This is a genomic window from Microbacterium gorillae (genome assembly GCF_050990725.1).
Classification (GTDB): Bacteria; Actinomycetota; Actinomycetes; order Actinomycetales; family Microbacteriaceae; genus Microbacterium; species Microbacterium gorillae_A.
The window spans coordinates 2,510,532-2,625,874 of sequence record NZ_CP158844.1; the positions used below are offsets into that span (position 1 = coordinate 2,510,532).

The following is a 115,343-nucleotide window of genomic DNA, read 5'->3' on the forward strand; positions in this document are numbered from 1 at the left end:
CCGATCGATCGCTCGAGTCACCGAACCGATCCGCATCGTGGCCGAGATGGAGCTCACCGCGCGAACTCGACGTCTCAGGTGCGCCAACTCAGCCACGCAACCTCGGTCCAGTATTGGTTGCACTGCGGGTTAAAGCCGTCGGGAAGCCGGCCGATCAGCGCAACCTTTTCAGGATCGAGTACATAGGCCTGAGCGACGTACTGTTCGCCGGCGCGCAGCCCAAGGCGCTCGTCGTCGTGGAGGATTTCGACGACGAACCTTCGGCGTCTCAGGCGCATCCGGTACGCGTTTCGCCTCCCGTCGTGCAACGAACGGGAGTCACGCCCCGACGACGTCTGGCACCTGACGCCTTCATCGGCACCGCAGTATGGGCACGGAACGCGGAGTGGACCGCGCGGGATGTCAGCCTCAGATGTGGTCATTTACAGCACATGCGCGGCCGTTCGTGGCGACGCGGAGCGATGAAGAACGATCCACAGAACACGCCCACGGGGGTTGCTGTCCGCTGGCGGCTGACCTTGGCGCGGGGCGAGGCGGGACTCGGACCGCAGTCGTGCCGACGGCATCGCCTCATCCACCTCATCAGGCGCCTGGTGCGGGTGATCGACGCCGCGGAAACCCGAATGCCTGCCATTGCTCCAGGTAATCGTTGTACAGCAGACGGCTGTTGAGCTGGAGGGGATGGCTGTGCTAATCCAGGCGGGTATGCCTATTGGACAACCGAAGGTGGCGCAACATGCTGTAGCCACGTCATGTGTCGGTCTTTGCCTGCCGTCGCCAAAACACTCGAAGTTGGCGGACGTCACGCCGCGCTAGCCAGTAGTCCTTGAGCCAGACCAGGTCTCTTGATCTCAAACTTGCCTGCGCTGCCTCGACCGAAAGGAATACTTGCGCCCACAAAACCCCTCGGACACGAGCAAGCTCGTCAAGAGAGAATGTCCCGCGTTGCACGGAGAATACGATCGCCCTCGCGGTTGCGCGTCGCCCCCGGAAGGAGTCCTCCAACTCCAGAGGAACTGGCAGCGGCGAAATTACAAATCCCTCGATTCGTCCGATATCGATGTGCTCTTGGAGGGCTGCGGCTAGGGCCTCGAGGAAACGAGTTGTCGAGTGCGGGTGCAAAACGATCGTGAACCACTCCACGTCACCATCCGTGCCCGAGCTTCGCATGCGGCGAGTGATCGCAGGGTTGTCATCGGAGTCGCCCTCGTCAGGCTGCGGCGGCGGTGGGCTTTGCGGCTTCTGACTCACGCAAGCCGCCAAACCAAGAGACCCCAAATGGCGAGAGCAAGAGTCCCGCAAATCAGAAGCCCTATGTGCCAACGCCGCAAGCGGATGAGAACATCCTCGTTCTTCCTGGTCATTTCTGGCAACACAACAGTAGCAAGTCGCGCTCGCGCCGCCTCGAGTGAACGCCTGTGCGGGTACTCGTGCGGTCGCTGCACCCAGTCCACAAGCAGCGTGGCGCTCAGAACATTGGAGAACTCACGGCGTGGGATGGTGATGACGATGACACAAAACACCATCGCTGCGACGGCGGCCGTACCGGAGATCGATACCGCGTAGAACCAGGCCCCTCTCGACTCGGAAGGGATGGAGACCGCAGCGCTGACAAGGAACGCACAAGCCGTTCCGATGAATGATGCGAACAGGATTGAGCGATCTCTCAACCTGGTGAACTCGTCAGTCTGGTCGCGCAGATACCCGAGTCCGGCGTCTACAGCCAGCGCAAGCCACTCTGCACGCTCACTGCGAGACCAATGGACCCGATTGCGCCAGGCCTGAAGCGGTGCCCACCGCCTTCGAGACGGGACCGGAGCCACGATAGGAACGACCATGCTCGGGGTCGGCACCGGTGGTGTAGTGGCGGAGGTCACGCTTGCATGCTATTCGATTGTCAGCGTCCCAGACGTCCGGTCGCGGGACGCGACTGATCACGCGTGCGGGGTGCGTCCACTGCGCTCGCGCTCGACGCAGCTCAGCAACGTACGGCACGCCTCTGCCGCGCGCGCCCGTCGCGCTGCGCGACAAGGCCGGTGAGGGCGATCCTCGAGGGACATTCAGCGTCGGCGCTCATCGGACAGTTCTTTCGTCGTTCGACTAGGACAAGAGTCATCGTCGTGATGATCAAGGAAGGCAGCCGCCAGAGCCACTCCGCGAGGTCCTCCCAGGTCACGTCGGCTCGAAGCTCAATCTCCTCGCTCGTCCCGTCAGCGGTGCGAGCCGTGACAGTGCGGCCGTTGACGCTCAACGCGAACTCACCATCGCTGTGGCGCACCCGATGAACGCCCTTGGTGGATCCCAATCGCACCAGGCCGGCTTCCGGCAGGAGACCCACGAGTCCCCCGCCCAGGGTGTAACGCTCGGTATCCAATGCCGATGCCGGTGCCGTGCCGTCGAGCACGGGCGCGAACACTGCGTCGAACTCGGCGACGACATCGGCCCACGGTCTCGCCGTCTGCTCGGCCACGGGCATCCACCGCTCCCACTCGACCATCGGCAGACGATAGCGGCCAAGTTCCTAGCTGACTACAAGGTACCTCCGGGGAAGCAGCTTCGAGGACGCGTGAACGTCGTTGCCCCAGGTGAACAGCCCGACGGTCCCGTCCGATCGGCGGCCACTGATGAACCCGGGTTCATCGAGTAGCTGGTATCCGTGGGACGTCAACAGGTTCTGCATTCGCAAGACGCTCATCGTTCATTCCAATCGTCACGGCTCCACCCCTGCGGCAGTCGCGCAAGTGGTGAGCACGGTTATCACCATGCTGGATCCGGCCCAGTTTCGTTGAGCGAGGTTCCCTCGATGGCCGGGTGCGATACACAACGGCTCCGGCGCCAGTTCACGAAGAGCATCACCGAGATGGTGACAGAACCGACGATGGTCACTGCAAGCGGGAGTACCACCGCCGGGCTGAACGTCGTCAGGACGACGACGTTCAGAACGCCAGCGGTAGCGGTCAGAGACCACGACAATCCGTCTTCGCTTCCCGGATGGGCAGCGAGCTTCTTGATCGTCGTGGCGTAGGCAATTGCGGCAACCGCCGCGCTCACCAGCAACGTGGCTACCGGAGTCTCCCAGGCGAGCCAGACGACGCCGCCGCCTACCGCAGCGACGAGTGCACACCCCTCGAAGCGGGTGAACGGAGTGCGGCGTCCCGTGAAGACCGCGAAGAACAAGATCGTGACGCTCGTCACAGCGAACGCGATTCTCGGCCATGAAACGGGCGCGAGGCCAACTGAAGCGACGAACGCCGCAGCCTCGAGCACGGCAATCGCAGCCCAGATCAGATAGCTCGTCACGCTGGGGCGTGTTCGGCCCCGAAGAATGCTCACCAGATACGGGAGGGCCTGGGCGAGAGCGAGAACCAACGAAATGCCACCGAGAACGTCACGCCACATCAACGCTCGGTTCCCTGCTCCCCGCCAGCGGACAGCCGACGCAGCTGTTCGTCGAACATCAAGCCGTTCAGTACGGCCCCAGCAAGACCAGTCAGCACGCAACCCGCCAGAGCGATCGAGAACAGGTCCCAATCGAAAGACGCAACGGCCTCGCGACCTGCTTGGTCCGGTACGGTCGCGATCAGCGGCCACAACGCGGACGCGGCTACTGCTCCAAGCACGAATGACCCGACCCTCAACTGCTCGACGGCACGGTCCGAGAGTTGAGCGATCTTTCGGTGCAATGGATGAGGTTGTTCAGCGCGGTGCAAGGGGCTTCGAGCTCGGAATCCCATCGTTCTTTCCAATCGTCACCGCTCCACCCCTGCGGCAGCCGCGCATGTGGTGAGCATGGTCATCACCTCCCCCACTGAGCTCGACGTCATCACGCACCGCCTTGATCGCATCGGACGCGACAGCATCCGAGTGGAAGCGATCGTCCGCGGCGGCGTCGACTCCCCCGCGATCTACCGCAACCGGACGCTCACTCGCTTGATGGAGGACAAGATGCTCCTCGGCGCTCACATGCCGAACGTGCTCGAGCGAATCGCTCACCTCCCCATCGACGAGCAGCGCGAACACGTCGCCCAGGCTCTGCGCCCCATCACCCTCGCGATCGAGCAGGCGAACCTCGCGATCGCGCGTCTTCACCACCTCGCCCAAGCCGACTGACCACACGATGCGGCGAATGACAATCGCGCGCCGCAGTCATGACGAAACGAGAGACACATGATCATCACCAAGCACGGCCGCCGAGTGGTCAACGAGACCATCTCCCTGAAGGACACGAAGGTCGTCGACCCCGCCCACATCGCAGAGGCAAACGCCCTCATCGATCAGATCGATGCGAACTGGATGGCGAACGTCGGCAGAGCCACAGCCATCGCCGCGGCGCGAGCGTTCAAGGTCGCCCGCGTGACGATCTGGGATGTCATCTACCCGATCACCGTGATCCTCGTCATGTTCGGGCTCGCCGCCCCTGCTTTCGGGGATGTGCTGAAGGTCGTCGGGGGCGTCGTCATTTCAGTGCTTCTGATCGCTCTGGCATGTGTTTCGCTCGGGTTCGGAGCCGGCATCATCCTGCAGTCCATCGGTATCTCCCGCAACGAGCGGTTGTTCCGACAGCTCGACAAGATCACGAAGCCGACCGGCCTCCGCGGCAAGTTCTATGTCGGCGCGCACTCCGACAAGCTGGTCTGGCACGCCGTCGAGCCGTTCACCAAGACGCAGGCTGAACTCACGACCAGCCTCACGAAAGCGCGCGAATCACGGAACGCCCATGACGCATGCGAAGCGGCGCAGAAGCTGGAGGAGCTCCGCCACGACTTCAGCCAGATCCTGGCGAAGGAGGACCACGCTCACGTTCAGCGTCACGACCTCAACGACCGGCCCACACCATGACCGGGAAGCCGCAGATGTGCACCGCGGACGGATGTGAACGGAAGCCAGTCGCGCGCCGCCTCTGCCGCGCGCACTACCAGGCAGCGTGGAAGGCCGGAACCCTCGGGCAGCACCAGAAGCTCCCGCCCCGAGCACGCAACCGTGTGATCTGCCCGCCGGAGCACAAGCACGCGGGGTCGCTGGTCTGCTACAACCTTCACCAGTGCCGCTGCACTGCCTGCTCCAGGCACCGGGCCGAGAGCGACACGCGCGTCGCGAAGCTGAAGGCCTACGGTCGGTACGACGCCGGACTCGTGGACGCTGAACCGGTTCGGCAGCATCTGCTGATGCTCGTGGAGTTCGGCATCGGCTACAAGCGCGTCGCCGCTCTCTCCGGGGTCGGCATCACCGGTGTCCGGAACATCATCTGGGGTCGTCAGGATCCTGGTCCGCGGAAGGGTGAGATCCCGAAGCGCATCAAGCGAGAGAACGCGGAACGAATTCTCGCGGTGAAACCCAACCTCGCCTCCCTAGCGGAAGGCCGGTCGATCCCATCCCGTGGCGCACATCGACGGCTGCAAGCTCTCGTCGCCCGCGGCTGGTCGCTCAAGAAACTAGCAGCCCGGATCGGTGTCTCCCCGTCGAACATGACCTCGCTGATGAAGCGAGACCGTGTGACCGTCGCCACGCACCGGGCTGTCGCGGCGGTGTACGACGAGTTGTGGGATGTGACTCCGCCGAAGGACGAATGGCGAGACAGCATCGCGTACTCACGAGCGCTCTGCTACGCGCGAGACCGACGCTGGCTTCCACCTATGGCATGGGACGACATCGACAACGACGCGGAACCGCCGGCAGCCGACGATGACGACGATGACGACATCGACGAGACCGCAGTGGAGCTCGCGGTCGCCGGTGAACGAGTGCGGCTCAAACCAGCGGAGCGACGGGAAGCCGTCACCCGTCTCCACGCACAGCTCTACTCCGACCAACGCATCGCCGAGACACTGCACTGTGCCGACAAGACCGTCTTGCGGATCCGCCAGGAGCTCAACCTCGAAGCGATCGACTTCAACAGTCAACGCCAACGCCGAGCCGCCTGACCAACCGCGCCCCAGAGCATAGAACGCTGAGCGACCCTCCGTCGCTCAGCGTTCGTCGTTCCCCGTGCTGCCGGCGCCGATACGAAGCAGCAACGCCCCGCGGAGCCGCGCATGTGGAGAGCATGTGCACCATCACGGACGAGCTGGAACAGTGAGCCGAAATCGCCCACTGTCTCCGATCCTCCGTGATGCTTTCGCGGAGCAGAAACGCCTGCGTGACGAGTTCAGTCTCGTACGCACACAGAGCTACCTGGACGCGGAAGCAGCAACCAACGGCGCGCTCCTGAACCCCGAAGCCATCCGCCGCGGCATCGACCCACTCACCCTGTTCACCAGCAACCGCTACTACGCACGCCGATGGGCCAGCGAAGAGCTCCTCGAATGGTGGGAAACGCATCCCCGGATGTCATTCCCGGAATACGAGCGTCAGGTCTACGAACCTGCACCCGACGGCTACTACGAGCAGGCATACGACTTCGACCAGGAAGCCCTCATATGAGCACCCCTACTGACATCACCATCACCGCGCACCCCGGACAGGTTGCCCTGCAGCTGCACACGCCACGCGTCGAGCTGCGCATCACCAGCAACGACGCGCACCGCATCGCAAGCGAACTGGACAAGCAGATCCGTGAAGAGGGCAAGGCCAGCGTTCACACGATCCACATCGACGAGCACAGTGCTGTCGAAGTGGACACCGCGACCGCCCGCCGACTCATCATCGAACTACACGACAAAGCGACCGCCGCCGACGACCTCCGCCGCGCAGCAGAACCCCGACGCCGTGGACGGAAGACCGACAAGGAACGGGCGTACATCAACGACTCGATCGCCCTCAGCCGCGCACGCACCGCACCGACCGCCATACGCATCGCCGCGAAGATGATCGCCGACGGTCAAGAGATCCCCGACGTGCTCAATCGACTCTGGACCGCAGCACACAACCGAGGATGGCGCGCCGGCATCGACGACGCGTTCGGGGACGACTGAGCGCACCCGTCAGATACTGACGAGCGCGTCCATCAGGACCGTGTTCTGGCCCGTCAAGTTCGACGCGCGCTCCGCACGCTCTGCCAACACACTCGCGAACACCGCAACACCACGACCGATCATCGGCGGCATATGAGCGGAAGCATCAGCCCACGACACCGCCGTCCCACTTCCATCCGGCCGCTCCAGCAGCTCCACCGGTTCGAACAGCGCATCACCAACAACCTCAGGAACCATCACAATACGGCGTACCCGCACCGCCCCCGCCGGCAGCACCAGCGCGTTCAGCAGCAGCCAGAGCGCATCCCGCACCTCACCATCAGCGACCACATCACCCGCAGCCAACCGATCCAGTACATACTCTGCCGTCACAGCGGACAACGGCTCGCTCACTCGAACGTTCAGCAGCACCGAACCAGACGTCTCCGTATCGGCATCCGGGAACGCCAACCGAAGCGCCTCCTCCGACACTGGGCGAGCGATCAGACTCGTCAGCCGCGCGAGCACATCCGGCTTCACATCCAACAGCGCACCCTCATCATCGAAGAGCCCCATCACCGCGCACTTCTGATGCGACCTCGCCCACGCGACCTGAACGGTCGCCGCATCCGGGACGTTCAACTCCAACGACCCGATCACGTCATCGAAAGAGGCGATAGCCACACGAGTGGTCACTGACATTCAGGAGGCCCCGTCGAAAGAAATTGGGAGAAGAACAGGGGCCACCATACCAGCCGACACGCCGCCGCATCAGGGCTTCCCAGCCGCACCCGACAGGAGCGAAGCGACCCGAGCGAGCCCCGCGAGCGACAGCGCGGCGATAGCCGACCAGCCCGCAACCGACCAGCCAGCACGCATCCCCGGGCCCCGAACCGTCACATAAATATGAGCTCGGGCCTGGCTCGCTTCGCTCACCGGCCCTCGCGATGCTGGCGTTGTGCTGCATTGTGTGGCTTCTTGTTCGGTGTGCTGCGTTCTGCTGCGTCTTGTTCTCGTTCTGCTCCGTGTCCCTGCCCTCTGGGTTCTGTGGCGTGTGCCTGTGCCTGTGGCAGCGTCCGGTGAGCGCCCCGGTGTCGTGACGTACGTCTGGATGGTGACCATCTTGTTCACGCGCAGCGTGAAGCAGCATGCTGCGCAGAACGTGTGCATCATGCCCCCTCCCCCTGCACATAGTGAGGTCCGCTCCGGACTGCACCATGACGCGCTGCGCGCAGCGAAGCGAAGTCCATCAAGCCCCCAGCATGGGTTCCCCGAAGCAGGGCACTGTCACAGCCGAAGGCAACACCAGGTGACAGTGACCTGCGAAGCCTGAGCCGAGACGCGGCATCAAGCCGCGGCACGCACAGGACGCCTCGCACCACGACACGGAACGACACAGAACGCCGCAAGCCGAAGGCCGAAGGCGTGCCGTGAAAGAAACGTCAGAGAGGTGCCCCAGGAGGCGGGGGAAACTGGGGCGCGCTTTTCGCGTCGATCTTGGGCGTTTTGCACGCCTGGGACGTTTCCTCTGAGCATTGTGCACGGCCCGCTTTTCGGCCGTCTGATTGCCGCAGGGGTGGGGTGGTGTGAAGACCTCCTCGAAGCGCGGTTCGCGCGCATTCCGCATGACGAAGTCGGGCACTCTTCAGCTGTCGCCGACGGACTTGGAGAACGCCGCGGCGTCCGCTCTGGCAGGGGCCGCTGACGGGGCGACCTTCGTGACCTTGGCCACAGATGGCGGCCTGGAGCACCTGTTCGTTGTCGACGACCAGCCCGGCCAGGAGGGCGTCGCGTTCTCCGTTGCGCGCGCGATGGCGGCGCACTCGGAAGAGCTGGAGACCATCCCCGATCTGACGCAGGTTGGCGGCATCGCGAGGCTTCATTTCCGCACCGGGACGACACCCCTGCAGGACACTCAGGCGGGCGCGGACTTCGCGGCGCTGTCGCACATCATCGGCGACATGCTGATGCCGGGCGAATGGCTGGCGGTGTCGACACGGAAAGCGAAGCAGCGCACTGAGGTTCGCTGGCAGGCGCAGTGGTTGGACTACCACGGGATGCGCACCCACCACTCAAGGAAGTCAGGCGCTCCGGTCGCTCAGTTCTTCGCGGGCGCGCGCACACCAGCGCGTGCACGGGAGGTTCTGATCCGTGCCGCGTCCGCCATTCCCGGGTTCGGTTTGAGTGTCGTGTCACGGTCGGTGTCGACGTCGCAGCCTGCGCTTGTCTGGCTGGCGATCGCCGCTGTCACTGGCGCGATCTCGTGGGCGTCGTTCGCGGTACTGGCGGAACCGTTGATCGGGTTGGCTGCTGCAGCCGCGTCGGCCGGCTTGGCGGTGTCGTCGCTGCTGACATGGCGCGGCTTCCTGCCGTCACTGTGGCGCACGATTCAGCTCGGCCTTCCGGACGGACGTCTCCCCCGTGCGCCCGTGAAGATGAACCGACCGCGCCCGCCGAAGGCTGCCCGCAGCTCCACAACCATCGGCCGCGATGGTCAGACGGTCGTGACCGAGCAGGGCTCATTCGATGGCGACTACCCGCTCGCGCCGACCGCGTTCCTTGTCGGCGCTCACATCCCGCTCGCGTTCGTCGCACCGCACGCGGGCGCGGCCTCCGGCAACGCGACGACCCGCCTCCGCGTCGCGCCGGCGGAGCTGCGCGAACGCATCGGACCGTGCGCTGGCTACAACCATGACGTGATGACATACCTGTCCGCGGGTGACCTGTGGTCCGGGCTCGGGATCCTCGGCCAGGCCGGTAGCGGCAAGACCGCGTTCATGGAGCATCTGTGGGGTGTGATGAGCGCGGAGCGTGTGCGACCGTCTGGTGCGTTCGGCTTCCCGGCGCAGCATGCACTCATCGCGTTCGACACCAAGGGTGATGGCATGGCCACCCGCGAGTACGCGGCGTGGTCGGCGTTCGTCGGTGACCGGGCCTTGGTTGTTCAGACCGCTGATCCCACGGATCCGGTCGGCATCGATCTGTTCCCGGATCATGGGCTGAACGCGACGAGTTGGGCTCGGCAGGTCACGAACGCGCTGGTGTACATCTGGGGCGCCGATTCCATCGGCCCGCGCTCGTTCGACACGCTCACCCGTGTGCTCGCTGCGGCGAAGCTTGTCACGCCGGAGATCGCACGTCGGGTGACGGTCCGCGCCCTCCGTGCTGACGCGTCGCCGTTCTACTTCGCGAACGTGCTGCTGACGAACCTCGGTGATGACGCTGGTGTGGAACTCGCCGCGGCTATCGCTGACGCGGCGGCAATGCCGGGTGCTGATCCGGAGCTTGCGGAGGCAGTCGCGCAGTTGGCACCGGTGTACGGCGGTGGTCGCACTCCCGCGCAGCGCAACGGCCTGGTCGATGCACCCCGCACGAAGGTGGCCGCGCTCATGGAGGCAGAGCACTGGTGGTCTCGCCCGAAGCAGACGACGTGGAAGGCGCTGCTGGAGAACAACATCGCGGTCATCGTGAACACGGGCGCTTCCCCGTCGGGGCTGCTGCCCGATGACAAGCTCCGCACCGACCTGTCCGGGCTGCTGCTGTACACGCTGGCGGAGGAGATCAAGCGCACGTGCATCGGCTGGTTCGAGCAGGGGCGAGCGGTGTCGATCTTCTCCGATGAGGTGAAGCACATCGCCGCTGCCAGCGCGGAGGTGATCACGTGGATGCGTCACGACGCTCGCGCGAATGGTGTCCGGGCGGTGTTCGCCACCCAGACTCCGGACACGTTGATCCCCGCTGTCCGAAGCGCCGTGCTCGGGTTCGGGACACTCATGCTGTACGCGCAGAACGAGCCGACGACGGTGCGCGAGCTCGTCGCCGATCTCACGCTCTCCGGTGGGCAGTGGGATTCGTCCGACATTACGAACCTCGACCGGTACGAGGCGATCATTCGGGCGACCTCGAACGGTCGCAGGCTGGAGCCGTTCACGGCGAAGGTGCCCGACTATCGTTCGCAGCGAGACGCCGGTACGTGGGAATGGGCTCTCGCAGCATGAGGTTCGCGGACCTCCCGTCAGCAACCCCGTTCGCTCCGCATCGGACGGCCGAAAGGCTCGACCCGTACTGGGACGGTGTGTGGCAGTTCGGCTCTCACGCACAGTGGGTCTCGCGGGAGCATCTGGAGCGGTTGGAGCGGGCAGGTCTTGCCGGCCGCCGACCTGCAGCGCTCCGCGCGGATCCGGCGGTTGCTTCAGCGCGGATCGGCGCCGACTGGGACGCGAAGCTTGACCTCCTCGGTCAGCTCTCGGGGTGGCGGACGGTCACAGCTGAGCAGGCCGCGGCGTTCAACGGTGCGTCGGTGAGCTCAGCGCAGCATCGGCGCGTCATCGCCGATCTGTTCGCGCTGGAGCTGATCGATGCGGGAGCGATCGGTGCCGCGCTCGGTGGTCCTCAGGCTGCTCGCGGTCGGATGCTCCGGCCGTCCGCTTCGAAGGCGTTTGACCGGCTGATCAAGCCACGCTTGTCGTATGCGGAGTGGGTGTCGGTCACCGGTGGGCTGAAGTTCCTGACGGGTGGTCAGTACGACCGACATAACGTTCTCACCACTGAGCTCGGGTTGCGGGTATCGGAGTTCCTTCGGGTGGGAACAGTGCTCGGTGAACGGCAGGCGCATGTGAACACGCTCGCGTATACCAGCGTCGGCCTGCCGGAGCCCCCGGGCCGGTCCCAGCAGACAGCGGATGCGGTCATCGTCCGTCATGATGGTGTGCGCATCGCCGTGGAGCTGACAGCTTCTGTTGGAACGAGTGGGTTCCAGCGGAAGGCGGAGATGTGGGCGCGCCTTCTGGAACGCCGCGCGTACGACGATACGGGTCTGGTTGTCGTGTTCATCGTCGCCGACCGCGCAGCTGGTGCGGTGACGGACAGGAACAACGGCGGCCTGCATCTGACTGTCCGCAAGCAGGTTGCTCGCGCCGCGCGCCTGTATCCCGGGACGTCCCTCAACCGCACAGCGGATCGGATGTTCGTCATCGACTGGCGGGACTGGTTCCCCGCACGCGGCGAGGCTTCCGACGACTTCCTTCGCCTGCGCGCGCAGCGGCCAACAGGCACGCAAGGCGAGTGGATTCCCGCTGATCTCCTGGACGAGTTCGATGTGCCTGCGCCGACCAGAATGCACGACCCGCTTGCGGTCATCCGCAACTCCAGCGGCCTGCGATCAGTACCGGAGCACATCAGGGAGATGAACCCGAGCCGGCCGCCTCTTCACGTGCTCTCCTTGCGGCGATCGGGGTACGGAAAGCTGAAGCAGGTCCGTGTGAATCCACGCACCGGTGAGGTCCGAAAGTCCACTGGCCGTGCGCGCGGAAGCGCACCTCGAGTGACCATTCCCGAGCGACTGCGGTACTGACTCGAAACGTGTCCCCGCCCACCTTCCTGCCGCAGGGGTGGTGGGTATGAGCGACAACCACAGCCAACCCAGCCGGTCCGAGCGAACGGCACGGGACGCTGACACGATCAACGGCTTCTTCGGCACTCGTGCCGGCGCCATCACCACGTCCGTTCTCATCGGAGGGGCACTCGTCCTCGCCCTCGTCGGATGGCTGATCAAGGTGCTCGGATGAGCGTCCCGGGCGCAATCATCGGCACCGCCGGCGGCTCCCTTAACGCGGGCTCCGCCGGATGGGCAGCGAACGCTGACGTGGCACGAGTCGGGCAGCGGGGCGAGCAGCGCACCGCTCGGATTCTGAACGCTCTCGCGCTGCAACCAGGGGGTCCGACGGTGCTGCATGACCTGCGTATCCCGATCCCCGGGTTCAGCGCGAACATCGACCACGCAGTCATCTCCGGCAACGACGTCACGCTGCTCGACTCGAAGTCGTGGAAGCCCGGGTTCTACTGGACCCTCGGCACCACGCGTCGCGGACTGGCCCGGTTCCCGTTCGCAGACAAGCGCACTCTCCCGACAGCGGTATCGGCGATCGCCAAGCACCTTCAGCGTGCTGGCGTGTCCGCGCACTTGCGACAGTCGTTGCTGGTGATCTGGCCGTCATCTCCGAACGGCTCGACGGCGCTGTGGGCGTACCACCCACAGTCAGCCGTAGCGGTCACCGGTGACGCATTCGAGCGCTGCGCCGCGCGCCGTGTAGGCACCCGTTCCGCTGACCCGCGAGTCGTCGCTGCCCTGCGTTCTCTCGTCCACTGACTCGAAGGGCCACCCGACATGGCCGTCGCCGCTGCACCCACCCCTAACCTCGCGCCGCTACTCGCTGGCCTCGCCGTCGCCGCCGGCATCGGAGCGTCACTGTTGCGTCTGCCCGGTGTCGCTGTCGCCCTGATCATCCTCGTGATCGCAGCGTGGATGTCCACCCCGCCACAGATGACGGGCAAGAAGGACGCCGCCGGGTATCCCACCATCGGCAACCCTGGCGAGGAGCGCGTGATGCTCCGCCATCGAACCTGGGCATCGCTGCGCTGGAAGCTGTTCATCCCGTCGACGGACTGGCTGCTGAACGACCCGTCCGAGCTCCGCGACATCAACGATCGCGCCGACAAGGTCGCGGCGATGCTCCCGCCGTTGAAGAAGGCCGTCGCCGTCGTGAAAGTGGTCTTCGCTGGCGCGTGGCTGGTCGTCCCCACTCGCTTCATGTCGTTCATCGCGATCGGAGCGGCGCTTGTCGCATCCACGCTCCCTGTGGACGCGTTCGACATGTGGGGAATCCTCCCCGGGGCTGGCCAGTGGCTGATGTGGCCGAACGCTATCGCCGCCTACGTCATCGTCGTGCAGATCGCAGCAGCTCGCCGTCGGTTCGCGTCAATCAGCGACCCTCGTCCGAGCGTCAACGTCGGAGACTTCGTCGCAGCGAGCAAGAAGCGCGACCGGCCCGTGCTCGCTGTCCTGTCCGGTGCCGCCGGCATCGCCGCCGTGACGGTGACGGCAACCCTCGTGATCCTGAACGCGCTGAACATCACGTGGCTCATCACGCCCCCTCCGCTCACAGCTGCTGGCTTCGCGCTCATGGCTGCCGCAGCGTTCCTGCGCGGCCAATCGCTTCCGGAAGCTCACACCGACTGGGTGAACACAGTCGAAGCCAGAGCAGCGTGGGCACCGAGGTGGCAGACCCTGAAGATCGACCCCGCCCCATTCCTCGTCTCACACACCCGACTCGGCCACGATGACCAGCTGCCGGTGCACGTCGACACGTTTGATGCCCCCGCGACACTCGGCTCCGCCGGAGCTCTCGGCATGCTCTCGAAGATCGCACCCACTCTCGGCGCAGGAATGCGAGTGAGCATCCTCAACGAACCCGATGTCGACAGCAAGGGGCAGTCGATACCCGGGTCCAAGCATCTGCTGCGCTTCACTGTCGTGGCCTGGCCCGTCGACACTGTCGTCGATGTCACGGACCCTGATGCTGACCTCGACATGGTTCGCATGCTGGTGCGAACCGCGGCCGCAGCGAACACGGGTGGTTGGCCGCAGCCGATGCTGCTGGAGCTCCAGCCAGCTTTCGCCCGCGGCGCGGCCCGTATCGATGCCTCCGGGGAGGAGATGGATGGTGTCGTGTCCGCTGCAGCGTACGAGACCATCTGGGGCGCTCCGGATGTCGATTGCACTGATCTGATGCCCGTGGTCGCAGGCGGAGCCGCGGGCTACATCGGCGCGGAGGTGATCGCCGACAAGTCCGCGGGTGCCGTCATGTACGTTGGCGCTCTCACCAACGGGGAGACCGTGTTCGCGGACCCAGACCTCGGCGAACGGTTCGAGGTTCTCGCGCGTGAAGTCGCGTGGGACGGGCGGTGGACGAACGTCCTGAAGATGGGTGAACAGAAGCCTTGGATCCAGTCCGCGGTGTACAAGGAAGCGAACCTCGACAGTGGACAGCTGATCGAGTGTCAGCCGTTCATGACCCCGCAGGGAATCCAGTCCGAGCTGTACATCACGGAGGAGAAGGAGCGGAAGCTTCAGTCGACGCTGAACAACGCACCGTTCGTGTCGGTGATCGGCTGGCCGATCAGCGGCGACCGCCCGGGCGAACGTCATCCTGGCGCGTTCCAGGTGCTCTGGTCCATGTCACCGATTCCCGCGAACCCAGCGATGATTCCGCCTGGAGGACGTGGCCTTTCCGGTGAGGCAGTGAAGTGGGCGCTGTCGGCATCCGTGAACCGCGGGTTCGATTCGGCGAAGCTCCCGCGCCCCGAGATCACGAGCTCGATGGTGCTCACCAGCCGGCAGTCCCGTCAGCACATCTGGGATCTGACGCTTCGCCTGTATGGGGGCGTGACGCTGCTCGCCGTCAAGGCCGCGGCCGAGAAAATCCGTCAGGGCATGGGCGCAACCGAATGGCTCCGAATCACCTCCCATCCGGAGGGTGCGCGCATCGTGGTCGGTGCGCCACCGAACGCTGCCGGCATCCAGTTCGCGCGTCCCCGGAACAAGGCGGTGACGACGGCGTTGGACTGGGAGCAGGTGTTCATCGACGCGAAGCTCGTCTCCCCCGTCGACGGCAGCGCGCCACGCCTTTTGGATGAGAGCACGCTCGACACGAACGATCAGGTCGACGCTCTGGTGTTCACCATTCCACGCGGCATGTCGATCACTGATTTCCAGGAGCCGAAGGCCGTCGACAAGATGCGGGTGAACGCCAGCAAGGTGTTCATCGACGTCCGTCACACGGACAACGCGGACACGATGCGGCTACTGGTGTGCGACGTGGACCCGATGCCCATGCCGGCGCCGTTCATGTGGGACTCCATGGGGAAGGAACCGCGTTCGTCGTCGTTCGGCACGAACGTTGAGGGAGCCCCGGTCACCTGGGATCTGGATCTCGACTCGCACCTTCTCATCCTCGGATCGAACGGTTCAGGTAAGGGCATCGCCGCGACGTCGCTGCTGACGGACCAGCTGATGTCCATGTGGGACGTGTACGCCGCCGACCCGAACAAGGGCTTCAACGACTTCGCGTTCGCAGACCCGTGGCTGAAGTACCGTGCCACGACGTACCCGGACACGGTCGCAGTCGCCCGGAAGATGGTTGAGCTCCTGGAGGAGCGCAAGCAGCTGAACAGCAAGTACGGCGTCTCGAATGTGAAGGATCTGCCGGAGGAGGTGCGTCCGCGCATCACGTGCATGTACATGGACGAGTTCACCTCGCTAATCATCCCCGAGGTCGTCCCGAAACTGGGCGAGAACCCGACGGAACAGGACCTGCGGGAGCATGCGGAAGTGCTCGCGATCAACGCTGCGAAGGCGACGATCGGAGGGGCGCTGGGCCGCATTCTTCGAGAAGGTCGGGCGACCGGACTGGTGATGGTCCTTATGGGCCAGAAGCTGACGGCCGACATCCTGAAGTATGTCCCGGGCGGCTCGACGCTGAAGTCGCAGATGTCTCGCCTCGCGATGGGCAAGATGAACTTTGGCGACATGATGTCCGCGTTCAATGACGCTGCCGGTGCCATGGGGTTGCTTGGGCCAGCGGTACCTCGAGGGCGGGGAATCTTCGAGTCGACGGCTCAGGCCGCGTTCGCGGTGCAGACCTGGTGGGGCGGCGGTTCGCAGACGGAGCACTTCCAGGCCATGGTCGACCACATCGCGGCGAAGCGGACGCCACTGACAGATGATGAGCGTCTCGACCCCGCCCCGTACAGGCCTGCGGTCATCGATACGACGCCAGTGTTCGGCCGCCGGATCGACGACGAGGACGACGACATGTTGGATGTCGGGATCGTGGACCTGGGAGAGATCGATCTCGGCCTGGCTGAAGGCATCACGTTCGATGACTTCGACTTCGATGACGTGGACGCCGCTGGAGTCGCCGCCGTCGAGACGGCTCATGGCGACGACGGACTGACGATTCGAGCTGTCGAGGAGATCGTCGGCGCGGTACCCGACGTTCATGAGCCGGACAGCCGGGCCCACAGGGTGACTTTCGTCGGTCCGGGGGTGTCCTCCGATGATCCAACGACCGTGGATGTCGACGAGCTCTCGGCCGGGCCTGTGGTGACGGGCTCACTCGCCGTCGACGCGATTCTCGCGTGGGTGGCAGCGCGTCCTCACATCCACGCGGTCCGGTGGGAGTCACCATTGGTTGAGGTGCTCGATGACATCGGGCTCACGCACGGCGAGCTCGCTGAGTTTGCTCTTCGCGAAGCCGGCGTAATCGAGGTCGAACTCGTGGTTGGCCTCTCGGCGAGCGTGGAGCCTCCGACACAGTCGGCACCGTCGCACGCGCCGGTCACCGCGCTGGCAATAGAGCACCCGGCGGCCGACGCTCCGAGCGCCCCTCAGGACGAGCATTCCCTCCCCACGCCCCCACCGAAAACCTCCCCTTCGTTCGCGATCGACGACCTCTTCGACTCCCCCGCCACTCCCGCTCCCGTGCGCGTCACGGATGACCTCTTCGACTAGGAGCCGCCAACATGATGGGAACATCCCACGCAATCTCGGGATCCGCGTCCTGGGTCGCAGTGACGTCGACAGCTGTGCCTGCACTCGGGCTCTACCCGCTCGGCCCCTCAGCCGTTGTGCTGGGCTCCGTCATCTGCGCTGGCGCTGCGCTCCTCCCCGACGCCGATCACCACAACGCGACGATCGCCCACTCCGTGCCAGTTGCCGGTCGGGTCGCAGCAGGCGCCGTCGGAAAGCTCACCGGCGGACACAGACATGGCATGCACTCGTTGCTCGCCGTGGTCGGAATCGTTGCTGGCACAACCGCGCTGTCCTACCTCGAATGGACACCGAGCGGGTGGGATCACGCCCTCCAGGTGGGGTCGGCAGCAGCCGCAGCGGCCTGCGTGACCTTCGCGGCCAAGGTCCTCAAGCTCGTGAAGACATGGCCGATGGCATGGCTATTCGGTCTACTCATGGCGGGAGCTGTGCTGCTGTGGGCACCGAGTGAGTTCGCCTGGTTGCCGGTGTGCATCGGCATTGGGTTCCTCGTTCACCTGCTCGGCGACGCTCTCACGATCGAGGGTGTGCCGTTCCTGTGGCCGCTCAAGCCCCGAGCACCGAAGTTCGTCCAGGCCCTCCCCATCATCAATGTGATGTGGAAGGTGAACGGCTACTTTGCCGTGCCGATCCTGGGTCACGCGGGGTCTTGGCGCGAGTGGCTGCTCACGATCCCGCTGACGGCGTACGCGTTGTGGGGTGTCGGTGAAGCGGTGGTCGACCTTTTCCGCGGTGTCACAGGCTGAATCAGTGCCCGACCACGGCTCGGGATCCTTGTGGCCACTGACCTCGAACTGTGGAGAGCGCGATACCCCAGGAAACCGTTCCTGGGGTATCGCGGGCCCAACAGGTTCCTCAGCCGACAGGCTGAGCTGACTTGTTCAATCGCACAAGGCGCGGTGCGATCTCGGCACGGTTGGGCTTGAAGTCGTGGGTCCAGTTGATCTGAGCCGCGCCCTGCAGAAGGTTGAGCGTGGAGCCGCCCTGCGCGTCACGGAATCGCTCATCGACGCCGCGGTCCTCGTAGGCAGCGAGGATGCGATTGTTGACGCCGTTGCCCTTCTCGATGCGGAGCGTGACTGCGACCCGATGCCCGATGAGCGAGGTAAGCGCGGCGGCCTGTGCCTTCACCTGTGCACCTTGATGCGAGTCAACGCGATCGAGACGGAAGTGCTCGATTCCATCTCTCCAGTGTTCGCTCGGCTCCGTCTGCAGGAACACGATCGGGCGGTTGCTGGGATTCTTCCCGTTCGATCCATAGCCCTCAAGATCGACGTAGAGCACTGTGCCGACGAACGGCTTCTTGGTGTCGACGATGTTCTCTGCGCGCTTCTCGGCGTACGTGAACGCCGCCATGGCGGGGCTGCCATCTTGCATGAGGCCGATGATTCGGCTGACCTGCGATGAGACGGTGTTGTCGTCCGCTCCAGGACCGGCCGCGCCGACAGCGGACAGGATGATCTGCGCCTTGAGTGAGTCGGTGATTTCGATGGACATGGGTCTGCTCCTTGCGGGTCAGTTCGCGCCGACGTCGGTCGCGAAGTACAGGTGGGAGTCGTTCTGGACAGGTGTGCGGTCGTAGAGGTTCATTGCCTCGGTCAGGCCGATCACGAGGAAGCGCTGTGCCCCTGCGAGCCACTGCTCCCAGACGGCCGCCGGCTGCCCGAATGGAGCGGGACGATGCTCCAGGTGCGTGCGGAGAAGGCCTCGCAGCCGTGTCTGAGCACCGCGCTGGAAGTTGACCTGTCCGGTCAGTTCGAACTGGGCGCGCAGCACGATCCCGGCGAGAACGTCCGCGAATCGGCTGAGGGACGTGGTGCTCACGACTTGGCCATTGCTCGCGAGGTGGGCGTACGCTTCGCCGACCAGGCCGGAGACAGCCATCGCGGCGTAGGAGTTGAGATTGAGGGCCCCGTTGACCGATTCGTCGTAGACCGGTCCCTCTGCTCGTACGCTCATGTTCTGATCCATGGGTTCAGCTCTCGTTGTTTGCTCCGTCGGAGCGGTTGACTGTGCTGTCTCCCACATGCGCGGCGGTTCGAAGTCCCGTGCGCTGGGAAGGCCAAATGGGATCGGCTCATTCAGCGAGGGCTCGTCCGGCCAGGGGACGTCCGCGAAGGGATCAAATGCCTCAGGAGCTGTTGTGGCCGCCTCTGACACCTCGGCGGGCGTGGGAGCCGGCTCAACTGCGGTTGGGGCGTCCTGGACGTGCTCCTGCCCCTCCTGCGATGTCTTGAGGTCGCCAAGGGTCACTGGGAAGAGGTCATCGCCGTCCGGCTCGATGTTCTGTGGCTGTTTAGGCACGGTCACCCCAGGGGCGGCGCCGGTACGTGCTTCGGCAGGAGCTGCACCTGGACGCAGCGTGGGAATCCCCAGCTGCAACGCAGACGGCTGCCCTGAGGCCGCGGCCAGTTGCTTGTCGATTGAGGCCTGTCGTTTCAGTGGGTCACGTGAGGGGCTGAAACCGACTGCGGCCACAGGGCAGGAGTTCACGAGCAGGCACCAGGAGCAAAGCGCGCTCGGACGGGTCTCAAACTTCTGCCGATCGGCAGAGGCGTTCATGAGGTCATAGGCGTGCTTGTAGGCGATGAGTGTCTTGCGGATCTCCGGCTCGGAGATGTCGATGTTTCGAACGCCGTTCATTGCGCCGCGGTACTTGCCGGCGAGGAGCGGGTAGATCAGCGAAGCGCGCTTCGGCCGGACCCCCGTCTCCGCTTCGATACCCGCTACGTAGAGCCGCTGCTGGTCGCCGTAGTCGTCGCCGTACCGGGGGTTCGGCTTCGAAAGCGCCTTCTTCGCGGCCTCTTCGTCACCATCCTTGAACTTGAAGTCGTCGACCTCATGCCCGCCGTCCTCACCGATGACGACGCGGTCGATCTTCAGAATCGATGGAACCCCGTTTGGATCGCCGGGGCCCTTGCCGAGGTGCGTGAAGATCTTCCACTCGTTTTTGTGAACGTTCACCCTCGTCGGGTCCTCGACGTTGAAGATCGCGCGCGAACCGACCGTCACTTCGTCGACCCAGCGCTGCCGGAGGTTGTTGTTCGCGGCCAACGACTGCTTGTCCTGCCGGTCAAGCTTGTCGATGGACCACTCCGTGGCCGCATGGTCGGCGATGATGACGTCCATTGCGGCGAGGGTGCGTTGGCCCCCGGGAAGGGTGTAGAAGTCCTCCATGACAGCGTGACGTGCCGTGCCCAGTTCGCGGTTACCGAACGGGTCTTCGATCTGTCCGATGAGGCGAGTCGCTGCCATGGACGCGGGGCATTGCAAGGTCTTGCTTGCGACGGATGCGGAGAACCACTTCCGACGGACTTTGGCGACAGCGGCTTCGTCTGCGAGGAGCAGGTGCCCGCCGCTCCAGGCGGCGTCGGGCAGGTGGAAGTCGGGCTGAGCCATACAGGCCACATGCGCGGCGATGCCTGCTTTCGCGGCCGGGTGCCCGGCCCGAGTGGCCCGACACCCGGCCCGACAGTTCTCCCGCGGAAAATCAAGGGTGGCCCGGGTCGGCCCGACACCAGTCGGGCCGGGTTTTGCTCTACTCTCCGTTGGGATCGGAGGGGTTCACCTAGTAGTAGGTAGTAGAAAGAAGAGGATCTCCTATAGAGATAGATAGATATATGAGTGTCGGATCTCGTTGATTGATATCTCCGTGTCTCTATGTATGTCCTCTGGAGAGCCGGGCCACCCGGGCCGACCCCATTTTTGGGGGTCCGATCCCAGTCGGGAGTAAGTCAAGACCCGGCCCGACAGTTGTCGGGCCGGTGTCGGGCCGGACGGGGGTCGGCCCGACTGATCAACCCGTATTCGAGCATCGATGTGCCTCGCGCACGTTACACGCGCCCGCGCGCGCACGCGTAGGTGCGCGCGACACACGCGTGCGCATGCGCGCGCACGCGCGAGAGCCCGGCCTTCGTAACCCGCCTTCTGGGTTTCGGGGCGGTGCCGTCGTCCCTGCCGCAGGGGTGGGGAGATGACCACCCCGACAAGGAGATCCGATGGCCGACACCACGTACACCGACGGACGTTACGAGCAGCCCTCCGCTACATCTTCGACCTGGCCCGATGACATCGACGCCATCGAAGACGAGGAGGCAGTCACAGACGACACGAGCGAGGAGAGCGCAGACCTCGACGCCGACAGCGACGCCCCTGACGACAGTCGCCTGGGAAGCCGTCCGCGCAAGCCGATCACGAAGCAGTCCGCCGTGAAGGTGATCGCGAAGTATGCTGAGCTCGCCGCCGCCCCGAACAAGCATCTCGAGTTGCTCGCCACGGCCATCGGTGTGAAGGCCGATGCCGTGGATGTGGCTGCCACCATCGCATCAGCGAGCCGACTCTCCCTTGGCGCCCTGAACGACATCGCCCCGATCGCCGAGGCCGCGGCTGAATCGCCGTTCGCTGCGATGCACTCCGTCTTCAAGCTGGACCGCGATCAGGTGAAGCAGGTCTGGGCACTCCTGTCTGTGGCCGGCATCGTGGAGGGCGCACTGACCTCGAAGGAGCAGGCGGCCGCGGTGATGGTTGCCGAAGCGGCAGGGAAGATCAGCGACGACGATCTCGCACTGTTCGAGGCTGCCCGGCAGCTCGCGCGCAAGTAGGCCCGTTCGATGGGCCGTACATGCAAGTCGTGGCGCTACCACGCGACCTCGGGGCACTCAGGCCACCTGCCCGGTGGCAGGTGCCGGCAGTGCTGGACACCGTGTCGCAGCAAGCTCACGAAGCCTGAATGGCAGGCGGGGAAGCGCCGCTGTGAAGCGTGCGTTGACGCGATTCTGCAGTCCCCCGAGATTGCGGTCCGCCGAGCGCTCCTCGACGAACCTGATCTGGACACATCCGTCCTTCGTGTGCTCGTCACTGACCCCAACGGGCCGATTGCACTCGCCGCCGAGCGAGCACTCGAAGCACGCGGAATGGACACTTCGCCGCACGACTTCGCCGCCGTCCCGCGTTCGAGCGAATCCGGCCGTGAGCGATCGGACGTCGAAGCCCCTCACACGCCCACTTCAACGAGGAGTGTCTGGTGATGGCACGAAAGTCTCCCCGCACATCTCGTTCAGTCTGGGAGGACCAGACCACCGAGTACAACCCTGACGCTCCCGCTGTGCAATCCGCGATCCGTAGCGAACGGCTCAAGCGGCGAGCACTGCTGTGGATCGCTTGGGTCGTTGTCCCGTTGTGTCTCCTGGTGTCCCTCGGCCTGGCCGCGAGCAACACGAGCAATCAGAAGCCGACCGACCTCAGCAAGGCGAGCACAGCTGCCAACGCTTCGCCCGGCAAAGCGGCAGCGTTCGCTGCGGTACAGCAGTGGCTCGCTGGTGACCCATCTCCACTCCCCGGGGGCGCGCTCATCTCTTGGAACGGCTTCACCGTCGAGGACCCCCCGCCGGCGGATCCCGACAGTGCAGCGCCTGCCCCCACATATCGGTTCGAGTCGCACGTGTTCACCCTCGCCCGCGGCGCACAGATGTTCACCGCGACCGTTCAGGTCGCGGTCGATGGACCGGCCAGCGCGATGGCAACGTCGAGCCCCGCCTTGTCCCCAGTCCTCAACGCCCAGCTGACAGACACGGTCGTCCCGTGGTTCGGCGTCAAGACGACGACCGCGACCGTACCTGTACAGGACGCCGTGAAGTCCTGGGCTACGGCCTACGCGTCTGGTGACCCGAACGCTCTACGGCGAGCCGTCCAGGACAAGGACGTTGACCACACCTACGTTCCTTTGTCCGACGTCGCATCCGTCGCGGACGTACGAATCACGAGCGCTGCCGACGTTCCCACTGACGACAAGACGAAGAAGCCGACGCAGATGATCGTTCGGGTTGAGCTGAGTTTGTGGTGGAACGGCTCCCAGCCGCCGGCGGACGCTGTGGAGAATCGCAAGCCCGCTCCGATCACATACGACCTGCTGATCGACGATGCCGATACCGCGTCACCCTTCGTCGTCGCGTGGGGTCCCGCGGGAACGGGCACCACGCTCAAGGCCCAAGCGAATGCCCTCACCGGAGTCGACCTGCAACAGCTGAAGGCACCCACCACGACTGTCCCGTCACCGACCTCCACCGAAGGCGAGGAGGGGGAAGGCGAATGAGTAAGTCCCAGGACATGAGGATCCCTTCGAAACCTCAGTGGGAGACTCGAGCGAAGCGGCCCTTGGGAGGCGGGCTGTGGCCCGGCACCGACAACAGCCTCTGGCTCTGGCGGGCCGTCCCGATGGCGTCAGTGACCGACGCCCGGTCTCCCGAGGATGCACTGAACGTCGGCGTGCCCCTGTTCAACGCGTACGAGGAGCTCTCTCGGCTCGCGGGGCGCGGTAAGCATCGACGGCAGGTGAAGGGCACCTACCGAGAGACTCATGCGCTCCTGCTCAACATCCCTACGCGGTTCACCCCGAACCCGCGTTCGGCGATCCGTGATCATCTGACTCGCGAGTTCGGCGGCCAGGAAGTCCTGAAGAGGGCGGCCCTGTTCGGAGTGAAGCTTCGCCCGACGTACGGCAACGGTGGATGGCGGGCCGCCATCGATTCGGTCGTGGAGACGCTGCAATACGGCGGGGCACCGCTGAGCGACTTCGACAAGGACCGCGATGAGGTGGACTCCGCACTCAGCCGCGCTGGTTTCTCCGTCCCCGCGGCAACCGACCTGCACATGGCTGACTCGTGGTGGAACTTCGGTCATTCGGCTGGGGTGCCTGTTCTGCCCCACGAAGAGCACATCCACTACTTCCGGACGGTCGCAGCGGCGCACGCCGCACACAACGTCGACCCGTCAGAATGCTCGGATTGGCCCGTCCAGGATGCCGAGCATGCGATCTCGTTCGCCTCGGTCGAAGAGTTCGATCTGCACTACATCGACGCGAAGGAGGCCGACGCGCAGTGGGTAACTCCTCTGCTGGATCAGGGAGCTCGCGTCATCTCCATCCGAGCACTGGTGGAACCGGCGGCAGTCACGCGCGAGGAGCTTCGCGGCCAGCAGCGCAGGTACCGTCAGGACCTCGCAGCCCTGGCCGAGCAAAACAAGATGGACCGCCAGGAGCTCTACGAGCGTGAGGCGGAGATCGGCAGTGTGGAGAATGCATATGCGAAGGGCGGCCCTGCGACCCTCACCGAAACCAGCGTGATCGTCGGCTTCTCCGGTGTGATCGAGGACATCGAGAAGCTCGCCCCTCCCGGACTCGTTCTGTCGAGCATGGTGAACCGCCAGCCGGCCGCCTGGCACGAGACGATGGTCTGTTCGAACGTGCGCGCGAATCCGCACATTCACGATCTGCCTTCGACGACGGTCGCCTACAGCGCGTTCCCGTCTGTGTCTCGGGTCGGTGACGAGGATGGTGCGCTCATCGGACTGACGGAGCGCGACCGCCAACCCGCATACGCGAGCCACCGTGCCGTCGCGGATGAAGGTACGTACCCGCTGTTCCCGGTGTACGCGGCATCCGGCAGTGGCAAATCGGCCGTCCTGCAGCTGCTCGCTGATCAGTTCCACCGTGCGGGCATCTCGCAGCTCATCGTCAACCCTCAGCAGGGAGCCACCCTCGCCGGCGTGGCCGAGTACAGCGGCTGGCGGCGACAGACGCTGGACGCATTCGTCTCCTCCGACGGTGTGCTGGATCCGATCCGGATCATCCCGCCCGATGAGGAGACGGGCTCCCGTGCCGAGGCTGTGTCCAAGGCGCAGTCGATGATCGCGAACGTCATCCCACCGCGAGACCCGTTCGATCTCAACCGGATCGGGTACGCGATCGACTGGGGTGTGAATCACGGAGCGACGGCGACCGGTGAAGCCCTGATGCTCGCACGCGAAGCAGGCAAGATCACGGCGGAGATCACCGACCCGATCTTCGAGTTCGCGGAATACAACCCGATGTTCCGCGCCACCTTCGGCATGCACCCCGCGTCCGAGGTGTTCTCGCTGTCGAATGGCACCACCCTCATCGAGGTCGGATCCACCAGCCTCACTCTTCCCCCACAGGGCTGGGTGGGTGAGGCTGGTTCGCTCAGCGACCCCGGTATGCGCACGTCGATGAACCTGATCCGAATGCTGATCTGGGGCGGAATGAGTGCGCTGCGCGGACGCAACGGAGTGATCCACTTCGACGAGTCCTGGATCCTTGAGAAGGCCGCACCGGCGGACCTCGACATGGTCGGGCGTCTCGCACGCAAATGGCGTGTGCTGCCGTTCCTGTACACCCAGAAGCCATCGGGTCAGCGAGACATCGGCCTCAAGGGATATGTGTCTCGAGCGTTGATCGGCCACATCAAGGATGAGAAGGAAGCGCGCGCCGCTCTGGAGATGTTCGACCTTGAGGACAACGTCGACTATCTGCGTCGCATCACGGCGCCGCGGTATCTCGCTGATGGCGCCGGCGTGAACTGGGACAGCCTGCAGCACCTCCCACGAACGGACGGCGGACCCGGCGTGCTGCGGGGCTCGGTGTTCTACTACGCCGACCTGCGCAACCGTGTTGCCCCTGTCGAGGTGATCCTCAACGAGGAGTTCATCCGCATGCTGCAGGTCACACCGGAGGATGTCGCTCGGAAGAAACGAGAAGCGCAGCTGAGCGCAGTATGACCGCCCGCCAGCGTCGATTCGTCCGCTGGCTGGGTGTTGAGGGTGGGCCGCGCGGAAGTCGGAGCCGCGCGGCCCACCCGTGATCTTTCCTACATTCGTCGGTCCGTCTGCCGCAGGGGTGGTGGGTTGAGCGCGACCCGACCCGCGCTCGGGAAGGTCACTCATGGCGATCGAGCGAATGCAGGTTCCAGTCGGCGCGAAGTTCGATTCGAAGAACCAGCAGCACATCGACGTCGTGATGCGGAAGGTCGCTGAGTCTGGCCACGGTGCGGGGTGGGAGATCCAGTCCTTCGACCCGGCTTCAGGCCTGCTGACCCTCACGCGGAAGAGCCTCCTGACGCAGGTCGCGAAGGATGAGAACCCGAAGTCCGATTCGTATCAGGTGGAGCTCGGCCCAGACGCGAAACCGACGGACGGTGCGAAGTTCGCTGCGAAGTTCGAATCGGACCCGCGCTTTGCCGGCTACTTCATGACCAAGTTCGATCCCTACTTGAACCAGGCGACACTGTCAAAGCTCACGAACGCTGAACGCCAATGCCGGAGCGCGGTTGCAGTTGCGTTGAATGTGAAGCCGTGGGAAGTCCAGGTGTCCTCGCGCCGCGGCGGTGGGTTCGATGTCGTGCTTCCTCTGCAGTACGTCCCCTCGAAGTTCGACGTGAAGCTTGACGAAGTAGCAGCCACGATTGTAGGACGCCCCGGTTGGTACTGGGAGGGAGAGCCCTCCGCTCACCCGCCTCGCGGGCGGATTCTCCCCGGAGACTTGCCGACGTTCGAGCCGGTTTATCATTTCGACTTCGTCGCCAGCCGCAGCGCGAAAAAGAGCGACAAGGACCAGTGGCGTTTCCCTCTTGGCGTTGCACTCGGCGGCCGGGGGCAACCCAATCAGCCGCTGATGTTGGATCTCGGCGACTCCGTCGGATTGCTGAAGGTCGGCCTCGCTGGTGCCGGAAAGTCGACCAGCACTCAGGCTGACATCTACAACGCGCTCGAGCGAGGATGGCAGCTGGCGCTGATCAACACGGCCGACAAGGCAACCGACTTCGCCTGGGCGAAACCATATGTCCGCGAGAACATGTGGGGTTGTGACTCTGTAGCCCAGTCGCTGACCGTCGCGAAGCTCGTGATGGAAGACGGATCTCGCCGCGGTGCGCTCCTCAGCGAGTACGGGGTCTCGAAGCATCAGGACCTGCCCGCTGACGTGCGCGAGGAGAACCCGCCGCTGCTGCTTGTGGCCGATGAGCTCGCCAGCCTGCTCACCGCCGATCCGCTCCCGCCGGGCCTGCCGAAGGAGATGAAAGAGCTGCCGGAGTTCGTCAAGATGCAGCAGGACCTCCTGGAGGCGAAGCTGCTTGCGAACGCACTGTCAACGATCCCGGCCCTCTATCGTGCTGCGGGCTTCCGTTGCGAGTACATCACGCAGCAGCCGTCAGAGCGATACGGCTTCTCAGCGAAGCTGAAGGGGAACCTGCCACACCGCATCATGCTCGGCACCAACCCCTCCGAGGGTGAGAAGTCGAACGCCTTCCGCACGCCAGAGAAGATCCCGACGGTGCCGGCGAACATCGCAACGGACAAGTTCATCGCACGAGGTGTCGGACTCGCGCACCTCGACGGGACTGAGCCCGCGATCTTCAAGGGCTACTACGCGTCCCTCGACGACTACATCGCAGCTACGCGACGACTCGGCGCGCCCGTCACCCTCAACCCCGAACCGACGCCGCGGCAAATCGCGCGCCTCGTGCCTCGTGTCGACGGTGGGGATGGTGACGCCGAAGACGAGCCACGATTCGGCAAGGGTCCGCGCAAACACGAGGAGTGGGAGCTCGACCCTGAGACCGGCAAGCCCCTGGAAGGGTTCGCTCGCGCCAATGCGGCGCGCGCCGCGGCGACGAGAGCAGCGAAGAGCGCCTGAGCCCGCGCCGCACGGCCGCGCATGTGGGGCATCCAACAGACATCGGAAGGACAACACCATGACCGACATCGAACAGGCGGCCTTCGCGCTGCTGGATCCGGCATCCGGGCACATCGCCTACGCCGACACCGTCTCCGAGCTCGTCGACCAGCTCATCGACGGCCATGGAGGTGCTGACGAGGACACCCAGCTCGGCCTCCGCGTCGATGCCCTTGCCCATCACGCAGGCCAGGCTCAGGCCGTGGTGCTCGCGGCGGCCGGGGACGCATCTGCGCAACTCGATGAGGATGCGCTGACCGTGATCCTCCACGATCGGCACTCTGAGGCGCCCGTGTTCGACTCATGGGAGTCGGATGCTCCCCTATTCCTGATGGCCACGAGCTTCGCTCCGTACACCGACGTTCCGTGCCCGTCGGGCGACACGATCGTGTGGCTCGACCCGAGTACCGAGCGGTCATTCCTGGATGCCCTTGGCGCCGTCGGCGTGGCCGAGTTGATGGTGCGCAACCCCGACTGATCCGGCAACGAGAAGTTCTCCGACACCGCGCATGTGTCGAGGAGCGGCACTCGCTCGAGCAAGTGTCGCCCCTCGTTCCCGACGTCGGAGGGCTAGCCGTTGAGCCTCGTAGCCACAGATCTCCGCCAGGCCACCAACGATGTGGTGAAGGCGGCAGCCGAGCACGCACTGCGGCGGCCAGCAGACGAGAAGCCTGAGCGACTTCGCATCCTTGGTGTGCTCCTCGATCCTCATCTCGGGGCTGTCGAGCGGGCCATCGCACGGTACGAGCGTCGCAACCCGTTCTCGACGACCGAGCGGGAACGCATCGCGGCCTACGTCACTCGGGCGATCGACCGGAAGGTCCTCGGCGCCGACGGCTCCACCGACATCCTGGATCTGTCGGCGCTTGCCGGCGGGAACCCCGTCGCTTGGGTCGACAGTTTCGCTCGCGCCTGTGTCATCCACGGCGTCACCGAAGTGCGACGCGACCGTGGGAGGTCGATCTGGTCCGGCACAACCAGCGACGAATGGCTCCCGGCCGTGCACAGCGCGGAGGACATGTTCCTGCAGGGCCAGCGCGCCGACGTGATCAACATGGTCGCTGATGTCGTGGACACCTGGGGTGATCGCACGATGACGAAGCACGAGCGAGATGTCGAGGTGGCCGATGCACTGCGCGCACTCCGAGGCGTACCTCACCTGCACCTTCGCGATGCTGCCGATCGCCGCTGGATCGCCGGGCTCATGCAGTCCCCCGAGGGCGAGGGCAGGATCTTGGAGTCCCTTCATGTCTTCCGTGATCTGGCGTCCGGCTCCGCGGACTGGGGCAGCAGCGATGTAGATGATCGCCTGCTGGACCTCTGGATCGACTTCACCGCAGACCAGGCCGACGCCCTTGTTGCCGGCGGAGACCGGGTTGTCCTCGCGATCGTTCGCGGCGCCGTCGTGTTCCCTCCTCAACCGCAGGATGCGCAGCGCGTCGCCGTTCGTCGGATCGCGAAGGGCATGAGCACTGCACCTGGTTGGTCCTCTCTGGTCATGGAGCTGGAGCGGGCATGGGTGGGCGAGCATTTCGGCCCGCGCCGTCTTCGCGACAACATGGACCGTCGCTCTCACGCTCAGGCCGAAGCAGAGAGGCAGGAGTTGGCTGCTGGCTGGCCGCACGTGGCCGCTCGCGCTCTTGAGTTCCCGGGCCGACCGCTCGGACCAGCTGTCCGCACTGTCGATGACGTCGCTGCCTGGCTGCACGACGTGCTGCAGCTCGCTGTTCGCGACTGACGTGCCGCAGGGGTGGCGTGGTAGCCACCACGACGCCAGCACGTCTACGCTCGTTCTGTTCGGAACCTGTTGAGGGGCAGGTGACGCAACACGTGTGCACACCGCGCATATGGGTGGCAGTAAGAGCCGGTGACCCGACCGGCCCACCACACACTGGGAGCGAACATGGACAGCAACGAGACGCCGGCACCCGAGCCGACCGAACCGACGACGGAGATCGTCGAAGCCACCGATGAAGCCGAAGACAACTCGACCGACGCCAAGGAGGTGGCAACGGCGGCGGCCGAGGACACGGCACCCGCAAAGCCCGTCGAGGGATCCGAAGCGGCCACGGCGGTGAGCAAGCCTCGGCGCCGCTGGGGCGCGAAGGCCTGGATCGCCGCAGCCGCCGCAGTCGTCGTCGTGGGCGCTGCATGCGGCATCGGGATCCCGATGGCCGTGCACGCGAATGAGGTATCGGCCGCTCAGGCGAACTTCGATGCTGCGGTTGCGGAAGCGGCAGACGCAGCGTCGGCCGTGAGCGCCTCGAAGGCTTCACTCGATGTTCGCGCCGGCGATGCACTGGAGCAGTACACCGCGCTGAAGGCTGCGTTCAACGTCGTCCCTGCTGATTTCGTCGCCGACGCGAAGGTCCGTGACGCGCTGAGCGCAGCCGCGGATGCGCTGGCGAAGGCCGCCGGGCTCACGGTCGCGAAGGACGGGAAGGCTACTGCTCCAAGTCCGACCCCTGCCCCTACGTTCGCGGCGCCGCAGCGCACCGACGACCTCACAGACCTGCGCTCTGGTGCGGAGGCGGCAGAGACTGCTACTTCGACGCTGGCCGACGCGAAGGATGCCGACGAGGCGAAGTCGGCTGCCATCGACGCCGCATACGCCACTGCCCTCGCTTCGCTGGACAAGGTCGTCGCATCGGCCGCGAAGAAGGGCGCGGCCCTCGTTTTTGACAAGGCAGGCGCCGGGGAGCAGAAGGCTCTGAAGGATGCAGTCGCTGCGCTCACCGCGAGCGGCAAGGCGCCCAGCACGAGCGCCGACACCCCGACGAAGCTGATGAAGGCATACGTCGACGCTGCCGGCGCGGCGAAGAAGTCTCACGATGCCGCGGTCAAGGCCGAGGCAGACAAGAAGGCCGCTGAGCAGCAGCAGCAGCAGGAGCAGCAGCAGTCTGACGCGGGCTACGACAGCGGAGACGGTTCGTGGTCGGGCGGCGATGACAGCGACGGCAGCTGGTCCGGCGGTGACTCCGACTCGGGCAGTGGTGGGCAGAGCGACAACGGAGGTTCGCAGCCGCAGCCGCAGCCCCAACCTCAGCCGCAGCCCCAGCCAGAACCCGAGCCTGAGCCTGAGCCCCAGATCCCGTCACGGGGTGGCATGGTCCGTGGCGGCAGCTCGTGCGTTGGAACGGGCGGCAGCAGCTGGGCGAACTGGACATCGAACCTCGTCTACCCATCCGACGCCGTCGATGTGTGGGTCGAATACGAAGACGCGGGCGTGAGCTGGGGCATCGGCTGGTCTTGCACCAGTGACGATTGGAGCTAACCCTCCAAGCACTGCATGAAGCGGCGACGAGCAATTGCTCGTCGCCGCTTCATGTTTCGGCCTCAGCCAGCGGTTTGCCCGAGTGGCTCTGAGCGCTTGCCGCAGGGGTGGCGTGATAGCAGCTCCGCGCTGTCGGCGCGCCGCAGATCCGGCGGCAGCGTCCCACCCCCGCTTCGGGTGTGCACGCCCGAGATTGAGGAAACAATGACCGATCAGACAACGCGAAGCGGAACACGCCGCCGAGCGCGTCTGCGTAACCGATGGGTGAAGGGCGCGGCATCGATCGTCGCCGCCGCCGTCGCCATCGGTGTCGCAGCTGTTGCCACGGCTCCGGCCATGGCCGCGACAGGAGGTGTCGGCTACGGAAGCTTCGACGACTCCCCCTGGAGCCCCTACAAGGGCACGTTCATTCAGGACAACCTGCGCATCATCTGCGCCGAGTCCGGACGCCCGCTGCCGAAGGGGAACTCCCTCGCAGCTCCCGAGATCGTCGGACTCGCCCAGATCGCAGCTCTTTCCAGCTCTCGCGGCGAGCACCCCGCCATCTCGGAGAACCAGCTCGCTGGTATCAACCGAGTGCTGAACGAGCACGTCAACACCGGTGACCCCGCGGAGGCCGCTGGTCTCGAGTACGCCGTCGCCAGCGTGCTGTACCCGAACGACTCGCGCTACTCGATCGACGGCCAGCAGTGGGGCTCGATCGACGAGGTGATCAACCAGGACATGTACTCCCCCGCCGGTGGTGGAGCGGGAGTTTCCGCGATCCAGTCTTGGACGCACAGCATCATCAACGACATCAACTCGACGGTAGCCGGCGGCAACGCTACCGGGTCGGGTTCCCTGTCGTTCACGGTCGATCTGGGGCTTGTGCCCCCGACCGGAACCGTCGAGATGGACGGAACACCCGGATCGACGGGGTCCATCGATCTCGTCAACGCTGTCTTCAGCAACGGCTCCACCCACATGGACGGAGTCACCGAGGGCCAGGTCCTGGACATCGTCGCCGTTCCGCCGGCCGATGGCTCGCAGTACCAGGTCAGCGGCTCTGGGACGTTCACGCCGCCTGGCGGTGGCGGTTGGCTTCCGCAGGTGACGCTGCTGCGTGCTATCGGTGACGTGCAGTCTTCGATCGGTGCGGCTGGCCAGGGCTCTTCGACTCCGTTCAGCGTCGCCGGCATCGACCCTACAGTGATCTCGCAGACGTTCAACCCCGTGCTGACTACGCAGGCCGTGCAGTTCGTTGAGCGGGGCGACAAGCCCACTGACGTGCTCACGTTCAGTGCGGCGGCCGGTGAGGATGGCGTGGTCCGTCCCTGGACGCAGTCCCGCACTGGCAACTACGCTCCCGTGCTCGCCAAGGGAACTCTGTACGGGCCGTTCGCTTCGGAGCCTGCCCAGTCGCCCGATGTGCCCGCCGGCGCTCCGGTAGCCGGTCACGCAACGGTGACGACGTCGCAGAGCGATGGTCCCAACGTCCCGTACACGGTGACGAGCGACACTGCGGTGACGGCCACCGGCTACTACACCTGGGTGTGGGAGATCAACGCGGCTGACCAGTCGGATGCCGTGAAGCGCGCGCTGCCCGCGGATTACGCATGGCGTGACGCTTTCGGCCAGAAGGTCGAGACGTCGCTGACGCCGATGTACCCAGCTCTGACGTCGAAGGTGAACGAGAAGATCGTCACCGTCGGTCAGGAGACTACGGACCACCTCACGATCACCAACACCGGTGGCGACTGGCTGACGGGTGTGAGTGCGAAGTTCACGGGCCGTGCGTACTCGGTCGAGTCCGGTGCCGCGCCCAGCACGGGCGCCTCGGTGCCTGCGGGCCTGTCCCCGTTCGCGACCGTTGAGGTCACCGTCGACAAGCCTGGCGAGATCGACTCCCCCTCCGTGACTGTTCCCGCGAACGCCGGCCGAATCGTGTGGGTGTGGTCGTTCGACGCTGCCGACCAGGCGGATCCGAGCAAGTTCGGCGCCGGCTACACGTGGCAGGACCAGTGGGGGCTGGAGGCTGAGACCAGCCTGGTCCAGTTCAAGCCGGTCATCACCTCGAAGGTCTCCTCTGCCGTTGTGCAGATCGGCGACAAGCTGAATGACACGCTCACGACATCGGTCGTCGAGGGCCAGTGGATCGACGGAACGAACGTGGTTGCCAACGGCACCCTGTACGGTCCGCTGACCAAGCCGGCCACCACGAGCGCCACGGTTCCGTCGGGCACCCCGGTGGCCGGAACGGCTTCGCTCACCCTGACCGGGATCGGCACTTTCGAGACCAACACCGACATCGTCGCCAGCGCAACCGGCTACTACGTGTGGGTGTGGTCGATCGAGCAGTCAGCTCAGAGCGGGTCCGCTTCTCAACTGCTCCCGAAGGGATACAAGTTCGTCGACCAGTACGGTCTGAAGGACGAGACGTCGGTCGTACCGATGCGTCCCGAGCTCACCTCCAAGGTGAACGAGGAAACCGTCGTCGCCGGGCAGAAGGTCACCGACCATCTCACCGTCCGTAACGCCGGCGGAGAGTGGCTCACGGGCGTCGCGGCGAAGTTCTCGGGCACGGCCTACAGCGTGACATCTGGAGACGCACCTGTCACGGGCGACGCGATCCCTGCCGACGCAGTGCCGATCGCCACGGTGGAGATCACGGTCACCAAGGAAGGCGAGATCGACTCCCCGCCGGTCACCGTCCCCGCGGATGCCGGGTACGTCGTGTGGGTGTGGTCCTTCAACGCGGCCGACCAGGCTGACCCGTCGCTGTTCGGTGCCGGATACACCTGGCAGGACAAGTGGGCGCTCAAGGACGAAACGAGTGTCGCCCAGTTCAAGCCTGTCGTCACCACGCAGGTCTCCAGCAAGATCGTCCAGCTGGGCGATGAGATCAACGACGTCGTGACCACGAGCGTAGTTCAGGGTCAGTGGATCAAGGGCACGAAGGTGACCGCGAGCGGCACGCTGTACGGCCCGTTCCTCGCCCAGCCGGACCAGTCGAGCACGGTGCCTTCATGGGCCCCGATCGCTGGCACCGCTGAACTCACCTTCGATGGTGTGCAGAAGCGTGAGACGAAGTCCGGTATCACCGCGACCGAGTCCGGCTTCTACACCTGGGTGTGGGAGATCCACCAGGACAAGCAGAAGGGGCGTGCCGCTGAGCTCATCCCTGACGGCTACTCCTTCGTGGACGACTTCGCACAGGTGCCGGAGACGTCGATCACCCCGTCCGGCATCATCGCCGAGTCCGCGGTGACGAAGTCCGAGGTCGCACTCGGCGAGAAGATCCAGGACACCCTGTTCGTTCGTCTCAACGGCGACGGCGGCTGGCTGCAGTCCGGCCGTGAGCGTATTCCCGTCGTCTTCCGAGGCACCGCCTACTGGATCGCCGGCGACAAGGCACCTGCCGTGTCCGACACGGTCCCGGAGGCCGCGGAGGCAATCGGCACGACGTTCATCACCGCTGACCGTCCGGGCGAGTACAAGTCCGAGCTGATCGACGGCGAGGACTACCGAGCGGGTCACATCAGCTGGGTGTGGGAGATCCGCGAGGAGGATCAGCCCGAGGCTGTCCGCGGCATGGTCGCGGAATGGCACGACGCGTTCGGTCTTCCGAACGAGACGCAGCGGATCCTCATGCCGAAGGTGACCACCAAGGCTGACCAGACCGGCTACATCGGTGTGGGCTTCCAGGACACCGCAAAGGTGACGGGAACCCTTCCGGTCACTGGCGCCGATCTCCACTTCGAGCTGTACGCAGCCACGAAGAACGAGAACGACGAGTGGATCTGCGAGGCAGGCAACCTGCTGTGGACGAGCGAGACGACGCACGTGGAGACCACGGGTGAGTACGTTTCGGGCGTCGGCCCCGGCCTGGCTCCGGGCGAGTATCACTGGGTCGAGGTGCTCACGAGCACGAACGGCAACGAGATCTCGCGCGGCATCTGCGGCCTCCCGGACGAGACGACGAAGGTCGTCCCGCCGAAGGTGACCACGAAGGCGCAGACCAACGTGGCGGTCGGTGACCCGTTCACGGACACCGCCGTCATCGAGGGCAAGCTCCCCGCCACCGAGGATCAGGCCTTCGACCTTCACTTCGAGCTGTACGCAGCAACGAAGAACGAGGACGGCCAGTGGATCTGCGAGGCAGGAAACCTCCTCTGGACGAGCGAGACGCAGAAGGTGTGGGGAACCACACTTGAGTACACGTCGCCGGAGGCGCCGGGTCAGCGTGAGGGTGAGTACCACTGGGTCGAGGTGCTGACCGCACCTCAGCTCGACGGTGCCGAGATCCACCGCGGTGTGTGTGGCCTTCCGGACGAGACCACGACGGTCGTCGCGCCGACGGTCTCCACGAAGTCGCAGGCCGGCGTGAAGCTGGGCGGAACCTTCAATGACACCGCCATCGTTGAGGGGCTGCTGCCGTCCAACGGTGTGGAGCTCACCTTCGAGGCATACAAGGTGCCGATGAAGGACGACGGCACTGGCAAGTGGGTCGTGGCGGCGCCTGAGGCGGACGCTGAAGGAAACCCCATCGAACCGGGTGACCTGTCGTGGGTGTGCACCGCAGAGAACCGGGTGTTCTCCAACGTCGGCGACGGCGAGATCGTCACGAAGGCCGGGGAATATGTCGGCCCTGATGCGATCGCGGAGACGCACGGTAAGTACCTCTGGGTCGAGTCGCTGTACACGGTGCCGCGGAACGAGGGTGACGAGGCGATGCTGATCACTAGCGGCAAGTGCGGCCTGTTGAACGAGACCACCTTCGCGGTGGACGTGACCACGAAGGCTCACACGTCGGATGGCACGGGCACCGCCGCGTTCGGTGAGGAACTGTGGGACACCGCAGAGCTCACCGGCTACGTTCCCGAGGGTGGATCGGTGGAGTTCGAGGTCTACCAGACCAAGAAGGGCATGGCCCCGGTCTGCGACGCGGACACTCTGATGACCACGCTGAAGTCCGCGGATGGGCAGCCGCTTGCCGGCGGCCTGTACACCAAGGACGCACCGCTCGCTGTGGTCAGTGAGCACATGAAGAACGAGGTTGACTACGACTCCGATGTGTTCTTCGTCGAAGTGACGAAGGACTCGTCGGGCCGGGAGGTCAGCCGAGGTGAATGTGGTGACGTCGATGAGACCGTCGCGGCAAACGCGGCTGTCGCTGCCGTGGCTGCGACCGGCGGTCCGATCACAGGCGTCATCGCTGGCGGGGCAGCGATCGCTCTCCTCGCAGGACTGGGCGCACTGCTCCTGATCCGCCGACGTCGGTCCGTCGGCTCGGTCACCGCGGAGTAGCCCTCCAACTGGAAGCCCCGCAGCGCCAACGTCGGGTCATGCGCTGCGGGGCTTCCCTCTGCTTTCCGGCAGGGTGGAGCCGCGCATGTGGTGAGTATGGACCTCACCACGTTTCCGGCTCACCCGGTCACCGCGCCGCTTCCTCGGCCGCCGGTCGTATCCGCTCCCGGGGCGATGGTCGTTGACCTCGTCTCGGCCGCGGACAGCCACGGATGGGCGTGGTCCGCCAGGGTCGACCATGCCGAGGTCGTCACGCGGGTTCATGCCCGCAAGCGCAAGCACCAGCAGGAGCACACGGTCGTTTCCTCGCTCGCAACAGAGGTTGGTGAGTTCCTGCGATCCCTCACCTCCGATGCTCCGATCACTGTTCGCTGCTTCGTGCCCATCGTCCGCACTGCGTTGATCTCGAAGCTGGATCCCCAGCTGTTCGCGCTCCCCGATGGTCTCGCCCTTGGGCCGGCCGCGGCGTGGGCGGACGCCGCGAAACGCGACCTATGGACCCGGCTTGGCGAGCAGGAAGAGCAACTGCGGGCGGGCCGCACCCTGTATGGCGCCTCCGATGGCTCAATGCACCCTGTGTACGGGAACCCCGCGTACGCGTGGGTAACGGAACACGGTCGGTTCGGGATCGGCCAGACCAAGCGGAACAGTCGCGGTGACGTGCTCACCGCTGAGCTCACCGCGATCGTCGAGTTCGCCAAGAACGTTCCGTTCGACACGTTCGGGAAGGCAGTGCTCTTCGTCGACAGTCTCCGCGCGATCGAGATGTTTCGCGACCGGGATCCCCGACTGTGGCGTCTTCCCGACCCGCGAGGCGTGATGCTCACGATCGCGCTGTTGAGCAGCCGAAGACTGGAGCTCGTCTGGGTGCGAAGCCACAACGGTCACCCGTTGAACGACCTCGCTGACCGGCTGGCTCTCATGCGTCATCGTGCGATCCGAATGCGTCTGGATCAGAAGACGATCCACGCGAACGCCCAGGGCATCATCCAACAGGAGATCGAAACGCTCCTGGCCACGAACTGGGCGACAGCGCACGCGGAGGCCGTGAAGAACTACCACCGCTTGCTGTCTGCGCGCGCAGCTTCACGCACGTTCACTCACCAGAAGGAGTCAGCATGAGTTCGATCGACAGCCGAGGGAACCTCCACACCTCTGCCGGCACCCCGGGAGGCGGACGGTTCGCGCAGAAGACGAACAGCGCCCCCAACGGAGGGTTGACGTCCCAGACACCGGACCTCTCGGAGCAGCTCCCATCGCAGGTGGATGATGCACTGGCGGATCTGTACTACGAAGAGCTCCGAGTGAGTTCCAAGATCGCCTCTCACGAGAATCGCATCAAGATGTACCGCGGGTTCCTGGAGAACAACCCGTATGACGCGGAGCGGTACGAATCTCGGATCACCAAGGAGCAGGAAGCGGTCGCAGCGCTCACCGCTGAGCTCCGAGACACGAGGGGGCAGATGGCTCCCCTCGAGGCCGAGTATCGGCGCCGGGGTGGGTGGACCCGCGCGTTCCTCGTCAGTGGCGGTCACCTCCACAACACCATGGAGTGCTCAACCTGCAACCGGATGGGCCAGCCCACACGGTTCGCCTGGATGCCTCAGTTCTCCGGCGCCGATGAGGCGGAGATGATCGAGGCAGCTGGCGATCGATGCTGCACCGTTTGCTTCCCCGCGGCACCGGTGGCCGTATTGAAGCGGCCGTCAACGCTCCTCACCCCGGATGAGGAGGCGGCGGCACGAGCGCGCGTTGAACGCGAAGCCGAACGAGCCCGCAAGGCTTTTGCGAAGGAGGCCAAGGCGATAGCCAACCCCGACGGAACCGAACTGAAGCATCCCGGACGGTACGGTCGAGTGGTGAGCACGCTCGTGACCGCAGAGCGGGAGTTGACCGATGCTCTGCTTTTCGTGTACCTCGACACTGTCGAAAGTCCGTGGGCGAATCGGGAGATGGTTGCTGAGCACGAAGAGTGGGCATCACGGCTGGTAGCGGCGATCGCGGCCAAGAAGGGCATGACCGAAGCTGAGGTGCGCGCAGCCGCCGACGTGAAGATGCAGGCGAAGTTCAAACGCGAGTATCGCCGGTAGCCCGCTCAGCCATGTGCGTGGGTCGCGCGTTGTCCCCAACAGGTGAGCGCTGCATGGATCGTGGGTGTACCGTGGGCGCATGGAAATCCGGGGGGACTTCCAGGCGCTGAATTCTGAGGGGAACCGCCTGGATCGAATTGCTGATGACGTCGATACTGGCCTCACGCGAGTGATCAGGCACGTCCGAGAACTCCTCACCGGCGGATGGTCGGGAGCCGCCGCGTCAGAGTTCGAAACAGCCTTCGGGCACTGGGAGCAGGCTGCCACGAAGGCTTCAAGTGACCTGCACGCACTCGCGCAGGCTGTTCGTGCAACAGCTGGAGACATGGCCGCCGCCGAACAAGGTCACATGGACCGTGTCAGGCAGACAGGAGCAGCGTTGGACGCCGGTGGTGACACCCACCGTGGATCGACTCCGCCGACGTTCGGATTCGGCCGCCTGATGGGTGACAGCTGATGGGTCACATGGTTCGGCCTGATCAGCTAGACGAAGTGGCGTCGGCGATCGTCGGCATCACGAAGGAACTGGTTGATGCGCTCGAGGAAGCCGACGTCGTGGCCCGACGCATGCAGAGTGTGTGGGCGGGAGACGCCGCGAATGCTCACCTGGATCGGCATGAGGTCTGGCGGGATGATGCCGACCTGATTGCCAGGGCGCTGCACGACCTTCATCATGTGCTCTCGTCCGCTCACGCGAACTACGTGGCCGCGGTGGCCGCTAACACGGCGATGTGGGGCTGACGTATGCAGCTGAGTGTCGACCCGACCGCGTATGCCTCGGCCTCGCAGACCTTCGGTGAGTTTCTCGCCGGCGATATTGCCGCAGTGCAGAAGGCGCTTAATGAAGGGCTCGCCGCGACCACGATGTGCGCCGGCAACGATCCGGCCGGCATGACCTTCGGCGACGCGTACGACCTTGCTGCGGGAGAACTCGTACAGTCGCTGGACGACCTGCGTCGTGGGAGCATCACGGTGGCCGCTCTCCTTCAGCAGTCCGGGTTCAACCACGCCCGCTCTGATGCGGCGTCCACAATCTCAGGCGGCGAGGTCCTCTCCGAGGATGAGCAGACCTACGACCCCGGGTTGGGCCAGTGCGTCGTACCGCCGTCGATCGCGGGTGGTGCGATGGGCGATCCGCCCGAGGGGTGGGAGATTGTCGCAGCCGCCGCCGGAATGGTCTGGCCAGACGGGGACACCGGCAAGCTCCGCGCGATCGGTGCCGCTTGGAGAGGCGCGGCTCAGGGGCTGAACGCCACGTTGCCGTTGATCAGCACCGGACTTACCGCGCTAGCCAGCCAGCAGTCGCCGGAGCTCGACGATGCGCGCACCATCTGCATCTCCTTGGGAAACGTCGTCACAGCTATCGCAGACCAGGCGATAGTGCTGGCTGAGGCCGCCGAGTCACACGCGGACGAGATCGATCAGGCGCACTCCGACATGATCGGTGCCCTGAACGAGTTCCTCATTGCGACGCTGGCGATCGAGGCCGCAGCAGCAGCAGCCGGAGCTCTGACAGCAGGCGCCGGGGCTGTAGCCATGCAGCTCGCTGAGGCGGCAGCGATCGCTCGCACCGCGGAACGTATCTCCCTGATTCTCGCTCGCGTTCTGGCTGCCGTGAGCCTCACCGGCGGACGAATGGTCTGGCAGAGTCTCGATGTCGTCGGGGACGGCCTCAAGGCAATTCTCGCCCGCACACCGAAGATTGCAGAGACGGTGCCAGTGTCTGGTGCGCTCAAGGCGATGGACGACCTCGCCAACAAGCTGTCCAGCTCGCCATGGCCGCTGGGACCTGGCCCGCGAGGTCTCGAAATCGAATGGTGGCATGGTGGGAATCTGCCGCCTGGGTTCCCGACCATTGATCGATTCATCGATGGGCTCGCGATTTCGATGAAGACTATCGACCTCACCGCACCGACGTATCGGTCCGCGAGCGGGATCCGCAGCGTTCTTCGTGGGTACATCCGAAAGCTGGCTGCATTCAAAGGTGGATCTCTCAGCGGTAGGACCATCGATGAGCTTGAGATCGAGGGAAGGATGCTGTACGTGGTTGTTCCGCGCAAGTCACTCATGTCCCCCGAGCAGCAAGCAGCCCTCGCTGAAATGGCGGCGTATGCTCGTGAATTGGGCATTGAATGGCGATTGGAGTTCCAGCGGTGACTGCTCATCTTGTTGAGGTGATGTTGCGGCCCACAGGCCAGCTCTATGTCCAGGTCCTCTCTGCGTCCGCTAATCGCATTTGGTCTGTCGATGGGCTGCCAACGGTCCTTGATTCAGGCACAAGCTCGATTGATCTCGGCGCCGCAGTCCTCGGCGCACTGGAGAAATCTACCTTCGGCTTGGTTGAGGATCCGACTCCATTCGACCTGCCCTCGCAGTCGCCGTTGCTGGCATGGGCGGGCGTGAAGACGTGGTCAACGTACAACCGAGACTGCCGCATCATCCAGGTCCGTGCGGACTACGACCATGGATCCCCGACGACCGTGATCTTGACGCCACAGGCGCGCGACCGTACTGGCGGCTACTCACCGCTGTCTGGGCTTCGCAAACGTGACGTTGATGCAACAGATCCGGCGGAACTAGGAACCGCCATTCTTCTCTCACTCCAGGACGCGACTGCGTAGACCCATGCCGTGACCCCGAGCAACCCGCATGACGTGGATCATGAAGGTAGAGCCATGACTCCGCATTCCGCGACCGCCGAGCTCCGCCCCGATGGGCGGGTTTTCGTTCAGGTCTACTCCCGGCCTCAGAGACAGACGTGGATCGTTGATGGGCTCCCGACAGTGCTGAGTGATGTTGACGATCCCGAGGCGCTCGGTGAGGCCGTCATTGCTGCGCTCGGACGGTCGACCGTGGACGTTCTTCCTGCCCGCGACTTGCACGCGAACCCTCCCTCGTCCGAATTGTTGGCGTGGGCTGGAGTGCGTAGTTGGGCTGCATACACGCGCGGGGTTCGCTCCGTGGATATTGATGCTCGGTACGACTCCGAACTCACAGCCGTGGACATCACACCAGAAGCGCGCGAGCGAACCGGCGCCACGGTGCCGGTGATGGAGCATCGGCGTCTGGGCGTGATGGTGGAAAGCCCTGCCCAGCTCGGACGTGAGATTTTGGCGGCGCTCGCTTTTGCCACGGCCTAACCCCTGAGATGGGTACTCGCCGAACATGTGCAGGACGAAGCGTTACGTGAACAGGTTGCTGACGGCATGCGCACTGGATCGTTCCAGGCGGCCGCGTGCTCGGTCGTAGCGACGAGTGGTCCGGGGGTCGGCTTGGCCTAGTGAGTCCTGCAGGTCGGCCAGACTGACGCCAGCCTCCAGCGCGAGCGTCGCGTGGGTGTGACGGAGCGAGTGCGGCGAGATGATTCCCGGGATGCCAGCGTTCGCCGCGATCCGCCTGATCGTTCGATAAGCCTCGGACTGCTGCCACCTTCTGCCTGTGGAGGTCGTGAAGATCGGGTGTGAGGTGTCGGCCGATGTCCTCGCGAGCTCGGTGCCCTCTGCGGTGCCCTTGCCGAGGTACTGCGCGAGAGCGTCAACGGCGAGTGGGGGCAGAACGACTCGCCCAGCCCATCCGCCTTTGCGCGTGATCGCCAGCACCCGATGCCCGGACTCGAAGCGCAAGTCGTCGGTGTCAGTCCTCAGGGCCTCGCCCACTCGGATCCCGGTGAGGAGAAGAACGTTGCTGAGCGCGTCTGACCGCGGACCGTCGGCGGCTGCCGCGGCAAGGAAGTCTTCCGCTTGCCGTCTCGTCAGCCCCTGAGTCTTCGTGAAGTCCGGGTCGATCTTCGGGCGGCGTACTCGCGTGATCGGGTTGTACTCGATGGCGTCGACTTCCATCGCGTAGCGGTAGAACGACGATGCAGCTGACAGCTTGCGGGCCACGGTCGTTGTTGACCCCGTCATCGATCGGCGCCATGCATCGAGGTGCTTTCGGCCAGCCATGAGCACGTCGACTCCGCCGAGGTCCAGGAAGTCGAACAGCTCCATCAGGTCGCGCCGATACGCCCGGACTGTGTGATCCGAGAGGAGGGACGCCAACCATGCTCCTGCGAGCTCCCCGTGCCGTTGAGCGTTGCTGCCCGACCGCAGTTCGAGGGTGTCCATGCCCACAGGATAAGACGAGTTATCGTGTGGGCATGATTCGCTGGGCATCAGAGCGCTCAGCTTCTGCTCGATGCCGCACATGTGGTGAGCATGGGAACCACATTCGATCAGCGCGGAAACGCCCACCATGGGGCCGGCACTCCGGGTGGGGGTCGCTTTGCTCGCAAGACGAACTCGCCGCCGCCGTCCCCGCTCGTCGAGATCGATGACGAAGAGGACTGGCGTCAGCGGATGGAAGCGGTCCTCAACGATGGCGAGCAGGAGCCTGTGTCCTTCGAGGGCCCTGAGGTGAACCTGCTCGATCGTGACACGTGGGGTGACGTCCCGTTTTGAGCACCACGGCTTTCTGGATCGATGGCGTCGGCGCGCACGCGCAGTCGATCGGTTCGCCAGCGAGTATGCGCGAGCTCATCGCGGCGATGTACACGAACGGACCGCTCCGGATCGATGTCGCGGACCTGACCAATCGATCCGCCGTGCTGGTTCGTGCGGAGGCTGCACCGGCGTTGTTCACCGTCGAGCTGTTGTCCGGCTCCGACCGGCATCTGCTTCGCCCTGCTGCTCGACGCGCGACACATTGCTGGGCCAGCGGGCAGGACGGCGCACTCCCCTCGGATGCGGCTTGGGACGCGGCGGCTGCAGCTGACGCCGTTATCAGGTGGATGTCCAATGAGTCCGTCTCACCAACGGTGAACCTTCAACGTGTGGTTGAGAGTGATGTGGCGCAGCGCCACTCGGAGAAGCGCGTCCGCATGTACGAGGCAGTCGAACAGTACCGGAGGCTCGGTGGGCGCTGGCTCGTCGACCCCGCCGATCTTCATGCTTTCCTGTTGGGCGTTGTCGGCGTGGCCGGGGCAACACGGATGCCGCTCGTCGACGTCGTCAAACGTGCGGACCCTCGCGGGACGTTCGCCGGCGAGGCTCACGACTTCGCAGCGCAGATGGATCTCGATCATGAGACAGCTCACCGGATCCAGGAGCGTTCCAGCCGCGTCCAGTGGCTGACGGGACGCATCCGTACGGCAGTCGCGACCTCTGTCGCCAGCGAGCACGGACCCGAGCTGCAGCGGAAGATCCTCCGATACCTGGAGTGCGAGCTCGGCCGCTCCCCCGTCAGCGCTCGCTGATCCGATACTGTTCGGCAGCCGCACTCATGTAGGCATGAGCACGATCGATAACCTCGGCAACCATCACATGACCGCGGGCACGCCCGGCGCAGGCCAGTTCACGACGAAGAGCAACTCTGCGCCATCCGAAAGCCTGCAACCGTCGGAGGGTGGACGCCAATGCTCCATGTGCAGGGCATCCCCGGCCACGTTCAGGGTTGGCGGGGTCAACCGTGGCTACCGAGCGGCGGACGAGCCGCACTACTGCGTGAGGTGTGCCGCGAGTGAAGCGGCTGAGGGGACGTCTATCGAGTTCGCGCCTCTGCCGCAGCAGCGTGATGAGCGGCTGACCTGGCTGGTCGAGGGTGACGATCATGAGTACGTCACCGTCGAAGCCCTCACAGCCGACGATGCTCTGGAAGAGGCGGCGATGGTGTTCACTGAGCGGTACGACGAAAGGTGCAACGCAGACAGCCTTGAGCTCATCGCTGGATTTCGAGACGAGGACGGCACCGGGTACTCGGATGGCCTGAAGTGGGTGCCTGGCACCGGTGTCGGTGAGAACGACGCGTACAAGATCATCGACGAGGCGAACCTCTGAGCATCCCGCCTCGCCTGCCGCCCTCATGTAGTCATGAGCACTATCGACGACCACGGCAACCATCACGCCAGCAAAGGCACAGCCGGCGCCGGGCAGTTCACGAGGAAGACCAACAGCGCACCCGCGTCCGGGCTCGAGGCGTTGCCAACTGCGGCGCCGACGCCTGAGGAAGTGCGCTCTCCCGCGTTCGCCCTCGAGTCGCTGGCCACGGCGGCTGGCGTCACCGGTGAGCTGATCACCTTCGCCCCTGATGCCGATGGCCGCACGCGCGTCGGCTGGTCGACGGCGGGGTACGGGGATCCGATCACCTCGCGAGCGACGATCGATGACAAGGGCGACCTCGTTCGCTTGGAAGTCGACTGGTCCAGTAACGGTCTCTTCGTTGATGCAGGCGATGACGACCGCGAACTGCATGAGCTCCGACACAAGGTCAACATCGACCGCCTGGTATTCGCTGGCATCCGCGTCCACGGCACTGACAACGACGGCGGGGCATACGGGAATCGATTCACCGGCGGCCGATCAGATGAGCGGCTCTACGACGCGGCCGAGATCTCCAAGCGGATCCGTGAAGACCTGAAGAAGGCGCAGAAGGTTGGCGCTCTCCCCGACCACCTCACGTACCGGGTCCACACGAGCAAGTTCGCCGGCGGCCAGTCGATCACCGTCTCATGCGAGGGCATCACGGACGATCAGCAGTACGTGATGACTCACGACGGATTCCGCGGCCGACATCCCTGGGCTCACGAGCTGAACCGGACAATCTCCATCATCGGAGAGCAATGGCAGGATGCCGAGGTCGAGTCGCAGACCGACTACTTCAACGTCCTCTATTACTTCCAGGTCGAGCTGCCTGATGAGCGCACGCAGCAGTGGCGCGAGGAGGAAAAGGCCCGTCACGCTCAGAAGCGCGCGGCCAGGAGCAGCTGAGCTCCAGGTCGCCACCGCCTCAGGCCGCCTTCCCAGGCGTCGACAACGCGCGTTTCAGGTTCGCTCGCGCGCGGGCGACCACGTTCGAGACGGCGTTCGGGGTGATCCCCATCAGCTCACTCACCTCCCGTGTCTTCAAGCCTTCGACTTCCATCAGCCACAGCAGGTCGCGATGCCGAGGTGGTAGCTCCTGAAACGCTGCCTGAAGCACCACCCGAGTGTCCGTCTCCTCGAATCCATCGTCGAAAGCTGGGGGCATCTGCCAGTCATCCATCTCGTCCAGCGACGCAAGAGGCGCGCCCTTCCACTGCTTCGCGGCAAGATTCCTGATCACGGTCAGCACATACGCGCGGAATCGATCATCGGGGCCACCGCCACGAACGATCGCCTGCAGCGTTGCGGTGAACGCCTCGGCAACCATGTCGTCAGGGTCCGCCACCCGAGCGACGACTCGCGCGCACTGCTGCGCGGCGTCCGCATAGCGCGTCCAGAGGATCCCGTACGCATCCATATCGCCGGCTCGAACGGCGCGAATGAGCTCACCGTCAGAGCGTTCGTGTACTGCCTGCATAGCGCACTCCCCACACTCGCGTCCGCACGTGAGAGTGCGTGACGGATCGACGAATAGCGGGTCGATTCCCACGCCTTCCCGCATCCCAGGAGCGCGCCATTCCCGTGGCGCGATCTGCAGATCGGGTCTCTGCATACTCCCGATTCGAAACGTACTCCCGGGATTCCAGCGCGCTCGGGAGGCTGAGGTTACAGTTCAGCCACTGTGATCACAGCCGCGGCAAGCACGCGACCGGAGCCCCATCAGGGACGTGCTTCGAGCCACGCGATCGCCTGATCACGGGCCGCGAACTTCTGCCCGAATGGGTACAGGGCCTCCATATAGATCTGCCTCGTCGGCTCGGGGTACGTGATCGGGCCCGGCTTGCCACCAGGACCCTTCAGCAGACGCGGATCGAGGACGGCGACCATCCCGCGGTCCTCAGTGTGCCGAATGAGCCGGCCAGCTGCCTGACACAGCAGGAGGGCTGCGTCCACGGCGTAGACGAAACGGTCCGCCGCCCAGCGGTCACCGGTGCGAGCCTCAAGCTCCTCAACCCGAGCATCATCGATCGGGTTCGACGGGGAACGAGGGATCCGGTCGACGATCACGAGGCTGTTGCCCTCGCCGCTCACGTCGACACCAGTCATGAGGGACTTCGTCCCGACCAGCACTGATGCGACATCCTCACGCCAGTCCGTCACGAGCCGTGACGTCGTTCCACCATCCCACTGCGAGTGGATCGTCAGGTGCGGGAGCGCTCGGCGGAGGTGCTCGGCGTACATCTTCCCGTCAGCCGCTTTCGCAGCCAGCACGAGGGCCCGTCCCCGGTTCGCTCGCACGAGATCGGTGATGATCTTCATCGCCCATGCGGGGTGCTGCGACGAGTCGAATGAGCGCCGGTTCCGATACCCCTCTCGGGTGAGGACGTGCAGCTCGGCTTCCGATTCCAGCTGCGGAATGAACAGCGCGCTGCCGGCGTAGGCGTCCTCGAACGGTGATGGGTACGTCCGACGTTCTGCGGTGAGGCCGGCCTGCTGCGCGTAGTTGATCGGGAGGGTCGCGGACAGTGCTGTCACCGACAGGTGGTAGGTCTCGCCATTCTCATCGGTCGTCGTCCAGAGGTTGTCGTTGAGCATCCACCCAACACTGATCGGTGAGATGTTCGCGGCAGCCCAGACACTGCCGTCGCTGCGGGGCTGTTCACGCTCGATCCAGCGAGCCCAACCCGTTCGATGCTTCGTGAGGGACCGGACCGTTGCCCGCATCTTTTCGATTCGGTCAAGCACAGCAACGGCCTTGATGCGCTTCGAGACGTCGCTCTCGTCCGCAAAGGGCGCCAGCGCTTTCGCCCCGATCTCCGCCCACCCCCGGACGACTTCCTCGATCTCCCCCACGGGATTGTCGTTTTCGCCAAGTCGTCGGACGCCATCTCGCTGACCCGCGAGGAACTTCGACAGCGCCTGATCCACGTATCGAGCGACCGTTTCGGCTTCATCGTTCCAGCGCTGCAGGCGACCTGACGGTCGTCCGGCCGCTCGGTATGCCTGGCGGGCGATCGACAGGATCTGCCCTCCCGAAAGCTTCGTGGCGCCCTGAGAGCGAACATGACCAGGAAGGGTGTGGGCCTCATCAACGATGATGTGGTCAATGGGTCCGAACTTCGAGGAACCAACGATGATCGGCAGGCCGAGCGCAGCTTGGACAGCGAGGATCGAGTGGTTCGTGACGATGATGTCAGCGTTCGCCCCCTGGTCCTTGGCGAGTTGCGCCTTGCTGATGACCCCGTAGCGTGAGCCGTCGTCTGCCTCCGAGGATGACGACGACACGGTCTGCCAGGCAGCGACGGTGTGCTCGATTGGGCAGGAGTGGCGGTCGCCCACATCGAGTGCGTGCTGGGCCGTGTACTGTCGCAGCGCCCACACGACGAGCTTGCGGAACGCGGACTCGCTGCCCGCATCAGGGAACTGATCAAGCCCTTTCAGGCGGCGCCCATCGGTCAGCTCCTCTGCCAGCGTGGTGTACGAGGTGGCGTTCGTGTTGCCGGTGAGGGTTTGGGCGGTAGCGATCACCTTCGCAGGATCGACGTAGTTCGCCACGCCCTTCACGAATGCGACCGTGACGGGCCGCTCCGGGTACAGGGCCGCGGCAGCTGCCTGGACGGTGTGGACATCCTTGTCCTGCAGCTGCCCCATGAGGGCGAGCGAATCGGTGGAGAGGACCGTACGCTCGTCATGCTCGATCGCTGCCGTGAAGGCCGCAGTGAGGGTTGCCAGCGACTTCCCTGAGCCCGTCGGGGCGACCGCGACGCACGCGGTGTGCGTGCCGATCGCCGCATCGATGTCTCGCCGGAGACTCGCCTGCCCAGGGCGAGGAAGTGCCTCCGGGTTCCCGGTAGCGACCCTCACCGCGGCGGTGAGCAGTCCGAGCGGATCGGCGGTCAGGTCGCCCCGAGATTCAGTAGGGATCAGCTCAGCGATGGCGGCAACGGTCATGCTCACCACATGCGCGGCGGTACTTCCGACCGCTTGACCATGTGCGGGCTTCGCCGCCGAGTCAGCGACGACGCGGGTGGTTCTTGTGCTTGCACGCTGCGGAATGCGCACGCGACGGGTTCACGGCAGTGAACTCGCGTGCCCGAGCTGCGTCAAGGGTGCCGTCAGACGCTGCGGCTCGCTGTGCAAGATCCCAGTTGTACAGGAACTGCTCGAACTTGTTCCCCGTGCCATCTCTCGGGGCGCAGCCGCCGTTCGACTCCACGAACTTGGCGTAGCGTGCGAGCCTGCCATCCCATGTCAGGTCGACGTGCGCGGACCAGCCAGGAACCGCGCGGTCCAGGGCACTGATGCGGTCTGCGGCCAACCGGTCCAGGTTGAGTTCGTCGATCTGGCGGTAGAGCCACTTTCCCAACGACGCCTCGCTTGCGGCGGTCGAAGTTGCATCGGGCGCTGAGCCATGAGCTGTGGTCCAGGCAACGTACTCGGAGAGCCGACGCTCCCAAGCCGTCCACCCGTTTGTTCAGCAAGGACGGGATCCGCTTCTGCAGGATTCTCGCTCGAACGTTGGGGTTTCGGCAGCCCTGGTCTTGCGCGCGGAGCGTGCGCCGCTGGTGGCTTGCCCACATCCCGAGCCCTCGTTCGTATGGCGTGGTGCCGATGCCGTTCATCCGTGGATGCTCGCCATCATGATCCTTCACCCACAGCTCGTACTCGCGCAGCCGATCGAACCAGCGTCGGTCGTGGTCGTGGCTGGCCCATCCGTCGATCAGGTTCAACGCCGCAGCGGTGTTCGGGTCGAGCTGGCCCGCCTCCTGCAGCGCTCCTGTGTTCTGCATCCACAGGGCAAGCTCGCGCTCTTCGGGTACGTGAGCACGCGGGTATGCGCCATCGTGGGTTTCGACGAAGTGGCGGTACTGAGCGATGAAGTAGTCCATACCTATCTCATGCGCGGCACGTGCGCGGTGCGGACATGATCGCGGGCCACCTCGCGGATGGGGTTCTGCGATCCACGCGGGTTCTCGCCGCAGGGGTGGGGTGTGAAGGAGGCGTAATGAGCTTGCCGACAATGGATGCCCAGGGGAACCTGCACCGATCGACGGGGCCCGGCGGCGGCCAGTTCGCTGCCCGGCCTACGCCGCCTCCGGCTGGAACGTTGTCGGGGGCTGCGGAGCTCCTCAGAGCCAAGGTCCGGATCAACTGGCGTCAGCTACTGTCTTCGGCGTTGCACGGCATTCCGGAGAGTGCGGAGCGTCTATCGCCGGCGGCCCGTTCATCTGCGTCGAGCCGGTCTCGAGCCGATACGGTGCCGAAGCACCGGGAAGGTGGTGTTCCGGCCTCGTCACCGACTGTGGACGCTGCGGCTTCTCCGATCCAGTCGTTCATCACGAACGTCTCGATCCCTTCCTACACGTCTCGTCAAGCGCCCATCTCGATCGTGGTCTCTGGTGCCGCGTCGGCGTCCGGCGACGAAATCGCACGCGAGTACCGGCAGGTCGACGGCCAGCTGTTCCGTCAGGTCTGGGGCGTTGAGGACCGCGAATCAGGTCGGGTCATCCCTGTCGCCCCGCAGGCCGCAGCCTGGGGCGAGGGATCTGAGCGTGGAGCTGCGGGCGGAGCGCTGGCAGGTGGCAGGCCGGAGAACCAGCAGCGACCGGTGACCGCTTCCGGGGAACATCGTGGCGACGAAGCTGCGGTGGGTGCGGATGCGGGCACTGGCGGGAGTGCAGGTTCACCGGTCTTCGCATCCCCTCAAGTGTGGGCGCCGTTCGAGCCCGGCCGGGTCTACGAGCTTCGCCCCGTACCCGCCGACGAGGAGTGGCTGCGTCAAGAGGCGGAGCGCTCCCCTGCCGTATCGACCGCGACAGCGGAGGAAGCCGCGCGGGCTGTCCAGGCGCGCATGGATCAGTTTGCCGCCATCGACGGTGCCGTCTGGCAGGTCACGCCGGAGCCTGTGTATCGCGCGCCGGTGGTCGACGACGCACCGTTCACCGAGCCGCTCACCGTCGCTGTGTTGCCGGCACCTGACACCTCGATGGCCGCCGCGGATGTCGGCTATTTCCCGGCCGACAGTTATGCCGAGGCGATCCTCACCATGCACGAAACCGCGGCAGCGGTGGGAGTGTCCGTCGCTCCTGGGCAGAACACCGAGGATCCACCCATCCGATGGCTTCGAGAGCTCGGGCTCATCGACTCCCCGCTGACGGACGAGCACGAGTGGCGCAGCGGAACCCCGCTGACCATCGAACCCAGCGAAACGCTCACAGAGGGAACCTTCCGCGATCGACTCGCTTCATTGAGGGAGCAGATTGTCACGATTCCAGGTGCGGTCACGGGGGATGTCGGCTCGTTCCTGGTGGTCGGGGACTGGAAGCTCGACTTCGCTGCCCTCACGCGCCAGCAGCAGGACGAGTACCGCCGCTACATCATCTACGGGGTTGAGCATGGCCTCATCTGATCGGAAGGGCACCGTGACACAGCCCATCCCTAGGAGCCGATCCATCAGTCAGATCCTCTGCCGGGCAGGTTTCACCAGCGCCGGCATCCGCCATCGCGCGTGCAGGTTCGTTGTCCCGGTCGACGCGCACGGCTTCGGGTGCACTGAAGTGACCTGCAGCTGGCCAGGCACGCTTCGCAGCTGGAGCGGAGTCACGATCAGCTGGTACGGCGACAATGAACCTCCGTTTGCTCAGATCACTGAGCTGCTCACCGCCCGTGGCTATGAAGTCAGCGAGCCGGACCCCCGCAACCTCATGACGGGACGCCCGAGCATCTCGGCGTGGTTCTCCGGCGCTGACCTTGCTCACGCTGCCGAGTAGGCATGGCCGGCGCGTCTATGGTCTGCTTGACCAGTGCGCATCGAACGTCTCCGACCTTCTGACCGCCCCCAGCTTGTCGCAATGCTCGGGCGCGCAGACGACCTCGACGCGGTGGCGCGGGGCTGGTACCGGGTACCGCACCGGCCGTACGTGGACCTACTGGCCTGGGAGGGCGACGACATCGTCGGGGTGATAACTGGCACCTTCGGGAACGACTTTCGCGACAACAGGGCATTCGACTCCCTCGACCTTCCGGCTGGGCAGCATGCGTTTCTGACGCGCCTGTATGTCGACAAAGCTGCTCGCGGCGACGGGATTGGCGGCAGGCTGGTGCGAGCGTTCGCGGAGGAGGCGGAAGGTCACCAATGCACATTCATCGCAGGCGAGCTCGACATGTCGTCCGATCCGCGCGATCGGACCGCGTTCTTTGCCGCGCACGGGTTCACGATCACAGACGCGGACCTGTTCGGAGCCACGCCCAGAGCCGTCATCGCTGCAGTGGAACAGCAACGGGGCTGACCTACCTGATCGCGTCAGCGAGAAGCACGGAGACGCCCACGCCAGGTCCGCGGGTCGCGATGTCGCTCACCGTCGATTGCAGAGCCGTGTCCGGGCGTCCGGTCACCGATGACAAGCGGGTCACGCCCCCTTCGATGACGAGAGTGACCGCCGGGCCCGCCGCACTCTCGCGCTTGTCGACGATCGCAAGCACCCTGCGTGCGACTTGCATGGCTTGACCGTCTGTCGCGCCTGCCGAGACGGTGAACACCTGACCGAACCCGCTGTCCGCTTCGAACAGGGGAGTGTGAACTGCGAAGTCGACAATCGGCTGAGGGAGAGTAGGAACGGGGAACCGAGTGGACACGGCCAGATCGAGCGGCTGATCCGCCCAGGTCTCGTCCTCAGTCAGAGCGAAGACGCTGATCACAGCGCCCGCGCCGGGAAGCTCCCACGGGTGCCCGAGGGCCGGGTCTTGAACGACGTACCTCTTCCTGGTGGTGATGTCGGTGACCAGTGCATCATCGCGGTAAACCCCCGCCGTCTTCAGCGCATCTCCAGTGGCGCGGACGAGCTTGTCAAGGTCTGGCGACGTGATCGGGAGTGTGCGGCGGGTTCGTGGCTGAGACTTCGGTCGCGGCAAAAAGAACTCGATCACGATGTGCACGGGGCCGGTCAGTGCCCGCCAGCTCCCATGGCCGTCCATCGCGTCAACGGCGGCTACAGCAACGTCCTGCCGCCAGGGTTTCACCAGCTTCGATGACTCGACGAGGATGGCATGGCCAGCGCGGCTGAATCCCTTGAAGTCCTTCGAGCCCTGGGGGCCGGGGATGCCGCGAACGGCGAAGCGCAGGTCCGGTTCACGTGTGCGGTCCACCGCTGTGGTGGCCGTAGTGACGGTATCCAGGGCGGTCACGCGACTCCCCCGACCACGTCATTCATCTGGCTCCAGCCATGGGAGCAGCGTGGGCACCGCACGCGTAGCGCCGGTCCATGCCATCGGCGTACCAGGAACTTCTCTTCGCACACGGGGCACTCGAGCTCGGTGCGGCCGAAGCTCGGGTTGGTGGTCGGCGCCGGCGCCAGAGGAGTGCTCGGGTCGATGCGGATCACGTTCGGCAGCGCGAGCGGCATGATGACCACGTCGATGTTGTCGTCGACGTCAGCGGGCTCGGCGTCCGGCTCGCCAATACAGGACGAGCACAGGTCGCGCGACTCGTTCACCCACGAGCAGCCGCCGAAGCACGCATCATCGTCCGTGCATCCGCATCGCCGGCAGACGTCGATGGACTCGACCGCAACGTCCACCTGGTGATCGCGGCTCATCTGAACCGCGAACTCATCCAGTCGAGTCTTCACATCCTCAGGGATGTCGGCGCGGTAGGTGATGACGACTGAGATGGTGCTCATGGACTCCACATGCGCGGCATCTGACGTCAAGAGCGCGGGGTTCCGGCACCGACTGTCAGCTCGGTAGCGGCGAGGAGTCGTACCCATTCCTGCCGATCGGCGTCACTCCCAACCCGACCTGCGTCGACGGCGTCCTTGACGTCGCGCCGTATCACTTCCCGAGTTCCCTCAGTGAGATTCGGCCATGCCGCGATCACGTTCGTAACGATGACGTGCACGATGTAGCTGGAGCGACCGAGCCCGTACCGTACGGCGCTGCTGAGGATCACCGGGTCGACTGCGATGTCGCTGGGGTTGGTCGATGTCTGGAAGTCGTAGCCGGTGCGTTCGCGGTCGTACGCCGCGCCCCGCAGGCAGGTCGCCACGTGCAGCTCCTGGCCGTTCGGGAGACGGCGCAGGACGAAGCATCGGTGGTTGCAGAACTGGCAGTATGCGCCGGCCATCAGCGATCCTCGCTCTCGGTTGCGTCGGCCTCACGGTCGTGCGACTGTGCGTCCGTCATAGCCATGGGTGGCGCGAGACCGGGTTGCTCGTCGGCTGCCCGCTCGGGGTCGACGACCGGGACATCTTCTTCCAGCCGGTGCCCCTCGCAGACCCAGATCCGCCTCCCCAGGGCTGTGTCGACGAGTGTGGCGTTCTCGTCGTCGCATCGGCCGTTCCGCGTGCCGTCCAGGATGATCTCGCAGCGCATGGCGGTCACCGAGAACCAGCGCGAACGTCAGCGTCTGCACGGCCCCGCCAGAGGACTGCGAGTCGCCCGATGCCGCGTCTGGGTGTGGCCTTGTGCCGACGTGCGGCTCTGCCTTCGGTCTGCACGGCGTCCGTCGGGAGCGGGATGAATGTGCTCCGACGCAGGGGGATGTTGCTGGTCATGATCAGCACATGCGCGGCCGATAGCTCTGAGCTGCCCGCTGGAGCCGTCTTTCAGTGCTCGGCGCCACGAGATTGCCGCAGGGGTGGTGAAGTAGACGACAAGATCATGAGGAGATCGAAGTGAGCGAGATCAAGCGGCGGACGTTCCTGAACGGGCCCGGCGAGCAGCTGCTCCTGACCAGTGACCCGATGGAGTACATCACCCGCTTCGACGCGTTCGTGGACGCATCCGGGCTGCCACCGGAGAAGGTGCTTGCCACTCCCCTGTCCGCAATCCCGTTGCCCGTCGCCTCGAAGGGTGCCTTCGGCATGCCGGAGCGCTGGGCCAGCGCTGATCCGTCGTTCATGTGGCACCCGCTGATGTGGCTTCCTCCGCACCTCGCGCTCCGATACCGGTACCGAGTCATCGATGAGGACCACGGCGGCACGGTCGAGGACACAGACATCGAGTCGGACGCGATGTGGGCAATCCGGGTCGCGCTCGAGCTGGTCCACTCCGGGCTCTACAACCCGGACGACGGCACCTGGCTGGACGTCCTCGCCTACCATGGCCTCGACGCGGACAACCCCGTCGACCAGGCAAGGGTCGAGATGTGGCTCGCCGGCGGCGCGGACATCACCCTCGACCAGATCGATCTAACCTCGATCGTGGCCGTCCCCGAGGATCAGGAATGGGCTCTGCGCGCCGCCGCTGACCTCGTGGAGGTCCTGGTTCCCGCTCAGTGGTCGATGATCGCTGCAGGCATCGTCGAGACGGTTGAGTCGCAGCTGGAGGCGAACGGGCGCTCGGAGGAGACTCTTCGAGCTCTTCTGAACATCATGGGTCAGGTCGCCGCCCAGGCGCTGCATGACGTTCCCGCCGATCCGGACACCGGCATCGACTACGTCGACCTGATCGGCGTGCTCACCGAGGAGTCGCAGACCCGCGGTTCGGATCCGGACTACCTGATGAACACGTTTCTGGAGGCGATCGCCGAGGTCGCTGCCGACTACCTCCCGTCCCTGCAGGCGCTGAGCGACCAGCAGACGCTCGCTCTGGACGCTTGAACTCACCCCGTCCCGCGCGTCGATTCCAGGGTGGACCAGGGATTGTCGGACCCGGGTCGTAGAATCTGATGTGAGCCGGGGCGTCTCGGCGGATTGGATGCGGGGCGAATCGATGGTGTCGAAGACGACGATCCTCACCCGTCATGACGTGACCGTCGACGGCAGCGATTGGTGCGCGTCGATGATGCTCGACGACACCGGATCCGGACACGTCATGTTCTCCACCGCGGCGGGGCCGTCCTTCAGCATGGACGTCTCCAAGATGTCGCCCATGATGGAGCTCCTCGCTGAGTGCGAAGCGATCCGTGTCAGCATGAGCAACGGCCCCGAGCTGTCGCCCACCGCGTTTGTCGACCAACCGTGACCGCGCAGGAGCGTCAGCAGGCTGCCAGCGCTTATCGGGATTTGCTTCTGCAGATCGAGACCTGCACTCGATCACTTCACGAGCCGCGGGCATCTTGGCTACGGCCAATCTCGCGTGTCCGCCAGCGTCGTGCGCTTGGCCAGCTCGCTGATGCTCAGGCTGCTGCTTCTCACCTTGAACGAGTGATGGTCGGTCTCGGCGTCGGTGCCGGCGAACAGTGGGGCCTTCTGAGCGTACTTCCCCCTCTCCCACAGGCCAGCAATATGCCGCGGCCTCCGCGCAACGTCGAGGAGGTCCTCCAAAGTGGGCTATACGAACAGGCGGGAACGCTTGTGTCCATCCTGGCTCGCGCACGTGCACACACGGAGCTCGGCACAGGCGCAAGCGACCTTGCGCACGCTGAAGCAGAGGTTGGAGCTCTCGTGGGTCGGATTCGCGGGCTTCGCGACTTCCTACCCGTGCACGCCCGCCCTCCGATCACCACCGCAAACGAGCTTCATCGGAGTACGAGCCTTCTGACATTTGAGGTCGACGAGAACAACGACACCCGGGGCATTCCGTACCGCTTCATCAGGCTGAGCGGCATTGTCTCTCGTGCCCGTGGCTATGGCGTGGGTACCGCAGCGTTGCAGGAACTCTGCGCCTACGCAGACAGGAAGCGGCTTCTCATCACTGCCACCTTCGGTCCAGGGTTCGACTTCGACGACAAGGATGCTGTCCGGCTCGCCCACTGGTACCACCGGCATGGCTTCCGTCAGGGCAACCGGCGACCTGACGAATGGGGTGATCGAGATGAGATGCGGCGGGAACCATCCCCAGTTGAGGGGTGTCCGGCGCAACCGATCGCCACGCACCATAGTCAGGTGCGTGGCGATCAGGACAATTCTACGTAGCCACGTCAGCATCAGTGGACCCCTCGCGGAGCGTGGGATTCGCTTGCGAGCCTCTGCAAAGTGTCGGACCGCGACCTACTTGCTCGTAACGTTGTGTGAACCGACGTCGCAGACCTAGGGGCCTTTCGCGACGTGGGGCGCATCACTATCGTGGATTTGGAAGGGCAGGTGTTGAGATGAAGAAAGCGCACGCAGTCGCTGCACTGGGGGTAATCATCGCCGTGGCTTTGACGGGATGCACGGCTGAAGACCAGTTCGGTCAGGCGGAGAAGGCTGAGTTGCCGTCCTTTGTGACAGTGAAGGATGCCGCACCGCTGGAGGGCTCTGTCCGGCACCTTGGCCGGGATGAATCTGGCGTCGACTATTACGTCGGGAAGTGGTCTTCAGAGAACGGCGATGAAAGCTGCTTCGTCGCCGTAAACGGGGAAGATTTCGCGAGCGCCTGCGGCAATCAGATGCCACTTGCTGTAAGTCTTCAGGGAGCCAACGCGACTCTTTCACCCACGCGCATTGGCGACGTCGAGACAGGAGCCGAAGCGGTCGGCCCATACGTAACCGTCCGGCGGTAATAGCCGCCGGACGGTCATTCGTAGGTTGGCACCTGTGGCTACTGCCATCTGGAGTAGCACTGCGCAGTTGCGGCGTTTCCTCCGTTCCCACCGTAGATTTCCTGCCACCAGCACGACGCCCATGTGTTCACCGTCGCGCTGTGCGACAGCGAGACACCCATTCCGTTCGCTTGAGCTTGGAAGTGCGCTCCGGCCGCGGTGTCGTTGGCGACGTATGACGTTCCGTACGCCAGCCCCATCCCTGTGGCGAGGACGATGTTCATGTCGCCTCCAACTTCGGTACGCCAAGAGCTCTCGGACGCGACTGAGTTCGGCGGGATTGGACCGTCCAAGAACTTGTTCGTCGAGTAGGCGAATGCTGGAGCCGCCGCCGCGGTTGCGATGAGGAAGGCAGCAGCCGTTGCGGCCGCGATCTTTCCTATTGACTTCTTCATGATCAGTCCCACCAACTGCAGACGGTCCATGCATTGTCAGCAGCGGCGTCCTCCCACGGCGTGTAGAAGCACCTGGAGTCGATGGTCACTGAGGAGTGCCACACCTCTGCGCCAGTACCGTTCCCGGTCGCGGACGCGTACACGCCATATTGAGTCACCGACTGTGCGTAGGTGACCATCTGGATACCGATGTTGCCTCCGATCTTGACTCCTGAATGGGTGACGGTGCCGCTGTACTTCGGCTGGTACGTGTCAGACAGGCCATCCCAGAAGGTGTGCCCCGAGGCGAGCGCCGCGAGGGGAGCCGTGCAGATCACCGCGACAACGCTCGCGGCAGCGATTCCCGCCGCCGCCGTCGCGAGCTTCATTTCGGCACCTCGGTCGTGAACGCATCGGGGAACACCTGAAGAGTGAATTCCCCATCGCCCGACGAGAGCACGCGATCGAGCGCTGCGGCCCGCCGGTCCGCAGACGCGTATGGATCCCCGACGTACAGGTTGGCCGCGACCGCGCTGACCGGGGCCTCCACGGCGGCTCCGTCCGGTACGAGATACGCTTCGCTCAGCCCTTCCGGGCCATAGAGACGCAGGCCAGTCCCGTGAGCGAGGAACATTGTTGCAGTGGTGCAGGAAACTCCCGCCACCCACTCCTTGTCTCCGATCTGGGCGAGAAGGCAGAGATCCCCCTTCTCGTTGAGGCCCGCCCAGTAGGAGGCGTTGCCATCGCTTGCGACGAACCTCACGCTGTCGAGGTTCAGGCCATCTTGTGACTCCAAGATGGTTGCGGGCAACGCGTCCTGCTCTGACGCAGGGGCCGTGAGCAAACCCATCTTGTAGTCGCTTGCCTGTGCAGGGCTTTCTGCGCTCGCCATGGCAACTCCGCCAATGAGCGCGCCTCCGACTCCGAGTCCGAGGGCCGTGAGAACCACCCGCTTACGCATGCGGTGAGTCCCCCTGGCGTCGGAATTTTCATTTGACATGATTCCTCCGTTCAGACCCACAACTCTGTGGGGCTGATGAATATACGCTCGGCCCCCAAATCCTCAAGAGCCGGTCCGCTCCGCTTTTCATTGCTCAGCGCAACGTGAGAACGAAGTTCAGGCCGTCAGCCCGCAGAGTTCGCAGGAGAACCTCTAGGGTTCTGGATACGTCCGTGAACAATGCGTGAGGACATTCTCACAACATGCACCATGCATTATGTGCTCTACACAGAAGCGATTGTGGCTATTGCGCAATGTGACTGCCACTCGAGAGGTGAATTTCGCTTGGAGCCCCTTTGAGCGCACCTGTAGTGGGTACGCGACGCCTTGACGGTGACTGTCGACGTGTGACTAGGCCATGAATCTCATGTGAGGGACCATCAACCAGGGGAGCCCGAACGAGGTCGATTCTCATTCCGGTACCCCGAAGCCACAAGCGAAGTGCAGGTACCGAGGATCATGATCTCTCAGGAGCTTGCTGGGCGGAGAGGTGTCCGGAGCCTCGCCAAAGCCCAGCGCGCGTCACTCTGTTCCCTCCGCACTGTCCTGCCGTTCGTTAGGTGCTGCGTCTCATAGGACGCTCACTGCGGTGAGGGGAACTGCCGGGACGCCGCGGTCACCAGCGCCGAACGAAAGGCGACGTTCAGTGGATCGCGGGCATCGAACCAAGGGAGTGAGTCGAGCTCCTCGACATTCGCTACGTACATCTGATGCCAGTCCTTGCCGAGAAGCGGGACCGATTCCGGGGTCACGTAGTCGAGCACGTCGCTCTTGATGGGAACGAGTCGGGTGCCGAAGTGAGGCATCGTGCCCCAGAGGCGATGGCGACCGCTGGTCAGTGGCTCGAACCAGGGGTCGAACCGAACAGGCTCCGCGATCCCGAACCACCCCGATACGATTTCTTGCTCCGTGCTCGTCAGGTCGCCAGGGTAACCGTCGACGGTCACGAAGCCCTGCCCCGGATAGCCTTCGTCCGTGTCCCAGTTCCCTGCCGCGAGGGCATCGCCGACACGAGCCACTATGTCGGCGATGAGCGCCCAACGTTGATCGTCATGGTCCGGATGCCGGACATGACCATCCTCGACGTCAGGGTCCGCCGGCACCCACGCACGAACATGCGCCGCCGTCGTTCGCCACCTGAATCGCGGGCCTGAGACCTGGATCTCCATCTTCTAGAGCACCGTTGAAGTTGGCGCGTCGAGGGCGCAGTCGTCCGCTTTGCTGACAAACACGTGGCTCTCATAAGCCTTGCCATCGAACTTGAATTGCAGCGTCACATCGTAGGCGTCTGCTTTTCGGTCACCGCTCGGGCTCGACCAAGCGACGTCTTCTGAGCCGACAACGGTGATGGATTCTCGCGGGACTTCAACGGCTGTTGTGCTGAGGAAGTTGTTCTGCGCGCCATCGCAGAAGAGGGTCTTCCAGCCGTCCGAGTCGTGCGCCGCATCAGCTTGGAACGCTCGGATGGCAAGGTCTTCATGCTCAGCTGAAGATGCGCAACCAGCCAGCGCAGCGACTACCGACGCGCTGACGAGCACTCCCGCCGCCACTCTTGCGACTTTGATGAACTTGGTCATGTCGATACCCCTCTGTTCCCCAGTACATGCGCGGTGCGCACGCGTTTTGCGACACCAGGCTAATGGGACTCAGGCGGCTGCTGTGAACCTCAAGGTCCCGCTTGTTCTTCGAGGGCCTGAGCGACACGGTTCATCGCATCGACGGCGGCGAGGTCCGAGTCGGTGAGCGCACGCTCCAGCCACTCGCGCGTCGAGTTGCTCTCAACGACCTGCACGATCGTGAAGTCGCTCCCCTGTGTCTTGTACTCCAGGACCTCGCGTTCCTCGTCCTCGGTCGGGAGTGTGCCAGAGTACGCCCAGATCTGGTGTGCTCGGAGTACGTTGCGGAGACGGTGCTGGTCGATGACCCGGACGGGCCGTTTCGCATCGGCCTCGCGTCGCACCTTGTTGACGAAGATTCGTGCTTCTCGCTCGCTGTTGATGGGGTTCTCGCGCGCGCCGGCAACGATCTTCGGGTCGTTGCCGTAGACGTCGTAGGCGGCGCGCACTTCCTCGTTGATCTGGTCTTCACGCCACTTCCGGTAGGCGTGATCAGCGTTGGACAGGATGCGGTCAGAGATCGGGGCGGACTCGAAGAAGTCAATGAGTTCTTGAGCGGATCCGAAGCTGCGTGGCGGGAACGCAAAGCTCCCAGTAGCGCTCTCAGTCAACAGCCCCTCCGAGGGTGCGGAATTGGCCCGAGAGGCGAACCGCCCACCTTCCGGGGCCCCGCCCGGCAGGCGAGGCTGTTGCGACTGTACCAGCGACATGAGGTCCTCCTAGGTGATCGATCGCGTCGGCGGCGGACTCGGGCGTCGCCGGCTGGGCTGGACCTTCGCGCCCTCGGTGGCCGCACCGATGGCCTTGGCATCCTTCTCTCGCTGGACGGCCATCGCGGCTCGATATTGCTCGATGACGGCTGCATTCTTCGCGGAGCGCGTAGCAAGGACCTCAGCCCCCTTCGCTGCGACGCGCACGGACTTGACTCCGTGACGCGCGACGACCGCAGTAACCTTGGCAACTCGCGAGTCGGCGACCGTCTTCGCGGTGCTGCGCAGATTGTCTGCCGCAAGTGCCCCGTTCAGACGTGCGGAGATGACAGTCGGGCTGTTCCACACCTCATCCGCCCGCCGGGTAACGCCTTCCCTCACCCGCTCCGTCCGGGCTTCGACACCCAGCCGCGCGCGAGCAGCGACCGCAGCAGGTGCATCAACAACCGCGGCGATACGTCGGACAGCAGACGTGGCACGCTTCGCCTGACTCTGCCGAATCTCGTGCACGGCCTGGGTCACGCGCGCCGCCTTCTCGCGGTCCTCATCAGTCACGGCATTCGCCTGCAGCTTCCGCGCCTGACGCACCCGGTGCCGGTAATCCTCACGACTCCGAAGCTCCCGCGCGATCGGCGACGAGGCGATCTTGTCCTGCGTCTGCTTCGCGAGCTCACGCGTTCGCTCGACGGCGCGGTCGCGCACATGACCGCCGAGCTCACGAAGGTTGTTCCGCAGGTCGCCGGGCGCGGCCTCTCCGGTCGTCTCCTGATGCCATGCCCGCGCCTCGGCGAGCTCCTTCTTTCGGGTCTCTGCTGCCTTCCGCTTGATCTCGAAAGGCTTGAGCTTGTCGGTCGCTGCGTCGGCCTCAGCGTCGCGAGCTCGGGTACTCGAGCCTGCGTTCATGGCGCTCCGGCGCGTCTGAGCGAGCGTCTGTCCGAATCGACCTCCGGTCGCCTTGTACAGCGCTGCGCTTCCTGCCCGCTTGCTCTGAGCCTTCGCAGCGTCACCAGCCTTGTTGCCCAGAGTACGGGCACGATTGGTGAGCGCGGCACCGACGCCCGCGCCGACACCGCCGGCGGCCGCGGCGCCCAGCGTGCCGGAGGCGCTGGCCTTCGACCATGCACGAACGCCGCTGACGGTCACGGGGGACGGCATGCGGAACACCTTTGTGAACATGAGGTGCACCAGGATGAGGGCAGTGATCGGGGCGAATCCTGCCCAGAGCATTCCGAACAGGGACCCTGGGCCGAACATGCCGTTGCCGAGGCCGATCAGGATGCGCGAGAAGATCACGATGAATGTCATGATCGCCGTCATCATGGACGCGAACACTGTGACGCCGAGGAACTTGTTGAACGACTTCACGATCCGTTCCTTGAACGGGTTCCGGCTGAACAGAGCACCGAGCAGAACGAACCAGATCGCGAACGTGAACATCGAGTTGAACAGCTTCGCAATGACAGTAACCACGTCGAGGGAGCCGAACGCCAGGAACTGCATGAACGAGCTCACGGCGTACGCGCCGGTCGCGGTTGCCCCGCCAGTTGCGTTCACCCCGGTCAACGCGTACAGAAAGTCACGAACCTGATCACGGCCCGCACCCTCGATGTTCTTCGTCCGGTCGTCAATCCATCCAGCCTCACCGCTGATGTCGAAGATGTTGGGGATGTTCTGCTCAGCCCCGTCAACTGAGACCGCGTTCCACCACGCCTTGCAGTTCTCGTCCGCGTTCCCCGCGTCCATCGTTGCTTCGGGTGCGCCACCAATGCCGTTCACGCCTCCCTGGAAGCCGACCCACCCGTCCGTCCACTTCCACCGGATCTGCGCATCCACCACCTCGGTAGGAGTGCACGCCGCCCAAGCCACGTACGTGGCAGCGGTGTTGTTCGGGGTGTTCGGGGCGAACGGCGCATTCTCCCCGACGTGCGTGCTGAACACGGGCTGCATCCAGCCAGTGCCTGCGCCGCCGCCGGTGAGGTATGCGGACCAGAACGGGGTTGAGGCGGTCGATCGTTCTTCGAGGATGCGGCAGTAGACGTTCTCACCGAAGGGGTTGTTGAACCCGGTCTGGATCTTCTTCCACGTCTCCAAACCTGTCGACTCTGACAGCTGGTCCATCACCGTGGTGATCGCGACCAGTCCGCCGCTGCCGGCGTTCGTCGCGGATTCCTGCTGCTCCGTCAGGCGTGTGTTCATCGCCACCTGGAAGTTGGCGCAGGAGAGGTTGTTGCCTGCCTTCTCATTCTCGGTCGCCCCGATCGTCTGGATGCCGTCGACGAAGAGGCTCGCCGGCACGTTCGCGATCGACCCGACGGTGTCGTTGACGGACTTGACCACCCAGCCGGGGCTGAGAATGACGGGGTGGTACCCCTTCTCGTCTGTCGTTCCTCCGCCGCTGAGCGCGGCGTTCGCCATAGCGAACAGCATCGCGAACACAAGGACGAGGGCGGTCAGGCGCCTGGCCATGACAACGGCTCCGCCGTTGCGTGCGGACTGCCACATGATGATGAGTACGAGAACCAGCATCAGCCCCGTGATCAACGCGGAGCCGACCGCTCCCCCGCTACCGTCCATCGTGAACAGCGCGCGCACAATCTGGCCGGTGATGTCGTCGATGCTGGCGCCGAGAGTGTCGATGGCGCTGAAGGACACAGCCCACTGGGTGAAGTTCGACGTGGCGTTGCTGAAGAAGTTGCCCACTGACATCGCCAGGGACTGGTTCAGTCCGCGCTGTGCCTGGTCGATCAGCTGCGTGCCAACGAACCCGTCGTACTTAGTGAAGAAACTCGTCGTCGCATCTCCCCACCGGTTGATCGACCGGTACTGCGAGTCGTAGATGCTTTTCTCCGCGTCTTCCTTGTTCGGCGGGGTGTCGAAGTCGATGCGTGTCGGGGCGTGCTGGGCTTGCGCGAGCAGCAGTGGGGACGGTGCCGCGGCGTATGTGAAGCTCGATGGCGAGGTCACCGGCGCTTGGATGGCCGCCGGAGTCGTGGTGCCGGCGGCCGCCGTCTGAGCGATAGCTGGCGTGGCCGATGCACCCGCGAGCACAAGCAGCCCAGCGAGCAGGCTGACTGCGACCAGCAGCAGACGCAGCGGAGTCCGCCGGTGACGACCAGATGTCGATCGTGCCGTGTTCACTCGAGCAGCTCCTTCGCGTGGACGCCACGGCGTCGCCGACTGGTTTCTGGCACCACAGGTGCGCTCGATTCAGGGCGGGCAGGGATCACGACCATCTGGTGCATCACCAGCTCCGGCGTCACGATGGGGTTCCCCGATGCATACAGCACGCCGATTTTGGCCTTCTTTCGGTCGAGGATCGCCTGGTAGTTCTTGAGCTTCAGGCCTGACCGCTGTCGGGTGTCCCACAGGACGATGCCGGCGCCGACGAACAAGGCCGGCATGGCGAGCGCGAAGGGACCGAGGATCAGGGTCGCCAGCAGCGTCGGGAAAGCCGACGCCAGGAGCGACATGATCACCACGATGAACGTGTACCGGCGGACCTCGAATGTGAACACGACAGTCCGCCGGTCCTCGTTCCTCCGAGCACCAGTCAGGTGGGTGAGGCTGTAGACGTGCGGCATGGCGCTGCGTCAGGCGATGAGGCCAGTGCCCCACGTGATGAGCCCCACAACGATGATGACGAGCGCCTGAAGCAGCAGCAGCACAGCGGGGACGAGAATCTGAGGTCCCATGAGGGCCGCACCGATGATCGTCATCGTCCACGGGAAGTCCTTCATGCTGATCCCGCTGCCCTTGCGACCCTTGATGGCCCAGATGGCCAGGAACACGATGACGATCGCCACGCCGATGACCGACATTGCGAGCAGCACACCGGGCGGAAATGCCGTGAACAGCCGGTTCCATGCGCCTACGAAGTCCATGTGGTCTCTCCCTCTTCCACTCACCCACCACCCCTGCGGCGGGTTCTCGCTCTAGTCGGTGATTTCCACCGATGGGTCTCTCAGTCGCACCGCCGACTCAGCGACGCGACGCCGCCTTCAGCGCCTCACCCCAGAGGTGGTCAGCAAAGCCGGGGTGGTCATCGAGCACCTCGGCGACCTTCTCCCGGGCGGCGTCATCCAGCTCGCCGTAGGGTGCGAACAGCGCGTCTTCCTGCGCATCGGTCGTGAGCCCGTCAAGCCACTTCTGAGTGAGCGCGTGTGCCCCGCCAGCGGCGTCGACCAGCTTCCGGTGCTCGCGAGCGGCGTTGCCGCTGACGCTTCGCGGCACGACCTGGGGTGCACCGTTGCGGATCGACACGATCTTCCAGACGTCGCGACGAACATCGAGCTTGCGGGCGTTGCCGTTCTCCACCTCGTGGAGCGCCATCGCTGCTGCATCCTCCTGGTCGTCGAAGCCGAGGGGCTCCGCTGCGACGAGCGTGTCTGCGAGTGTTTCCCCGCCGTCCTCGCTCGAGATGTCGATCGGGACGCGCTTGTACTCGACGTGGAAGTCCTCGCGCGGGCGGCGCTGCGGCGCGAACGCCGTCAGGCGGATCTCGTTCGCAGCGGCCACTCGCTCGTCACTGGTCATCTTCCGGCCGCTCTGAGCGATGAACTCCGCCTCTGCCTCCTGCAGCATCCGACGGGCACGGAAGTCCTCATGACGCAGCCCGTCGAAACCGCCGAGCGTGTAGTCGCGCTTCGCGATCGTGCGGGTGATCAGCATCAGCAGCTTCGGGTCCTTCACCAGGTCGCGCGGCGTGACGTCTTCCTTCTGGCGCGTCTGTGGGTTGGTGCGACTCTTCCGCTTGAGGAGATCGACCCACGCGTCCTGGGCGACGTCCTCGGCGTTGCTCGCATCGATGCGGAAGCCTCGGACCACCGCCTTCGCCGTGCGGGTGATGATGCCGTTGGATTCCAGGACCTCTTCCCTGGTGAGAGTGCCGGCGGGAGCCGAGTTCAACTTCTCGCTGAACTGGCCCGCGCCGACGACGCCGCTGTCCTTGTGCAGGTTGCCGTGAATGTCGCTCGTGGTCATACGCACATGAGGGCGGCTGCGACCTCCGCGTGTGCACAGGTGCCTAGGTAACCTGCAGAGCCGCAGCGATCGTGAAGACCTTCATCGCCACCGCATGTCACACAGTGGCGGACGCTGACACCTAGTCGATACCGTCAGGCCATGAAGAAGCCCGATGAGAAGAAGAACAAGAAGTTGCGTCTCTCGCCGTCATGGAACCGATTTGTGACGTTGGATTCTCGGGTGCTCCATGCCGTTCGATCAGCCGATATGAAACAGGCGCGGGAGGTCCGGTCAGTGCGACCCCCAGAAAACGAGGCGGCGCTTCAAGCAGCGCTGGGGTCGTACAAGTGGCACATCGCCCTCCGAAACATCGGATACCACTTGGTGGTGTCGGCCATATTTAGCGTGCTGCTATCGCTGGCGTTCGAGGTCGCATCCACGTCGGAGGATTTCTCCAATGCGACCTTCAGGATGTCCGTCAAGGCGCCCGTGCCGTACCTGATGCTATTCGCGATCTTCGCGGCGATCTCCGGGGTTGGGCTCTATCTGATCGTGGCTCGTGTGGATCCTGCCACCACCTTTTCGCGTCATGTCCGCGAACTCGAACGTGTGAGCAGACCGGACACTAACGGGTTGAACCGCGCGAGCACCACCCTCATCATGCAGGTTTCTGGAAAGGCGGCTCGTGCGCTCTTTCGATTGCTTACCCAGCGGACGATCAATGTAGGCGTGCGGCCCGATTTTGCCGATGAGATCGCTCGCATCAGCGAGAGCATCTTGCTGGCGACGCCGGCCGGCCCGGGCGCGAGTTACAGGGGGCAGGAGGCAGAGATCGACGAATACGTCAGATTCCTTCGAGAAGTGGTCGCGCTCGTCGTGCTCGATCGCATGGACTTGCTGCCCTATCTGCGCACCGAGAAGCGCACGAAGGTGTTGTTGGCCCCTGACGCCACCGAGTCACGTGCTCTGCGCGAGTATCTGCAGCCGTTCCACGGCGATACGAGCCTTCGAGTGCTCCGCCAAGACGTCCTTCCACTTCTGACGCTGGCGATCGCCCTCGCGGCGCTCATCGTGAGCCTCGCGAAGCCATGAAAGGCACACGGCGACAGCTGCTTCTTCGGACGAATTTTGGTCGCATCATCGATGACGGCGACCACCATCTCCCGCGGCAAGGAGGAAGACATCCTCTTTGGATAAGACCTGGACGGCACGCACGGCCGAAGTTATTCACAGGCCAAGAACGACGGTGAGTCACCATTGCTAGTCTCCAAACCCCCGGCCGCCAGGGCGGCGGCCGGGACCAAGGAGGAATGATGGAAACCAACATCGTTGCAGAGTCAGCGCAACTCACCACAGCGCAGAGGGAGGTGGGGAAGGCAGAGCTGCTGAAGTTCTTCCAGCTCGTCGACCCCGCTACCATCGACCAGTTCAAGATGTTCAGTGGAGCTGTCGACGCTGTCTGGCACGACCTGCTCCATGAGCCGGCCGAGTACGAGAAGTTCCTCAGCGAGGGGTCGATCGACACGGCGATGGGGCATGCCCCTGGTGACGGCTACGGGATCATCCAGTGGGTCGGTGCCTACCACGAGAAGTTCGGCCAGCTCGACCCCATCTGGTTCACGGCCGCAGACGGTACGGTCGACGAAGCCAGCTACCAGGCGTACCTGTCGACGAACGTCGTGGTCACCGCCTGGGACTGCGGCCCAATCCTTCCCAAGATGGCGTGACCAATGGCATCGTCGCCGCCTTCACCATCGTTGCTCGCGCCATGGCGAGGCGGCGACGATGCCACTGTCACCTTCCGCATCCCTGCCGGGGCCCAGGCCGCCGAGCTGACGGGCTACTGCCCGTTTGTTCAGCCCAGCCTCCAAGCGTCCGCCCTTCAGTACGGGTCATCGTCAGCAGATGCAGTGTGGGACACATTTCGGGATCTCATGATCACGACTCAGCAGTTCCAAGGATTCCACGATGGGCTACCGCAACGGGCGAGAGGGCTAGCTTGTCTCGTTCTTTCCTTCGAGCGCGAGACTCCCACGGCCAAACTCAACCAACTGTTCTCTTGCGTGCGTGTGTTGGCAGCGGAACAGGCCATCACGATGGGGCTGATCCCTGCAGGTTCCGCCGTGAAAACCGGAGATCGGCTACGTACTTCGAACACCATGCCAACTATCGTCGTCTTCAGAACGGCATTGGCGCGCGACTCGAAGTTCCGAACATCTCCTCGGTTCCAAGAAGCAGCAGAGGCACTGAAGCGGGCGGCACCGACGGAGTTGCTCGACGCGGATCAATGGCCCTCTCAGACCGACCGCACGGGATGGCTCACAAGCCTCAACAAACTGACATCGGCACTGAAAGGTCAACTATGAGCGCTCATGCACTCCCTTCGACGGCGTGGCCGTCGTTCACAGAACTCCAGCGCATCTGCGTCTACCGGTCTCTCCCCAGAAACGACACGCCGACCGTCCGGGTCGTTTCCGTGCGCTCGGGCTACGTGCTTCTCCTCACATACGACGATGGATCGAAGTACATTCTGAAGGTATCCGGAGACGCTGGCACTGAGGAGATCGAAAGTGAATTTGCTGCGCTCGGAGCACTGGGAAGCCGATACTCCCATCGCGTCACTGCCTTCACGTCCGAAGAGGACACGGCAGCCATTTGCCTGAAGTGGGTAGATGGCACGAGCATCAGCACGCGATGGTTTGAAGGGCCGTCTCTCGACGCAGCACAGCGACGCATCGATCTCAGGCTCGCCGCCCAGGAGTTGAGTCTGGTCCACGATGCAGGATGGGTGCACGGAGACCTCCAGCCGACGCACGTCCGCTTCGACAATGACTCGGCACTGTTGATCGATTTTGGTGTCGCCGGCTCGCACGGTAGCCCGTATGGCGGCGGACTCATCCACTACCTCGCTCCCGAGTACGCGTCCGCTTTGTTGAGCGGGGAGCCCGCGACTCGCACCGCTGCGGGCGATTGGTACGCATTGCTGGCGAGCGCATTCGTTTCAGCGACGCGAACGACGCCTGTCAGCTATCCAGAGGGTGCCGAACGTGCAGACAGGCTCAGCGCGATCGCGCGTGGGAGCATCGACCCTTCTGCATGGGATGACCCGTACGCCCGCGAGCTGGCTCACGCTCTTCTCCTCCCTTCAGAGGACCGCCGCGAATGGGTCATGTCATGAGCGGTACACCATCGAGCACCGTCGTCCTCGGGCTCAACGCCTTCACCCCGAACTCGTCTGCATCGCTCTTCGTCCAGGGTCAGTACATCGGCTCAGCCGAGGAGGAGCGCTTCGCCGGACCAAAACGCGCGGCAGTGTGGCCGACGGAATCGATACAGTTCCTGCTCGCGAAGGGCGGAGTGAACAGCCATGACGTTACGGACGTTGCTCTCAACTTTTCCCCTGACGCTTACAGCAGGCCAGTTCACGACGACAGCTTTGCGGCCAGTGTTGTAGAACAGCGTGACCTCGCATTCTCAGCCGCGCGTGGACGCCTCGATGACCGGTTGTCGCATGCTGAGCTGCTCTTCCCCACCGCGCGCGTGGTGGGCATACCGCACCATCGTGCGCATGCCGCGTACGCTTTCGCTGCATCCGGCTTCGAGGATGCGGCGGTGCTGATCTTGGACAGCGTCGGCGAAGTGACGGCGTCCTCGATCTGGGACAGCAACCATGGCGTGCTCGGGAAGGAAGCGACGTGGTCCGGCCCGGACTATTCATCGGTTGGCTACTTCTATGGTGCGATCACAACTCATCTGGGGTGGAAGGCCAATGATGAGGAAGGGACGGTGATGGCCCTTGCCGCGCTCGGCGACCCGGTCCCTTACCGTTCCCTTGTCAACCAGTTGATACAACTTCGAGATGACGAGCTGTGGATCGACCCCACACTGCTTCCAACTCGAGTACGACGGGTTCGCTCGGGGTTCACCGACGAATTCATCTCCCAGAGTTGCCCGCCACGTGCCGCCAGCGACCCCATCGACGCCTCGCATCGTAACCTTGCCGCGGCCGCCCAAGAGCGGCTGGAGGATATCGTCACCCAGCTCGCCGAGCTTGCTCTGAGACTGACAGGCAAGCGACAACTAGTCTTCAGCGGCGGAGTTGCGGAGAACTGCGTGGCCAACGGCAAGCTCGCAGATATGCCTATGATCGATGCCTTCTACGTACCCCCGGCACCGGGAGACGCAGGAACCTCCCTTGGTGCAGCGTTGGCACTTCGCCTCACCCCCCTCGATGCAACTGCCCTGGAGATCAGCAACCCGCTCGTCGGCGCAAGCATGGACGCAACGGCACTCAACCGCTTCTTCGTCCGCACAGCCTCAGCGCTGGAAGTTGGCGAGGCCGCAGCCCAACTGGTTGAGTGGTGCGATGAAGGACTCATCGTTGGCCTCGTCCGAGGACGATTCGAGTTCGGGCCACGAGCGTTGGGCAACAGAAGCATCATCGCATCGCCGGTGGTTGAAGGCGTCACGGAACGACTGAACCGGATGGTGAAACACCGCGAGCCATTCCGACCATTCGCGCCAGTAGTTCGGCTCGAGTCAGTGGAGTCGATCTTCGAGCTCCCACACGCGACCGTTGATCTGTCCAGCATGTCTCTGGCATTGCCTGTCAAGAAGGGATTGGACCGCCTCGGCTCCGTCACACACGACAACGGACTCGCACGTGTGCAGACGGTCACCCGATCCAGGAATCCTGTTCTGTGGGAAGCGCTGCGAATCATGGACGAACGTGACGGGCTCGGAGTCCTCATCAACACCAGCTTGAACGTGAAGGGACAGCCCATCTGCGGCACCCCCGCTCTCCTCGAGGAGTTCGCTGCGGAGAGCGCCGTTCAGCACTTCCTCATCGACGAAACCATCTACATCTACAGGCAAGGATGACCAGTGAGCTTCTTCGCACATCTCGGCATCGATCCAGAAGAAGTCGTCCGGCTCGCCGCCCGACTCGACCATTCCCGCACCTTCGACGTGGACCAGCACATCTCGACGAGCGAGACCCTGACTTTGGCACAGGTATGCGAAGCCGTATCCTCGGCGAATCCGCCGCGTGAGAACCTCGAGCTCACCACGCGAGACCGCCAGCTGGTTCCCCAAGATGAATATCTTCCCGTTGAGGCGGGGCGCATCGATCCTGGGACATTGGAAAGAGCTGTCTCAGCTGGCGCGACGATGATGATCACTAATGTGGCCCAGTGGAGCGACGAGCTGAACAGATTTCCCATGTCGCGGGATGCCTCGTTTGAAGTGAACCTGTTCTTGTCGGGCCCACTGTGCCAGGCTTACCCAGCACACTTCGACCTTCTGGACGCTGTCATCATCCAGATAGTCGGCAGCAAGGGATGGCAGCTCTGGAACACGCTCGAAGGCGGCGCTGTCGATACTTCCACGTTCCGAACGGACCAGTTCGGACCGCCCACCACATCGACTCTGCTCGCCTCTGGCGACGTTCTCCTGATGCCAGCTCGAACCCCACACCTGGTCGCATCGACATTCTCTCCGTCCGTACACCTCGCCGTTGCGATGCGGGATACTGATGCTCGATGACAGCTGCACAACGACCCGGGACTGAGAGCTACTCGCGCGCTGATTCGTCAGACAAGGCTCAGGTCACCCGTTATCCGGTCACGGTCACGCAGGTGTGGGGCCTGTTCTCTCCCCATCGGCAACTCATCATCCTGCTGATCCTGCTGACTTCTCTCTCCGCCGTTCTCGGCCTCGGCCCGCCGCTCCTGATTCGGGAGATCATCAACAAAGCGATCCCGGACGCTGACCTGCCTCTACTCACGGTCCTCACAGCCTCGATGGTGGGAATCGCCGCGCTGCTTCAGGCCACGAGTCTTGCTCAGACCGTCCTATCCGCTCGCATCGGAGAACGGGTCGTCGGGAAGCTGCGAGCCCAGCTGTTTTCTCACGTCCAGCGTCTTGAACTCGCCTACTTCATGCGACGCGGTGAATCGACGCTTCGCGCACGGTTGAGTAGCGACGTCGCCGGCATGCGAACACTCGTGACAACAACGGGTGTCGCAATCGTCACCAATGTCGCAGTGACGGTCGCGACCATCGTCGCGATGCTCGTGATGTCGTGGCAACTCGCAATCGGGAGCATCATCGCCATTGCCCTCGCCATCTGGGTCGCACGTTCAACGGGGCGTCGTCGCCAAGATGTCCAGTACCGAGTGCAGGAGCTCAACGAGGACATCGACCGTCAAGTCGCAGAGGCCCTGAGCGCGGACGGCATGCTGCTGAACCGAGCCACCGGCATGAGCTCGGAAATCGACAAGCGGTTCACGTCCACCGCAGATGCCCTCACGACCGCGGAATCAAGACTCCAGCTGGTCGGTGGCGGGCGGCTCGCGCTGATTAGCTTGGCCTTCGCTGCGCTTCCTGCAGGGATCTACTGGTTTGGCGGCTACCTGAACATCACAGACGAGGCTTCACTCGGCACGCTCGTCGCCTTCGCCTCGCTGCAGTTCTCTGTCATGCGCCCAGCTATGGGCGTCCTGAACATCTCAACCCAGATCATCACGTCCCGAGCACTATTCTCCCGAGTCTTCGAGCTGCTCGCGCTGCCGACAGAGTCCGAGCGGACGCTCGTACTCACCAACACAGAGGTAACGTCACTCACGATCACGAACGTGAGCTACGCGTACCAACAGGACCGCGAGATCCTAACGAACGTCAGTCTTACCGCGAAGCGCGGAGACTTCGTCAGCATCGTAGGTCCGAGCGGCGTTGGCAAAAGCACCCTGGCAAAGCTCTGCGCCGGCCTCCTTGCCCCATCCAGCGGGAGCGCAAGCGTAAACGACACCGAGCTCAGCGAGCTGACATACGAGTCCCTCGCCAGCTGCGTGAGACTCGTTGCACAGGACACGTTCATCCACGACTCGACCCTCCGCGACAACATCACCTGGGGATCCAACACTCACACAGTAGAACTGCTTGATGAAGCACTGGAAATCGCGCAACTCACCGAGTACGTTGCATCGCTCTCAGACGGACTGGACACGCAGGTCGGTCCACGCGGCGCAACGATGTCTGGCGGTCAACGACAGCGAGTGGCGATAGCCCGTGCTGTGCTCGCGAATCCCGACATTTTGATTCTCGATGAATCGACAAGCGCCCTTGACGCCGAAACCGAGCAGAGACTCCTCGCCGCCGTCAAGCGCAAGTTCGCGACACGAATCGTCGTCCTCATCACGCACAGGGCCCAGGCTGCGGCTCATGCCGACCGCACTTTCGAGGTACGTGAAGGCACCCTCGTCGCTATCGGCTGACGAACATCACCTCCACATTCGGCAAGATATCGGGATACCGCCTGTCGGGATCCCTACTCTCGTCTGCGGGTCCTGATCGCTTCATCGATGACGGCGAGCATGATCTCCTGCAGTCCGGAGGCGTCGGATTCCGCCATGACCGCCACGGAGTCGTCCGTGTTCCCGAGCGCCGCCTCGAGGACCGCGGTCTTTCGAATCAACACCTTCTGGATCGGCTCATCGAGAGTGCCCTTCGCGATGAGCGAGGTGTACAGGGCGGGGTTCACCGCCCCGACGCGATGGAGCCGCCCCGGCCCACGCGGCAGCGGCGCGGCAGCTGTCGAATCGGGCACCCGGCGACTCCGACAGAATGAGTCCTATGTCATGGCGCCCAGCATCATCTCCCTCCACTCAACTTGATGTTCTCTACCCGGGAGTCCCCGCCTGGTTGGAAGCGCCGCTACTTCGGTGGGTTCAGCAGACAGTGCTGACGTTCGGAGTTCCACGACCATCCGTCGTACCCATGCCTCAGCTGGCGACTGGGCAAGACCTCCTCTCCAAGCTCTTCGAAGACTTCGACATGGCGACGCGTAGGGAGGTATCGATCGCGTCGATCTGGAATCGTCAGCACTTTCGAGATGTGCTGGCGAGCATCAGTGTTGACGGTTGGCTGGAGTTCGTCGATTACCTTGTTTACTCGCTCCCGCCAGGAACCTGGCATGCTCAGCGGCGGGTCGATGAGCTCAACGACATTCTTGCCCTCGCGGGCTCCGAATTCACCGTTGGTGAACGAGACGGGAGTAGAGGGCTCGTGAAACGAGTGCCCGAGGGCGTTGCAGGCGCTGTGTCCGCAATCATCGGTTCGACGTCATCAGCTGGCTTGTTGCTCGCGGAGGCCTGGCACGCGATGTTTGGCCGAAACCCGGACCCCGAAGAGGCGTACGAGAAGGCAATCAAAGCTGTGGAGCAGGCGGGTGTGAGTGTCGTGGCGCCGAAGAACTCACGAGCAACCTTGGGCACGATGATCGCAGACATGTCGAATCAGGGCGGCTGGGATCTACCGGTAGAAACCGTAGGGGGCAGTCTGGCGATTGGCATGGCTCGCGCGCTGTGGCAGGGTCAGGAGAGCCGGCACGGGGGCAACGGCTACCGAAAGCCCAGCCAGGAAGAAGCAGAAACGGCGGTGCTTCTCGCGGTGCCTCTTGTGCAGTGGTTCACGTCTGGAACCCTTTCGCGGCGAGCATGAACCTGAGTGGATGAGTAGCTCTGAGCAGCACGATACGTCTCCCTGAAACGCCAGGGACACCAATCGCATCCGCGAACGTCATGAACCAAGCTGTCACGCATCGCCGAGGTACACACGTGTGAAACGCGTCAGCCGGAGCATCAGTTGGTCGATACTCTTCGACCCATGAACAATTCGACGCGCCACGCTCGTTTTCACCCGTCGTCGAGATGGGCTCTCTTCGTCGCCCTCGACGCCACCGTGCTTCAAGCGGTCGACGCGGCCGGACGAGCGAATGCTCGTGACAATCGCGCGGGTCACCAGCCGTTGTCCCATCAGGAGCGGGAGCGAGCGTTGAAGACATATGCGCGGGCGTGCGCGCTCCGAACGATCGGCTACTACGCTGGGAGCCTCGCCGTCGTCCTGGCGTTCCTGGCGTTCTGCGCGAGTGTTGTTGCCGGGATTCTTGGCATGCTTGACGATCTGTCAGAGCCAGTTGGACTCTGGGTTGGCGTGGTGTTCGGGGCACTCGTTTTCGGAGGGGCTGCGCTGTATTGGTTGACGCCACTCGTTGTGCCGGCGACTCGAATCTCGCGCCACGTTGTTGAGCTCGAGGGCGCAAGCAGGCCCGGAAACAGTGGGCTGAAACGCTTTTCGACTATCTCGATCATTCGCACGTCCGGCAAGGTCGCACGATCCGTGTTCCGCATCCTCACACAGAAGACCGTCAACATCGGCGCCCGTCCCGACTTCGCCGACGATGTTGCTCACATCTGCGAAAGCGTCATGATCCGCAAGCCATCAAGCTCTGGTGCAAGCTACAGGGGCATGGAGCCCTCTCTGAACGAGCACGTCGTCTTCCTTCGCGAGGTCGTAGCACTCGTCGTCCTCGATCGGCTGGATCTCCTCGATCAACTGCGCACACAGAAGCGAAGGGAGATGCTGCTCGAGCCCGAGGCCGCGGAGAGCGCAGCCATTCGCGAGTACCTTCAGCCGTTCCACGGCGAGAGTATCCTCAGGGTTGTACGTCAGGACGTGCTGCCACTCCTTAGCATCGCGATCGCTCTGATTGCCGTGCTCTTGACGATCGTTCTCCCGAAGACGTGAGCCTGAGCTGACGACTCTGCGGACCGCTGACCACCACGATCTCAAGCAACCCCGAAGTGCTTGACCCTCCGCCAGAACTAGGAGACCGCCCCGCAGATGAGAGCCCCGTGCAGTTCCAATGTCGTAGTGAGCCATATCTCGCGCCGAACTGTTGGACAACGCTAACGTTGACGCGACTTGATCGCCTGATCGATGACGGCGAGCATGATCTCCTGCAGCCCGGATGTGTCAGATTCCGCCATGACCGCCACCGAATCGTCCGTGTTGCCGAGCGCCGCCTCAAGAACCGCGGTCTTTCGGATCAGCACCTTCTGGATCGGCTCGTCGAGGGTGCCCTTCGCGATAAGCGAGGTGTACAAGGCAGGGTTGGTTGTCCCAACTCGATGGCAGTTGTGGACGGCGACAAAACCAACCACGTACGACGCATCCCCCTCCACCGTCAAATCCCATACCCGCTCGCCGTGCTTTGCGAACCTCGTTGAGACTTCTGTCACAAGCTTCCAGATCGCACGGCCTTCGGCTACGTCCACTCGCGAAGCCTCGCCGATCCATTGCACAACCGATGACGTCTCGTGTCCCAGGATGACCTGGTGCGACCGCGCACCTGCGGACCGCGTCGACACCCGATATCCAAGTCGGGATGCAATCAATGCCACCTGGTCTCGGAGTGAGCGTGAGGCGGAGGACCAGTACACGATCGGCGTACCGCCGCGATGGTTCGGTCGCTCGTACCCGTCTCCTTGAACATAGGCTTCAAAGAACGCGCGAGCCTGGTCAACGTCCAGATCACTGAACCACTCAGGAAGCGCTTTGTGACGCGCGCCGTGACCGAACTGCGCCTTGAGCCAGCTCGCGAGCTCATACCCGTAGGCGCGCAGCTCGATTCCCCTTGAACCTGGCACTGAGCGCGTCGTTGAGCTAATGCCGAACCTGCTTGAGAGGAAGTCCGCGATCCTACTCGCGATGGCCCGCTCGTCCTCGTGGAAAGCCAGTGAGACGAAGGAGCCCTTGCCGCCCAGCACAGACGAGAATCCTTCCGCGAGGTACCAGCCGAGGAACTCCATCATCGGGAGATCGAGGTCAATGAACTCAGGCATCGACACATATCGACCGTTCGGAGCCCGATCGTATGGAGGCAGAACCGCTTCGGGACCGTTCTCCGCACGGTAGGTCCTCACCCAGCGACGGTAATGAAGCGGGCAAAGGCCGCGCGCGAGCGCCGGGCTCTCACACGTTCGGCACGATCGGTCGGCAACGTCCGCTGCTGCCCAACGGCGGTGCTCGGCACCGATGTTGATCCGGGGCAAGCCCGAGCCTTTGGGAACCGGAGTGCAGACTTCGTCGCCGGGCCGCAGGTCACCTGCTTGCACCCATCCAACGGCACCACGCCGACGCGTCCACACCTCGTGGTCAGAGGTGCACACGAGCTGCTCTGAGCTTGAGCGTGACTTCACAGTCGTGATGAGCTTGTCACGAGTACGAGACTTGGCGGGCCGCGACCACTTGTCGGTCACTCGTTGCCAGTTCCCAAGGTGAGTGAGCACACGGTCGCCGACCTCGACATCTTCGATCGGGACAGGCCCCCGCAGGGTCTGGACCATCTGCCCTTCCAGGATGCAGCGATCCTCGGCCTGGAGGACTTCCGCCGGCACCCAGCTGAGCTCCGCGAACAGGGCATCAGATGACCGGGTCAGGGTGAGCCCGACTCCAGCCTTGGTGATCCCGGCGACCAGAACCGGGATCCGACCGGCTTGGAACAGCTTCACGATCTGGTCGCGTTCGTTGTCTGTAGTGGATCCGACGATCATGGCCACGGAGCCGAGCTTCTCGGCCACCATGTCGGCGATCGGGTGAAGCACGTCCAGGTGGTGGCCCCAGACGATCAGCGGACGATTGTAGGTGCGCCCCTCTGGTGTCTCCTCGATCCCGGTGGCTTGGATGTGCTCGGTGATGACGTCGCCGAGGGCATGGAGCTTGGCGAGCCCTGCAGCACGGCGCAACTGTGAGACGAGTTCGAAGCCGCTCGTCTTCGCGTAGTTCTCCTGCTCGGAGATGTCTGGGAGCCGCTTGTAGTGATCCTCGAACCACGTCACCCACGCCTGCACTTTCGCGATGACGTCCTTGTGAGCTTTCCGGTACTCGGTCAGTGGGACGTCGATCAGCATCTCCATGCGACGCTTCGGCGGCAGCTGCGGGAGCACTTCGCGTTTCCGCCGCCGGACCCAGACATGGGCTTTCAACAGCGCGCGGAGCCTGGGGAGCGCCGCCTTCTTCGCATGCCAGCCACCGAACTGGTCCTGCTTGCAGAAGTCATCGAGGAACTGGGCCCGCCCGCCGAAGACAGGCACGAGCATCCGTGTGAGCTCCAGCAGTGGGATGAGCTCGTGGGGTGAGCCGAACAGCGGGGTGCCCGTGATCGCGACTGGCGCGTGTTTGACGGTGATCCCGAGATTCAGGACGGCTTCCCCACGCGCGGATCCGATCGTCTTCGATCTATGAGCCTCGTCGTAGGCCATGAAGTCCGCTCGCCATTCTCCGAGCCGCGCCGCCGTCTCCGGCCGTGATGCGAGCATGCTGTCGGCAATGACGACGACCCCCTTGTCAGGCAGCTTCGGCTCCTTCCGGCCGGGCCGGAACACGAACACTTCGGAGGGATCATTCACGACGCCGGCGAGGGCGAGTTCGTTCGCCCAGTTGGTGTTGAGCAGCGGTGGACAGACGATGATGATGCGTTCGGCGCCACGGACCCGTGCAGCGGCTGCAGCAGTGGCGGTCTTCCCGACCCCCGGTTCATCGAACAGGCAGGTGCGTCCTGCGGCTACGGCCAATGTCCCCGCCTGCTGGTAGGGGAACAGTGGCCGCCCGTCTGCCGGCAGGGTGCCGATCATTGCGAGATGCTCCGGCGGGATGCCGTCCAGGTTCACAGCGGAGCCGAGGTAGGCGGCCAGTGAGGCGAGGTTCGGGTCGACGGGGACGTGGGCGGCAAGCTCGTATGCCCTGTCGATGGCGTCCTGCGGCCAGTGCACCCCTCCGCGCACCAGTCCACCCTTCAGCACGTCCCCGACGTGGGTGTGAAACAGGCGGCGGTCTTTGTCCCAGACGGCGCCGGAGCCGATCAGCGTTTTCGTGAGGTCGTAGCCGGCGAGTCGGTGGCGGACCATCACGGTGCGGCCGTTTTGCGAGAGTTTCGCGATCGGCACCGCGAGCTCGTCGAGTGTCTGCACGGCAGCGAAATCTGCTGGCCGGTTCTCCCAGTCGAGGATGACGCCGGCGTCAGCGAGGACCGCTGAGGGCGTGAGACTGTTGAGCCCGAACACGGTCCAGGTCTGCGTTGACGGGTCCCAGCGGGATCCGACGGACTTCACCCAGTCGACCATGAGCATGCTGCGATCCACGGGGTGCGGGATCCGCGGGTGGATGCTGAGCTCCAGGCGTGGTTCCCGGAACGTTCCGGAGAGCGTGGCTGTGCCGGAGGTGACCGTGAGAAGCGCAGGGGTGGTCATACTCCCCCACATGCGCGGCGCGCGGCCTCAGTGGCAGCCTTCCAGCGCGCGGTCGATCGCGACTCGGTCGTCCTCCGCGATCGCGAGGTTGTACTTCGCGCTGACTGCGACGTAGGACGACACATACTGGCAGACGTAGGCCGCGTTCGTTGGCATCCAGGTGGCCGGCCCCTTGTCGGACTTGCTGCTGTTCGTGGGTCCGTCGACGGCGAGAAGCACCATGGGGTCGTTGGCGTACTCGAGGCGCCGTTCGTCCGTCCATGTCCATGCGCCTGCGGACCAGGCGTCGCTGAGCGATCGGACGTGATCGATCTGAACCGCAGCGGAGGTTTTCTCTCCTCGCTGGAATGCGATCGTGGTGCCGGTGTACGGGTCGGCGAGCGTGCCTGTCATCACCGTGCATTCGCCCTGCTTCGTGATGTCGGTGAGGTCGCGGGCGAGGATGTCGTTGCGGGTGTCGCACCCGTTGTGGTCGGTGTCCGTCCACGGCTCGCCGAAGTTGGCGCGGCGGTACTCGGGAATGCGCTGGCCGGGCTTGAGGGGGTTGAGCGTGTCGAGGAGCTCACCAATGGCGGGGTAGTTGATCTGCGTGTACTCGCCGTTCTGCGCCGCGGTGTACGCGTCAGAGATCTGATCGCTGATGTCCTTCGACGCCTGCCCGAAATCGTCCACCTTCTCGGCGGCGTCGTGGCCGAAGGCGACGCCGACAGCTTCGACGATCTTCGGCCAGGCGCCGGTGCTGATCGCGAACACCGCCATGAGGCCGAGGACGATGACGCAGATGACGACACGAAACAGGAATGCTCGCATGCACACCACATGCGCGGCTTCAGCGCGGGAGTGCGCCGTCAGTCGTACAGACCATCCGCACCAGCCGGTGGCGCAGCCTCAGCGACGTCCGCCTCTGCGGGGTCGGGGACGTCGCCAGAGCTGTCATCCGGCGGCTCCGCTTTCGTCCTCGTCTGCGCCTTAGGAGTGGAGGACCCCTTCACCGGTTTCCCGGGGCAGCGCATCGTGAATATGCAGCGTGAGCCGGCAGAGCGTCGATCCTGTAGCCCGTACCTGCCGCACAACGGGCAGGCCACGACGGTCACTAGTGGGCTGGTGCTGAGATAGGGAATGATGTCCGCGTACTCATCGATGAGCGCTTGCTGCTCAGGGCTGAGGATGACTTTCGTTCGAAGGTCCGTGTTCGAAGCCTTCTCGACGACGTCTTTCCATGTCTGGCAGCCGACCTTCTTCATCACCAACAGCGCGATCTGCGCGGCTTGAGCGGGCCCGGGCACCGATTCGTCATGGCGGATCGGTTCGGGCGGCTTCGGCGGCTTGGCTACGCGGACCATGGCAACCACATGCGCGGCACTGCGTCAGTCACCGCCAGCGACGAGCGGCTGCTGGATATCTGATCGGATGACGACCGGCGAGGCTTCGCCGTCTGCTTCCCCACGGACCTGCACGGCGTTGAGCCACGCGGACGGGTTGAACGAGATGTCTCCGATCACGTATGCGCAGACCTGAACAGTATCGTTCGTCTCCAGGCTGTGTCCGTCGAACGGGTAGCTCGCTCCGTGGCAGGCGAATGGGGACTCATCGTAGGGGCGCAGCAGCATGGCTTCCCCGAGGTTGTTCAGAGGAACGAGTGTCGACGCGGGACTCCATGTCGCCGTGGCTGTTCCATCTGTGGCGACCTCGCGGAGGCGGTAGATGATCTGCTGCACGACGACATCGCCAGCGGGGTTGATGCCTTCGTTGTTCAGCACCCAGTTGCGTTCGTCACCACTGATCGGTTCCGTCACCTGGTCGAGGGACAGCAGGACGACGGGTGTGCCGGCGCCGTCTGTCCCCGGCAGTTGTACGGTGACCAGTGTCCGCATGGCCGGCACACTGCCTGTCGTGGTCAGCCATTGCCCGGGCACCTCAACGTCAGTGCCGTGAGGCATGCCGTCGGGGACTGTCAGGGGCTCGAACGCGCCACCATCAGCTGGTTGCCCGACGGGGTCGAAAGGATCCACCGGCGTCGGCTCTCCGATAACCGCGGTCGCCTTCGGTGTTGGGGTCGGCTCCGGCTCAGCGGGGCCCGTGCAGCCCGCCAGCATCGCGACGCCGGCCAGCGCGGCCGCGGCCGCCAGGTGTTTGCGCACGGTCATGGCGTGGTTCCCTTCGTTTTGAACGGTTCGTCGTTCTTCCCGACTTCGAGGTGGAGGTGGTTGCAGCTGTCCTCGAACTCGCGGAAAGTCGTGAGGACAGGGCGACCGTCGCAGCCGAGCTGGCCGACTCCGGAATCAACGTTGGCTACTTCACCGAACGCCTTGATCATGCGGATCGAGTTTGCATCGCCGCCGGTCGTGTAGGTCCCGCCGAGCGCCCCAAGGTCTACGGCCATTCCTGACCAGTGGTACGACGCCTCGCCGAGTCCGACGGTCGACCCGCTGCAGCGCCGGTTCAGGGAGTTGACGGAGAGGGTGTCGAAGAGGTCGACGGCGATGAGGATCGTCTGCATCACTCGCGGGTCGTCGGTGCAGTCGGGTGGGATGGGCTCACCGTTGGCGTACCTGGTGATCTGGTCGAGGGTCTCCGTCAGGTCGCCCCACCAGATGATCTCGCCTCGATCGGTGGCTGCGATGATCTGGGTCGCGAGTGTCTTCTCATCCCCCGTGGCCAGACCGAATCCGCTGTCGCCTTCTCCGCAAGCGCTGACCACTTTGCCGTTGCCGTCCTTGTCGCCGTCGATTCCGCCACCTTCCGAGCCACCCCAGTTGATGCCTGCGGGGATCGGGACGGTGGGTGCGTCTGCTCCGTATTGCGCCCAGATCGCATCGGCCAGTGGCACCTCTTGGGCGTACGCGTCAGGGAATGCGGAGATCTGGACGCTCTGCGCGACATCACCCGGCTCCACCGTCGCCCAGTCGTCCACGTCCTTCATGCGCTCGTAGAAGCGTGCGATCGCGAACGCTGGGTTCATGATCCGCTTCATGACGCCCTCGGGGTCCGTCGCCCAGGTCGAGCCCGTGATCGCGCCCCAGCCGTAGGTTGCCTGCTGCTGAATGATCCCCATGCTCGCGTGGTCGCTTCCCACCGCGTCATGGTCGAGCGTGAGGCTGAACTTCAGCTTCTCGTAGTCCGCACGTTGTGATGCTGACAGGCTGCCGTCAAGGTCGGTGATGATCCCGTCGTTCGCGTAGTTCTGGAACCGGGACTCCACTGCGGTGGTGATGAGCCCGACCGTGGCGGCCTGCTTGGTTGCCGTGGGGTACATGCTCTTCGCTACCCCGATGACAGTCTTCATGATCGCAACCTGCTTCGCGTTGTAGGTCACGTCGCCGAAGACGAAGGAGTCACCGTCTACGACGCCGGTGCCACCGGTGGTGCCGGTGCTGGTGCACTGGATCTCTCCCAGCGCCCAGGAACGTGCCTGGGTGAACACCTTCGTGGCCTCAGCTTCGCTCAGGCCGGCAGCCACCAGCGCCGCGATGGTGAGTTCCAGGACCTTGTCTGCGACCGCTTTCCGTTCAAAGTCATTGGAAAGTGCGAGCGCGCGTTGAGCGTACTGGTATTCGGCGCCGGCGGTGAGGTCTCGGTACTGACCGTTCGGATCGAGTTCGTCGAGCTTGCTTCGGACTGTCTGCAGGTTGATGTCCTTCTTCTGCTGTTGGGCGGCAAGAGCGAGTGGCCACGGGAGCTTGACCTTGTCTGCGGCGGCCGCTGCGGCTTGGACGGACTGGTTATCCACTCCTGACTCGTTCGCCGCGGCGTTGGAGTTCTCGTCCTTGCCGTCGATGATCGCTGAGACGAGCACCGTTGCGATGACTGCGTTGCTGACCGGGATTGCGATCACGATGGCAGCGATGATCGCCACGATGATGAGGATTGCCTTCCGGGCGCGCTTGTCGCTCGCGAGCCCCATCGCAGCACCCTTGAGCGCGCCGACGCCAGCTCCCGCGGCGCCGCCGACCATGGCGCCTTGTGCTGCACCCTGAGCTGCGCTCGAGAGTGTCTTGCCGGCGATGTCCTTCGCGGTTTCCTTCGCAGTGGGCTTCGGCTGCTGCCCGGGTTCGGCATCGGTTTCCACCGGACTCGCTTCAGCGGGCCGGACCGCACGCTCGGCCGCGCTTCTCACCGCTCGTTTCGCGGTGTCCGCCGCGCCCCGCTTCGCTGCGTCGGTTGCTGCCTTCTTGGCCGTTTCGCCGGCTGCCTTGTTGGCTGCGCCTCCGACGACCTTCTTGATGATCTCCTCGCCAGCCATCAGCGCGCGCCCCTTCCGGCCCATTCACCAACGTCGACAGGTGTGCCGGCCGGGAAGTAGCGGGCACGTCGGGCTCTGATCCGGGCTGCTTGGAGGGTGCTCGGCATGCGGGCGCCCTTCGTGGTGTTGCACCGCGGGCATGCAGACACGAAGTTCCGCATGCTTGTCGCGCCACCCTTCGACCAGGGGTAGAAGTGATCACCGTGTTCAGCGGTGCGGGTACACCTGAACACCATCCACCGGTCGTATTCGCATTGGCCACCGGAGCGCGCGAAGCCAGTGAGTCTCTCGTCGGTTGTGAACATGCGCCGACGGTCTTTCGCCCTGCGGCCACGGACGTGAAGGAGGCTCCAGATGCCGGCGATCATCAGCCCCATGAGAAGCGCAGCGACGAGAAGCACCCAAGGCTGGTCAAACGCCTCCGAGATGTGGTCCACACTCACCACCCCTGCGGCACGCTCATGCGCTGAGCAGGTGGCCGTGCTCCCAGAACTCCTCGCTGCCGTCGTCGTGAATCACAGCGGGAGCTCCATCACGGTGAAGCTCGCCATCCACGCGCCATTCCTGGGTACCGTCAAGACCTTCGTAGGCTGGGCCATCTTCTCGATGGGGATGTCCGCCCCGGAGATAGTAGCGGCCTGTCGGCGCGTCGACGGCCACGTCGAATCCGCCGGAAGGGTCCGCTACGTCGAAAAGGATGATCGCGGGTGCCTCGGGTGCCGGGCTGAGCGACTCGGCAGGGCGAGAGTTGGTTTTGGTGGCGAACTTCCCGGCTCGATCGTGGAGGTTGCCTTGGACATCACGTGTGCTCATGCCTACACGTGGGCGGCTGCTGGGCGTCGGTGTTCCGTTTACCCGCAACTACCGGAAATTGCTACAGAACCTTCAGCTGATGCACTGGCGCTGTATGTGCCTCCAGAGCCGGTGACGACAACGGTGGCGCTGCCGCTGCCGCTGTTGGAGCCGCCGGCGGGTCCGGAGACACTGATCTGCACATTGCCTCCGCCTGATGCGGTGAACGTCACGCGAACGGTGCCGCCCTGGCAGGTGAGTGACGAAGAGGTGGTGGCAACCCCACCGCCGCCACCGGTGGGGCTCTCGTTGCCCCCTGTGTTGTCGGAGCCGCCTGTGTTGGCGTCGTCGAAGCCGCCGTTGCCTTCTGAGCTTCCTTGGCCCTCGGAGCCGCCGTTGCTCTCGGTGTCGATGGGTTCGGTTGGCGGTACGACGGGCGTCGGCGGGGGCGGGGGCGCCTTCTCCGCGGTCAGTGCCGTCGTCGCGGCCGTCAGCCTGTCGAGTCGTTCGGTGAGGAGCGGCACCATTCGAACGCCCTTGTCGAGCGCTTCCTTGGCGGATGCAAGTGCCGCCTGCGTCGGGGCGATCTTGTCGGCCGGGACACCTTCCGCGGCTTTCGACGTGATGAGAGTCCCGGCGGATCCCACGGCGAAAGTGAGGTTCTCACGGAGCTCGTCGACGCGGCTGGCGACCTCGTCGCTGACGGACACGCTGAAGTCGACGGGAATGTAGGGAGGTTGCTCTGGTTGGAATGCGCTGGCGACCTTGTCGTACGCCCAGCTAACCGCCGGCCATTGCCACACGACACCAGCTGCGACTGCCGTGACGATGAGCGTGATGAGAGCTGCACGGAACGGCTTGCCTCGGAGCGTCCACGCGATTGACTGTCGCGGTGTACGCCACAGACTCACGGGCTGCTGCGAATTGCCGCGCTTCATGGTCGCCTCTCACGGAGATTGGGGCGACCCGGCCAGTCGGGGGGGGGTGACTGACCGGGTCGCCGGTTTCAGGTCGGACGACTCAGAAGATGTCGTCCGGGGCCGCCTGAGCGCCAGCCACAGCAGGAGCGTAGGCAGGCTGTGCCGGTGCGGGCACCTGCGGAGCCTGGTACTGCGGCTGAGCGGGTGCCTGCGCCTGAGCCTGGTACGCGGGCTGAGCCTGCGGCTGGCCCTGGTACTGTGGCTGGCCCTGCGGAGCCTGGTACGCGGGCTGCGCCTGTTGCGCCGGGTCCTGGTAGCCGCCGTTCACGGCCGCCGGCTGCGCCTGCGCAGCCACCTGAGCAGCAGGCTGCGTGGCCTGCCCCTTCGACGCGCTTTTGGTGAACACCGTGGTGCCCCACCGGAGCGACACACCGATGTCCTCCAGCTCCAGCTCGTAGGCGGTCCGCTGCTGCTGCGTGTTCGCATCCAGGTACGAGCGCTGGGACAGCTTGCCGATGGCGACGACCTCCTGGCCCTTCACCAGCGACGCCGCGACGTGCTCAGCGAGCTCACGCCACGCGGAGGTACGCAGGAAGATAGCTTCCTTGTCCTTCCACTGGTTCGTGGCTCGGTCGAACTCTCGCGGCGTGTGAGCGATCGTGAAGTTCGCGACAGGGATGCCGTTCTGCGTGTAGCGCAGCTCGGGGTCCGCCGTGAGGTTCCCAACGATCGGGAGGGGGATTCCGTTCATCTTCTTGTTCCGTTCCGAGCCATGGGGCTCATGTTGCATCCGGCGCTGTGCCGGATGTCGAGGTCGCGGGGTGCGGCCTCTCCTGATCACATGCGCGGCGCATGCGAGTTCTCTGCCGATGTTCGAATCAGCTCGCGGCGTGCGGACTGCAGAACGTCGTCGACGGTGATGCCGGATCGAGCGGCGAGGATCGTCACGAGGTGGGACGCGATGGCGGTCACTCCGGCCAGCGCATCCCGTTCATTGACGCCGTCGAGTGCCGCATCGATTCGCGCACGCCCCGCCGCAAGGTCCAGGTCGTCCGACGCGGTGTCGAACGCCTGGATGATCTCTGCCCCCGCCAGCACTGCCTCTCGCCCGTCAAGGCTCGGCGCGCTGATCTGGGCGTCGATCATGGCGAACAGGTGCCAGAACTGTCGCGCACGATCCAGGTCTTCCCGGATGTCCGCCTCAGCGCGGTGAGCCTTGCCTGTCTTCTCACCGAACAACTTCGAGCCCGTGGCATCGGTGTACGCCTGCGCGACCTGGCTGATGTCCAGCGGGCGGTAGTGCAGCAGGCTTGCGAACTTCGGCGTCCAGTGCTTCAGGTAGGGGGAATCGAAGTGGCTCACTCCCCCGCCTGCCAGACGCACAGGAGGCGCAGACGGATCACGGTGGCGCTCCAGCAACGCGATGAGTGCATCCCCGATCTCCCAGATCGCCGGAGCTTGGGTGCCACGCTCGCTCTCAAGGTCAGCGAGCAGGCCGCTGCTCTCGTGCATCCGGAACACGATGTCCTTGGATGCGATCTGGACGAAGGTCGAACGAGTCGGGCGCACCAGTGTAGTGAAGGTCTCGAGCTCATTGAGATCCTTGTCCGTCGCGATGACGGAGACCTCGAGCAGATCGTCGGTCAGCTCCAGGCCGGTGGTCTCCAGATCCGTCCACAGGTAGGCCAGCGGCCCGGGGGTGCGCTCAGATGTCATAGGCACCACATGCGCGGCGATCGCCCCTGTTCGACAACATGTCTGGGCCGTGCTCACCGCCGCTGGCCGGCGGCCGCGAGCACGTGAGCGCGAACTCGACTGTTGAAGGGCTTCACGGTGCCCGTGGCGGCACGGTGACGCATGCACGTGTGCCCGGCCATGACGTTGAACCAGCGCCCGCACACCCCGCATTGATCCACCTCGACGCGTGGGGATCCCTTCACCAGCTGGTTGTACGCCGAGCCCGCGCTGAATGAGTTCTTCACCCGCTGGAAGACCTGCTCGGAGACCCGATACCCGTACGTGCGGGTGCCGAGCGTGATGACCATCTCCCCTGCCGCGGCGTTATAGCCCATCGCGGACACCCAGGACGAGTTGTCGGCGGCCGTCATCTGGACGCCCGCTCGGGCGACGCGTTCGCGTCGGCGCTGCAGCAGATCGCCGATGTCCTTGAGCGCGCGGGAGGGGCGCCGGGCTTCGAGAACGGATGCGACCGACTCGCTGACCTTCCATGCCACGTGAGGCGGCATGCCGAGGGCATCGACGGACCACTTCCCTGGCGCTTCCTGCGTGACGCGCACGTAGCCCGACACCACCTGCCCGCCCTGCCCTTCCGCTTCGACGGGGACGTCGAAGGTCTGGTGTCCTTGGGCGGCGGAGAATCTCCGGATCGCGGTCGCCGAGGGCATGCGTAGCGCGATCCCGGCACCTTCGTAGAGGATCCGGTGGGTGCGCCGCTTGCCGCTGAGCGCGTTCCCGCTGCTCGATCCGGGGTTGTAGTCGTCAGGCATCTGCACGTAGGACTCGTGATCGTTGACCTCTGCGCGGCGGAAGTGCTCCTCCCACCAGGTGGTGATCCCTGCTGTGGAGCGGGGAACGGTGCCAGCGGAGGGCCCCGCGGTTGCTGGCGCATACCCGGCGGCGATGAGCTCTGTCCGCCGGCGGAGGAGGGCGCTGATGGAGCCGGGGATGTTCGGGGCGAGGCCATCCGTTGGCGGTGTGTTGACACGGCCGTCGAAACGTCCTGCCCCGGGGGCACCCGCGCCCTTGTGGATGTTGCCGCTGCTGTCGATCGTGCTCATGCGTACATGAGGGCGGCAGCGGGCCACCGGTGAGCGTGCTATCCGACAGCGAGCACGAACCCGTCACCCGCCTCCCGGTTGACGAGGACGTGAACGATGTCCGCGTTGGACGTGTCGGTAGCGATCGTCGCTTCGATTCGGTCTCCCAGCCGCAGGTCAGAGCCCACGCCTGGGAAGCTCTCCCCCGCCTCGATGAGGGCCATGCCGATCAGCCAACCGCTGTACGTCGGGAACCCGTCTACCGGGCCGGGGACCAGCTGCACGTCCCACTCACCAGATCGAGTTGGGGCCGTGGCCGCCGAGCGGGGATGTGTAGGAAGCGGTGGGGCGTCCATCTCGAAGATCGCGGGGTGGGCAGGTGCGACATGAGTGACCAGACCGACGCCGCCATGAGCGAGATCAGCGTCGACGAGGAGACCGGCGATCTCCAGTTCACGAGTACCCGGGGCCGCAGCCGCATGCACCACCGGCGGCGGCGGCGGCGGCGGCGAGATCAGCGTGGTCGTGACCTGCGAAGTCACCAGATCATCAGAGCCCGATCCGCCCGTTGACATCGGCGCCGCCGCCGCCGTCGTCGTAGGTGGTGCAGGCGGAGCAGCGGCAGAGGCGACGTCGTAGGAGGGGTCCAGCACCATTGGCACATCCCAATCGAGCGGATCGCTGAGAAGCTCGGTCATGTCGCTCTGCGGCATGGCAGGCGCTTCCGGCTCCTCTTCGAACGGGGCCGCTTCGCTCGGCTGAACCACAGCAGCACCCGATGTCGTGACGCCGGACGCCGTCAGGTCAATGCGCGGGAGCGTTGTGGCCGGATATCCGCCGAACGGCGGGTCCGCGATCTGGACGGCGCGGATGGAGGAGACCGACAGTTCCTTGACGCTCATGTCTTCCGAGCCCGGATCCTCGGGGTCGGCGGCGATCACATTGAACCGGACCTTGGCCTTCACGATGACGATGTCGCCAGGTCGCGGGACTTCCCCGCCCTCGCGGATCTCCGTCAGCGCGCTGTCCCAGATCGTTCCTGTAATCGTCGCGTTCGAGCCTTCCAGCACGATGTTCGCGAGCCGCCCCTTCGAATACTGGCGCTCGGACCATGCCGCGAGGACACCGAGGGTGCTGACCATGGTCCCGTTCGCATCCGGGATGCGAGCGACGGGGACCGGCACCAGCTCCAGCTCTCGGCGCCCGGTCAGGGAGGGGATTCGAACTTGAGACACCTGGTCGCGGAGGGCGACGAGCGGGTGCTCCCCGAGCGGCGTCAGCAGAGCTTCGCGCTGGCGCGCGGATCGTTCCAGCACGCCCCACTCGATCGCAGGGACGGGGATCTCCTTCGCAGGAATCGCTCCAACGATGCTCATGTGACCGAGGCGAGGTCCGAACTTGTCCGCAGCGCCTGAGGCGATCAGTGCCTTCAGGTGGCTGGCGGTGACGGCACTGCCGCTGCCATCCGGTTTCTGCACGCGGGTGTAGACGTCGCGCAGTGACACGAACTCACCCGAGGCGCGGCGCTCAGCGGCGATCAGCTCCCCGACGGAGCCGAGGTCCTTCACTTCGCTGATGCCGAACGTGATCGCCGCTGGGCCCGCCGGCACAGTCAACGCGCTGGTCGAGTTGACGTCCGGCGGCAGCACGGTGATGCCTTCATCGCGGAGGGTGCTCAGCACCTGCAGCCGCTTCTCGGGCTTGTCAGTGACCGACAGGTTGGCGGCGGCGTATGCCGCCGGCCAGTTCGCCTTGTAGAAGGCTGTCATGAACGCGAGGTACCCGTAGGTCGCCGAGTGCGCCTTGTTGAAGGCGTACTCGGCGAACACCAGCAGGGTGTCCCAAACTGCCTGAACCGTCACGGGCGAGAACGCGATGGACGTGACGGTGCCGTCCTGGTCGCAGAGCTCACGAGTCGCTTGGTCGAAGAAGATCGGTTGGATGGCTTCCAGGTCCTGCTTCTTCTTCTTCGACACAGCCTTGCGTAGCTTTGATCGTCCGACCGCGTCGAATCCAGCCATGAGGGTACCCAGTGCCATGACCTGCTCCTGGTAGACGATCAGCCCGAACGTCTCGTCCAGCACCTTGGCCAGCTCGCGTTCCTCCCGCGGATCGCTGGTGAAGACGGAGTAATCAGCGTGCTCGATCCCACGCTTCCGGTTGGCGTATGCGCTGTGGGCTCCCATGCCCATGGGCCCCGGGCGGTAGAGCGCCACGATCGCGGACTCTTCCTCGAGACGTTTGGGCGCGACCTGCATCGCGAGTTCGGTCATCTTCGGGGACTCCATCTGGAATACGCCAGCAGTATGCCCGTCGGCGATCAGCTTCCATCCGGCGGCGACACGCGACGCTTCCACTCCCACGGCGGGCTGATCCGGGTCGGGGATCCGCAGCGGGTCGACATACTCGCCGGTGGTGTCCTTGATGTACTCCACGGCCCGGTCGATGATGTCGAGGTTCCGGAGGCCGAGCACATCCACTTTCAGCAGACCGAACTGCTCCGCCTCGGGTCCGGACCACTGCAGCACCCAGATTCCCTTGTCCTTGCGCATCGGCACGAGATCACCGAGAGGCTCTGCGGAGACGATGATTCCGGACGCGTGGATACCGAACCCCGACACCACGTCTTCGAACGTCGCCGCGATGCCGTGCACGCGCCGCACGACGTCGTCCTTGTCGTAGAGCCGTCGGTACTCAGCGGTGGCGGGGATGTCGGCGTCGAGAAGGTGTCCCATCGGCATCGGCTTGGCCGCGACGTTCGGCACGAGCGTGTTCATCGCAGCACCCGACTTCGATGCCCCGATCACACGGGCCGCATCGTTGATCGCCTGCTTAGTGCGCTCGATGCGGAATGTGCCGATGGATGCCACGTTCTCGGAGCCCCAGCGGTCACGAAGATACTGGATGACCTCCTGACGACGCCCCTGCGGGAAGTCGATATCGATGTCGGGCGGTTCGCTGCGCCCCAACTCGTAGAACCGCTCGAAGAGGAGGCCGTAGCGGACTGGGTTGATCTGGGTGATGCCGAGGAGGTAAGCGACCATGGATCCGCCGGCGGAGCCGCGGCCGGGGCCGACCAGGATCGGCTTCTTCTCGGGCCCACCGGGGCGAGAGGGCCGCGTGGATCGAGCCCATGAGATCAGATCGTGGACGACGAGGAAGTAGTCGGCCATGCCTGCGGTCTCGATGACGTTCATCTCGGCCATCACGCGATCCCGAAGTGCAGCGTCGATGCCACCGAAGAGCCGTGCAGCTCCGTCACGAAGCAGGTGGAAGAGGTAGTCGCGGTTGCTGGAGTAGCCCTCCGGCGTCTGGAACCGAGGCATCAGGTTGCGCGGCGTCGGCAGCACGCGGTCCTCGCAGCGATCGGCGATCAGCTGTGTCGTGTCGCACGCCTCCTGCCACCATGCCTCCGGCCGAAGCGCACGCATCTCCTGCTCGCTGCGCAGCCAGTAGCCGCGCCCGTGGAACTGGTACTTCGGGTTGTCGACGGTGGACTTCGACTGCACGAGCAGCCATCCGGCGTGAGCTTCCGCGTCCGACTCGTGTGTGTGGTGGGCGTCATTGGTCGCGACGATCCCAACTCCGAACTCGCGGGCGAGCTCGGCCACGTCAGGCAGAACGGCGGACTCGTTGTCGATGCCGTGTTCCATCACCTCGACGTATGTGTTCTCCGCGCCCACAGCCGTGATGATCGCCCGCAGGTTCTCCCGCGCCGCCGCGTACTCGGCTTCAGCCATGCGGGCAAGCTCGGCCTTGCGTTCTTCGAGCAGCTGCTCCTCGAGCGCGTGGGAGCCCGATTCCGACTCGTAGTTGGCCAGGTCGGCCTCGCGCTTCTGGCTGATCAGGGTCGCCAGCTCGCTGACTTCGTCGTTGCTCGGGTCCGGGACTCCATCGCTTGCGAGTTGTGCTCGCGCCGCTTCGACGCCGAATGGGTCAGCCTCGATGAGGTCCTTCAGGTTCCTGACGACGGTCGCTGCTTCGGTCGTTGCGTAGTCGGTCGGGATCGTGTCGACGGCAGCCTTCCAATGGGCGCGGCGTGTCATCGGCCCGAGCACCGGACCTCCCAGGCATCCGGTGAGGACGATCAGTCCTTCTCCGTGCTCAGCGAGCAGCTCGAAGTCGATGCGGGGCTTGTGCCACACGGATTCCTGAGCCTTGTTGTTCAGCTGAACGAGGTTGCGCCAGCCCTGCGCGTTTCGGGCAAGGATCGTGAGGTGCATGTACGGCTTGCTCTTGAGACCGTCGACCTGCTGTGTGTCCGCCTTGTCCTCCGAGCGCTCGGAGTCCTCGTCAGTCGAGTTGTCGTCGGCGGGAACCCAGATGCTGTGCTTCTCCAGCCGCGAACCGATCGCGAGGTATGCCTCATACCCCGCGATGAACTTGACGCCGGCGGCGTCGGCGCTCTGTTGCGCGGTCCATGCGGCAGCGAGGTTGCCGTGGTCGGTGATGGCGAGTGCAGCCTGCCCGACTTCGCGAGCAACGTTGAACGCATCCTTGACACGGATCATGCCGTCCAGCGGGCTGTACTCGCTGTGCACGTGGAGGTGGACGAAAGCCAACGCTCACTCCTTCGATAGTTGCTGTACTCACCACATGCGCGGCCATGAATGGCCAGTGCCCACCGCGGTCGGGCACGCGGTGGGCACTGGGGTCTAGTCGCTCTCGGGCGGAGGGACGATCTCGCTGAATCGGACGGGCGCGCCACGAAGTCGGCTCACCCTCAGCGGGGCACCGGGCTCTGCCTGAGTGTTCCCGCTCAGTCGGGCCTTCACCGTGTACTCGCGCCCAGACCCGGGTCGCTGATACCTCGGGTGCACCATCGCGCCCTCTTCGTCCTCCCACACCTGATTCCAGGTGTCGCCTGCTTTCTGCCCAGGCGGAACGAGGGTCGGGTGCTCTCGCTGGGCGAGGTTGAATGCCGTGGCGGTGGAGATCAGTGCCACGAAGTCAGTCTCGTCGTCGGAGTCGCTCGGGACTCCGAGGTATCCGATCGGGGTGCCGTTGGGAACCCATTCGCTCGATCGCGGATCGATTCGCCAGCCGGCGGCACGGTTGTAGAAGTCAGCGTTTTCCCCAGACAGGACAGGTCGGGAACCGGAAAGCGTCGGGTGCTCCAGGTGCGCGCGACCCGCTTCGAGGAGGTTGCGGATCGCTTCGAGGAGATTGCGGCTGTTGGATCGCTGACGGAACTCGGCGAGATCCTGCGCAGCCAGTTCGATCATCGCCCCACGGAGGGTACCGATCTCGGCTGGCTTGGCGAAGAACGGCTTCATCGCTTCGTCGCTCGGTTTCATCCCGGCCCACAGGGCGAGGGACTGGAGAACGTCGAGCGTGAAGAACAGTTCACCGAACATGCCTGCTCGGCGGGCGCTTGACCCGGTGTTGATGTCGTAGCGCTCGTGGAGCTGTTCCTGGATGAGCTCCTTCGCCTTGCTGATTGAGGCGTGCGCGAACGCGTGCTTGCCCGCCCACGTGTCGAGGTTCGCTGATTCGACGTCCCGGCGAAGCATCGGCAGCGCGGTCTCCCGAACGTCGATGTTGAGCCAGAACCGGATCATCGCGGCTGTCAGACGGGCGAAAGGGTTGCCCTTCGCGCGCGTCAGATTCTCGATGTGCTTCGGACGGTCCTCGGGCTCGGAGACGATGTCGCGCTTGCTCCCAAAGTGGATGCTGACCATGCGCTGCTGGATCGAGAGGGTGTCGCGGCGGTTCTCGGCCGTGTAGATGACGAGCGCGCGTGGGTGGGCAACCTGACGCTGATCTCCGTCGGCGGTGCCTCGCCGCTTGGGGTTGTTGTTGAACTTCGAGCGCACTGCCTCGTCCACGCCGGATTCCTGGCGCTCATTGACCTGCCGGGATACGTTCGGGGCGAGGTCATCGATCACGTAGATCGGGGTTCGCGCGACGGAGTGCTCACGAGCTGCTGGCGTGTCGTTTGCCGATCCCGGGAGCCCCTGCACTGTCCATGTACCCGGCCTACAGCCGTAGAACGACATCACGAACGATGCCGCGTGCGACTTGCCTGTTCCTGGTGCACCGGAGATGTAGAGGTTGATGGAGGTGAGGCCGGGTACCGTCGGTCGGAGCGCGCACGCGAGCAGCGTCGGCCCAATGGCAGGCTGACGCCACGCGGAGTTGGTGATGAAAGCTTCGACCACCGTGGAGAAGTCCTCGCGGATCTGAGCCTTCCAGCCGTCGAGGTCGTCGCTGTCGTAGAACTGCCAGTACGTGTCGTTCACACCGTACTTGCTCGCCATCGGCATGATCTCTTCGGTGACGCCGGGACGGTTCTCCTTCTCATCCTCCCGAGTGGCACCCAATGACTGCTCGCCGAGGACGTACACGGGGCTACCGGACGTGCTGGGTACGTATCCCATCGTGTCCCAGCCGTCCAGAATCTCCTGCTCCGAGTACCTGTTGGCCTTGATCGCGGCAAGGAACCCATCCCCTAGCTTGTTGCGCGGCGGCCACGCGGGGTGGCGGAGGATGTCGGTGTGGATGAGAGCGCCCTTGCGGCCCCATTCAGCGGGAGGCGATTCGAGGATGGATCGCGGCCCCGTGATCTCTCGTGAGATCGTCTGGCCCGTGGCATCGTCAACCCAGGTGAGCTCGATTGTGCTGGCACCCTTGGCGGAGTCGATGACCGCACCCGGGCGGATGAACCCGTCGCGGACCTCGACGTCAGCGAGCGTGCGCAGGCTGGTCACCTTCTTCACGCGGCCGCCGATCGCCACCCGCTCCTCCCACGTGTACGACGTCCCCCCGCCGAACATGTCGCCGGACTCTTGCTTCACGTACTCGAGCACGGAGGTGCCCTCTGGCGAGACGCGGTACTCGCCCGGCTTGGCGTCGACCGCTGCACGGTCGGGTTGCGCGGGAAGGTTGTCCTCGACAAGCTTCAGAAGGTCGCCCCATGTGCCGACGTGGGAGAGGTAGTCGTCCAGGCCCACCTTCTTGCCAGCCGGGTAGCCAGCGACGGCCTTGTCCTTCTCCGCATTCGGTCCACCGAGGTCCAGCAGCTTCGGAACGCCGTTCTTCGATTCCTCGATGAACTTCCACATCTTGTCCGTCTGGCCCCACACCTGCCGGTTCTCTCGCAGGTCCCCGTCGAAGGCGATGAGCACATCCCGGTCGCGAAACACGATGGAGTTCCACTCCGGGTTGTGGTGCCAGTTCCCCACCCCGATGAAGGACAGGACCGGCACACGGTCGACGACAGGGATGCGCAGCATCATCTGCTGCAGCTGCCCACGGGCTTCTTCGATCGTGGCGCCAGCCACCGCGAGGAGTTCATCGTGCGTGACCCCGGCCGCGATCAGCTGTGCGCTGAGTGCGGCGTCACCTTTCAGGCATCCCTCCGTGACGAGGAACCGGCGAGTCTTGTCGAACCACTCCGCTGGAGTTCCAGGGTTCACGTCGACGACTGATGCGTGCCCGGAGAGCATCTCGTACTTGGCCGGCTTGCCCTTCCCGTTCGGGAGAGGCTCAGCTGGGCGAACTTGCGTGGTCGACGATTGCGCGGCTGCACCGTCACGGATCACGTTCGAGGCCTTGAACCAGGGGATGACCATGAAGTCGTTCCCGCCCTTGACCATCGACTTCAGTCGCATGGTCACCTTGCGTTCCTCGGCGGTGTACGTGGCCTTGGCCACCGCCTTGGCGCCGTCTTCGTCGGTGACGGTCGAGTATCCTCGGGCTTGCGCTACGAGTGGCGCGACTTGTGAGTCGGCGAGCTTCTCCGCGCCAGAGAACGTGACCACATCCGTGTAGTCCTCAATGCCCCACCGGCTCCTCTTCGGGTCCTTCTTGCGGTCCTTCGCCATGGTGCCTTCCCGTCGTGAACGTACGCCACCCGCAGTGAAGTAGGCGCGTCAACCACATGCGCGGCGATCCAACGGGAGTGCGCCGCGCATGTGGTGGGTATGGAAACACTCATTGCTGTCGCGTCGGAGGGCTCACCGGAGCAGGTCACCCCGTTCCTGGTCGTGTCCGCGATCGTGATGCCGCTGCTGTGGTTCGCGTTGATGTTCTTCGATCACCGAGCGAAGGTTCGCGCTCGTCGCGACGAAGAAAATCCCGAGTGACGGGCCAGCTTCGCCCCATACAGGACATGACCGATGCACCGACCATTGGCGTCGTCGGCTCTCCCGACGTCGCGTCTGCACTCCGATCCATTGGCTTCCAGGTGATCGCTGGGGCTGATTTCCGATCAACCGCTACCGAGATCAGTCAGCGCTTGGCCCGCGGCGATGACTTCCCCGTCATCGTCGCCGATCAGGTTGCGACGCCAGCGCTGAGTCCATGGACGACCAAGACAGCCACGCAGACTCACCTCGTCGTGCTGGGCACCACCCCCGGGAGCGGCCTGTTCGTCGGGCGCCCAACGCGTTTGGAGCTGCCGGCGACGGTGAACCAGTTGCTGGGGATGCTTCGGTATCAGGGAACCACCCGACCTGTTGGCGAGTTCCTCATCGATGGGGAGGGATCAGTCACTGATCCCTCGGCGGCCGCTGTCGCTTCTCTGGTTGAGCCTCTGCCCTTGCCGCTGCCTGAGCCGGTTGAGGTCGAGACGGTCATGTTCCCGGCCCCAGGGCCTGCGGAGGTCAGTGCGGAGTCGTCCACGCAGGGATTCCCGGACGATCTGTTCGGGGGCGGTCCCAGCACCCATGAACGAGTGGCGGTTCCGCAGGTGCCGACACCGCAACCTCAATCCGTGGCTCACCCGGTGCTGCCGCCAATCGCCTCGCGTGACGTCCCTGCTGGCGCTGCGCAGCCCGACTACATCGTGCAGCCCGACGAGAGCTATCTTCCCGCCGCTCCGTCCCCGCGTCAGGTGAATGACTACCCGGCTACAGAGGCCGCGAACGCCTCAGGGCCGTGGCCGGCCCCTGCACCGCAATGGCACCCGGATCCGCCCCAGACGCCGCACTCCCCTGCGCAGAGTCAGGACTTCTCGGATGACGAGCGCGTCGCACCCGCATGGGACGAACCAGCTCCAGGCGCGATCCAGCCGCGACAGCACCCTCAAGCATCGACGGCATCGAACGCCGTACCGGTCGATGACGCGGACTTCTTCGCGCGTCGCGCAGAGACGACGCGCCCTCGCGCTGACGAGACATCCCGCCGCCCGTCTGGTGCAAAGGGCCAGGTGATCATCAGTGCTGCCGGCAAGGGCGGCGTTGGGAAGACGACGACCTCGCTCTCGCTCGCAGAGATGGGATCGACAGCGGGACTCTCCGTTGTGGTCGTCGACGCCAACCGGGGTCAGGCGGATCTGCGCAAGTACCTCCGACTCGGGAGCGCTCCGCTGCGGACCGTGTACGACGCGTACACAACGGGCGACCCATCTGCTGGCATCCTGCGGCCGTCCGACTACGGCCATCTGCGGCAAACCGCCCGCCTCGACGTGACGGACTTCGCCATCGTTCTCGGCCCACCGGCGGATTTGGCCGATCCGGCTTACGCTTCGGCGGCGGTGTACGGGCAGATCATCGATTACGCGCGTTCGATCGCCGATCTTGTGATCATCGACACCCAGATCATCGAGGCGCACAGGACCGACCTGTGGGATGACCTGCTCGTCCCGCTCCTGCGCGGCGATGCCTGGCTGGTAGCAATCACGGACGAGTCAAGCCCTGGCGTCGCGAACCTGATTGAACGGCTCGGCGAGCTCCGTCAGGCCGGCGTCAGCAACGCCCGCACACTCGTGCTCGCCGCCCAGTACGACAACTTCTCCGACGAGGACTCCCGATTCTTTCAGGCGAAGTTCCAGACGTTCGGGACGCTCGTCGGGGCGACGGGCGTGGACATGAACTTCCACGACCAGATGAACAAGGGGCGCATCGTCGGCGACTCCCCGGTGATTCGCCCGGCGGTCGCGTCGATCCTGCTTCGTGTCACTGGTCGCAGCGACCTATTCGCCCCTGCGCCGGCAGTCGAAGAGCGCCGCAAGGGGCGGTTCCTCGGTGGGCTGTTCGGAGGCCGGAAGTGATCTTGGAACATTTTTCAGCGAATCGCGTAATGAATCCACAGGTTTTGCCTATCTCCATGCAAGGGCGTGCAGAGGCAGGCCACATGCTCCGGTTCGTACGGGTCGGTCAGCACCGCAGTTCCGGCCAGGCCGGTCACATTTCGAGGGGGAAGGTACGCGCGTGAGCACGAGCATGTCAGGATCCATGCGGCAGTCCTTCCCTACCGGGCGGACGTTCGCCACCACGCTCACGGGCACAGCACGATTCGTGGCGGCCGAGAAGCTGCTCGAAGACGTCGAGGCGATCCCCGCCTGCGGATCGATTGTCGCCCTGCCGCAGTTCGCGATCGTGGACTTCGAGGGCCGGGAGTCCATCAACCGGATCCAGTGGGCGGGGGCTTCGTGCGTCCGCACAGTCGACGATCATGTGTCGCTGTCATTGCACTGGAAGATCGAGGACTCCGCCCTTCCGACCCAGTCGGGCACGCTCATGGTCGAACCGCAAGCGGGCGGTGGGCATGTCTGTGCAGGCGAGCTTCCCCACCTGGCACCAGGCACCGAGCCACGAGTCCTCTCTGGGTGGTCACGCCACGCGCTGGAGCGGAGCCTCGCCACGGTTCGAGACCAGGGCAAGCAGGAGATGTTCTCTCTGGTCATGTCCCTCCTGCCGTACGTTCGGCAGTCGGTCGACTCGGCTGCCCGCCGGATCTATCGGGAGATCCACGACGTTCCCGCCTCACAGGACGTCGCCATCATCCCCGTCATCGATCAGGTAGAAGCTGACGTCGTCATCGACCGCATGCTCTACGGAGATGACAGCAGCAACTGGTCGATGGTGACTCGGCTGATTCGTCGAGTCGCAGCGACCGATGCGGTCGTGAAGAAGTCGGTGATGCAGTTCATCTCGACCGCCATCTGGTCCAGCGCCGAGACGCACGTTCGCGCCGCCATCGGCGACCCCCACACCGGCCGAGTGATCCGCCGGCTCGCGCGACTGATCCGATCCGCTGAGCCGCAGGTCGTGCTCGACGTATTCAGGGAGACCTACCCGGAGGCCCAGATGGGACTGAACCGGGTGAAGGCAGCGCTCACGGCCGGGGCGACAATCGGCGCCCAACAGGTCGCCTGGGACACCGTGTCCGACGATGAGAGCGAGCCGTCAACGTGGCCGTGACGCTCCCCAGCCTCGCAGTCGCGAACGAGTCAGCCGAGCACGCGCGCCAGGTGCGTGCCGACTGGCTCTTCAGCCTGCAAGACGGGGTCGTCAGCATGTTCGACATCATCACCCAAGCCTGCGAGCCGGATGGCCGGCCGCTATTGCGTATTGGGCTGGTGCGGCTGCTCGAACACCAAGACGGGTGGTCACGGCACGCCGCGATCACCACCATCAACCAGACGTTGCGCCTGCTGAGCCTTCCCGAGCTCAGCGCACGGGGTGCAGCGAAACTCACCGTCCAGTGGCTTGTCGACGCCCGATCTGGAGGACGTCGACAGCTTGCTTTCGCTGATGCGATGGACAGCAAGACGCAACTGCCATGGCCGGGATTTCCGTACTCACCGCAGCAAGAAGGGGCTACTGCATGAGCGTCCACATCGACGACCAGACATACCGGGGGTATCTGACTCGCATCATCTCCGCACCGGACGAGGCTTCCCGAAATGAGGCAGCGGACGCCATGATCGTCGCGCTTCACAAGGCCGAGGTGCTCGAGATTTGGGGCCGAAACCTGACTTCACGGTACGGCCGCCCGCATGATGAATGGGAGGAGATCACAGCCGTCCTCACCGAAGCCATCCTCCAGCACATCCGATCGTTCACGGCCGATGACCTGGCCAAGGTGCGCACCGTCGGATCCCACCTGTTCTTCCGCGGCAAAGAAGCTGTCACCCGATGGCTGGACTCCCCCGCGGTGACCTTCGCATCGGAGATGAGCGGCATCAGCCGCCGCAACCGAATCGCCGGCGCCGCGATCCGTGAGCTGCGATCCAGCCTGGGGCGTGAACCAGAAGTTCAGGAGGTGGTCAACTACGTGAACAGTCGCGCCCTGGAGAACCGGAAGAACGCGGTCAAGCAGGGAGCGCTGATCACGGCCGCCGACGTTGACGGGTTCATGCTTCACACGTACTCGATCGATTACTCGTCGGACGAGGGGAATCTAGCGGACTCCTTCGGCACTCCCGATGATGGGAACGTCACCGTCCAGGCTGAGGTAGCTCTGACCGTGTCGCAGCTCGGGGCGCTGGCACGCACGCTGTTCGGGCCCGAACGATCCGCCGAGGTGCAAGCAACGCTCACCTTGTGGGTGAGTCATGTCCTCGCGCAGGAGCCGGTGACCGCCGTTGCCGTGGGCCTGAAGTTCGGGATCAGCCGCAGAGCCGCGGTGGCGAGACTGAGCGACGTCAACAAGCTGATGGAGGCGTTCCGTGCTGCCCACGACGAGTAGGCGTCACGCTTGGTTCGCGGGGCTGAAGTAGCAGGTGCCGGCGACTCGAACGATCGGACCGAGCCGGCCTTCCGTGATGCTGTCGCTCAGCGTGGCGGAGGCGGCAAACCAGTCGATATGGATGAACGGCCATCCATTGAGATCTACTTCCGGCGTGCCAAGGAATGACTGTGCGGTCACTGCTCGGGCGAGGTCCTGAACGGTCGTGAAAGTGCCGAGGTGCTCAGCGAGTACGTCCATCAGCAGATGCCGGTCAACGATCCGGTGAGGGTGCGCGATCGCGATGTACTCCATCGTGGCGTTCGATTCCAGGGGCCAGGGGCCAGCGTGCAGCTCATAGTCGAGCCGCGCGAGGGTGAGCTGGTCAGTCATGCTCATCGCGTCTTCCTTCACGTCGTCCACGGCACGATGCTGCCGGCCGGAGGCCCGTCCGGCAGCATCAACTCATCCGGCAGCGGCGGAACGTCAGGCATCGAGACAGTATCGTGCTCGTTCAGGTCAGGCCCACTGTGAGGCAGCTGAGGCTCGATTCCTGGCAGCTGGTCGATGCCAAGCTCCGAGCGCATCATCTGATCGACCTCCGCGGGCCACGAGCTTCGATCTGCTGTGAGATAGGTCAGGATGCTCTGGGCTCGGATAGCGCGCGCCTGAGCGAGGCCCGATCGCACTTCGGCGGCCTGCCGTGCTGCGGGTTCGTTCCGCCACCGTTCGGGGTTGCCGAGAAGCTGACGGGCGACAGCCTCATCCTCGGAGGGCATCATGGACATCAGAACCCACCTCATCCCGGGATTCGATGGCGAGGGTGTAGTCGACGGGGTGGATGATCTCGGCGAGTTCACGTTCGAGTGAGTCGAAGGACGCGGTCGCGGTGGAGCTTCGCGTGGGCGCACCGCGCGTGACCGCTCCGGCGATGACGTCGTCAGCGGCGGCTTGCTGGCCGCCACTTTTGGGCTTGGCGAACGCCAACCGCACCACCTCCTCGGACGACGCAAGAGCAGCCAGCGGCGCCGCAACTGCCATGAGGGCACCGAACCAGGCCTCCATCTTCGTGTAGTCCCACTGCCAGTAGGACCCTGTGTGCGCGAAGTTCAGAACGACGGACGCGCACGTGAAGGCGTAGAGGAAGAACCTGGTGCGGCGAAGCCCTCGACGACTCTCAGCACGGCGTTCGAGGATCACGAGGGAGACCGTGTACGTGAGGATCGGGCCGTCGATGAAGACCGCCGCGAGCCATGCGAGGGCAAGCGGGACTCCCGTCCATCCGCCGGCTTCTGCAATCGCTGCGAAGCTGAAGATGTACGAAGCGAGCATGATGATCGTGACCAGGACGATCGCGAGGATCCCGACCCAGAAGCGATCGGGGTTGATCTGAGCGGCTCGGGACTCAGCGGCGGCCATCGGTCACCTCCAGCATCGGCGCAGCGAAGCGCTCCATGTTGTCGCGCACGACGCGGCGCGCGGCAGCCTTCGCGGCCTTCTGCTCCTTCGATGCCGGGTAGGCGATGTTGGTGGTCGACGGGTTGCTCAGATAGGCGTAGTCGATGACCTCACCAGTAGAGGCCCGCACGAAATCGCCGTCCCCAAGATGAACGACGTCGCCTTCGAGGGTTGCGCGGTAGGAGTCGATGACGGACTCGTTGATGACCGTGGTTGTCTCCACCATGTCCGGTGCGACCCGCTTCACGTACTCGAGCAGCTTGTCCTGATCGATCACGACGCGGCGCTTGCCGGGCTGGAAGGAGATGTCCCCGAACGGCGTGTGCAGCGATTGCGTCTCCGTGGCCCCGGTGAGGGTCTCGATGAGTGCCTTCTTCTCCACGGTGACGCGCGCGTCGATGGCGTCCCGCAGCGCGATCAGCGCGGCGATGCGCCCCGCCGGGGTGAGGCTGGACAGTCCGCTCGGCGGGCGCATCACCTCGGGGGTTGGGGCGTCAGCGGTGGTTGCGACGTTGTCGGACGGGATCATGATGCCTCCGCAAGGATCGATGTGTCGTCATCCACATGCGCGGCGTTACCTTCGACCCATCCCCCTCGTGCAAGGTAGTCAGGAACCCAGTCGAATCCCCGCCGATCGAGATGCCGGAACGCACGGGTGACCGCAACGTAGGCGAGACGCGCCTCCTCAGCGGGGAGCGGCTTCGGCACGCCGCGACGATCACCAGGGTCGCGGAAGTCGTCGCTGATGCGCACCTGCTTCCACTCGAGCCCCTTCGCGACGTGCGCCGTGGACACAACCGTTCGAGCCTGATCCGTTGGCACACACGAGTCGATGACCCGGACAACCTCTCGTGCGCCGACCTTCTCCACGATGTCAACGAGGGGTTTCAGGTCGGAGCCGTCCTCGGACTCTGCGTAGGCGACGACCTCACCCCAGGTGTTGAACGAGTCGAGCTCCGGGTGCTTGGTCCAGCGCTTCTCCTGCAGGTCGTGGGCCGCTTGGGCAAGGTCGCGGAGCTCGCGGGCTTTCCGCTCCCCAGCGATACCGGTGGGCGTCCCGGACATCTGCGATTCAACGGCCTCCTGTAGCGCGCCACCGTTCGTGCGTGTGAGGACCGCCTCCGGGACACGCTCGGAGTTCCAGACGCTCGCAGGCTTCCCGGGAAGACCCTGAACCCGCATCGCCGGGTTCGTGCCGAGCATGTCGAGCCATTCGTTGGCGACGTCCGCGATCTCTTGCCCGAACCGAAAGGACATCGTCAGGGCCGTGTGCACCCCACCGAACGCGTCCATCGCGTCCTCGGCGCCACGCCAGCCGTATATCGCCTGGTTCCTGTCTCCGACGGCGACGATCTGCGTGTTCGTCTGCCGCCGCAGAACGTCGACCATGAGCGCGTCCGCGTCCTGCGCCTCGTCGAAGAGAATGAAGTCGTAGGGAAGCATGGGCTGCGACAGCTGCCACTGCTTCAGGTACGCGTCTGCGGTGTAGCGAAGGCCGCCGTGAGGGTTCTGCAGGTCCTCCCAGTACCGCCGCGCGAATCCGAGGATCGTGTCCTGGAGTCGGGATGCGGCGGCCGGCTTGAGCGTCCCAAGCTCCGGTGGGATCAGCACCATTTCGGCGGTGAGGTCCTCACCAGCGCTCTTCAGGAACAAGTTCACCGTCTCGGTTGCATGCTTGACGAGCTGCTGGCGGCTGAGCGCTGCGGTGCGTGCGCCGTCGGTGGGAGCGAACATGTACTTGTCGTTGATGCCGAGGATCTTCGCCTTGTCGGCCCACATGACAGGTCGCTTGTTGTTCAGCCGATGCTGCATGGGGTGGCCGAACGCGGCGAACGCAAGGGCGTGGACGGTCTTCGAAGTCACCGTCGTTCGCGCGAACCGGCGTTGCGCATCCTGCTGCACCGACTTGTTGAACGCCGCGTAGAGCCCTCGCCGGTGCGGGGACACTTCGGCGATGAACTGCAGGGTTGAGGTCTTGCCGGTGCCGGCGAGGGCTTCGATGACCAGGTTCTGTCCGGTCAGGTACAGCTCGATCGAGCGATGCTGTTCAGGTGTCGGCGGGTAGTCGGGCACGTGCGGTTGCCTTCCGTGTGAGTGTCAGCGAGCGACTTACGCCGCATCTGACACATGCGCGGTAGATACCGTCCCGGCCATCATCAGGTCAGTGAGTTTCTCGCACCGCGTCTTCCGCCAGGCGCTGGAACAGGTCGTATTCACGCTGGTCTGCGATCGCAGACTCGTAGCCCTCAGCCTTCTCCTCCAGGTAATAGGACCATGCTCGGTCGGCGTGCGCTTCCGTCACGACTACGGGGTTGCCGCGCTCGTCTTCGCGATCGCCGATGGCGGCGTCGAAGTCTGAGCGAGTGCGGAGCACTCCTCGCGCACCGAGCTGATCACGTGCAGCGAACCAGACGTCGGTTACGTTCTTCTCGGTCACATGCCGAAAGTCGACGACCTCCAGATGGCTCGTGTCTTCTGCCGGCAATTCGTCGAGCTCATGCATGTAGTCCTGCAGGCGGCTCGCGGCCTGGACGGCCTGAGACAGCAGGTGCCGGCGCTGTCGGGGTGTCATCGCCCGGATCTCGTCCCCGCCCATCACGGTGACGTCACGGATGGCGAACTGATTCACCGCGCCTGCGGCAGGGGTGTCCCGCCAGCGTTCTGCGACGATTGCGTCCTTCACCATGGCGGCGATCTGCTCGGCGTTGGGGTTGTACACCCGGAAGTCGATGCCCTGCCGCTCCATTGCTTCGATTGCACGCTGGAGGTCAGCATCCGTCTTCAGCTGCTCGGCGAACGACTCACGCAGACCGGTAACGTCGTCTGCGTCGCCGTCGACAGGGTATGAGGCTGGGTCCAAATGGTCACGTGGCTTCGAGTTGACGCGGCCGGCGAACCGCCCCGTGCTGCCGTGGATGTTGCCTCTGCTGTCAATCATGCTCATGCGTACATGTGTGCGGCAGGGTGCAGCGGGTGACCGGTTGATGAGCTCACAGCGACCGGTTCCAGACCCGTCGCCGTCACAGTCCGGGATGCCCTTCAGCTCTCCGCTCTCAACAGAGCCCATCCGGCGTTGCTGATCGCGTCGTTGACCTTCTCGTGAAGGTGATCGCCGATAGTCTCCCGGAACGTGAACCATGACGAACTGCCAGCGATCGCTTTCGCCGCTTTCTTCTCGTCGCCGTACTCCGCGACCAGCGCAGCAGCCAGTTCCGGGACGGTCTGGGCGATGTCACCGTCAGTCAGCTGGTACGCAATCTCGGAGGCGCTGACGATCGACGGCATGCGTCCGTCCCGCTCAGAGAGTTGGAAGTACAGGTCGTCCCGTTCCTGCTCATCGAGCTGGTCAACGGTGTAACCGCCGGCATCCACCAACGCAAATGTTGCAGACAGGTCGAGATCGTACTCGTGCCATCCCTCGTGATCCTCGTCGCTGGGTTCCACGTAGGCGGAGACCTCGTCGCCCATCTCCTGCACCCAGCGTCGCGCGTTGTCGAGCGCGCTAATCTGCTCGCGTGATGCTGTCTCGGCGAACCTCTCCCAGGAGTCATCATCCTCCAGATCGAGCTCACGATTGGCCCCGAGCAGTTGCGAGAGCACGATGCGATCCTCCGGATCCTCCCAGGCCCGCGTGAACACCGCGGTCGTCGCCCACGGGAACTGCTCTCGCAGTGCGACCCTTGCTGCGTCGCGGTTCGCGAGGAAGTACGTGTTCCGGGCGGAGAGGTACATGGAGGCCGCAGCCTCCCGCTGGCGGGTGAACGCGTCCAAGCCAGGGTGAGCAGGCTCTGCGGTCAGACCTTCCGTGGGCGCGGTGTTCCGCTTCACCGCGAATCGGCCGCCGTCCGGGGTTCCGGCGCCGTGGTGGTTGTTGCCGTGCTTGTCGATGGTGGTCACAGGTTCCGATCCTTGTCGATGTCGTAGTCGGTGATCGCGCCGTACGGGTCGATCGTGTACTTCTTCGCGCTGCCTTCGCCGCCGTCGAAAGCGATGATGTCCACGTAGCCTTCCTCGGGGTGACCGTCGACAGGCTCGTAGAGGGTGGCTTCCGACGACCATGTCTCGTCTACTCGTGCTTGGATCGCGGCGATTTGTTCGGGAGTTGCCCGCGGGCCTCGAGGCTCGAAGGGCGTTGTGTTCGAATCGGCGGCTGGGATCGGGATGAGGAAGCGTTCCTTGCCATCGCGGAGGAAGCGAGTTTTCATGTCCTGCCAGTCCGTGAACGATTCGATCTTCTGATGGATGAGACCATCACCTCCCGCGTCCACTTCACCGCCGTCATCAGCGAGGAGCGCTTCGACGTACGGCTGGTCGACCTCGTCATCCCAGTAGACAACGATCGTTCGCGCCGCCGGCGCCTGCTGGCGAGCTCGCGCGAACAGCACCCCCAGCTCGGCATCCTGGACACGTGACTCGGACAGAAGGAACTCAGCGACCGCCCGCTCATGCTCTCGGACAGCGATGTCGACCTGGCTGTCCTCAGAGAGGCTTCCAGCGGGTGCGGTGTTCGTCTTGGTCGCGAAACGGCCGCCGTCTGGAGTTCCGGCGCCATGATGGTTGTTGCCGTGCTTGTCGATGGTCATGATCGGCTCCGGTCGCTGGAGAGGGTGATGTGGTTCGCTACGCCGTGCATGCTGAATGCGGCGCTGTCGCTGATGGTCTGGTAGCCCCGGCTGTCCGGGGACGGGTAGAAGTCGACTGCGGACCCCGGTTCCGCGGTGATGCTGGTCTTACTGCCGGGACCGGAGATGACTGTGGCTGTCGCGCCGTCGCCGACTTCGATTCCGTACCCGGAGCCGTTGTCGATCACGATGGCGTGGCCCGACACGATCCGCATTGTCGGGCACCCCGAGACGACGTCAAGGATGATCGGGGCACCGTTCGCGGAGCCGGTGACTTCCAGTGGGTCGCCCGATGAGGTTGCTGGCACGGATTCCCAGGTCAGGGTAACGAGCCTGATCTCCTGCGGGCTGCGACGTGATGCTCGCACGGTAGCCCGTGTCTGGGTGAGCCCAACGGGACTCACCGTCCGGGTCGCCTTCGCGCGGGCTTCGGCGGCGACCTCCGCCGCGCTGCGCTGGTCATGTCCAACGTGGCGCGGGTCACGTTCCGGGTGCCTGTAGGTGCCCGCGACGGCGTTCAACTCCTCGGCGAACTCCTCCGCGTAGGTCCGGATTGTCTGGTTGATCGGTGCTGGATAACGTGCGGCGTGCGCTGTCGCCGAGTCCGCACGGATGTTCGCCAGGTGCGCGAGGTAGCTGAGCGGCTGCATGCGCGCCTGTTCAGCGAAGTTCGAACGAACAGATGCCCAGATCTCCTTCTCGTCCGCTGTGGCACCCTTCGGGGCTGGACGGTTGATGATGGAGAGCGCTTGGTCGAGCGGCGTGGGAGAAGCTTCCGCGAGGCTGTGAGCCGGAGCTGCGTTCGCGCGGCCGGCGAACCGCCCTCCCTGTGGGCTTCCCGAGCCGACATGGCGGTTCCCGTTGATGTCGATGCTGGTCACAGGATGACCGCCGGGTAGTCGTCGTCGCCCGGCTCGAGTTTCCTGTCGGAGATGAACCTGTTCAGCACCTCTCGCGGCGATTCCTCCGGCGTCCGGCGCGGGGTCTCCCACGCGAGCCGGCGCGCAAGTTCGCGCTCTGTCATCTGCTCGCCTCGGAACGTTACACCTTGGACCGGCAGAACCGTACCCGTGGGGACAACAATGGGCCGGACCGTGTTGCTGAGAGCCACAATCGTCTCCCCTTCACCGGTCTCGGTTGGGTAGCCCGCCACGATCCCGAACTGGGCGGACGCGAACTCCACCTCCTCCGTGGTCCCATCTGCCCACAGCCGGGACAGGTCGACGCGGTCACCGTCTCGGAGGTCGCCGGCCTCGGTGAGGATTCCAGCTTGCCCAGCCGCGAGCCTGGCAGTCAGCGCGCTCACGGCCGCTCGTCGCTCATCACCGTCGAACACCTGGATCTCCTCACCGTGACGGTCCAGGACCCATTCGCCGGGGACGGCTTCCAGCCAGGCTCGGTACTCCCCTGCTGTTGCGTGCGGGTGCTCTTCCTCGAACGTGGCGATGAAGTCGTTGTTGGCCGCGGTTCGAAAGCGCCCTTCGACGACCGCGGCCGGATGCGGGCCCGGTACGAGGCTCTCGGTCGGTCGTGCAGGGGAACGCCCAGCGAACTGGCCGGCGCCGGGCGCGCCGCGGCCGAGGTGTTTGTTGCCGTGTGCGTCGATGGTGGTCATGGGTACATGAGTGCGGCTGTCGTCCATCGTGTGCCTCAGTCGTTCACAGGGCGCACCGGCAGCTGGCCTGTCGACGCGTACTGCTTCTGCGCCTGGTCACGGTACTGGGCGATCCCCGCAGCCATTTCCTTTTCGACGGTGCTGGGCTCGCGGAGCGCCTTCACGGCGTTGTCTCGCAGCCATGGCGGCGCGGTGGAGAGTCGGCGCCATACCCCGCCATCGGCGCTGTCCGCTTTCAATTCAGTAGGAGGCGCGCCGACGGTGATCGTCATGATGGGCACGGGCGTGAGCGTGCTCGATTTGTCAGGCTCTGTGAGTGGTCGCCCGTAGGCAGTCAGATGCCAGACTCCCCCGGCCGGGTTCGCGATCGAGGGGCCCTCCGGGTTGGGCTTCCAATGCAGGTGCACTTCGATCTCGTCAGCGCTTCGCCCATCGCGCAACGGTGGAAACTCGAACCTGGCTGCCGGAGTGAGCCCGTGTGCGGGTGCCGGGTTCGCGCGTCGGACGAACTGCCCACCGGCGGGTGATCCGGCTGGACGGTGAATGTTGCCTGCGCTGTCGATTGTGCTCATGCCCACATGAGTGCGGCGGTCGACGTCTCGCGCGACACCTACGGCTGGTTCAACAGATGCGAGCCTCATAGTGATCGGAGCGTTCCGTCGGAGAGTACGCCGGCGAGTTTCCCCGCGACCCTGCGTGCGTGCGCGATTTCCGTGTCCGTCGCTCCAGCTCCCCATGTCTCGCTCCGTGCGTCGCCGGCGAGCTGATGAGCGACGATCGCGGGGTACTCGAGCCCGCTCGTGACCTGCTCTGCCCAGATGCGACGGAAAGCTGCCATGGCGGAACTCAGCGGCAGGATCGTCACCCGTGTGAACTGCGGTCGGGGGCTGTAGACGTTCACGGGGTTGTAGCGTGCCCGTTCCATCCGCTCCTCTGTCGCCGGGTCGTAGTATGGTTCGGGATCGAACCCGAGTTGGTCTTCCGTGACCGATACGAAGCATGAAGTGAGAGCGTCCATATCTCCCACATGCGCGGCACCCTAGAGCTCGAAATTCCCGCTGATCCGCTGAGCGTCCAGCTGGATGCGAAGACGCTCGGCGACCTCGTCGTCGATCATGATGCGTTGATCGTTGCTGTCGAACAGGTACGGGAATGCGTGAGGGTTCACGACGGCGGCGCGGGCGTCCGGCACTTCTGCGGCTACTGCTGCTGCCACGTACTGGCTCTGAAGCTGGTGCTTTCGGCCCGCGAGCTTCTGGGCGTCGCGGCTCACCTGTGAAAGGTCCTTGCTCACGTCCTCCAGGTCGCGGAGGATGGTGGCGCGCCGAGGGAGCTCACGGTCCTCGCCCTCTCGCTCAGAGATGTACTCGTCCAGTTCGTCCCTGTCGATCTCGACATCGAACGGGCCGTTGTGCTGAACCAGACCATGCTCGCGAAGAGTCTCGAAAAGCGGGTCGTTGTCGGCAGTGTCCCCGAAGGAGCGCACGTCGTCGAGTGGCAACGTGTCCAGCGCCGCGGCGACATCCAGCCGCAACGATTCGACCTCGATGATCTGGTCGTTTCGAGGACCGGCCCACCGTTGCAGACGAACGACGCTTTTCACTGGAGCCCCCGCAGATGCGGGTGGGACCAGTGCTGCAGTCGGTGGGGCGTTCAGCTTGCGGGTGAACTCGCCGGCTCCTGGCATTCCCGCGCCCAGGTGATGGTTGCCCTTGCTGTCGATCGTGCTCATCGTTCGCTCAGGCCGTCTTCTCAAGAGCGCGGCCGTCGGCGCCGGTGCATGTGGTGCAGGTGGCATCTCCGCCCCAGGCACCACCGTGGGTGGGGCAGACGTCCCGTGGCTCCTGGCCGTACTCCTCGCGGTTGTAGATCTCCAGAGCAGCGATGAACGCCGCGGAGCGTGTGTCGAGGCGAGCGAACGCGGGCGCGGGGGTGTCCATCGCGTCGAACAGGTCCGCGTTGGTGTACACGCGTCCACATTCCGGGCAGATAGTGAACTCATCTGGGTCGGACGAGCCGGCAGAGTCGGCGCTCATCTGGCCGTTCCGGTCAGCAGCGACCCAGTCCTCGGTGTAGGTGTTGTTGCCGCATTCGCAGATCTGGTTGTCGCCGTCGTCCTCGACTGTTGCGTGCCCGTCGACGTCTGCGACGGTGGGGTATGGCGGTGTCCACGCCTGTGACTCTGGGGTCAGTTGCTCTGCTGGCTGGGCCGGAACTCGACCGGTGAACTTGCCGGATGCCCCGTGGACCATCCCGTTGTCGTCGATGACCATCGTCTGTCTCCTCACGTGCGCGCATTGATGCGACACGTACATGAGGGCGGCTACGCGGTGCTCGTGATCACTCAGACGTTCAAGGCCGGGGAGACTGGCTTGAGCTCTTCACCGTGTCGCCGGCGGGTACCGCGGGTGATGAACGGGTCGCGACGGTCGGCGAGGCTCGCGAGGAACGCATCGATCGTCTCGTGCTGGTCGTCACCCCGTTCGATGGCAGAGGCGATGCGCTCCGCCTGGTTGACGCAGACGGCTGTCATGCGCTCAAGGTCGGAACCCGCTGGAGTGTCAGTAAGCACGCTCCCTTCCTCGACCCAGGCGTCCGCGCCATTCGCTTCACCCAGGGCATCGTCGCGAAGCAGAGTGGTGACACGCAGCCGGTCTGTGGCGGGATCTCGGTCGTAGACGACCTGGACCTGGCCGGCGGTTGCTCGGGTGAGGGTCGTGGGGTTGCTCCCGGAGAGTCCATGTCTGGGCGGGGTGTTCACCACACCGGTGAACTGGCCGCCGCCAGGTGTGCCGCTCGGCCGGTGTACCTTGCCGCTGCTGTCGATGGTCATGTGAGCCTCCTCGGCTCTCCACCCCTGCGGCAGGTCTCATGAGATGAGGGGCGACCGGTGGGGATCCGGCCGCCCCTCTGGGGGACAGGGAGGGGAAGGGCCCTGCACTCTTCATATGCGCGGCGCATCGCGCTTTCGTGTCCGGCGGTCCGACGCTTTCGCTGCTCGCTCCATCAGGTCGTACGGAACGGACATCAGAGGCTCGTCTGCGTCTCCGAGGATCAGGTACGAGCCCTGCTCGATCTGACCCCACAGGACGCGAGTGACTCGCGAGTCACTGTCGAGGTGCTGAAGCAGCGTTCGCGTCTGCGATCCTTCCGCGACGATGTCTTCGACGAACCAGGCGTCCACGCCCTGAGCGTCCAACGCGGCCCAGAAATGGTCGGCGGCTGCGAGGGAGAGATCGGTGAGCTCGTTGGTGATCGATCGGCGGATGATGAGCCCGGTCGTCAGTGCGAGGGCGAGCCAGCCGGCGGTGAGTGGGGCGAGTGAGGGGGAAGCGAAGCCCAGGGCGGCAGTCGCAACGAGGAGGAAAGCCAACGGCTTCATCCAGCGTGCCGCGGTCGCCCAGACGATCGCTGATACTGAGAGAGCCAAGAACAACATCAGTTGCGGCCGGTCGACGCCGTTGAGCATCGCCAGGACGGTTGAGCTGGTGATCGCCATTAGGAAGACAGCTCCTGCGACGAGCGTTGCGCGTCGCTTCCACCACCGTTTGACGACCGAGGTGGCGAACGTCGATGAGGTCGACCCCGCAGCGGGAGCGGATTGGCTCGGCAGTGGCGGCTCCGCACGCTTGACCGGCTCCGAGTTAGCCTGCTCGCGGTCGTAGTTCGCGCGGGACAGGGGGTCTGAGAGCACGGAGAAGGCATCGTTCACTCGCTGCGCGTCGACCGCGTCGCCGCCGGCATCCGGGTGTGCCTGGCGGATCCGTACTTTGTAGGCGGCGCGGATCACTTCATCGGGTGCGGTGTGGGAGACGCCCAGCGTCTCGTAGTGGTCGGTCACACTCACCATGAGGGCGGCTTCACGTCGGCGATGCTCATGCCACCGGCGGGGGTCAGTCGGGCCGGCCCGACAAAACCAGTCCCCGGCCCGGCACCTTCCGGGCCGGGTTTTGCCTTACTCCCGACAGGGATCGAGGGTCTGAAAACAGGGGGTGGCCCGACGGCCCGACACTTCCAGAGCACATACATACATGAGACGGAGACATATATCAGCGTCCCCACACCGACATATATCTCTCTATCTCTAGAGGAGATCCTCTTCTACTCACTACTACTACAGGGGTGAACCCCTCCGATCCCAGTCAGGAGTAGGTCAAAACCCGGCCCGACTGGTGTCGGGCCGACCCGGGCCACCCGCGGAAACACGCGGGAAAACTGTCGGGCCACCCGTCGGGCCACTCGGGCCGACCCCAGCCCGAAACACGGGAAACTCGCAGCATCCAGACACGCCGAATGCCCCTCAATCGCTCCTCTTTTCAAGCGAACTCACCCTCAGCACATCAGCCAAGGAATGCTGTCCTCGAAGGTCTCACCAGAATCGATCAGGGGCAGGTTTCACGGGGTGCAGCGGTGCCACCAACAGGTGTCAACCATCCCGGAGCCGCATTTTCCAAGGGTTCCGCGTCTTCCTCAGTTCCGTTCCGCACTCAACTTCCGCTCCAGCTCCGGGAGGTCAGCGGCAGAGAAACCTGACGCCTGACCCGTGAAGTGCACCACCATCATCACACGCACACGCCGCACGCAGGTGTGAGCGAGGAAGCTGCCGCCTTGGTCGAATAGCGGTGCCGCTGAGCTCTTCCGAGCGTCCGCCGGCTCACCTGTGGCACCGGTGGCTCAGATCGTCACTCCTCGGTAGAGCGCAGCCGGTTCGCGTCGTAATGAACAGCGTCGCCCTCACGCAGGAGACTGACGTCGATGATCACGACCTTCGGAAGGTCGAACATTCCCTCTCCCACGAGCTCCAACGTCTTGTACGGGGCAAGCCATGCAACGCAATCGACACCTGAGGCGATGATGGCCTCGATGAACGCCGCGTCGCCGAACCACATGTGAGGCCTACCCCACATCTCCCGGCCGAAGGAGTTCAGCGATTCGAAGTACCCCGTGGAGAGGTCCAGAAGGAGGTAGGCGAGGTCGGCGCCCGGGAGCTGGCTGCGATACTCGGCATCGTTTCGAGCATGGTGTGAAACGACCTTCTGGAAGTGACTCAGGTAGGCGGCGTAGCTGTGGTCTTCGTCTGTTGGCAGGCCACTGCTCGTGAGCACGGACAGCTTTGCGTTCGGGAGCATCTCTGCGAATACGGACCTCTTGAGCTCGCGCTGCACCTCAGCTTCCCGCTGCCTGGTGAGGTCCTTCCCTGTCGATCGAACGTGGTCATCGATCGTCATGGCTTCAATCAGCAGTGACGTGCGATGGTCCCAGAGATCCGGCCGCTCCCTCGACTCGATGGTGCTTCCACGCAGCGAGTCGAGCAGCCGCAGCCCGAGGTCACTCTGCGCAGGGAAGAAACACACCTCACGATCGGCGGCACGTGCCGCTTCGCTGACAATGTCAGCTTCATCCTTGTAGGTGAACTCGAGCGGGCGTGGGTCCATTCCGCGATCCTACGAGGTCGCCGCGCCGCACCGGAAGCGACCTCTGGTGATCCGGCATCAGCGCTGATTCACGGTTTCGCGGGCTCGGCATCCCACCCGGCGATGACCTCGGCAGGCGGCACCAGCTTCGCCCGGGTGATGACCGTCTCCCAGTCACCGTTGTAGTCGGAGACGCGATTGTCCTTCACTGTGCCGCCGGCGATGACGACCCGAGAGCCATCGTCCGGAGCCCACTGGACGAATTGGCCATCCTTCGTCTCAATCGAGCCGCCGAGTATGCCTGAGCACTTCCAGTAGATGACGTGCCCATCATCGTCCATCATGCTGACGTGCAACGGCGCACCATAGCCGTAGTCCTGCCCGAGACGGACGGAGAGGATCGTGGCTTCGATGTCCCGCCCCTTGAGGGACTCCCCTGGCGCCGCGAGATATGCCTGAGCCTTCGACGTGTCCTGCTTCGCCCGGGCCTCCTCTCGGAGCTTCTTCTTCAGCTCGAACGCCTGATGGGATCGGAACGATGGGATCGCGGAAGCGACGAGAGCCACATGCTTGCGGTCGATGCGTCGCTGTCCGTCGCCGTCGGCGGCAAGCGCCTGATGCAGGTTCCGTTCGTACTCGCCGGCCTCCGACGGGTCGATCTGGTCGACGTAGGCGAGAACCGCGGCGACCTCTGCCTGTTCTGTGTCCGTCAGTTGCGGGCGCATCGCGGACCGTGCGCCGATGCGCTCCAGCACCTTGTCTGCGGTTGGCGTTTCGGTGTAGATCGCTTTCGCCTTCGAGAGGTACCCGCCGTCTTCGGCGATGACCTGCAGCGTGACGGCGAGGACGTCGTCAGCGTCGATGATGCCGGCTGAGGGGTTGCGGAACGTTCCCAGGTCATCATCATCGACCTCAAGGTCGTCCGCTCCGAAGTTCTCGTCCAGCGCCCACAGACCCTGAGGCTTCACGCCGAGGAACAGCCCGAGGCAGTTCGTGCCGACCTGCTTTGTCTCACCGGTGGAAGGGTTGGTGACGACCATGACTTTGGTTCGCGACCGGCGATGGCCACAGTGTTCGCAGACGAGCAGATCCTTCGATTCGTCAAGGATCGCTTCAGCTCCGTGGGTGAAGTGGCTGATGACCCGCCCGTTCGCTCCCAGTTCATGGACACCGTCGAATCGCCAGTCGCCAGCGCTGATCCTGGGGGTGTTGAGCGTTACTTCGTTGGTGGTGTGCTCCTGCCCGGTGCGCTCGTCACGCACGATGCGGCGCTCCGCGGTGAAGGTGAATCGCTCATCAATGCCCGCGCGCTGCAGGCGCTTGTTCGCCTTGTCGATCCGTTCCTGCAGGATTCCGAGGTTGCCGGTTGGGATCCGGTAGCTCGGACGCTCCCACTCCCATCCAGCTTCTTCGGTCTGTTCGTTGAGCCCTGCCGTCGGAGCGCTGTTCAGCTTGCCGGCGAACTGACCGCCGTCAGGGGCGCCGGCGCTTCGATGCTTGTTGCCGACGCGATCAATCGTCGCCATGATCGGCTTCACTTCCTGCGCTCACCTGACGGGCGCGTTCGAGCGCGAGATTCCGCACGTGCGCGTCGGGGTGACGATCAAGATCGCGCAGTGTGGAGACGGTCGTGTTCGGGTGCTGGGTCACTCCCACGGCGACAATGACGGGCCAGCTGCTGTCGTCATCGTCCAAGAGGTGCTCGCTCGTCGCCGCGAGAGCGGAGCGCAGCTGCTCGTCGGTGAGCTTCGGGTTGCGGATCACCAGGTGTGCGAGTTCAGCATCGCGGACCCACGCGTCCAGCATCGGGCCGGGGAGGTTCGGGTGGGCGCCGGCTTCCTCGGAGTAGCGGTCCCGAAGAAGCATGGCCAGCATGGGTCCGGTGGCCTTCGGGACTCGCGCCATGTCCTCACGAATCTGGTCGATGTAGGGGTCGTCCTTCTGGGTGCGAGACCACAGCAGTTCGAGGGTGGCCACATCGATGTTCGGGTGGCTGATCGCTTCGAACCGGTCCTGGTACTTCCGATCCCAGCGGCGGTCCGTTGCGATGTCGTGCAGCACAGGTGCCGGGGTGGCGGGGTTCGTGGCAACGTGATGGCCGACGTCGCCCCTCAGGTCACCGGTGAGCGCCGCAAGGAGTGCGGGATCCGTGGTGGTCCGCGCCAGCGCCTCGCGGTCCACTTCCGGCCGGCTGAGCATGCCTTGCGCGTCAGCGCTGATCCACAGCTGGTGGTACTCCTCACGCAGCTCGGTGACTCGTGGAGATGTCGCGGCCAGCTGGCTGAGCGGAGCACTGTTCGCTTTGGGGGCGAACCGGCCGCCTTCAGGAGTGCCGGCGGTGTGGTGAGAGTTGCCGTGGCTGTCGATGACCTTCATACCCACCACATGCGCGGCTGCGCAGTCGAGCTTGGCAGACGCACAGACGCGCAGCCGCGCATGTGGTGGATATGCGATCCAAACGTCATTCGGCCGACTGCTCACGCCGCTCGACCACTCACGTCGTAAACCTTCCCGTCAGGCGTGCCGCATGAGCATGATCGCCGGCATCGTCTTGGATCGGATGGCTGCGTACGTCATCGCGTCCAGCTCCTCTGAAGGACCGGA

At 64.6% G+C, this 115,343-nt stretch carries 108 protein-coding genes and 2 pseudogenes (2 of these 110 cut by a window edge); 51 read left to right on the plus strand and 59 right to left on the minus strand.

Translation table 11 applies throughout. The features are described 5' to 3' along the window. The 5 genes and pseudogenes from ABTV68_RS11585 to ABTV68_RS11605 all read right to left on the minus strand — a co-directional run. Positions 1-57 carry the 5' end (the start) of a hypothetical protein gene (locus tag ABTV68_RS11585; RefSeq protein ID WP_433673832.1) on the minus strand. 300 nt of this gene lie to the left of the window's left edge, so only the first 57 of its 357 coding nucleotides appear in the window; the start codon lies at positions 55-57; its stop codon lies beyond the left edge, outside the window. A 17-nt stretch (positions 58-74) separates the two neighbouring features. Further along, on the minus strand, positions 75-278 hold the full coding sequence (locus ABTV68_RS11590; protein ID WP_433677673.1) for a hypothetical protein: 204 nt from the start codon (positions 276-278) through the stop codon (positions 75-77). Positions 279-317: 39 nt separating this feature from the next. Continuing rightward, a pseudogene (locus tag ABTV68_RS11595) lies at positions 318-422 on the minus strand (zinc finger domain-containing protein); the annotation flags it as partial. Between the two features lie 1,556 nt (positions 423-1,978). Continuing rightward, positions 1,979-2,497 (minus strand): hypothetical protein, encoded by a 519-nt coding sequence (locus ABTV68_RS11600; RefSeq protein ID WP_433673833.1) that lies wholly within the window; start codon positions 2,495-2,497, stop codon positions 1,979-1,981. Between the two features lie 260 nt (positions 2,498-2,757). Beyond that, entirely contained in the window at positions 2,758-3,267 is a 510-nt protein-coding gene (locus tag ABTV68_RS11605) for a hypothetical protein (protein ID WP_433673834.1), read from the minus strand. Between the two features lie 522 nt (positions 3,268-3,789). Between ABTV68_RS11605 and ABTV68_RS11610 the strand changes: the two genes are divergently transcribed. The 5 genes from ABTV68_RS11610 to ABTV68_RS11630 all read left to right on the plus strand — a co-directional run bounded on the left by ABTV68_RS11610 (position 3,790) and on the right by ABTV68_RS11630 (position 6,911). Next, on the plus strand, positions 3,790-4,110 hold the full coding sequence (locus ABTV68_RS11610; RefSeq protein ID WP_433673835.1) for a hypothetical protein: 321 nt from the start codon (positions 3,790-3,792) through the stop codon (positions 4,108-4,110). Between the two features lie 57 nt (positions 4,111-4,167). Beyond that, a complete protein-coding gene (locus ABTV68_RS11615) occupies positions 4,168-4,839 on the plus strand; it encodes a hypothetical protein (RefSeq protein ID WP_433673836.1) in 672 nt (223 codons plus the stop codon). Next, a complete protein-coding gene (locus ABTV68_RS11620) occupies positions 4,836-5,921 on the plus strand; it encodes a hypothetical protein (protein ID WP_433673837.1) in 1,086 nt (361 codons plus the stop codon). Before ABTV68_RS11615 ends, ABTV68_RS11620 begins: the two co-directional genes overlap by 4 nt. Positions 5,922-6,072: 151 nt before the next feature. Next, entirely contained in the window at positions 6,073-6,420 is a 348-nt protein-coding gene (locus ABTV68_RS11625) for a hypothetical protein (RefSeq protein WP_433673838.1), read from the plus strand. Beyond that, positions 6,417-6,911, plus strand: a complete 495-nt coding sequence (locus tag ABTV68_RS11630) for a hypothetical protein (protein ID WP_433673839.1) — start codon at positions 6,417-6,419, stop codon at positions 6,909-6,911. Before ABTV68_RS11625 ends, ABTV68_RS11630 begins: the two co-directional genes overlap by 4 nt. Before the next feature lie 9 nt (positions 6,912-6,920). Here the strand turns inward: ABTV68_RS11630 and ABTV68_RS11635 are convergent, their stop codons facing one another. Further along, on the minus strand, positions 6,921-7,592 hold the full coding sequence (locus tag ABTV68_RS11635; protein WP_433673840.1) for a hypothetical protein: 672 nt from the start codon (positions 7,590-7,592) through the stop codon (positions 6,921-6,923). 923 nt (positions 7,593-8,515) lie between these two features. On the opposite strand from ABTV68_RS11635, the gene ABTV68_RS11640 reads away from it, so the two are divergent. The 6 genes from ABTV68_RS11640 to ABTV68_RS11665 are packed head-to-tail and all read left to right on the plus strand — an operon-like array spanning position 8,516 to position 18,026. After that, the gene (locus ABTV68_RS11640) at positions 8,516-10,888 is read left to right on the plus strand and encodes a hypothetical protein (protein ID WP_433673842.1); all 2,373 of its coding nucleotides are present in this window, start codon (positions 8,516-8,518) and stop codon (positions 10,886-10,888) included. After that, a complete protein-coding gene (locus ABTV68_RS11645; protein WP_433673843.1) occupies positions 10,885-12,243 on the plus strand; it encodes a hypothetical protein in 1,359 nt (452 codons plus the stop codon). The genes ABTV68_RS11640 and ABTV68_RS11645 overlap by 4 nt, the downstream gene beginning before the upstream one ends. Before the next feature lie 46 nt (positions 12,244-12,289). Beyond that, a complete protein-coding gene (locus ABTV68_RS11650; RefSeq protein ID WP_433673844.1) occupies positions 12,290-12,457 on the plus strand; it encodes a hypothetical protein in 168 nt (55 codons plus the stop codon). Beyond that, a complete protein-coding gene (locus ABTV68_RS11655) occupies positions 12,454-13,038 on the plus strand; it encodes a nuclease-related domain-containing protein (RefSeq protein ID WP_433673845.1) in 585 nt (194 codons plus the stop codon). The genes ABTV68_RS11650 and ABTV68_RS11655 overlap by 4 nt, the downstream gene beginning before the upstream one ends. Positions 13,039-13,056: 18 nt before the next feature. Then, positions 13,057-17,241 carry a hypothetical protein gene (locus tag ABTV68_RS11660; protein ID WP_433673846.1) on the plus strand — a complete coding sequence of 1,395 codons (4,185 nt, stop codon included), beginning with the start codon at positions 13,057-13,059 and terminating at the stop codon, positions 17,239-17,241. An 11-nt stretch (positions 17,242-17,252) separates the two neighbouring features. Next, the gene (locus tag ABTV68_RS11665; protein ID WP_433673847.1) at positions 17,253-18,026 is read left to right on the plus strand and encodes a metal-dependent hydrolase; all 774 of its coding nucleotides are present in this window, start codon (positions 17,253-17,255) and stop codon (positions 18,024-18,026) included. 109 nt (positions 18,027-18,135) lie between these two features. Here the strand turns inward: ABTV68_RS11665 and ABTV68_RS11670 are convergent, their stop codons facing one another. Beyond that, entirely contained in the window at positions 18,136-18,777 is a 642-nt protein-coding gene (locus ABTV68_RS11670; RefSeq protein ID WP_433673848.1) for a hypothetical protein, read from the minus strand. A gap of 18 nt (positions 18,778-18,795) precedes the next feature. After that, positions 18,796-20,679, minus strand: coding sequence for a PD-(D/E)XK nuclease family protein (locus tag ABTV68_RS11675; protein ID WP_433673849.1), 1,884 nt, complete (start codon positions 20,677-20,679; stop codon positions 18,796-18,798). A 599-nt stretch (positions 20,680-21,278) separates the two neighbouring features. Between ABTV68_RS11675 and ABTV68_RS11680 the strand changes: the two genes are divergently transcribed. The 15 genes from ABTV68_RS11680 (at position 21,279) to ABTV68_RS11750 (ending at position 41,592) form a co-directional block, all read left to right on the plus strand. Beyond that, a complete protein-coding gene (locus tag ABTV68_RS11680; protein WP_433673850.1) occupies positions 21,279-21,881 on the plus strand; it encodes a hypothetical protein in 603 nt (200 codons plus the stop codon). A 422-nt stretch (positions 21,882-22,303) separates the two neighbouring features. Continuing rightward, positions 22,304-23,371, plus strand: coding sequence for a hypothetical protein (locus tag ABTV68_RS11685; protein ID WP_433673852.1), 1,068 nt, complete (start codon positions 22,304-22,306; stop codon positions 23,369-23,371). 131 nt (positions 23,372-23,502) lie between these two features. Further along, positions 23,503-25,851 (plus strand): hypothetical protein, encoded by a 2,349-nt coding sequence (locus tag ABTV68_RS11690; protein ID WP_433673853.1) that lies wholly within the window; start codon positions 23,503-23,505, stop codon positions 25,849-25,851. Between the two features lie 163 nt (positions 25,852-26,014). Then, positions 26,015-27,763, plus strand: a complete 1,749-nt coding sequence (locus tag ABTV68_RS11695) for a hypothetical protein (RefSeq protein ID WP_433673854.1) — start codon at positions 26,015-26,017, stop codon at positions 27,761-27,763. Positions 27,764-27,821: 58 nt separating this feature from the next. Next, a complete protein-coding gene (locus tag ABTV68_RS11700) occupies positions 27,822-28,280 on the plus strand; it encodes a hypothetical protein (protein ID WP_433673855.1) in 459 nt (152 codons plus the stop codon). Positions 28,281-28,379: 99 nt separating this feature from the next. Next, positions 28,380-29,540 (plus strand): hypothetical protein, encoded by a 1,161-nt coding sequence (locus tag ABTV68_RS11705; RefSeq protein WP_433673856.1) that lies wholly within the window; start codon positions 28,380-28,382, stop codon positions 29,538-29,540. Between the two features lie 165 nt (positions 29,541-29,705). Then, complete coding sequence (locus ABTV68_RS11710) at positions 29,706-31,076, plus strand: hypothetical protein (RefSeq protein WP_433673857.1); 1,371 nt, start codon at positions 29,706-29,708, stop codon at positions 31,074-31,076. Positions 31,077-31,280: 204 nt separating this feature from the next. After that, positions 31,281-36,362: a hypothetical protein gene (locus ABTV68_RS11715; RefSeq protein ID WP_433673858.1), complete on the plus strand. Its 5,082-nt coding sequence runs from the start codon at positions 31,281-31,283 to the stop codon at positions 36,360-36,362. Positions 36,363-36,458: 96 nt separating this feature from the next. After that, complete coding sequence (locus ABTV68_RS11720; protein WP_433673859.1) at positions 36,459-37,484, plus strand: ribonuclease HI; 1,026 nt, start codon at positions 36,459-36,461, stop codon at positions 37,482-37,484. Next, complete coding sequence (locus ABTV68_RS11725; protein WP_433673860.1) at positions 37,481-38,452, plus strand: hypothetical protein; 972 nt, start codon at positions 37,481-37,483, stop codon at positions 38,450-38,452. The genes ABTV68_RS11720 and ABTV68_RS11725 overlap by 4 nt, the downstream gene beginning before the upstream one ends. Positions 38,453-38,531: 79 nt before the next feature. Then, the gene (locus tag ABTV68_RS11730; RefSeq protein ID WP_433677599.1) at positions 38,532-38,909 is read left to right on the plus strand and encodes a WXG100 family type VII secretion target; all 378 of its coding nucleotides are present in this window, start codon (positions 38,532-38,534) and stop codon (positions 38,907-38,909) included. Positions 38,910-38,917: 8 nt separating this feature from the next. After that, complete coding sequence (locus ABTV68_RS11735) at positions 38,918-39,193, plus strand: WXG100 family type VII secretion target (RefSeq protein ID WP_433673861.1); 276 nt, start codon at positions 38,918-38,920, stop codon at positions 39,191-39,193. Between the two features lie 3 nt (positions 39,194-39,196). Then, a complete protein-coding gene (locus ABTV68_RS11740; protein ID WP_433673862.1) occupies positions 39,197-40,609 on the plus strand; it encodes a hypothetical protein in 1,413 nt (470 codons plus the stop codon). Beyond that, positions 40,606-41,073, plus strand: a complete 468-nt coding sequence (locus tag ABTV68_RS11745) for a hypothetical protein (RefSeq protein WP_433673863.1) — start codon at positions 40,606-40,608, stop codon at positions 41,071-41,073. Before ABTV68_RS11740 ends, ABTV68_RS11745 begins: the two co-directional genes overlap by 4 nt. 339 nt (positions 41,074-41,412) lie before the next feature. Next, positions 41,413-41,592: a hypothetical protein gene (locus tag ABTV68_RS11750; protein ID WP_433673864.1), complete on the plus strand. Its 180-nt coding sequence runs from the start codon at positions 41,413-41,415 to the stop codon at positions 41,590-41,592. Between the two features lie 42 nt (positions 41,593-41,634). Here ABTV68_RS11750 and ABTV68_RS11755 read toward each other — a convergent pair whose 3' ends face one another. Beyond that, a complete protein-coding gene (locus ABTV68_RS11755) occupies positions 41,635-42,558 on the minus strand; it encodes a tyrosine-type recombinase/integrase (RefSeq protein WP_433673865.1) in 924 nt (307 codons plus the stop codon). A 90-nt stretch (positions 42,559-42,648) separates the two neighbouring features. Between ABTV68_RS11755 and ABTV68_RS11760 the strand changes: the two genes are divergently transcribed. The 4 genes from ABTV68_RS11760 (at position 42,649) to ABTV68_RS11775 (ending at position 45,195) form a co-directional block, all read left to right on the plus strand. Continuing rightward, positions 42,649-42,891 carry a hypothetical protein gene (locus tag ABTV68_RS11760; RefSeq protein ID WP_433673866.1) on the plus strand — a complete coding sequence of 81 codons (243 nt, stop codon included), beginning with the start codon at positions 42,649-42,651 and terminating at the stop codon, positions 42,889-42,891. 65 nt (positions 42,892-42,956) lie between these two features. Continuing rightward, positions 42,957-43,685: a hypothetical protein gene (locus ABTV68_RS11765; protein WP_433673867.1), complete on the plus strand. Its 729-nt coding sequence runs from the start codon at positions 42,957-42,959 to the stop codon at positions 43,683-43,685. A 67-nt stretch (positions 43,686-43,752) separates the two neighbouring features. Next, positions 43,753-44,265 carry a hypothetical protein gene (locus ABTV68_RS11770; protein WP_433673868.1) on the plus strand — a complete coding sequence of 171 codons (513 nt, stop codon included), beginning with the start codon at positions 43,753-43,755 and terminating at the stop codon, positions 44,263-44,265. A 33-nt stretch (positions 44,266-44,298) separates the two neighbouring features. Then, complete coding sequence (locus ABTV68_RS11775; RefSeq protein WP_433673869.1) at positions 44,299-45,195, plus strand: hypothetical protein; 897 nt, start codon at positions 44,299-44,301, stop codon at positions 45,193-45,195. Between the two features lie 19 nt (positions 45,196-45,214). Here the strand turns inward: ABTV68_RS11775 and ABTV68_RS11780 are convergent, their stop codons facing one another. The 3 genes and pseudogenes from ABTV68_RS11780 to ABTV68_RS11790 form a co-directional block, all read right to left on the minus strand. Further along, entirely contained in the window at positions 45,215-45,766 is a 552-nt protein-coding gene (locus ABTV68_RS11780) for an RNA polymerase sigma factor (protein WP_433673870.1), read from the minus strand. A 242-nt stretch (positions 45,767-46,008) separates the two neighbouring features. Next, the gene (locus ABTV68_RS11785; protein ID WP_433673871.1) at positions 46,009-48,240 is read right to left on the minus strand and encodes an ATP-dependent DNA helicase; all 2,232 of its coding nucleotides are present in this window, start codon (positions 48,238-48,240) and stop codon (positions 46,009-46,011) included. A gap of 61 nt (positions 48,241-48,301) precedes the next feature. After that, positions 48,302-48,691: pseudogene (locus tag ABTV68_RS11790) on the minus strand (hypothetical protein); the annotation flags it as partial. Positions 48,692-48,917: 226 nt separating this feature from the next. Here ABTV68_RS11790 and ABTV68_RS11795 point away from each other — a divergent pair. The 3 genes from ABTV68_RS11795 to ABTV68_RS11805 all read left to right on the plus strand — a co-directional run bounded on the left by ABTV68_RS11795 (position 48,918) and on the right by ABTV68_RS11805 (position 51,578). Then, on the plus strand, positions 48,918-49,217 hold the full coding sequence (locus tag ABTV68_RS11795) for a hypothetical protein (protein ID WP_433673872.1): 300 nt from the start codon (positions 48,918-48,920) through the stop codon (positions 49,215-49,217). A 374-nt stretch (positions 49,218-49,591) separates the two neighbouring features. After that, complete coding sequence (locus tag ABTV68_RS11800; protein ID WP_433673873.1) at positions 49,592-50,698, plus strand: hypothetical protein; 1,107 nt, start codon at positions 49,592-49,594, stop codon at positions 50,696-50,698. Positions 50,699-51,140: 442 nt separating this feature from the next. Then, the gene (locus tag ABTV68_RS11805) at positions 51,141-51,578 is read left to right on the plus strand and encodes an N-acetyltransferase family protein (protein ID WP_433673874.1); all 438 of its coding nucleotides are present in this window, start codon (positions 51,141-51,143) and stop codon (positions 51,576-51,578) included. 1 nt (position 51,579) lies between these two features. On the opposite strand, the gene ABTV68_RS11810 is transcribed toward ABTV68_RS11805, so the two are convergent. Genes ABTV68_RS11810 through ABTV68_RS11825 form a run of 4 tightly spaced genes read right to left on the minus strand, consistent with a single transcriptional unit; the run spans position 51,580 to position 53,667 of the window. Further along, entirely contained in the window at positions 51,580-52,473 is an 894-nt protein-coding gene (locus tag ABTV68_RS11810) for a RusA family crossover junction endodeoxyribonuclease (RefSeq protein ID WP_433673875.1), read from the minus strand. After that, positions 52,470-52,967, minus strand: coding sequence for a hypothetical protein (locus ABTV68_RS11815; RefSeq protein ID WP_433673876.1), 498 nt, complete (start codon positions 52,965-52,967; stop codon positions 52,470-52,472). The genes ABTV68_RS11810 and ABTV68_RS11815 overlap by 4 nt, the downstream gene beginning before the upstream one ends. Before the next feature lie 26 nt (positions 52,968-52,993). Beyond that, a complete protein-coding gene (locus ABTV68_RS11820; protein WP_433673877.1) occupies positions 52,994-53,410 on the minus strand; it encodes a hypothetical protein in 417 nt (138 codons plus the stop codon). Next, on the minus strand, positions 53,410-53,667 hold the full coding sequence (locus ABTV68_RS11825; RefSeq protein WP_433673878.1) for a hypothetical protein: 258 nt from the start codon (positions 53,665-53,667) through the stop codon (positions 53,410-53,412). Before ABTV68_RS11825 ends, ABTV68_RS11820 begins: the two co-directional genes overlap by 1 nt. 293 nt (positions 53,668-53,960) lie before the next feature. Here ABTV68_RS11825 and ABTV68_RS11830 point away from each other — a divergent pair, with 293 nt between their 5' ends. The 3 genes from ABTV68_RS11830 (at position 53,961) to ABTV68_RS11840 (ending at position 56,713) form a co-directional block, all read left to right on the plus strand. Beyond that, on the plus strand, positions 53,961-54,887 hold the full coding sequence (locus tag ABTV68_RS11830) for a hypothetical protein (protein ID WP_433673879.1): 927 nt from the start codon (positions 53,961-53,963) through the stop codon (positions 54,885-54,887). A gap of 70 nt (positions 54,888-54,957) precedes the next feature. After that, positions 54,958-55,251, plus strand: coding sequence for a hypothetical protein (locus ABTV68_RS11835; protein ID WP_433673880.1), 294 nt, complete (start codon positions 54,958-54,960; stop codon positions 55,249-55,251). A gap of 1,069 nt (positions 55,252-56,320) precedes the next feature. Beyond that, the gene (locus ABTV68_RS11840; protein WP_433673881.1) at positions 56,321-56,713 is read left to right on the plus strand and encodes a hypothetical protein; all 393 of its coding nucleotides are present in this window, start codon (positions 56,321-56,323) and stop codon (positions 56,711-56,713) included. Between the two features lie 38 nt (positions 56,714-56,751). Here the strand turns inward: ABTV68_RS11840 and ABTV68_RS11845 are convergent, their stop codons facing one another. The 10 genes from ABTV68_RS11845 to ABTV68_RS11890 form a co-directional block, all read right to left on the minus strand. After that, positions 56,752-57,147 (minus strand): hypothetical protein, encoded by a 396-nt coding sequence (locus tag ABTV68_RS11845; RefSeq protein WP_433673882.1) that lies wholly within the window; start codon positions 57,145-57,147, stop codon positions 56,752-56,754. 2 nt (positions 57,148-57,149) lie between these two features. Continuing rightward, positions 57,150-57,515, minus strand: coding sequence for a hypothetical protein (locus ABTV68_RS11850; protein ID WP_433673883.1), 366 nt, complete (start codon positions 57,513-57,515; stop codon positions 57,150-57,152). Then, complete coding sequence (locus ABTV68_RS11855; RefSeq protein WP_433673884.1) at positions 57,512-58,018, minus strand: hypothetical protein; 507 nt, start codon at positions 58,016-58,018, stop codon at positions 57,512-57,514. Before ABTV68_RS11855 ends, ABTV68_RS11850 begins: the two co-directional genes overlap by 4 nt. Positions 58,019-58,707: 689 nt before the next feature. Beyond that, positions 58,708-59,229, minus strand: a complete 522-nt coding sequence (locus ABTV68_RS11860) for a hypothetical protein (protein ID WP_433673885.1) — start codon at positions 59,227-59,229, stop codon at positions 58,708-58,710. Positions 59,230-59,298: 69 nt separating this feature from the next. Then, complete coding sequence (locus ABTV68_RS11865) at positions 59,299-59,703, minus strand: hypothetical protein (RefSeq protein WP_433673886.1); 405 nt, start codon at positions 59,701-59,703, stop codon at positions 59,299-59,301. Between the two features lie 89 nt (positions 59,704-59,792). After that, entirely contained in the window at positions 59,793-60,353 is a 561-nt protein-coding gene (locus ABTV68_RS11870; RefSeq protein ID WP_433673887.1) for a hypothetical protein, read from the minus strand. Between the two features lie 108 nt (positions 60,354-60,461). Next, positions 60,462-63,590: a hypothetical protein gene (locus ABTV68_RS11875; RefSeq protein WP_433673888.1), complete on the minus strand. Its 3,129-nt coding sequence runs from the start codon at positions 63,588-63,590 to the stop codon at positions 60,462-60,464. After that, on the minus strand, positions 63,587-63,931 hold the full coding sequence (locus tag ABTV68_RS11880; RefSeq protein ID WP_433673889.1) for a hypothetical protein: 345 nt from the start codon (positions 63,929-63,931) through the stop codon (positions 63,587-63,589). Before ABTV68_RS11880 ends, ABTV68_RS11875 begins: the two co-directional genes overlap by 4 nt. A 111-nt stretch (positions 63,932-64,042) precedes the next feature. Next, complete coding sequence (locus ABTV68_RS11885) at positions 64,043-64,333, minus strand: hypothetical protein (protein WP_433673890.1); 291 nt, start codon at positions 64,331-64,333, stop codon at positions 64,043-64,045. Positions 64,334-64,430: 97 nt separating this feature from the next. Beyond that, on the minus strand, positions 64,431-65,432 hold the full coding sequence (locus ABTV68_RS11890) for a hypothetical protein (protein WP_433673891.1): 1,002 nt from the start codon (positions 65,430-65,432) through the stop codon (positions 64,431-64,433). Between the two features lie 141 nt (positions 65,433-65,573). Between ABTV68_RS11890 and ABTV68_RS11895 the strand changes: the two genes are divergently transcribed. The 7 genes from ABTV68_RS11895 to ABTV68_RS11925 all read left to right on the plus strand — a co-directional run bounded on the left by ABTV68_RS11895 (position 65,574) and on the right by ABTV68_RS11925 (position 72,688). Beyond that, the gene (locus ABTV68_RS11895; RefSeq protein WP_433673892.1) at positions 65,574-66,506 is read left to right on the plus strand and encodes a hypothetical protein; all 933 of its coding nucleotides are present in this window, start codon (positions 65,574-65,576) and stop codon (positions 66,504-66,506) included. 221 nt (positions 66,507-66,727) lie between these two features. Next, the gene (locus ABTV68_RS11900; protein WP_433673893.1) at positions 66,728-67,141 is read left to right on the plus strand and encodes a hypothetical protein; all 414 of its coding nucleotides are present in this window, start codon (positions 66,728-66,730) and stop codon (positions 67,139-67,141) included. Positions 67,142-67,144: 3 nt separating this feature from the next. After that, positions 67,145-67,780, plus strand: coding sequence for a hypothetical protein (locus tag ABTV68_RS11905; RefSeq protein WP_433673894.1), 636 nt, complete (start codon positions 67,145-67,147; stop codon positions 67,778-67,780). Continuing rightward, on the plus strand, positions 67,777-68,592 hold the full coding sequence (locus ABTV68_RS11910) for a hypothetical protein (RefSeq protein ID WP_433673895.1): 816 nt from the start codon (positions 67,777-67,779) through the stop codon (positions 68,590-68,592). The genes ABTV68_RS11905 and ABTV68_RS11910 overlap by 4 nt, the downstream gene beginning before the upstream one ends. After that, positions 68,589-70,295: a carbamoyltransferase C-terminal domain-containing protein gene (locus tag ABTV68_RS11915; RefSeq protein ID WP_433673896.1), complete on the plus strand. Its 1,707-nt coding sequence runs from the start codon at positions 68,589-68,591 to the stop codon at positions 70,293-70,295. The genes ABTV68_RS11910 and ABTV68_RS11915 overlap by 4 nt, the downstream gene beginning before the upstream one ends. A gap of 3 nt (positions 70,296-70,298) precedes the next feature. Further along, on the plus strand, positions 70,299-70,958 hold the full coding sequence (locus tag ABTV68_RS11920; protein ID WP_433673897.1) for a JmjC domain-containing protein: 660 nt from the start codon (positions 70,299-70,301) through the stop codon (positions 70,956-70,958). Positions 70,959-71,050: 92 nt separating this feature from the next. Then, complete coding sequence (locus ABTV68_RS11925; protein ID WP_433673898.1) at positions 71,051-72,688, plus strand: ABC transporter ATP-binding protein; 1,638 nt, start codon at positions 71,051-71,053, stop codon at positions 72,686-72,688. A gap of 53 nt (positions 72,689-72,741) precedes the next feature. Here the strand turns inward: ABTV68_RS11925 and ABTV68_RS11930 are convergent, their stop codons facing one another. Continuing rightward, a complete protein-coding gene (locus ABTV68_RS11930; RefSeq protein ID WP_433673900.1) occupies positions 72,742-73,020 on the minus strand; it encodes a hypothetical protein in 279 nt (92 codons plus the stop codon). Between the two features lie 170 nt (positions 73,021-73,190). Between ABTV68_RS11930 and ABTV68_RS11935 the strand changes: the two genes are divergently transcribed. After that, positions 73,191-73,913 carry a hypothetical protein gene (locus tag ABTV68_RS11935; RefSeq protein ID WP_433673901.1) on the plus strand — a complete coding sequence of 241 codons (723 nt, stop codon included), beginning with the start codon at positions 73,191-73,193 and terminating at the stop codon, positions 73,911-73,913. Between the two features lie 165 nt (positions 73,914-74,078). Next, positions 74,079-74,999, plus strand: a complete 921-nt coding sequence (locus tag ABTV68_RS11940; protein ID WP_433673902.1) for a hypothetical protein — start codon at positions 74,079-74,081, stop codon at positions 74,997-74,999. A gap of 161 nt (positions 75,000-75,160) precedes the next feature. On the opposite strand, the gene ABTV68_RS11945 is transcribed toward ABTV68_RS11940, so the two are convergent. From ABTV68_RS11945 to ABTV68_RS12005, 13 genes are all read right to left on the minus strand, one after another. Beyond that, on the minus strand, positions 75,161-78,502 hold the full coding sequence (locus ABTV68_RS11945; protein ID WP_433673903.1) for an SNF2-related protein: 3,342 nt from the start codon (positions 78,500-78,502) through the stop codon (positions 75,161-75,163). A gap of 27 nt (positions 78,503-78,529) precedes the next feature. Beyond that, positions 78,530-79,312 carry an HNH endonuclease family protein gene (locus tag ABTV68_RS11950; protein WP_433673905.1) on the minus strand — a complete coding sequence of 261 codons (783 nt, stop codon included), beginning with the start codon at positions 79,310-79,312 and terminating at the stop codon, positions 78,530-78,532. Positions 79,313-79,350: 38 nt separating this feature from the next. Continuing rightward, positions 79,351-79,845, minus strand: a complete 495-nt coding sequence (locus ABTV68_RS11955) for a hypothetical protein (protein ID WP_433673906.1) — start codon at positions 79,843-79,845, stop codon at positions 79,351-79,353. 24 nt (positions 79,846-79,869) lie between these two features. Beyond that, complete coding sequence (locus ABTV68_RS11960) at positions 79,870-80,649, minus strand: hypothetical protein (protein WP_433673907.1); 780 nt, start codon at positions 80,647-80,649, stop codon at positions 79,870-79,872. Beyond that, entirely contained in the window at positions 80,646-82,745 is a 2,100-nt protein-coding gene (locus ABTV68_RS11965) for a hypothetical protein (RefSeq protein WP_433673908.1), read from the minus strand. Before ABTV68_RS11965 ends, ABTV68_RS11960 begins: the two co-directional genes overlap by 4 nt. Next, the gene (locus ABTV68_RS11970) at positions 82,745-83,122 is read right to left on the minus strand and encodes an HNH endonuclease (RefSeq protein ID WP_433677600.1); all 378 of its coding nucleotides are present in this window, start codon (positions 83,120-83,122) and stop codon (positions 82,745-82,747) included. The genes ABTV68_RS11965 and ABTV68_RS11970 overlap by 1 nt, the downstream gene beginning before the upstream one ends. Before the next feature lie 82 nt (positions 83,123-83,204). After that, positions 83,205-83,558 (minus strand): hypothetical protein, encoded by a 354-nt coding sequence (locus ABTV68_RS11975; protein ID WP_433673909.1) that lies wholly within the window; start codon positions 83,556-83,558, stop codon positions 83,205-83,207. 38 nt (positions 83,559-83,596) lie between these two features. Next, positions 83,597-84,475, minus strand: coding sequence for a hypothetical protein (locus ABTV68_RS11980; RefSeq protein ID WP_433673910.1), 879 nt, complete (start codon positions 84,473-84,475; stop codon positions 83,597-83,599). Between the two features lie 82 nt (positions 84,476-84,557). Continuing rightward, complete coding sequence (gene ssb / locus ABTV68_RS11985) at positions 84,558-85,208, minus strand: single-stranded DNA-binding protein (RefSeq protein WP_433673911.1); 651 nt, start codon at positions 85,206-85,208, stop codon at positions 84,558-84,560. An 86-nt stretch (positions 85,209-85,294) separates the two neighbouring features. Next, positions 85,295-86,173, minus strand: coding sequence for an exonuclease domain-containing protein (locus tag ABTV68_RS11990; RefSeq protein WP_433673912.1), 879 nt, complete (start codon positions 86,171-86,173; stop codon positions 85,295-85,297). 53 nt (positions 86,174-86,226) lie between these two features. Next, positions 86,227-87,255 (minus strand): hypothetical protein, encoded by a 1,029-nt coding sequence (locus tag ABTV68_RS11995; protein ID WP_433673913.1) that lies wholly within the window; start codon positions 87,253-87,255, stop codon positions 86,227-86,229. A 38-nt stretch (positions 87,256-87,293) separates the two neighbouring features. Continuing rightward, positions 87,294-91,796 carry a DNA polymerase III subunit alpha gene (dnaE, locus tag ABTV68_RS12000; RefSeq protein WP_433673914.1) on the minus strand — a complete coding sequence of 1,501 codons (4,503 nt, stop codon included), beginning with the start codon at positions 91,794-91,796 and terminating at the stop codon, positions 87,294-87,296. A 93-nt stretch (positions 91,797-91,889) separates the two neighbouring features. Next, entirely contained in the window at positions 91,890-95,060 is a 3,171-nt protein-coding gene (locus ABTV68_RS12005; RefSeq protein ID WP_433673915.1) for a hypothetical protein, read from the minus strand. 99 nt (positions 95,061-95,159) lie between these two features. Between ABTV68_RS12005 and ABTV68_RS12010 the strand changes: the two genes are divergently transcribed. The 5 genes from ABTV68_RS12010 (at position 95,160) to ABTV68_RS12030 (ending at position 99,651) form a co-directional block, all read left to right on the plus strand. Then, positions 95,160-95,321 carry a hypothetical protein gene (locus ABTV68_RS12010; protein WP_433673916.1) on the plus strand — a complete coding sequence of 54 codons (162 nt, stop codon included), beginning with the start codon at positions 95,160-95,162 and terminating at the stop codon, positions 95,319-95,321. A 26-nt stretch (positions 95,322-95,347) separates the two neighbouring features. Further along, entirely contained in the window at positions 95,348-97,228 is a 1,881-nt protein-coding gene (locus ABTV68_RS12015; RefSeq protein ID WP_433673917.1) for a hypothetical protein, read from the plus strand. Positions 97,229-97,412: 184 nt separating this feature from the next. Next, positions 97,413-98,381 carry a hypothetical protein gene (locus ABTV68_RS12020; protein WP_433673918.1) on the plus strand — a complete coding sequence of 323 codons (969 nt, stop codon included), beginning with the start codon at positions 97,413-97,415 and terminating at the stop codon, positions 98,379-98,381. Continuing rightward, the gene (locus tag ABTV68_RS12025; protein WP_433673919.1) at positions 98,372-98,791 is read left to right on the plus strand and encodes a hypothetical protein; all 420 of its coding nucleotides are present in this window, start codon (positions 98,372-98,374) and stop codon (positions 98,789-98,791) included. Before ABTV68_RS12020 ends, ABTV68_RS12025 begins: the two co-directional genes overlap by 10 nt. Then, positions 98,788-99,651, plus strand: a complete 864-nt coding sequence (locus ABTV68_RS12030) for a hypothetical protein (protein ID WP_433673920.1) — start codon at positions 98,788-98,790, stop codon at positions 99,649-99,651. Before ABTV68_RS12025 ends, ABTV68_RS12030 begins: the two co-directional genes overlap by 4 nt. A gap of 3 nt (positions 99,652-99,654) precedes the next feature. Here ABTV68_RS12030 and ABTV68_RS12035 read toward each other — a convergent pair whose 3' ends face one another. From ABTV68_RS12035 to ABTV68_RS12125, 19 genes are all read right to left on the minus strand, one after another. Then, entirely contained in the window at positions 99,655-100,029 is a 375-nt protein-coding gene (locus ABTV68_RS12035) for a hypothetical protein (protein WP_433673921.1), read from the minus strand. 11 nt (positions 100,030-100,040) lie between these two features. Next, positions 100,041-100,418, minus strand: coding sequence for a hypothetical protein (locus tag ABTV68_RS12040; RefSeq protein WP_433673922.1), 378 nt, complete (start codon positions 100,416-100,418; stop codon positions 100,041-100,043). Continuing rightward, complete coding sequence (locus ABTV68_RS12045) at positions 100,393-101,049, minus strand: DUF2637 domain-containing protein (protein ID WP_433673923.1); 657 nt, start codon at positions 101,047-101,049, stop codon at positions 100,393-100,395. The genes ABTV68_RS12040 and ABTV68_RS12045 overlap by 26 nt, the downstream gene beginning before the upstream one ends. Further along, positions 101,036-101,617 (minus strand): hypothetical protein, encoded by a 582-nt coding sequence (locus tag ABTV68_RS12050; protein WP_433673924.1) that lies wholly within the window; start codon positions 101,615-101,617, stop codon positions 101,036-101,038. Before ABTV68_RS12050 ends, ABTV68_RS12045 begins: the two co-directional genes overlap by 14 nt. After that, complete coding sequence (locus ABTV68_RS12055; protein ID WP_433673925.1) at positions 101,614-103,161, minus strand: UvrD-helicase domain-containing protein; 1,548 nt, start codon at positions 103,159-103,161, stop codon at positions 101,614-101,616. Before ABTV68_RS12055 ends, ABTV68_RS12050 begins: the two co-directional genes overlap by 4 nt. Positions 103,162-103,249: 88 nt before the next feature. Next, positions 103,250-104,032 (minus strand): hypothetical protein, encoded by a 783-nt coding sequence (locus ABTV68_RS12060; protein WP_433673927.1) that lies wholly within the window; start codon positions 104,030-104,032, stop codon positions 103,250-103,252. 95 nt (positions 104,033-104,127) lie between these two features. Beyond that, positions 104,128-104,985: a hypothetical protein gene (locus ABTV68_RS12065; protein WP_433673928.1), complete on the minus strand. Its 858-nt coding sequence runs from the start codon at positions 104,983-104,985 to the stop codon at positions 104,128-104,130. Next, entirely contained in the window at positions 104,982-105,671 is a 690-nt protein-coding gene (locus ABTV68_RS12070; RefSeq protein ID WP_433673929.1) for a hypothetical protein, read from the minus strand. The genes ABTV68_RS12065 and ABTV68_RS12070 overlap by 4 nt, the downstream gene beginning before the upstream one ends. After that, on the minus strand, positions 105,668-106,591 hold the full coding sequence (locus ABTV68_RS12075; protein ID WP_433673930.1) for a hypothetical protein: 924 nt from the start codon (positions 106,589-106,591) through the stop codon (positions 105,668-105,670). The genes ABTV68_RS12070 and ABTV68_RS12075 overlap by 4 nt, the downstream gene beginning before the upstream one ends. Then, positions 106,588-107,325, minus strand: a complete 738-nt coding sequence (locus tag ABTV68_RS12080) for a hypothetical protein (protein WP_433673931.1) — start codon at positions 107,323-107,325, stop codon at positions 106,588-106,590. The genes ABTV68_RS12075 and ABTV68_RS12080 overlap by 4 nt, the downstream gene beginning before the upstream one ends. Before the next feature lie 35 nt (positions 107,326-107,360). Next, positions 107,361-107,606, minus strand: coding sequence for a hypothetical protein (locus tag ABTV68_RS12085; RefSeq protein ID WP_433673932.1), 246 nt, complete (start codon positions 107,604-107,606; stop codon positions 107,361-107,363). Between the two features lie 356 nt (positions 107,607-107,962). Then, positions 107,963-108,250 carry a hypothetical protein gene (locus tag ABTV68_RS12090; protein ID WP_433673933.1) on the minus strand — a complete coding sequence of 96 codons (288 nt, stop codon included), beginning with the start codon at positions 108,248-108,250 and terminating at the stop codon, positions 107,963-107,965. A 114-nt stretch (positions 108,251-108,364) separates the two neighbouring features. Further along, positions 108,365-109,057 (minus strand): hypothetical protein, encoded by a 693-nt coding sequence (locus ABTV68_RS12095; protein ID WP_433673934.1) that lies wholly within the window; start codon positions 109,055-109,057, stop codon positions 108,365-108,367. A 7-nt stretch (positions 109,058-109,064) separates the two neighbouring features. Next, a complete protein-coding gene (locus tag ABTV68_RS12100) occupies positions 109,065-109,598 on the minus strand; it encodes a hypothetical protein (RefSeq protein ID WP_433673935.1) in 534 nt (177 codons plus the stop codon). A 71-nt stretch (positions 109,599-109,669) separates the two neighbouring features. Further along, positions 109,670-110,158 (minus strand): hypothetical protein, encoded by a 489-nt coding sequence (locus tag ABTV68_RS12105; RefSeq protein ID WP_433673937.1) that lies wholly within the window; start codon positions 110,156-110,158, stop codon positions 109,670-109,672. A gap of 111 nt (positions 110,159-110,269) precedes the next feature. Beyond that, positions 110,270-111,175, minus strand: a complete 906-nt coding sequence (locus tag ABTV68_RS12110) for a J domain-containing protein (protein WP_433673938.1) — start codon at positions 111,173-111,175, stop codon at positions 110,270-110,272. Between the two features lie 832 nt (positions 111,176-112,007). Beyond that, positions 112,008-112,760: a hypothetical protein gene (locus ABTV68_RS12115; protein WP_433673939.1), complete on the minus strand. Its 753-nt coding sequence runs from the start codon at positions 112,758-112,760 to the stop codon at positions 112,008-112,010. A gap of 68 nt (positions 112,761-112,828) precedes the next feature. After that, a complete protein-coding gene (locus ABTV68_RS12120; RefSeq protein WP_433673940.1) occupies positions 112,829-114,265 on the minus strand; it encodes a hypothetical protein in 1,437 nt (478 codons plus the stop codon). Then, the gene (locus tag ABTV68_RS12125; protein ID WP_433673941.1) at positions 114,252-115,115 is read right to left on the minus strand and encodes a hypothetical protein; all 864 of its coding nucleotides are present in this window, start codon (positions 115,113-115,115) and stop codon (positions 114,252-114,254) included. Before ABTV68_RS12125 ends, ABTV68_RS12120 begins: the two co-directional genes overlap by 14 nt. 151 nt (positions 115,116-115,266) lie before the next feature. On the opposite strand from ABTV68_RS12125, the gene ABTV68_RS12130 reads away from it, so the two are divergent. Further along, positions 115,267-115,343, plus strand: the 5' portion of a protein-coding gene (locus ABTV68_RS12130) for a hypothetical protein (protein WP_433673942.1). Its footprint extends 289 nt past the window's final position; the window shows 77 of its 366 coding nt (coding positions 1-77); the start codon lies at positions 115,267-115,269; its stop codon lies off the right edge, out of view.

Excerpts from the sequence above, each read along its gene's own strand:
- ABTV68_RS11965 (WP_433673908.1), bottom strand. The coding sequence starts at position 82,745 with ATGGCTGGCGAGGAGATCATCAAGAAGGTCGTCGGAGGCGCAGCCAAC.
- ABTV68_RS11940 (WP_433673902.1), top strand. The coding sequence starts at position 74,079 with ATGAACAATTCGACGCGCCACGCTCGTTTTCACCCGTCGTCGAGATGG.
- ABTV68_RS11635 (WP_433673840.1), bottom strand. The coding sequence starts at position 7,592 with ATGTCAGTGACCACTCGTGTGGCTATCGCCTCTTTCGATGACGTGATC.
- ABTV68_RS12040 (WP_433673922.1), bottom strand. The coding sequence starts at position 100,418 with ATGTCCATGATGCCCTCCGAGGATGAGGCTGTCGCCCGTCAGCTTCTC.
- ABTV68_RS11730 (WP_433677599.1), top strand. The coding sequence starts at position 38,532 with ATGGAAATCCGGGGGGACTTCCAGGCGCTGAATTCTGAGGGGAACCGC.
- ABTV68_RS12050 (WP_433673924.1), bottom strand. The coding sequence starts at position 101,617 with ATGATCCCGTCCGACAACGTCGCAACCACCGCTGACGCCCCAACCCCC.
- ABTV68_RS11665 (WP_433673847.1), top strand. The coding sequence starts at position 17,253 with ATGATGGGAACATCCCACGCAATCTCGGGATCCGCGTCCTGGGTCGCA.
- ABTV68_RS11780 (WP_433673870.1), bottom strand. The coding sequence starts at position 45,766 with ATGCAGGCAGTACACGAACGCTCTGACGGTGAGCTCATTCGCGCCGTT.
- ABTV68_RS12035 (WP_433673921.1), bottom strand. The coding sequence starts at position 100,029 with ATGAGCATGACTGACCAGCTCACCCTCGCGCGGCTCGACTATGAGCTG.
- ABTV68_RS11820 (WP_433673877.1), bottom strand. The coding sequence starts at position 53,410 with ATGGCCGGCGCATACTGCCAGTTCTGCAACCACCGATGCTTCGTCCTG.
- ABTV68_RS12120 (WP_433673940.1), bottom strand. The coding sequence starts at position 114,265 with ATGGCGACGATTGATCGCGTCGGCAACAAGCATCGAAGCGCCGGCGCC.
- ABTV68_RS11960 (WP_433673907.1), bottom strand. The coding sequence starts at position 80,649 with ATGACCGTGCGCAAACACCTGGCGGCCGCGGCCGCGCTGGCCGGCGTC.
- ABTV68_RS12045 (WP_433673923.1), bottom strand. The coding sequence starts at position 101,049 with ATGGCCGCCGCTGAGTCCCGAGCCGCTCAGATCAACCCCGATCGCTTC.
- ABTV68_RS11970 (WP_433677600.1), bottom strand. The coding sequence starts at position 83,122 with ATGGGGCTGATGATCGCCGGCATCTGGAGCCTCCTTCACGTCCGTGGC.
- ABTV68_RS11675 (WP_433673849.1), bottom strand. The coding sequence starts at position 20,679 with ATGGCTCAGCCCGACTTCCACCTGCCCGACGCCGCCTGGAGCGGCGGG.
- ABTV68_RS12070 (WP_433673929.1), bottom strand. The coding sequence starts at position 105,671 with ATGACCATCGACAAGCACGGCAACAACCATCATGGCGCCGGAACTCCA.
- ABTV68_RS11895 (WP_433673892.1), top strand. The coding sequence starts at position 65,574 with ATGAAGAAGCCCGATGAGAAGAAGAACAAGAAGTTGCGTCTCTCGCCG.
- ABTV68_RS11995 (WP_433673913.1), bottom strand. The coding sequence starts at position 87,255 with ATGAGCACGATCGACAGCAGCGGCAACATCCACAAGGGCGCGGGTGCC.
- ABTV68_RS12125 (WP_433673941.1), bottom strand. The coding sequence starts at position 115,115 with ATGAAGGTCATCGACAGCCACGGCAACTCTCACCACACCGCCGGCACT.
- ABTV68_RS11660 (WP_433673846.1), top strand. The coding sequence starts at position 13,057 with ATGGCCGTCGCCGCTGCACCCACCCCTAACCTCGCGCCGCTACTCGCT.
- ABTV68_RS11950 (WP_433673905.1), bottom strand. The coding sequence starts at position 79,312 with ATGCGAGCATTCCTGTTTCGTGTCGTCATCTGCGTCATCGTCCTCGGC.
- ABTV68_RS11680 (WP_433673850.1), top strand. The coding sequence starts at position 21,279 with ATGGCCGACACCACGTACACCGACGGACGTTACGAGCAGCCCTCCGCT.
- ABTV68_RS11845 (WP_433673882.1), bottom strand. The coding sequence starts at position 57,147 with ATGAAGAAGTCAATAGGAAAGATCGCGGCCGCAACGGCTGCTGCCTTC.
- ABTV68_RS11645 (WP_433673843.1), top strand. The coding sequence starts at position 10,885 with ATGAGGTTCGCGGACCTCCCGTCAGCAACCCCGTTCGCTCCGCATCGG.
- ABTV68_RS11715 (WP_433673858.1), top strand. The coding sequence starts at position 31,281 with ATGACCGATCAGACAACGCGAAGCGGAACACGCCGCCGAGCGCGTCTG.
- ABTV68_RS11670 (WP_433673848.1), bottom strand. The coding sequence starts at position 18,777 with ATGTCCATCGAAATCACCGACTCACTCAAGGCGCAGATCATCCTGTCC.
- ABTV68_RS11610 (WP_433673835.1), top strand. The coding sequence starts at position 3,790 with ATGGTCATCACCTCCCCCACTGAGCTCGACGTCATCACGCACCGCCTT.
- ABTV68_RS11980 (WP_433673910.1), bottom strand. The coding sequence starts at position 84,475 with ATGAAGCGCGGCAATTCGCAGCAGCCCGTGAGTCTGTGGCGTACACCG.
- ABTV68_RS11760 (WP_433673866.1), top strand. The coding sequence starts at position 42,649 with ATGGGAACCACATTCGATCAGCGCGGAAACGCCCACCATGGGGCCGGC.
- ABTV68_RS11865 (WP_433673886.1), bottom strand. The coding sequence starts at position 59,703 with ATGACCAAGTTCATCAAAGTCGCAAGAGTGGCGGCGGGAGTGCTCGTC.
- ABTV68_RS11710 (WP_433673857.1), top strand. The coding sequence starts at position 29,706 with ATGGACAGCAACGAGACGCCGGCACCCGAGCCGACCGAACCGACGACG.
- ABTV68_RS12115 (WP_433673939.1), bottom strand. The coding sequence starts at position 112,760 with ATGGACCCACGCCCGCTCGAGTTCACCTACAAGGATGAAGCTGACATT.
- ABTV68_RS11775 (WP_433673869.1), top strand. The coding sequence starts at position 44,299 with ATGAGCACTATCGACGACCACGGCAACCATCACGCCAGCAAAGGCACA.
- ABTV68_RS12060 (WP_433673927.1), bottom strand. The coding sequence starts at position 104,032 with ATGAGCATGATTGACAGCAGAGGCAACATCCACGGCAGCACGGGGCGG.
- ABTV68_RS11795 (WP_433673872.1), top strand. The coding sequence starts at position 48,918 with ATGCTCGCCATCATGATCCTTCACCCACAGCTCGTACTCGCGCAGCCG.
- ABTV68_RS12100 (WP_433673935.1), bottom strand. The coding sequence starts at position 109,598 with ATGGTCATCGACGACAACGGGATGGTCCACGGGGCATCCGGCAAGTTC.
- ABTV68_RS11975 (WP_433673909.1), bottom strand. The coding sequence starts at position 83,558 with ATGAGCACACGTGATGTCCAAGGCAACCTCCACGATCGAGCCGGGAAG.
- ABTV68_RS11600 (WP_433673833.1), bottom strand. The coding sequence starts at position 2,497 with ATGGTCGAGTGGGAGCGGTGGATGCCCGTGGCCGAGCAGACGGCGAGA.
- ABTV68_RS11955 (WP_433673906.1), bottom strand. The coding sequence starts at position 79,845 with ATGGTCCGCGTAGCCAAGCCGCCGAAGCCGCCCGAACCGATCCGCCAT.
- ABTV68_RS12005 (WP_433673915.1), bottom strand. The coding sequence starts at position 95,060 with ATGGCGAAGGACCGCAAGAAGGACCCGAAGAGGAGCCGGTGGGGCATT.
- ABTV68_RS11590 (WP_433677673.1), bottom strand. The coding sequence starts at position 278 with ATGCGCCTGAGACGCCGAAGGTTCGTCGTCGAAATCCTCCACGACGAC.
- ABTV68_RS11735 (WP_433673861.1), top strand. The coding sequence starts at position 38,918 with ATGGTTCGGCCTGATCAGCTAGACGAAGTGGCGTCGGCGATCGTCGGC.
- ABTV68_RS11700 (WP_433673855.1), top strand. The coding sequence starts at position 27,822 with ATGACCGACATCGAACAGGCGGCCTTCGCGCTGCTGGATCCGGCATCC.
- ABTV68_RS11765 (WP_433673867.1), top strand. The coding sequence starts at position 42,957 with ATGCGCGAGCTCATCGCGGCGATGTACACGAACGGACCGCTCCGGATC.
- ABTV68_RS11900 (WP_433673893.1), top strand. The coding sequence starts at position 66,728 with ATGGAAACCAACATCGTTGCAGAGTCAGCGCAACTCACCACAGCGCAG.
- ABTV68_RS11935 (WP_433673901.1), top strand. The coding sequence starts at position 73,191 with ATGCCTCAGCTGGCGACTGGGCAAGACCTCCTCTCCAAGCTCTTCGAA.
- ABTV68_RS11720 (WP_433673859.1), top strand. The coding sequence starts at position 36,459 with ATGGACCTCACCACGTTTCCGGCTCACCCGGTCACCGCGCCGCTTCCT.
- ABTV68_RS12090 (WP_433673933.1), bottom strand. The coding sequence starts at position 108,250 with ATGGAACGGGCACGCTACAACCCCGTGAACGTCTACAGCCCCCGACCG.
- ABTV68_RS11640 (WP_433673842.1), top strand. The coding sequence starts at position 8,516 with ATGACGAAGTCGGGCACTCTTCAGCTGTCGCCGACGGACTTGGAGAAC.
- ABTV68_RS11615 (WP_433673836.1), top strand. The coding sequence starts at position 4,168 with ATGATCATCACCAAGCACGGCCGCCGAGTGGTCAACGAGACCATCTCC.
- ABTV68_RS11905 (WP_433673894.1), top strand. The coding sequence starts at position 67,145 with ATGGCATCGTCGCCGCCTTCACCATCGTTGCTCGCGCCATGGCGAGGC.
- ABTV68_RS11785 (WP_433673871.1), bottom strand. The coding sequence starts at position 48,240 with ATGACCGTTGCCGCCATCGCTGAGCTGATCCCTACTGAATCTCGGGGC.
- ABTV68_RS12110 (WP_433673938.1), bottom strand. The coding sequence starts at position 111,175 with ATGGTGAGTGTGACCGACCACTACGAGACGCTGGGCGTCTCCCACACC.
- ABTV68_RS11695 (WP_433673854.1), top strand. The coding sequence starts at position 26,015 with ATGGCGATCGAGCGAATGCAGGTTCCAGTCGGCGCGAAGTTCGATTCG.
- ABTV68_RS12010 (WP_433673916.1), top strand. The coding sequence starts at position 95,160 with ATGGAAACACTCATTGCTGTCGCGTCGGAGGGCTCACCGGAGCAGGTC.
- ABTV68_RS11805 (WP_433673874.1), top strand. The coding sequence starts at position 51,141 with ATGCTCGGGCGCGCAGACGACCTCGACGCGGTGGCGCGGGGCTGGTAC.
- ABTV68_RS11890 (WP_433673891.1), bottom strand. The coding sequence starts at position 65,432 with ATGACCACGAGCGACATTCACGGCAACCTGCACAAGGACAGCGGCGTC.
- ABTV68_RS11915 (WP_433673896.1), top strand. The coding sequence starts at position 68,589 with ATGAGCGGTACACCATCGAGCACCGTCGTCCTCGGGCTCAACGCCTTC.
- ABTV68_RS11725 (WP_433673860.1), top strand. The coding sequence starts at position 37,481 with ATGAGTTCGATCGACAGCCGAGGGAACCTCCACACCTCTGCCGGCACC.
- ABTV68_RS11630 (WP_433673839.1), top strand. The coding sequence starts at position 6,417 with ATGAGCACCCCTACTGACATCACCATCACCGCGCACCCCGGACAGGTT.
- ABTV68_RS12095 (WP_433673934.1), bottom strand. The coding sequence starts at position 109,057 with ATGAGCACGATCGACAGCAAGGGCAACCATCACCTGGGCGCGGGAATG.
- ABTV68_RS11755 (WP_433673865.1), bottom strand. The coding sequence starts at position 42,558 with ATGGACACCCTCGAACTGCGGTCGGGCAGCAACGCTCAACGGCACGGG.
- ABTV68_RS11910 (WP_433673895.1), top strand. The coding sequence starts at position 67,777 with ATGAGCGCTCATGCACTCCCTTCGACGGCGTGGCCGTCGTTCACAGAA.
- ABTV68_RS11840 (WP_433673881.1), top strand. The coding sequence starts at position 56,321 with ATGAAGAAAGCGCACGCAGTCGCTGCACTGGGGGTAATCATCGCCGTG.
- ABTV68_RS12030 (WP_433673920.1), top strand. The coding sequence starts at position 98,788 with ATGAGCGTCCACATCGACGACCAGACATACCGGGGGTATCTGACTCGC.
- ABTV68_RS11740 (WP_433673862.1), top strand. The coding sequence starts at position 39,197 with ATGCAGCTGAGTGTCGACCCGACCGCGTATGCCTCGGCCTCGCAGACC.
- ABTV68_RS11770 (WP_433673868.1), top strand. The coding sequence starts at position 43,753 with ATGACCGCGGGCACGCCCGGCGCAGGCCAGTTCACGACGAAGAGCAAC.
- ABTV68_RS11945 (WP_433673903.1), bottom strand. The coding sequence starts at position 78,502 with ATGACCACCCCTGCGCTTCTCACGGTCACCTCCGGCACAGCCACGCTC.
- ABTV68_RS11650 (WP_433673844.1), top strand. The coding sequence starts at position 12,290 with ATGAGCGACAACCACAGCCAACCCAGCCGGTCCGAGCGAACGGCACGG.
- ABTV68_RS11885 (WP_433673890.1), bottom strand. The coding sequence starts at position 64,333 with ATGGACTTCGTAGGCGCATGGAACCGGCTGTTCACGGCATTTCCGCCC.
- ssb (WP_433673911.1), bottom strand. The coding sequence starts at position 85,208 with ATGAACGGAATCCCCCTCCCGATCGTTGGGAACCTCACGGCGGACCCC.
- ABTV68_RS11990 (WP_433673912.1), bottom strand. The coding sequence starts at position 86,173 with ATGACATCTGAGCGCACCCCCGGGCCGCTGGCCTACCTGTGGACGGAT.
- ABTV68_RS12080 (WP_433673931.1), bottom strand. The coding sequence starts at position 107,325 with ATGACCACCATCGACGCACACGGCAACAAACACCTCGGCCGCGGCGCG.
- ABTV68_RS11850 (WP_433673883.1), bottom strand. The coding sequence starts at position 57,515 with ATGAAGCTCGCGACGGCGGCGGCGGGAATCGCTGCCGCGAGCGTTGTC.
- ABTV68_RS11855 (WP_433673884.1), bottom strand. The coding sequence starts at position 58,018 with ATGGCGAGCGCAGAAAGCCCTGCACAGGCAAGCGACTACAAGATGGGT.
- ABTV68_RS11815 (WP_433673876.1), bottom strand. The coding sequence starts at position 52,967 with ATGAGCACCATCTCAGTCGTCATCACCTACCGCGCCGACATCCCTGAG.
- ABTV68_RS12105 (WP_433673937.1), bottom strand. The coding sequence starts at position 110,158 with ATGACCATCGACAGCAGCGGCAAGGTACACCGGCCGAGCGGCACACCT.
- ABTV68_RS11620 (WP_433673837.1), top strand. The coding sequence starts at position 4,836 with ATGACCGGGAAGCCGCAGATGTGCACCGCGGACGGATGTGAACGGAAG.
- ABTV68_RS11655 (WP_433673845.1), top strand. The coding sequence starts at position 12,454 with ATGAGCGTCCCGGGCGCAATCATCGGCACCGCCGGCGGCTCCCTTAAC.
- ABTV68_RS12020 (WP_433673918.1), top strand. The coding sequence starts at position 97,413 with ATGCGGCAGTCCTTCCCTACCGGGCGGACGTTCGCCACCACGCTCACG.
- ABTV68_RS12015 (WP_433673917.1), top strand. The coding sequence starts at position 95,348 with ATGACCGATGCACCGACCATTGGCGTCGTCGGCTCTCCCGACGTCGCG.